Source organism: Bordetella sp. FB-8, assembly GCF_000382185.1.
Lineage (GTDB): Bacteria > Pseudomonadota > Gammaproteobacteria > Burkholderiales > Burkholderiaceae_B > Bordetella.
In genome coordinates this window covers 1,509,304-1,622,194 of sequence record NZ_KB907784.1, presented here as the reverse complement: position 1 = coordinate 1,622,194, position 112,891 = coordinate 1,509,304, and the positions used below count along the sequence as shown (strand labels likewise).

Genomic DNA, 112,891 nt, shown 5'->3' with positions numbered 1-112,891 from the left:
GATGCGGTCGGCCGCCTGCTGCGCACGCACGTTCAGCGGATGCGACATCGGCAGGTTGTTGGCGTACTTGTAGACAAACTCGGGCGCGGCGCGGGCGAACCGCGGCACGCCCAGGTACAAGGCAGGCGACGCGGCGAGCGTCTTCAGAAATGTGCGACGTTTGGCGAACACGGGTGTCTCCTTGAAAACGGGCGATGTGCCGCCTACCGGCCGTCGCCTCTTCAGTTCGCACAATTTACCGTCAGGACTAAAATTGGAAAAACAGAAAATTCAAATCGATTAAGCGATGAAAGAGATAAATCTGTCTAGCCGCGATCTACGCGCCTTCCTTGCGCTGGCCGACCAGCACAGTTTCACGCGCGCCGCGCAAGTCTGTCATTTGTCGCAATCGGCGTTCAGTTCGCTGATCCGCGCCATCGAAGACACGCTGGGTGCGCGGCTGTTCGACCGCGACACCCGCAACGTCGAGTTGACCCCGCAAGGGCGCATGCTGGAGGAATCGGCACGCCGCATGGTGGGGCAGTTCGACGCGATGATCGACGAATTCCGCGGCTATGCCACCTTGCGCAAGGGCCGCGTCTCGATCGCCGCTCTGCCTTCGATCGCCGCCGGCTGGCTGCCTGGAGTATTTGCCGAATTTCGCCAGCGCCATCCCGGCATCGACCTGGGACTGGCGGATACACTCTCTGCGCCCAGCCTGGAGCTGGTGCGCACCAACAGCGTGGACTTCGCCCTGGCCTCGTCGGACACGCCAGCTCAGGACTTGGAATCCAAACTGCTGTGCAACGACCATTTCCACCTCGTATGCCGGCAGGATCATCCGCTGGCAAGCCGGCCCCGCATCAGCGCGCGCGACCTCGCCGCCGCCCCCTTCATTCATCTGGCCCGTTCGCACAGCGTGCGAATGCAGCTCGAGCGCGCCTTCCATCCCATGCCTATGAATATCGTTCTGGAAGTCGAACAGTTGGCCACGCTGACCGGCATGATTGCCGCGGGGCTGGGCATAACTGTCGTACCCGCCCTGACCTTGTACGAACTGGACCGCCCGGGATTGGTGAGCCGGCCGCTCAGCATGCCGGGGCTGGTACGCAAGATCTGTCTGATCCGGCGCCGCGGGGCCAGCCTCTCGCCAGCCGCGCAACAGCTGTACGACCTGATGCTGCAGATGCGGCCGACGACCGGCCCTGCCATGCGCGTGGCGCGCCGGGCGTGATCGGCTGGCGCGTCAGTCCACCGTGCGCGGCGCGCGGCTGCTACGCGGCCGCCCTACGCAGCTTCAGACAGCATCATTTTGCGCGCGCCGGCTTGGCCCAACGATACAGCGTGCTGCGATGCACGCCCAGGCGCCGCGCCGCGCCGCTCATGCTGCCGCCGCACGCAGCCAGCGCTTCCCGCACCGCGGCATCGGTCAGAACCTTGAGATCGGCGGGCGCGCGCGCCTGCGCCGCCATGTCCGCTGGCAGCATGTCCAGCCGCGTCTGGCCTTCGGTTTCGGCCAGGACCCGCAAGGTGCGCAGCGTGGCGACCAACTGCCGGAAGTTGCCCGGCCAATCGTAGGCAGTCAGTGCCTGCAGGACTTCCTGCGGCAGGTCCGGCCCGTCGTGCGCCGGCAAGGCGCCCGACGACCACAAGGCCTGCACAATGCGGGCACGGTCGGCGCGATCGCGCAAGGCGGGCAGACACATCGTGTACTCGGCGATGCGAAAGTACAGATCGGCGCGCAAGACATTCTGCTCGGCCGGCCCCAGGGGTCGGTGCGTGGCGCAGATCAGCAGGAAATCCACCGGCACGCAACGCGCGCCGCCCAGCGGCGTCACTTCCCGGTTCTGCAACACGCGCAGCAAGCGGGCCTGCGCAGGCAGGGGCATGTCGCCGATCTCGTCCAGGAAAAGCACGCCGCCTTGCGCCTGGCGCAGCAATCCTTTGCTGCCCTGTCTGCGCGCACCGGTGAAGGCGCCCTCCTCGTAGCCGAACAACTCGGATTCGATCAGGCTCTCGGGCAGCGCGGCGCAATTGATGGCCACGAAGGGACCATCGGCGCGCGCGCTGCGGGCATGCATCTGCCGCGCAAAGACTTCCTTGCCCGTTCCGGTCTCGCCCTGCAGCAGTATTGCAACGCCCGCATCGAGCAGGCGAACGGCGCGGGCCAGGTCGGCCAGCGCCCCCGCATCGAACCAGGGTGCGGGTTCACCGGGCCGGGACAGGCGCGCCGACGTGGATGGTCTTGCCTCCCGACGCGGAACAGGCAGCGACTCGCGCGCAAGATCGAGGACCGCGGCCCGCTCGGCTTCGCCCGGAACGGACACAGGGCTTGGCGCGGCGGCGGACGCGGACTGCACCAGGCGGACATGCAATAGCGCACCGTGCAGCCGGCGTAAAGTTCCGCGCGCGGCCGCCTGGGCCGGAGCCTGGACGAACAGATCTTCATAGCACAACACGCCCAGCGCGCTCGCGTCCAAGGCCAGCAGGCGCAGAGCATGCCGGTTGGCCGCGACCAGCCTGCCGCCGTCGAAGGCCAACAAGCCCTCGTGCGCGCTGCCGAGCAGGCCCGGCTCATCGTGCACGGCCAACCGCAGGCAATGCGCATAGTCCTGGTCGAACAGGCGCCGCTCGATCTGGTCCACCGCCCAGGTCACCAGGGCAAGCGCATGGCCGCTGCCTTGCGCGGCCGGGCCGGACAAGTCCAGCAATCCCAGCGTGCGGCCGCGAGGGTCGGAAATCGGCACCGCGGCACAAGTCAGGATGCGGTTGGATTCGAAATAGTGTTCATGCCCGCGCACTTCGATGGGCCGATGTTCGACCAGCGCCGTTCCGATGGCGTTGGTGCCGGCGGCCGACTCGCTCCAAAGCGCGCCGGGCATGAGCGATACCTTGGCGGCACAATCGGCGAACGCGTCGTTGCCGGCGGCATCCAGCACGCTGCCGGCGGCATCGGTAAGCAGGACCAGTCCACTGGACTGGCGCACCTCTTGCGCCAGCAGCGCCATGATGGGCCGGCCGAACCTGCGCAGGTCTTCGTTGCGCTGGCGCAGTTCACGCAACTCGCCCTGGGTGGGCAGCTGCATGCGGCTGGAGCCAGACATGTCGTGTCCGATGTCGGCGCAACGGCGCCAGGATCGAAGAATCGGTTCGGCGAGAACGCTGGCGGGCACAACGCCCTGTTCGAGAAACTGGCGGCGCGCGCTTTCCAGCCGCGGGATTCGGGGGTTAGCCATGACTGTCTCCGATCGGTGTGCTGCGACACCTGTTTCGGCCCGTTGTCGCATTTTGCGACGCTGTCTGGCGCATCCGCCGTTCAGGCGGACCGCTCTTGGAGCCGAGGTCTTTACTTTCGCATGGCGGCATATGGGCTGTCCATCACTGCCGCGACGCGGCACAAGCTCTGGCACGCTTATTGCATGGAATGAAGCGGGGCTTTCATTCCCTACATTCAAACAAACAGGAGACACGCATGGATACCGCAACCCGCATCGCTCCGGGCGTCTATGGCTCGCCCATCGACATCAAGAAACAGTACGAGAACTTCATCGGCGGCCGCTGGCGCGCGCCGGCCGACGGCCAGTACTTCGACAATGTCACGCCGGTGACCGGCAAAGTCCTATCGCGCCACGCGCGCTCCTGCGCGGCCGACATCGACGCGGCGCTGGACGCGGCGCACAAGGCCGCCCCGGCCTGGGGTTCGAGCTCCGTGACGGAACGCTCGCGCCTGCTCAACCGCATCGCCGACGTCATCGAAACCAATCTCGAACTGCTGGCAACCTCCGAGACCTGGGACAACGGCAAGCCCATCCGCGAATCGCGCGCCGCCGACCTGCCCCTGGCGGCGGATCACTTTCGCTACTTCGCCTCGGTGATCCGCTCGCAGGAAGGCGGGCTGTCGGAGATCGACAACGACACCGTGGCTTATCACTTCAAGGAGCCGCTGGGCGTGGTCGGCCAGATCATTCCGTGGAATTTCCCCCTGCTCATGGCCGCCTGGAAGCTGGCGCCCGCGCTGGCAGCCGGCAACTGCGTGGTGATCAAGCCGGCCGAGCAGACGCCGCTCACGCTCATGATCTTCGCCGAGCTGATCGCCGACGTGCTGCCCCCGGGCGTGCTGAACATCGTCACCGGTTTCGGCCTGGAAGCGGGCAAGCCCCTGGCATCGAGTTCGCGCATCGCCAAGATCGCCTTTACCGGCGAAACCACCACCGGCCGTCTCATCATGCAGTACGCGTCGCAGAACCTGATACCGGTCACGCTGGAGCTGGGGGGCAAGTCGCCCAACATTTTCTTTGCCGACGTGGCGGCGCAAGACGACGATTTCCTGGACAAGGCCATCGAAGGCTTCGTGATGTTCGCGCTCAACCAAGGCGAGGTCTGCACCTGCCCCAGCCGTGCCTTGATCCAGGCCTCGATCTACGATCGCTTCATGGAACGCGCCGTGGCGCGCGTCAAAGCCATCAAGCAGGGCAACCCGCTCGATGCCGACACCATGATCGGCGCCCAGGCCTCCAGCGAGCAATTGGAGAAAATCCTCTCCTATCTCGATATCGGCAAGCAGGAAGGCGCCAAGGTGCTGACGGGCGGTGCGCGCGCCGATCTGGACGGCGACCTCAAGGGCGGCTATTACGTCCAGCCCACGGTGTTCCAGGGAACGAACAAGATGCGCATCTTCCAGGAGGAGATCTTCGGCCCCGTGGTGTCGGTCACGACCTTCAAAGACACTGAAGAAGCGCTGTCCATCGCCAACGACACGCTGTACGGTCTGGGCGCCGGGGTCTGGTCGCGCGACGCGAACACCTGCTATCGCATGGGCCGCGCCATCAAGGCCGGACGTGTCTGGACCAATTGCTATCACGCCTATCCCGCGCATGCGGCCTTCGGCGGCTACAAGCAATCGGGCATCGGCCGCGAAAACCATCAGATGATGCTCAATCACTACCAGCAGACCAAGAATCTGCTGGTGAGCTATAGCCCGAAGAAACTCGGATTCTTCTGATGAGCACCGTCGCCGCGACACCGGCCGCGCTCGCGCTGATCGCGGAACTGACGGCGCAGTACGGCCCGATCATGTTCCATCAATCGGGCGGCTGCTGCGACGGCAGCTCCCCCATGTGCTATGCGCAAGGGGATCTGCTGGTGGGCGACGGCGACGTGCTGCTGGGCGAGATCGGCGGGGCGCCGTTCTACATTGGCGCCGCGCAGCACGCCGCATGGCGCCACACGGATCTGATCATCGACGTGGTGCCGGGCCGCGGCGGCATGTTCTCCCTGGACAACGGCCGGGAGGTGCGCTTTCTGACCCGCTCGACGGTCTGCATGCCACCCTCGCCGGCCGCCGCGCCGTAGCGGCCGGCATGCCGACGGCCCGGCGTGTCGGGCTGCGCTTCAGCGCCCGCCCGACACGTCGATGAATGTGCCGGTGGTATATGAGGCCTCGTCCGAGCACAACCACAGCACGGCGGCGGCCACTTCATCAGGTGTGCCGCCGCGCTTGAGCGGAACGGCGTCCTTGAGGCGGTCGATGCGGCCGGGTTCGCCGCCGCTGGCGTGTATTTCCGTGTGGATGAGCCCGGGCCGCACCGCGTTCACGCGTATGCCGTCGCCGGCGACCTCCTTGGCCAGGCCCAGGGTCAGCGTATCCACCGCTCCCTTGCTGGCGGCATAGTCCACGTATTCGTTGGGCGCACCCAGGCGGGCCGCCATGGACGAGATATTGACGATGACACCGCCCAGGCCGCCGTTGCGCGGCGCCATGCGCCGCACGGCTTCGCGGCAGCACAGAAAGGTGCCCAGCACATTGGTGTCCAGGATGCGGCGTATGCGCGCCGCGCTCATCTGTTCGACCGTAGCCTGTCTGTCGAGCACGCCGGCGTTGTTGACCAGCGCGTCGAGCCGGCCGTAGGCCTGCTGCACGCGCTCGAACAGGGTCATGATCTGGTCCTCCTGCGCCATGTCGGCCTGCACTGCGATGGCCTGGCCGCCTTGCGCGCGTATGGCCTGGACCACGGCGTCGGCGGCATCGCCGCGCTGGTGGTAGTTGACGCAGACCGCGTAGCCGCGACTGCCCGCCAGCAGCGCCGTTGCGGCGCCTATGCCCCGGCTGGCGCCGGTGACGAGCATGACTTTGGATTGCGTTGTCATATGCAGTGCCTATTTCCTAGGAGTGTGGCCGACCGCCTGGAAGCATCACTCGACATGCACGCCGGGCTCGCCCTCGCGCATCTCCCCGATAACGGCGGCATGGCCGAAGCCCTGGCTGCGGAAGATGTCGAGTACGCGCTCGGTTTCTTGCGCGGCGCAGGCCACCAGCAGCCCGCCGGAGGTCTGCGGATCGGTGAGCAGCGCGCGGGCCGTGTCGTCCACGCCGGCGCCCAGGCGTATGGACTCGCCGTACGACGCCCAATTGCGTCCCGAGGCGCCGGTGATCACGCCCTGCGCCGCATAGGCCTGCGCCTGGTCCAACCACGGCAGGTCGGCCAGGCGCACATGCGCGGCCAGACCCGCGCCGCGCGCCATCTCCAGCGCGTGGCCCAGCAGGCCGAAGCCGGTGACATCGGTGATGGCATGCACGCCGGGCAACTCGGACAGGGTCGCACCGGGCCGGTTAAGCTGTGTGGTGGCTTCGATCATGACGCGATAGCCGGCCGCATCGAGCAGATTCTTCTTGAGCGCGGCGGACAAAATGCCCACGCCCAGCGGCTTGCCCAGGATCAGCACGTCGCCCGCGCGCGCATCGGCATTGCGCTTGACGCGCTTGGGATGCACCAGGCCCATGGCGGCCAGTCCGTAGATGGGTTCGACCGAATCGATCGAATGGCCGCCCGCCACCGGGATGCCCGCCTCGGCGCACACCGACTCGCCGCCGCGCAGCACGTCGGCGATGACTTCGTGCGGCAACACATTGATGGGCATGCCCACGATGGCCAGCGCCAGAATGGGCGTGCCGCCCATGGCGTAGACGTCCGACAGCGCATTGGTCGCGGCGATGCGGCCGAAGTCGTAGGGATCGTCGACGATGGGCATGAAGAAATCGGTGGTGGCGATCAGCGCCTGCTCATCGTTCAGGCGATAGACGGCTGCATCGTCGGCGGTTTCGTTGCCCACCAGCAGATCCGCGCTGGGCTTGAACAGGGGCGCATGGCGGGCCAGCAAGGCCGACAGCACGCCGGGCGCGATCTTGCAGCCGCAGCCGCCGCCGTGCGAAAGCGAAGTCAGGCGCGGTGCGGTGATGGAAGAAGTTTGCGGCATGAAAATACCCCCCGATTGACGTCGATTAGAATAGTACTTCCGCGCGCCAAGCCTTGTCGCGCGCAGTTCGGCCCGATTCCGAGACTCGGCGCCGAGATGGCCCAATCCCCTTCATCGTGCATCGGAAACGCTCCATGGATCGTCGCGATTTTCTTCGTCTTACCTCCGTAGCAGGGGCGCTGTCGGCCAGCGGCCTGGGCTTCGAACAGGCCGCGCGCGCCGCCGCGCTGGATTCGGGCTGGCGCACCTTCGAACTGGTCACCGAAATCCACGTGCTCGATCCGGGCAAGCAGGCCCGCGTTTGGGTGCCCGTGCCTTTTGCGCAAAACACCGACTATCAGCGCAATGCGCAGACCACCTGGCAGGTCCAGGGCGAAGGCACCGGGGTGCTGGTCCAGGTGCCCGGCTACGACGTGCAGACGGTCGTTGCGCAGTGGCCCGACAACACACCCCACGCGCAGCGCAGCCTGACCGTCACCAGCCGCTTCCAGACCCGCGACCGGCGCGTTGATCTGAGCCTGCCGCCCAACCGGCACGCGCCGCGCGAAAACCGTGAGACGCTGCGCCGCTATCTGCAGCCCACCGCGTTGCTGCCTACCGACGGCATCGTCAAGACAACCTCCGATCAAATCACGCGCGGCCTGCGCGGCAACATCGCCAAAGCGCGCGCCATCTATGAATGGGTAATCGACAACACCCAGCGCGTCGCGGCCACGCGGGGCTGCGGCGTGGGCGATGTGCGCTACATGCTCACCACCCACAACATGGGCGGCAAGTGCGCCGACATCAGCGCGATCTTCGTTGCGCTGTCGCGCGCAGCCGGCGTGCCGGCCCGCGACGCCTACGGCATCCGCGTGGCCGACTCCCAGCTGGGCTACAAAAGCCTGGGAAAATCGGGCGACGTCACCCACGCGCAGCACTGCCGCGCCGAGTTCTACGCCGAAGGCTATGGCTGGATACCGGTGGATCCGGCCGACGTGCGCAAGGTCATGCTCGAAGAGCCTCCGGGCCATCTGCCGATGGACAACCCCCAGGTGCAGGCCGCGCGCGTGATGCTGTTCGGCTCCTGGGAAATGAACTGGGTGGCCTACAACCACGGCCACGACGTTTCGCTGCCCGGGTCCCTGCTGCCGGCCATTCCTTTCCTCATGTACCCCAACGGCGAAACCAGTGCGGGGCGCATCGACAGCCTGGACCCTGACAACTTCCGCTATCGTATCTCTGCGCGTCCGATCTCTGCGTAGGCGTCCCATGAACACGCTCAGACGCCGCCTGCTGCGAGCGGGCCTCGCAGGCGTTGCGGCGCCTGCCATATGCAAGGCCGCAGCCGCGCCAGCGCCACGCGGCGTAGCCGCCGAGGAAGCCGCGCTCAAGGCCGCCACGGGTCCGGACTGGGCCGCCTGGCAAGGCGGCCCGACGCCCGCGCTCAATCTGCCCGACCTGCATGGCCGCACGAGAAGCCTGAACGAGTTTCTGGACCACGTGGTCCTTGTGACCTTCTGGGCCACATGGTGCAGTTCCTGTCAGCAGGAAATTCCCGTCCTGTCGGCGCTGGCGGATCGCTACCACGACAAAGGCCTGCGGCTTGTCGCCGTCAATACCGCCGAAGCGCGCGCAAGAATCGACGCCTTCCTCGCGCGGCTGCCTGTTCACGGATTGGTGCTGGACGACCGCAACGGCATCGCCATGCACGACTGGCATGTAGTGGGCATGCCGGCCAATTTCGTCGTGGACCGCAGCGGAACGCTGCGCTTGTGGCACCTGGGCGAACTGGACTGGACGCGATCCGCAGTGCTCGACCCGATCGCTGCGCTGCTATAGGGCGCTGCACGCACCATGCCAAAGAAAAGACGTGCCATCTTGGTGCAAGCGTCTTGATTTTCTAAATATCGCGTAGCCTATCGTCGTTAGAAAAAAGTCGGATCCCCACTCTGATTTCTACGATGAAACACAATCCGTTATTCCGCCTGCTCGGGCGATTGCGTGTCGGCCGCAAGCTGCTGCTGATTTATCTGCTCGATCTGAGCGCCGTGTTCTATATCAGCGGCATCCTGATTCACGAAAAATACATCTCGATCGACTTCTCACGAAAAGAAATCGTCGGGAACGACTATCTCGCCACGGTGCGCGAGGCGCTGATCGACGTGGCCAAGGCTGGCGCCTCGGGCCGCGTCGATGCGCGACAGATCCACCGCACGATATCCGCTCTTTCGACTGCCCAGGAACGATACGGCGCCCACCTGCAAAGCGGCGAGCTGAATTCGACCCTTCGCCGCACGCTGACAGATATGGTCGCTTCGACGCGCGAGCCACATCAGCCTTCGTCGCAAGGCGTGCGCACCGCTCTTGATGCGAGCCGCGCACTCATCACACGCGTAGGCAATCAATCGAACCTGATTCTTGACCCTGACCTAGACAGTTATTACTCGATGTCGCTGTCGATCCTGCGCTATCCGGCGTTGCTCGACATCGCGAACGGTATTGGTCAGATTTTGCAAGAAGGCACCCCAGGCGCTCAGGACACGCAGGCCCCTCGCGAACTCAGTACACGCTATCTCGTTCTCGAAGGTCAACTCGATGCCGTATCACAGAATCTGCGCTCCGATTTTGTCGAGGCGAGCACCGCCAACCAGGATGTGAAACTTGCTTTAGCCGTGCCCATCGAGAATTTGCTCGACGCAATCGAGGCGTATCGCGCAGCCGCGCGATCAGTTGTTGTGCAACCCGGCGGCGACGCCACGAACTATGCGGCCGCGCAAGCCGCACAAGAAGCGCTGGTGGCACGCGTGGACCAGGCCTGGCGTGCCACCGGCACCAAACTCGGAGCGCTGTTGCATGCGCGCGTGCACGGTCTGTTCTCGCTCATGTGGCTCCATCTGGGCACCGCGCTTTTTTTATTGTGCGGCATTCTTTCCATGGTCTACCTCGTCGCGCAGCAGATATCCCGGCCACTGCGTGAGCTCGCGCGGGTGATGGACACCATACGGCGTACCGGCGATCACAGCGTACGCTCTTCTTGGCATAGCCAGGACGAAATCGGCCAACTGGTCACCGGCTTTAACGACATGCTCGCGCAACTGGATCATGAACGCGACGTAAGGCAAGAACTCGCGGCCACCGCGCGCGCATCGCAGGCGCAGCACGCTTTGGTCGAGGCAACACCCGTGCCGATGGTGGTCACCGCCGTACCGGGACACGAAGTCCTGCACGCGAACCGTCCCGCTCTTTACTGGCTCAACGGCCGCACATCGGATCCGTGGGCTTTCGGCCTGGATTCCGCTGTACGCGCGCGCTTTTTCCAGCAGCTTTCCGACCACGACGAAGTCGACGAATTCGAGGTGCGCTGGATGGCGAGCGAGGAGCCCACGTGGGCCATGCTGTCGGCGCGCCGTCTTACGTTCCAGGGCCACGACGCCGTGCTGACCGCGTTCACCCCGATCAATCAGATAAAGCTCATGGAACAGAGGCTGGAATTATGGGCCAAGGTATTCGAAGCGTCATCGGAGTCCATTCTGATCCTCGACGCAAATCGACGCCTGCTTACCGCAAACGCCTCTTTCTATCGGACAACGGGCTATCGCGCCGAAATCGTGTGCGGCACGGTGCCCGATTTCATCGTTTCGCCAACAAACGGCGAGCCGCTGATGGACAGTTTGGTCGTACTCGTCGATATATCGAGCGTCTGGAACGGCGAAGCCATCGTGCATCGTCGCGAAGGGGGAGATTATCCGGCATGGATCATGATCAGCGCCGTGCGCGATAAGCATTCGAGCGTATCGCACTATATCTGTACGCTCATCGACATTACGGATCGCAAGAAAAGCGAGGCGCGCATTCAGTTCCTGGCCGAGCATGACGTGCTCACGGAACTGCCGAACCGCGCGCTTTTCGCAAAACGCGTCGGGGCAGCCATCGAGCACGCGCAACACGCACGCGGCCGCATGGCCGTGCTATTTATCGATCTCGACCGTTTCAAGGACATCAATGACACACTCGGCCATCACGCGGGCGACGGATTGCTGCGCTCCGTTTCGCGGCGCCTGCTGCAATCGGTGCGCACCGGCGACACCGTTAGCCGGCTCGGCGGCGACGAATTCACGGTGCTGCTCTCGGTCGTAAGCAGCGCCGCCGACGTGGCCCGCCTGATCGAAGATAGACTGCTGCCGCTGATCCGCGAACCGCACTCGCTCGAAGGCAGGACATTGCAGGTCGAGTGCAGCATTGGCATCGCCATGTATCCCGATGACGGCGAAACGATCGAAGTCCTGATGCAGAACGCCGATGCCGCCATGTATCACGCAAAATCGAGCGGGCGCAATCTCGTGAAATTCTTCGCGGCGGACATGGCCGAACGCGCACGACACAGACTCGAACTCGAAACGCATATGCGCGCGGCGGTCGAACGCGGCGAGCTGTGGCTGGCATATCAGCCTTGCGTGGACGCGTCGACGGGGGAATTGATGAGCGTCGAGGCTTTGCTGCGCTGGCAGCATCCCCATCTCGGGCTGGTGCGGCCGTCGGAATTCATTCCCGTCGCCGAAGAAACGCGCTTGATTTTGCCAATCGGCGCCTGGGTGATCGAGCAAGCGTGCCACCAGATCGCAAGCTGGCGCAAAGCAGGCATTCCCGACATACGCGTATCGATCAATCTTTCGGCCATACAGATGCGCGATGATGAAAAGCTCGTCGACCGCCTGCGCAACAGTCTGGCCAGGCACGACGTGCCCGCGGACTGTCTGGAACTGGAAATCACGGAAACGGTGTTGATGGAAAGCGTCGGCCATTATCTCGACACCATCAAGAAGATCCGTGCTTTGGGCGTCAGGCTGTCTCTTGACGATTTCGGTACGGGATATTCGAGCCTCAGTTATCTGCACCGCTACCCGATAGACCGGATAAAAATCGACCGAGCGTTCGTGCATGGACGCCTCAACGACACCGCCGACCTGGCCGTGATCCGCGCGATCGTCGAACTCGGCCACGACCTCGGGCTGCGCGTGGTGGCCGAGGGCGTTGAACACCCGCATGAAGCCGATGCGCTACGCCGCATCGGCTGCGACGAATTCCAAGGCTTTCTCTATGCGCAGCCCTTGTCCAACGACGCCCTCATGCAATGGCTGCGCACGCGCGAAACGATATTGGCGTAGGCAATGCATGGCGCGCGAACACTTAACCTGGCGGAAGGCAGCCGGAGTCGAACCGACCTGGAAGCGTCTGACGCCCCCAACCGGGTTTGAAGCCCGGCCGTGCCGCCGGGCACGGATGCCTTCCGCAGCAAACCCATGATAGCCGTTCAAGCGCAGCGCGCCGACAGGCCGCCGTCCACCACCAGGGTCGACCCGTTCACATAGCGCGCCTCGTCGCTCGCGAGAAATAAGGCCGCGTAGGCCGTGTCCCAGGCGTCGCCCATGGCGCCCGTCGGCGATATTCTGTCGCGCTGAGAAATCATGGAATCCGCATCCCCGCCGTACGCCTCCTTGAGCGGCTCGCGGATCAGGGGCGTGTTCAGCATGCCGGGCACCACGCAATTGGCGCGTATGCCGTCGCCCGCATATTGCAAGGCGATATTGGACGTCATGGAAATCAGAGCCGCCTTGGTCGCGCTGTACGCCAGATACGGAAACCCCACCCAACGCATGCCGGCCACCGACCCGATGTTGACGATGGCGCCCTTCTTGCGCTCGAGCATATAGGGAATGACGTGCTTGCAGGTCAGGAAGACGCTGGTCTGGTTCACGGCGATCACGCGGTTCCAGCTTTCTTCCGAGGTCTCGACCGGGCCGCCCGTCTCGACGATACCGACGTTGTTGTGCAGCACGTCGATGCCGCCGTAATGTTCGGCGCAGGCCTGGGCCATGCGTTGGACATCGTCGGACTTGGATACGTCAGCCTGAAACGCGACGCACTGTCCGCCCTCGGACTCGATGATGCCTTGCGTCTCCCGCGCCGCATCGAGCCGATAGTCGACCGCGAACAGCCGCGCGCCTTCGCGCGCATACAGCACCGCGGCGGCCTTGCCGTTGCCCCATCCCGGACCGGACGATCCAGCGCCGGTCACAAGCACGATCTTGCCTTGCATGCGTAAGGTCATGTCTCGTTCTTTCCATTGTTATTGTGCAATACCCGTCCCGGGCGCCTGGAATCAGGTGCCGCGAAATACCGTACCGTCCTCGCGCAGCACATGGGCATCGCGCAGCCTGCGCGTGTAGCCGACGCGGTCGAAGAATTCCAGGATCTGGATGGCGCGCTTGCGGCCCAGGCCGGCCGCATCGCGAAATTCGGCTGCCTGCGCGCTGCCCTTCTGCGCGCAAAGGCCGGCCACCAGCGCGGCCAGGGTCTCGACGTGCTGACGATGATAGTAGAGGTCCTTGACGATCTGCACCACTTCGCCACGTTGCAGCAGCTTGCGCATGAGGTCGCGCACGCGCTCCTCGGGTTCGCCCAAGTCGCGGGCGATGCGGCGCACCCAGGGCGGATCGTAGGCGCCCGCCTGGAACAGGGGCAGGATTTTCGCCGCCAGCTCGGCCTGCGGCCCATCCAGCACGGCCGCATGCCAGGGGCGATGCAGCCAGGACCCGTTGCGCAGGGCAGTGCCTTCGCGCACCAGGCGTTCGATCACGGCGCGCCAAAGGGAACCGGGCGTTGCCGGCGCGGTGATCCGGCGCAAGCGCGCTGCGTCAAGGCCGGGCTCGTCGGGCGACTGCCGATGAAAATCTTCCAGCGCGTCCACCGCGCGCGCGCACAAGGCATCCCAATGGTTGTCCAGAATCAGGATGCGCGGCCCGCGCGCCGATACCCAGCGCGCACCGACCGGCATCGCGACCGCTTCGACGTGTTGGCCGCAAAACCGCTGCAAGGCCGCCTCGTCCAGGCCGAACTGCGCATGCCGCAGAACGGCGTCCAGCCCCTGTCCGGCCAGGCAGTCGGATACCGCGTCCAGCCAGGCCAGGCGCTGCGGCGTGCGACGCTTGCGGTCCGGCGCATTGGGATCGAGCACCACCCCGCCTCCCACCGTACACGAGGCCTGCGCATCGCGCACGATGTAGCGGTCGCCCGGCACGGCACAGACCGGTGCGTCGAATACCAGCTGCACCCTGCCGCCTTGCCCCGGCGCCAGCGTGTCAGGCATGAGCGGCACGGCATGCGCCATGTAATGCGCCGCGCCGATGTGCACATGCACCGGCGCCCAGACCCGCAGCGGCCCCTCAGCCGAGGCCAGCCATTGCATTTGCACATCGACATGGCGCGAAGGCAGAAAACTGCGCGCATCGGCAATCCAGTCGCCGCGCGCGATGGCGTCCTTGTCGATGCCGGGCAGGTTCAAGGCGCAGCGCTGTCCCGCCATGCCGACCAGAGCGACCCGATCCTGCGCGTGGATGCTTCGCACCCGTACCCGCGTACCCGCAGGCATCAGACACAGATCCGCCTCGAATTCCTCATCGATCCTCACCTGGCCCGCATGCACGGTACCGGTCACCACCGTGCCGTGGCCGGCCAGGGTGAAGACGCGATCGACGGCCAGGCGAAACAGGCCCGTGGCGCTGCGCGCAGGCCTGGCCCGGGCCTGGGCGTCGAGGTAGGCCATGAGCCGGGCCACGCCTGCGTCGCCCCGCTCATGGGCCCAGGTCGCGAAAACCGGTGCGTCCTGCAGGAAGGTGCCAGCCACCAATTGCGCAACGGTGCTTTCGGCGTGCCGCCGATCTGGTTCGTCGCAGCGATCGGTCTTGGTCAGGACGATGGCACCCTGATCCACGCCAAGCATTTCGAGAATGGCCAGGTGTTCGCGCGTCTGCGGCATGACGCCGTCGTCGGCCGCCACCACCAACAGGCCGAAATCGATGCCGCTGGCGCCAGCGGCCATGGTGTGCACCAGCTTTTCGTGGCCGGGCATGTCGATGAAGCCGAGCACATCGCCGTTGGACAGCGGCGCATAGGCATAGCCCAATTCGATGGATATGCCGCGCGCCTTCTCCTGCTTCAGTCGGTCAGTATCCACGCCGGTCAGCGCGCGAACCAGCGTGGTCTTGCCATGATCGATATGGCCCGCGGTGCCGATGATCATAGAGAATGGGCCAACTGCGCCGAGAACTCGGCTTCGTCGCGCTCTTCCAGACAACGCAGGTCCAGCCACAGGGCGTCATCGTCCAGACGGCCGATGACCGGGCGCGGCAAACCGCGCAGCCCGGCCTCCAGGCGAACCAGATGGCGGCCCGGTCGCCCTGGACCGAGATGGCGTATGCACAGGCCGCAGCTGGGCAACTGGTCCACCGGCAAGGCGCCGCTGCCGATCTGGCTGAACATGGCCGCGGCTTGGACCCGGTAGGCCGGGCCTGCCGCGTGCTGCACGATGTCGCGCAGACGCTCGGCAGCGGCCTGCATCAGGCGCTGCGGCCGCGTGAGCAGGCGCAGCGTGGTCAGGCGCTCGGCCAGGAACTCGGGCGAACGGTACAGGGCCAGCACCGGCTCCAACGCGGCCAGGGTGAGCTTGCCTACACGCAGTGCGCGCTTGAGCGGATTCTTCTTGATTTTGCGTATCAGGTCAGCGCGTCCCACCAGCAGACCGGCCTGCGGCCCACCCAGCAGCTTGTCGCCGCTGAAGGTGACCAGGTCGGCGCCGGCCAACACCGTGTCGCGTACCGTGTCCTCGCGCGGCAGACCCCATTGCACAAGATCGATCAAGGTGCCGCTGCCCAGGTCCACGGTCGCGGGCAGGCCACGACCGTGCGCGATCCGCGCCGTTTCGGCCACGGACACGCTCTTGGTGAAGCCGGTAACGGCGTAGTTACTGCAATGGACTTTCATCAACATGGCCGTGCGCGGGCCGATGGCCTGCTCGTAGTCGGCCTCATGGGTGCGATTGGTGGTGCCCACCTCGACCAGCCTGGCGCCGGCCCGCTTCATGATATCCGGGATGCGAAAAGCGCCGCCGATCTCGACCAGTTCGCCGCGCGAGACGACGACCTCGCGCTTGTCGGCCAGGGCATTGAGCATGAGCAGCACGGCTGCCGCGTTGTTGTTGACGACGGTGGCAGCCTCGGCGCCCGTGAGTTCGCGCAGCAGCCCTTCAACCACATCGTCGCGGTCGCCGCGGCCGCCGTCCTGCAGGTCGAACTCCAGATTGACCGGCGCGGTCAGCGCGCGCGCCACTGCCTGAACGGCTTCGTCGGGCAGCAGGGCGCGCCCCAGATTGGTGTGCAGCACGGTACCCGTAAGATTGAAGACCGGCCGCAGGCGAGGCTGCGAATCGCGCTTTAAGGCCTCTCCCGCTTCCCGCAAGATCGCTTCGGGCTGGGCGCTTGCGGCCGGCATGCGGCCGGCCAGCGCATCGGCGCGCAAGGCGGCCATGCGATCCCGCAGTGCCGCCACGACCCGCGCGCGTCCGAAAGCATCGAGCAGGGCCTGCGCCGACGCGGCGGCCAGCACCCGATCGAGCGCCGGGAGATCGGCGGGCGCCGCCGGCGCGCTATCGCCTCCGGGAAAAAACGGCGCCGTCATAACATGCCGGCCTGCTCGCCGCCTTCGCCATCCTCGTCCTGCCATAGCAGGGGATTGCCGCTGGCGCGCATGTAGCCGGCTTCGCCCATCAGCACGTCGAGCATCAGGCTGGCCAGATCGTCGGCCACCGGCTCGACGTCGAAGTCCTGCTCCTGGTAGAAAATTTTGCGATAGGTATGGCACTTGTCGCAGGATTCGGCGCGGATGGCCTGCGCGCCGCCCTCAATGGCGTGATAGGCCACCGTCTCGGTATCCTCGCAGTGCGAGCACGTGACCCGAACCAGATGCCATTCGCTGGCGCACAGCGCGCAGCACAGATAGCGGTAGCCGTCGAATTGCCCGCCCACGCGCACCACGCTGGCCACGGGCAGGCTGCCGCACACGGCGCAAACCCCGAAGGGGCTGGCCACCGGCAATTGCCTGGCATCGAAGCGACCGGCCAGGTCCGTCCAATAGACCTGCAACGCCGCCGCAATGAAAGGCGCGGCGGCGCTGTCGACTTCGCCGTCGCGCTCTGCCAGAACCGCGTCGGCCATCGCCTCGATGGCGTCAGGCTGCTCCTGCAGGGCGCGCCGCAAGTCGCGACAGACCTCGATCGCCTCGGCAGGCACGCCGGCGGTCATCTCCAGCCGCATCAATATCTGGCGCAAAAGGCCTGTCCAGAGCGGATCACGCCTGTAGCCCACGGCTTGCAGCGGCGGCATGCCGTGCGCCTGCGCCCGTTCGATCTGCTGAGTCCAGGCCCCCGGCGCCTGGCATCCGGCCAGCACCGCCTGCTGGGCATCGGCCACGTGCGCCATCAGGTGCAGATAATCGGCCACCGGGCTGTCCTGGGCCAGCTTGCGCAGCCGGGCCGCGCGCGTGGCGAACACCGAATCGCGCGTGGGCAATCTCACGCGGGCGATGGAATTGTGATCGAGGTCTTCGATTTCGCCGCGGGAAAGAATGCGCTGCAAGGCAATCTCCGGAAATGAATACGGCCGTCAGTCATGACGGCCGTAAAAGTATAGGCGGGATTCGGTCGGGCGCCTTGGGCGTTTTTCACCCGCTTCGCGATTGTCTCGATGGTTGCCACGACCGGTCCGACTCCATTGGGCCTGAGAACATTCGAGTCGGCGTCGGCAGGCATACTGCATCTGCCGAGCGCACCGATAGCGACGGCCCTTGTCGTCACGCCACTCGCGCGCGCCAAGCATGCCATTCTGGCTGCCGATCCTGCCGGGCATCTGCCTTGCCCGCGGTGAAATGACCCAGACGCCCGCGCCGCACTAAGGGACCGAGCAGATCGGAAGAAATCTCAAGGGCAAGGACTCTGCTCGGTGTATTGAATCCCTGCGCCCCGGATGTGCAGGGAAATTCGACGCAAGACACTCCTGCCATACCTTTCATTTATGCCGGGAATCGAGTCCCAGACATCATTGCTCAAGCTCCTTGCGTATTTCCTGCAATTCTCGCCGCCGCCTCGCGGTGGATTTCGGATAGGCCATCTTCAACGATTCGAGCGCATCCAATACGATGCGAGAGATGATCAGGCGCGCATTCTTCTTGTCATCGGCCGGCACGACGAACCAGGGCGCGTCGTGGGTGCTGGTCGCGCCAAGGCATTGTTCGTAAGCCTTCATATACTGCTTCCAGAATTTGCGCTCCGTCACGTCTGCCGCGCTGAATTTCCAGTTCTTGTCCGAATCGTCGATGCGCGCGAGAAAGCGCCTGCGCTGTTCCGCCTTCGAGAGATGCAGGAAAAACTTGATAATGCGCGTTCCGTTGCGCGCAAGGTGGCGCTCCAGATCGACAATCGACCGATACCGATCTTGCCAGACCGATCCGTCGCCGAGCGAAACATCCGACAAGCCCTCGCCAAGCAGAATCTCCGGGTGGACGCGCACGATCAGCACCTCCTCGTAGTAGGAACGATTGAATATGCCGATCTGCCCGCGCGCCGGCAAATCGCGGGTGGTGCGCCAGAGAAAGTCATGCTCCAACTCGACCGGCGTGGGGTGCTTGAAGCTAAAGACCTGGCAGCCCTGTGGGTTCACGCCCGACATCACATGCTTGATCGCGCCGTCCTTTCCGGCCGCGTCCATGGCCTGGAAGATCAGCAAAAGCGCATGGCGATTCGATGCGTAGAACAGCTGCTGCAGCGAACTCAATTGCGCCACATGCGCGGCCAGCATTTTCTGATAGTCCTCTTTCGAACTGTACAGGGGGTCGACCATGGTGGGCCATTTTTCGAGGCTGACGTCATCGCCCTCTTGCACACGGAAATCTTCCGATCCTGTTTTCATCTCAATACCATCCCTAGTCAAGTCGGCTGCCGCCCTTCTATCGCATGCCCCGTCTAAGACGGGAAGGTCATCGCGTTCTACACAATTTTCAGGCGGGAAAAAATTGGAATCTTCAACGCGTCCAGAACAAGCGAATAAATCACGGCCGCGATGAACACCCCTGCCACCAGCATGGCGGACAGCGGCGTCATCGCGAACCCGCCCACGGCAAGGACCACGGCGGTCACGACGTCGATGACCGACGAGGCGATCAGCCAGAGGCTGGGCCGGGCACCCCACATGCGGCGGCGTTGGCGAATGGCGTATAAGGTCGCCTGGCCGCTAAATACCAGGACCACGAAAGTCAAGGTCTGAAGCGCGCCCGCATCAAGAGCCATCTCGAACTTGCCCATTGCCAGTACGGCAATACAAAACGCCAGCAGTGCGATGCCGACGGCCGTACCCGCGAGCGTCAGATTGCCGATGCGCCATGTATTCGGTGCCGTCGAAGGATTGACGTTATCCGTCGTCAGCGACATGGCGAGAAAATCGCCGGTAATCATCAGGATCACCATCAATAGCGGCGTCAGGACCGCGTGCCCAGTCATGACCAGTCCGAACACCAGAAGAAGAACGGTCGTGATCTTCTTGATGATCGAGTTCAGCGTATAAGTCTGAATGCGCTGAAATGTGACGCGACCCTCCTTGACCGCCGCCACGATGCCGGCGAGCCCCGGCTCGATCAGCACCATCCCGGCGGCGGATTTGGCCACATCGGTCGCCGTCGACACCGCGATGCCCATTTGCGCCTGACGCAGCGCGGGCGCATCGTTGGCGCCGTCGCCACACATGCCAACGACGTGCCCGCCCTGTTGGAAAGCCTTGACGAGTTTGTATTTATCCTCCGGCAGCACGCCGGCGAAGACCGCGAATGATTCCGGCCTGACACCCTCTGGAATCGGCCCCGGTGGACTGACCGCGCCATCCAGGCCGACCGCGCGGGCAACGATGGCCGCGGTGGCTGGCGCGTCTCCAGTCACCATTACAGCGCGCACTCCAAGGCGATGAAGTTCGGTAACGAGCGCGGCCGAATCTTCGCGCGGCGGGTCGCTCAACGCGATCAGGCCGACCAGTTTCAAGGCCGCAGGCGCGCCTGCGGCCACGGCAAGCACCCGAAAACCTTGAGCCTCAAGTTCATTGACCGGCGTTGCCGCGGTCGGGGATGGCTCAGCAAGCCCTGCCACGACCGCGAAAGCACCCTTCACAATCCGCTGAACATTGCCGGCTGAATCGGTCGCGCTTGCCTCGGACGTTTTTTTGTCCGGATCGAAAGCGGTAAATCGGGTCAGTTTCGGCACATCGGGGGTACCTTGGCCCGCGGCGGCTGCGCGAATCGCCATATCGACCGGGTCGCCTGTGCCTTCTGCGCTCGCCAGCGCCGCGAGCGTCAAGACGTGCTGGTTGTCGAAGCCGGGCATCGGCCGCACGGTCGTGACCGTCAGCGCGTTGCGCGTCAAGGTGCCCGTCTTGTCGGCGCACAGCACATCCATGGTGCCTGCTTCGTCTACGGCGGCCAGGCGCGTGGACAATACGCCACGTCCCGCCAAGGCGCGCGCGCCGAGCGCAGCCGACAGCGTGAAGGTGGCCGGCAAGGCCACGGGAATCGACGCAAGCACGGCTGTCAGCACGAGCGGCACGATATCCACTGTCGGCATGTGAAGGTACAAAGCCCAAGCAAACAGCATCGCAATGACTACGCCGCTGAAGATCGCCAGATTGCGCACGACCAGCAACACCGCCTTCTGCTGCGAGCTTGACGCATGCGCGGTGCGGACCAACTCCGCCGTGCGGCCAAAGCGGGTATGAACCCCGGTCGCGGTCACCACCGCCACCGCTTCGCCGCGGCGCACCAGCGCGCCGGCATAGGTTTGCACGCCGGCTGAGGCTTCGATCGGCACCGATTCGCCGGTGAGCATCGAGTGGTCAAGCAGCGCATTGCCCGAAGTGAGCTTCGCGTCGGCAGCCACCACCGCGCCCAGCGATAACTTGATCACGTCCCCCGGGACCAGATCCGCGGCCGGCACGCTCGACCATACTCCGTCGCGCTGCACCGAAGCGTTGAGCGCAAGCCGCGATTTCAACGCCTTGAGCGTCGCCTGCGCCCGGCTTTCCTGAAAGAGCCCGAGCGCGGCGTTGAACACGAGCAGTCCCGCAATGACCGCCGCCTCGACGAATTTCCCGAGGGCGCACTCGAGCACGATGGCGGCCTCGAGCATCCACGGAACCGGTGCCCAGAATTTCACGAGCGCCCTGCGCAATGGATGGATCGAGGCATCCGGCGTCGCGTTCGGACCGGACTGGGCCAATCTGCGGCGCGCCTCGGCACTGCTCAGGCCGCCCGCGGGCGGCGTTTCCGGCGGACTCGCCGAAACAGACGCAGAAGCAGTCTTTATTGTCGGCACTGACATGATGTAGGCGTTCTCTTTGTGGGTTGATTCTCACTTGGACAATAAGCCGGTGCACAAAGACAAACCGTACGAAAGCGTACGAACGGGGATTGGGCTGCCTTGGTCCGATATGGGACAGATGGACGGAGCAGAAGTCGTCATTGTTCATGCAAAGCGCTGCAATCACGCCGCGCTCAGTGCCCCATGGAGGGCAGTATGAACAAGCCAGCAACGCATCAAGCAAGTCACCTTTCGGCAAAACCCGACGCCGCGGCGCATGACGAGCCGGTCAAGCGCGAAATACTGAGGGCGCACAAATCCGGCGAAATGCCGAAAAAGGATCCGCCACCGAAGCGGCCTGTCATGCATGAATATTCCGACGCCGGACAATCGGAAAAAACACGCACGCCAGAGGGGTCCGATGTCGAACCCGAGTTCGACGAAATCTGGGAGAGCGATGGGGGAGAAGTGCGCCGGTCCGCCACCCTTGGTCGAAAAAACCGGCGCGGCTAAAAACAACGGCGCGCCCACGCTGCGTGGGCGCGGCAAAGCACGCGCCGCGCGATTATTTGCGCATTGCGCGGAACCACAGGCGATGGTGCTTCCACGCCCATCCCGGCGTGACCGTTCCACGCACCATCGCCTGCACCGACCCTTTCACCCAGATCGCGGCATAGATATGCACGATGATCGAGCAGATTATGACAAAGGCACAGATCGCATGCAGCACGGCCGCCGCACGGATCACGCCGATGGGAAAATACAGCGAAAAATACGCACGCCAGATGACCAGGCCCGAAAGCAGCAGCCCGATCATGCACAGGATCAGCACATAGAACAGCACCTTCTGGCCGGCGTTGTACTTGCCCACCTCGGGCAGTTTCTCATCGCGGTTGGCCAGCACATCCTTGATCTGTCCGAGCCACTGCCGGTCGGCGGCCGTGATGCGGTTGTGCTTGAACACGCGAACGGCAAAAATGGAGAACGAGACAAACATCGCCACGCCCACGAAAGGATGAAGAATGCGGGTCCAGGGCCCGCCGCCGAACAGGTTGGTGAGCCAGAAGAACGCCGGATGAAACAGCGCCAGACCGGACAGCGCCAGCAGCACGAAACAGATGGCGGTAAACCAATGGTTGCTGCGCTCGTCGGCGCTGTAGCGCTGTATGAGTTTGCGGTCGCCACTCATGATTTGGTCTCCTCTTGGGCCTTGCGCTCATCCTCTTCGGACGTTTCGTTGGGGCCGGTGCGAACATAGTGGAAGAACCCCGCCAACGCCGAGAAGGCCATGACGGCCACGCCCAGCGGCTTGGCGATGCCCTTCCAGAACGACACCATGGGGCTGATCCGCGGGTCTTTCGGCAGGCCGTGGTAGAGCTGCGGCTTGTCGGCATGATGCAGCACGTACATCACGTGCGTGCCCCCCACGCCCTGCGGATCGTACAGGCCGGCATGCTCGAAGCCGCGCGATTTGAGGTCCTCGATGCGCTCGGCCGCGTGCGCGTGCATGTCATCCTTGGTGCCGAAGGTGATGGCGCCGGTGGGGCAGCTCTTGACGCAGGCCGGTTCCTGGCCGACCGCGACGCGGTCAGAGCAGAGCGTGCACTTGTAGGCCTTGCTGTCCTTCTTGGAGATGCGCGGCACGTTGAACGGGCAGCCGGTCACGCAGTAGCCGCAGCCTATGCAGTTTTCCTCGTGGAAATCCACGATGCCGTTGGTGTACTGCACGATGGCGCCCGGCGAAGGGCAGGCCTTCAGGCAGCCCGGGTCCTCGCAATGCATGCAGCCGTCCTTGCGGATCAGCCACTCCAGGTTGCCCTGCTCGTCCTCGTATTCGGCAAAACGCATCACCGTCCAGGAGTGCTCGGTCAGGTCGGCCGGATTGTCGTAGACGCCCACGTTGGTGCCGATCTCGTCGCGCAGGTCGTTCCACTCCATGCACGCGGCCTGGCAGGCCTTGCAGCCAATGCACTGGGACACATCGATCAGCTTGGCCAAGGCGCCGGTGGCAGGCTCGCGCACCTGGGGCGGCGGCGTGGTGGTGGCCGAAAGCCGCTTGATGTCTAGGGATTGCAGGGACATGGCTTGCGCTCCTATGCCTTCTCGACCTTCACGAGGAAGGACTTGAATTCCGGCGTCTGGCTATTGGCATCGCCCACGAACGGGGTCAGCGTGTTTGCAAGAAAGCCAGGCTTGGCGATGCCCACGAAGCCCCAATGTATGGGTATGCCCACGTGATGCACGGTCCTGCCTTCGACCTTGAGCGGCTTGATGCGTTTGGTGACCAGCGCCTTGGCCTTGATGTAGCCGCGGTTGGAGGAAACCTTGACCATGGATCCGTTGGGAATGCCCAACTCCTGCGCCAGCGCCTCGCCGATTTCGACGAATTGCTCGGGCTGCAGGATCGCGTTGATCTGGACGTTCTTGGTCCAGTAGTGGAAGTGTTCCGTCAACCGGTAGGTGGTGGCCACGTAGGGGAATCGGTCTACCGTACCCAAGGCCTGCTGGTCGTCCTTGAACAGGCGCGCCGCCGGATTGCTGGTTACCGCCTTGTTCTTGGGATAGACCGGGTTGTAGCCCAGTGGATTCTCGAACGGTTCGTAATGCGTCGGGAAAGGACCTTCGGCCATACCCGCGCGGGCAAAAAAGCGCGCGACGCCCTCAGGGTTCATGATGAAGGGGCCCATGCCGTCGGCGGGCTTGGACGTGACGACGAAGTCAGGCACGTCGGCGCCGCTCCAGCTCGCGCCGTTCCAGGAAATCAGCGCGCGTTGGGGGTTGAAGGGCTTGCCCGTCAGGTCGCAGGAAGCGCGGTTGTAGAGCACCCGGCGGTTGGCCGGCCAGGCCCAGGCCCAGTTCAGCGTCTGTCCGATGCCGGTCGGGTCGCTATTGTCGCGGCGGGCCATCAGGTTGCCGTCCTGCGTCCATGCGCCGGCAAAGATCCAGCAGCCCGACAGCGTGGTGCCGTCGTCACGCAATTCGGCAAAACCCGCCAACTGCTCGCCCGCCTTGCGCGTGACCGTACCGGCCGCATCCTTCAGGTCGGCCAGCGCGCGGCCGGAGTATTCCTTGGCCAGTTCGGCGGGCGTGGGCGAGGCCGGATCGGCGTAAGGCCAGGACAGGTTGACGATGGGGTCGGGGAACTTGCCGCCCTCCTTGCGGTACATGTCGCGCAGGCGCACGAACAGACCCGACATGATGTCGATGTCGCTCCTGGCTTGCCCCGGAGGCTGGGCGCCCTTCCAGTGCCACTGCAACCAGCGGCCCGAATTGACCAGCGCGCCGTCCTCCTCGGCAAAGCAGGTGGTCGGCAGACGAAAGACCTCGGTCTGGATCTGGCGGGAGTCGACGTCGTTGTGCTCGCCGTAGTTCTTCCAGAATTCGGAGGTTTCCGTGCGCAGCGGATCCATGATGACCAGGAACTTCAGCTTGGAGAAGGCCGACAGCATCTTGGCCTTGTCCGGTGCGGCCGCCAGGGGGTTGAAGCCCTGACAGATGTAGCCGTTGACCTTGCCCTGATTCATCAGCTCGTACGTCTGCAGCATGTCGTACATCTTGTCGAGCTTGGGCAAGTAGTCGTAGGCCCAGTTGTTGTCGGCGGTCGCCGCAGCGCCCCACCAAGCCTTCATGAAGCTCACATGGAACTTCTTGTAGTTCTGCCAATAGCTCAGCTGGCCCGGGCGCAGCGGTTTCAGGGCCCGGGCCGCGATATAGCCGTTGAAGTCCTGCTCGGGCTCGTTGGGCAGCGTCATGTAGCCGGGCAGCAGATTGGACATCAGGCCCAGGTCAGTCAGGCCCTGGATGTTCGAATGCCCGCGCAAAGCGTTCATGCCGCCTCCCGCCACGCCGATATTGCCCAGGAGCAGCTGCAACATGGCGCCGGTGCGGATCATCTGCGAGCCGACGGAGTGCTGCGTCCAGCCCAGCGCATACATGATGGTGGCCGCGCGGCCCGGCACGGCCGTGGAAGCCAGCATGTCGCACACTTTCAGGAATTTTTCCCTGGGCGTGCCGCAGACGCTCTCGACCATCTCAGGCGTATAGCGCTCGTAGTGCTGCTTTAGCAACTGGTAGACCGTGCGCGGATGCTGCAAGGTCGGATCCGTCTTCACATAGCCGTCGTCTGCGCGCTCGTAGTCCCACGAGTCCCTGTTGTACATATGCTTCTGGGCCTCGTAGCCGGAGAACACGCCTTCGTCGAAGGCGAAATCCTCGCGCACGATGAACGAGAAATCGGTGTAGTTCTTGACGTACTCGTGCTGGATCTGGTCCTTCTCGAGCAGGTAGCGTATGGCCCCGCCCAGAAACACGATGTCCGTGCCGGTACGTATGGGCGCATAGAAATCCGCCACGGAAGCCGAGCGCGTGAAGCGCGGATCCACGACGATGAGCTTGGCCTTGTTGTGGGCCTTGGCTTCGGTTACCCATTTGAAGCCGCAGGGGTGAGCCTCGGCGGCATTGCCGCCCATGATCAACACCACGTCCGCGTTCTTGATGTCGACCCAATGGTTCGTCATCGCTCCACGGCCAAACGTCGGGGCAAGACCTGCCACCGTCGGGCCGTGTCAGACACGGGCTTGGTTGTCGAACGCCAGAACGCCCAGACTGCGGACGACTTTATGAGTGAGGTAGCCGACTTCGTTGCTACCCGCCGAGGCAGCCAGCATGCCCGTGGTCAACCAGCGGTTGACTGTCTTGCCATCGCCCGTCTTTTCGACGAAGTTGGCGTCGCGATCCTGCTTGAGCAGCTTGGCGATGCGATCGAGCGCCTCGTCCCAGGACACGCGCGTCCATTTGTCCGAGCCCGCGGCGCGGTACTCGGGATACATGAGCCGGCTGGGACTGTGGATAAAGTCGATCAGCCCAGCGCCCTTGGGGCAGAGCGTGCCGCGATTGACGGGATGATCCGGGTCGCCTTCGATGTGCACAATGTTCGCCGCGACGTTCTTGGCGCGGTCGCCCAGACCGTACATCAGAATGCCGCATGCCACGGAACAATAGGGACAGGTATTGCGCGTTTCGGTCATGCGCGTCAGTTTGTACTGACGCACCTCGGCCAGCGCGTTGCTGGGGGCAGCCCCCAGCAGGGCCAGACTCGAACCCGCCAACGTCGCCCCTGTCATCTTGAAGAACTGGCGGCGATTCATGTTGACCATGAAGCACTCCCTTCTCGGTGAATGATGGGTTGTCCGCGCGGGCGTTGCGCGATGCTCGACCACGCGGTACGGCTTTTGCTTACACAAAACACCGGGCCAGTATAGGGCGCCCCTATCAACGGCAGGGTGAATTTTCCAATCGCGCGCCGTCTTTTTCATGTTGCGCCGCAACACTCGACGCCTCGCCGGCCGCCCTATACAGTAACGGCTTTCCACTCTGCGGGCCGACCCAATGGACACTCCCAGCCATCAATTGTCGATGACCATCCTCATGACGCCCGACACGGCCAATTTCGCCGGCAACGTGCATGGCGGCACCATCCTCAAGCTGCTCGACCAGGTGGCCTATGCCTGCGCCAGCCGCTATGCCGGCTCCTATGTGGTCACGCTCTCGGTAGACCAGGTCATGTTCCGCCAGCCTATACATGTGGGCGAGTTGGTGACCTTCCTGGCCGCGGTCAATTACACCGGCCGCTCGTCGATGGAGATCGGGATCAAAGTGGTCGCCGAGGACATTCGCAAGAAATGCGTGCGTCACGCCAACAGCTGCTACTTCACCATGGTGGCGGTCGACGACACGGGCAAAACCACGGCGGTGCCTGCGCTCAAGCCCACCGACCCGGAGGAAGTGCAGCGCTTTGAGAGCGCCAAGCAGCGCCGCGCCCTGCGCGAGGAAATGGAAAAGCGCCACCAGGCCATCGTGCAGAGATTTCCCGACGGCGTCGATTGAGCCGTCCGGAGCAGGAGCGTAAGCGGCAAGAACCGCATGCTCGTAGCGGACATATTGGTTGTAAACGCAACCAATTGAATTTATAGTCTCCTCCAGAGAACAACGTTTCCCCGGTCGCGCCACGACGACCGCCGAGACATTCTGGAGACATGGGACCATGGAAGTTTTCGCCCCCCTGCCCGACCGGGTACCCGTGCTCATCGCTGGCGGCGGCCCCGTCGGCCTGACCCTGGCGGCCCTTTTGGCCGAGCAGGGCATCGCCAGCCTGACCGTCGAGGCCGACGAGGGCTACTGCACCGGCAGCCGCGCCATTTGCATGTCGCGCCGCTCGCAGGAGATCCTGAGCTGGGTGGGCGCCGACAAGCCCCTGTCCGAGAAGGGCCTGGCCTGGACCGGCGGGCGCAGCTACTTTCGCCACAGGCAAGTGCTGCACTTCGAGATGCCCAGCGACCCGCTGCAGCGTTATGCGCCCATGGTCAACGTCCAGCAGTTCTATGTCGAGGAATACGCGCACCGCGCCATGCAGCGTCACGGCGATCTGGCCGGCATCGCCTGGTCCAGCCGCGTGAGCGGCGTCAAGGACCTGGGCGACGGCATCGAAGTCGCCATCGAAACCGCGGGCGGGCGGCGCACCGTGCGCGCTGGCTGGGTCGTGGCCTGCGACGGAGGCCGCAGCACCGTGCGCGAATTGCTCGGACTGCATTTGCACGGCATGCAGTACGAGGGCCGCTACGTGATCGTCGACATCGAGCAAGAGACCAAGCGCCCCGTCGAGCGCCTGGCCTGGTTCGATCCGCCGTCCAATCCCGGCTCGACCATCCTCATGCACCGCCAGCCCGACAAGGTCTGGCGCATCGACTACCAGATCAGCGATGACGAGGACGCCGTCCAGGCCGTCAAACCCGAGAACGTGCTGCCGCGCGTACAGAGCCACCTGGACATGATAGGCGAGACCGCGCCCTGGAAGCCGCTGTGGATCTCGATCTACAACGCCAAGTGCCTGACGCTGGACAGCTACCGCCAAGGCCGCGTGCTGTTCGCCGGCGACGCGGGCCACCTGGTGCCCATCTTTGGCGTGCGCGGCTTGAATTCGGGCCTGGACGATGCCGGCAACCTGGCCTGGAAGCTGGCCTGGGTGCTGCGCGGCGCGGCGCCCGAAAGCCTGCTCGATACCTACAGCCAGGAGCGCGTCCACGCCACGCGCCAGAACATCGAATACGGCGCCAAGAGCACCGAGTTCATGGCGCCGCCGGACTACGGCTTTCGCCTGCTGCGCGATGCCGCGCTGCGCCTGGCGCTGGTCGATGCCAGCGTGAGCGAACTGATCAATCCGCGCCAGTCTTGCCCCATCGCCTATGCGGACTCGCAGCTGAACCAGCCTGACGCAGCGCCATCGGCCGGCAGCGCCGCCGCGCCTGGCCAGCCCGCGCCCGAGGCGCTGCTCGAATTGGACGGCGAGCCTGTCCATCTGACCCGCCTATTCGGTCGCGGTTTCGTCGCGCTGGCCGGCTGCGAGGCACCTGGCCTGGATCAGCTCAAGGCGCTGCAAGACAAGACGCGCGGCACGGCTTCGCCCTTTCAGGTCGTGGCCATCGGGGAAGGCGGCTACGCCGACCCGCATGGACAGATGCGCAAGCACTACGGCGCGCAGCCCGGCCTCGTGTACCTGATACGCCCCGACGGCTACGTCATGGGCCGCTGGACCCATGCCGCCGCGGCGGCCAGCGCGCTGGCCGCCGTCGCTCCCTTCTACGCCTGACCGAGCAAGGATCGCCCGCCATGACCAGCGCCGAACTGGACACCGCTTATACCGCCCTGGCCCACGCCCTGACCCGCGTGGGCCAGGAAAAATCGCCCCTGTTCCTTTCCATGCTGTGCCTGTCGCTGATGCGCCGCAACCCGGATCTGGGCCAGGTGCTGGCGCTGATTGAACAGGCCGAAGCGCAGCATTCGGCTTAACCCTCGGGCAGCGCCGAAAAGCGAATGCTCGCTGCGCAAGCCGGCTATGCTTGCGCACACAAGCAATATCCGCATCACACGATAACGACAGACCTTCGGAGACAAACGACTATGCGTACCCTCATCCGCGCGGCCGCCGCGCTTCTATTGGCCGCCAGCCTCGCGCCGGCGCATGCCGCCAGCGACTTTCCCAAGGAACACCCCATCGACTGGATCGTGCCCTACCCGGCCGGCGGCGGCACCGACATCGTGGCGCGCACCCTGCAGGCAGGCATGTCCAAGATCCTGGATCAGAATATCGTCGTCGAGAACAAGCCGGGCGCGGCCACGGCCATCGGCGCCGAATTCGTCGCCCACGCCAATCCCGACGGCTACAGCATCCTGTCGGGCGACACCGCCACGCTGTCGGCCAATCCGCCGCTCTATCCGCACCTGGGCTATGACCCGCAGCGCGATTTCACGCCCATCGGCATGATGGCGCGCTTTAATCTGATCCTGGTGGTGAACCCTGCGCTCCCGATTCACAACATGAAGGAGTTCATGACCTGGGCCAAGGCGCAGAAAAACGGCGTGCATTACGCCACACCGGGAACGGGCACCCCGCACCATCTGGCCACCGCGCTGTTCGCGCTGCGCACGGGCCTGAACCTGATCAACGTGCCCTACCGCGGCGCAGCGCCGGCCATCCAGGACGTGATGAGCGGCCAGGTTCCGATGATGTTCGTGGACTCTGCCAGTGGCCAGCAGTACATCGCCAGCGGCAAGCTGCGCGCCCTGGCCGTAGCCAGCAAGACCCGCCTGCCCGTCCTGCCCAACGTGCCCACGCTGATCGAATCGGGCCTGCCCGGTTTCGAGGCTTATGCCTGGCAGGGCCTGGTCGCACCCAAGGGCACGCCCGAAGAAATCGTCAACACGCTCAATGCGGCGCTGAACGAAACGCTGAAGTCGCCCGAGGTCATCGCCAAGTTCAAGGCCCTGAGCCTGGAAATCACGCCCAGCACGCCGCGCCAGCTGGACGACTACGCCCGCGCCGAACGCGCCAAGTGGACCAGGGTGATCCAGAACGCCCACATCACTATCGAGTAAGGAACGAGCCGCCATGCCTTCCCCGCGCGCATCCGCACGCACACCTCGCAAGGGGCGGCTGCCCGATCTGGAACGGTTCCTCACCTACCGGCTGCATGTGGTCAACAAGCTGTCCGACCGCGACACCCACCGGGCTTATCTGGAGCAGCTCGAACTGCCGCTGGGCGAGGCGCGCTGCCTGGCGGCCATCGGCCGCTTCGAACCCCTGTCGGTCAAGGACTTGGCGCGCGCCGCCAACCTGGACAAGGGCCAGGCCAGCCGTTCGGCGCAGTGCCTGGTCGAGCGCGGCCTGGTCGACAAGACCACCAGCCACACGGATGCGCGCGGCGTATGGCTCACCCTCACGCCGCCGGGTTCCGCCATGTACGAACGCGTCATCCGCCTGATCCAGGCGCGCAATCGGGAGATCTTCGGCTGCCTGAGCGCCGCCGAGCAGGATCAGCTGGGCAGCCTGCTGGACCGCGTCGGCCGCCATATGCTTGAGAACGCGGCCCAGGAAGATTGAAACGCAAGAAACGGAGTGTCCGGTCCGGTCTTGATGTCTAAAGTAGCGCCATGGACACTTTAGCCGCAGCCATCATGCCGAACGCCACCCCACATGCCGCCCTGATCGCCGCAGCCTGCCGCCGCATCGAAGCGGCGCAGACACCGCCCCGTCTCAGCGAGCTGGCGGCCGACGCGGGCTTGAGTCCGCACCATTTTCACCGCCTGTTCAAGGCCGAGACCGGCCTTACGCCCAAAGCCTATGCCGCGGCGGACCAGGCGCGCCGCATGCGGGCCATGTTGGCCGGCGAGGGCACGATCACCGAGGCCATTTTCGAGGCCGGCTACAACGCCAACAGCCGCTTCTACGAAAAAGCCGGGCAACGGCTGGGCATGCGGCCCAGCGACTACCGCGCCGGCGGCGCCAATACGGATATCCGCTTCGCCGTGGGCCAGTGCAGCCTGGGCGCGATCCTGGTAGCCGGCAGCCCGCGCGGCATCTGCGCCATCTCCCTGGGCGACAACCCGGATGCCCTGGTGCGGGGCTTGCAGGACCAGTTCCCCCGGGCGCGCCTGATCGGTGCCGACGCCGAATTCGAGCAATGGGTCGCCCAAGTGGTAGGCATGGTGGAGACGCCGCGCCTGGGCCTGGCCCTGCCGCTGGACGTGCGCGGCACTGCCTTCCAGGAACGCGTCTGGCGCGCGCTGCTCGACATTGCGCCCGGAACGACCACCACCTATTCCGAAATCGCGCAGCGCATCGGCATGCCCAGATCGGTGCGCGCCGTGGCGGGCGCCTGCGCCGCCAACAAGCTGGCGGTGGCCATTCCCTGCCATCGCGTGGTGCGCAGCGACGGCAATCTGTCGGGCTACCGCTGGGGCGTGGCGCGCAAGCAGGTGTTGATCGACAGAGAGGCTATGCAGACCGCCGCCTGACGCGCGCGGCGCGGCCGCCCGAACTGGAGACGGTATCGCGCGACTCGGCAATGATTTGTCCGCAGTGGTCCCTGAGCGCGTCGTACAGCTGCCGCACCGCCGGCGAAAACTGCTTGCGGTGCGGGCAAACGAAGTAGAGCGGCGTCGGGTCGCACGGGATTTTCGGCAACAAGGCTTGCAGGCGCCCGGCCCGCAGGTCGTCGCGCACATCCAGCCACGATTTATAGGCAATCCCTTCTCCCGCCAGCGCCCAGCGGCGCACCGTGTCCCCGTCGTCGGAATGGAGCTTGCCTTGGACCGCCACCACACGCCGGCCGCCTTCCAGCGGGAACCGCCATTTGTCGTAGATGCGGCCGCCCAGCTGATACAGCAGGCAAGAATGCGAAGCCAGATCTTCCAGGGTCTTGGGCCTGCCATGGCGAGCCAGATAATCCGGCGAGGCCACCAGCACGCGGCGCAGGTCCGGCAGCAGCGGCAGCGCGATATAGCTGGCATCGTCCAGGCCGCCATAGCGTATGGCTACATCCACCGGGTCGCGAAAGACATCGGCGACATGATCCGAAAATTGCAGCCGCAGCACCAGCGCGGGGTGCTTGCGGCGAAATTGCGTCAGCCAGGGAAGCAGCACATTGCGGCCCAAGTCCGAAGGCGCGGACACTTGCAGCAGGCCGCTGGGCTCGCCGCCGTTCCCATGCAGTCGATCCTGACCGGCCTGCAGGGTGGACAACACTTCTTCGGCATAAGGCAAATAGCGCTCGCCCTCGCCGGTCAGCCGCAGGCTGCGCGTGGAACGGGCAAACAAGCGCACATTCAGTTCGCGCTCGAGCCGCAGGACTGCGGCGCTGACCTGCCCGGGAAGCAGATCGGCCTCGCGCGCGGCGTTGGAAAAACTGCCCAAGGCCGCCGAGCGAATGAAAAGGGAAAGGTCGTCTATGCGGATCATTTTCACTATTTTAGTGAAAGTTCTAACTAATATTGCCTCTTTATGGATAGATCGAGGGCGCGCAAAGTGACCCCCACTGCACGCACACTGAACGTGCGACTCCCCTCAAAACCGGAACCCGCCATGAAAGCCATCGCCTATATCCGCAACGACCTGCCTGCCGACGATCCCCAGTCCTTGATCGATGTGGAGCTACCTGTGCCCGAGCCCGGACCGCGGGACTTGCTGGTGTCCGTTCGCGCTGTTTCAGTCAATCCGGTCGACACCAAAGTGCGCAGGGGCGCGGCCACCACGACGCCGCGCGTTCTGGGCTGGGATGCCGTGGGCACGGTTGCCGCGATTGGCAGCGCAGTCACTCTGTTCAAGCCGGGAGACGAGGTCTATTACGCCGGCGCGCTGACGCGTCCGGGCACCAATGCCGAATTCCATCTGGTCGATGAACGCATCGTGGGCACCAAGCCCGCAACCCTCTCAGACGCCCAGGCCGCCGCCCTGCCGCTGACCACGATCACCGCCTGGGAACTGCTGTTCGACCGCCTGGGCGTACCCGAGGACGGGGGCACGGGCCAGCGCCTGCTCATCGTCGGCGCCGGCGGCGGCGTGGGTTCCATGCTTGTGCAATTGGCGCGCAATCTCACCGGGTTGACGGTCATCGGCACCGCTTCGCGCGCCGAGACCGTCCAGTGGATTCAGGATCTGGGCGCCCACCACGTCATCGACCACGGCAAACCGCTGACCGAGGAACTAGCCCGCATCGGCCTGCCGCAGGTGGACATGGTCGCAAGCCTGACCCATACCGGCGAGCACTACGCCCAGATCGTCCAGGCCCTGGCGCCGCAAGGCAAGCTGGCCCTGATCGACGACCCGGCCACGCTGGACGCCGTGCCGCTCAAGAGCAAGTCCATTTCCTTGCACTGGGAACTGATGTTCACGCGCTCGCTCTTCGAGACCGCCGACATGGCGCGCCAGCACGAACTGCTGAACCGCGTCTCCCGCCTGGTCGAGGACGGCGTGCTCAAGACGACCCTGGCCGATCACTACGGTAAGATCAACGCGGCAAACCTGCGCCGCGCGCATGCCATGCTCGAAAGCCACAAGACGCGCGGCAAAATCGTTCTCGAAGGATTCTGAACATGCCTTACATCCGCGTCGAAATGCTCGAAGGCCGCAGCGACGAGCAAAAAGCCAAGCTCGCCCAGGCCATCACCAATGCCATGGTGGAACACGCCGGCGCCAAGCCCGACAGCATCTTCGTGGTCATCGAAGACGTGAAAAAGAGCAACTGGGCGACCGGCGGGACCCTGATGTCGCAACGAAAATAGCTATTCGCCGTTCCATCCCTCGATGATCGTCGCCGGCACGCCTTGCGCATAGGCCTTGTAGCCTTGCTCATCGTGTATGTCGATCAGTGCGAGTACATACGCTCTCATAACGGCTCCCCAAGTGAGTATCGCTGCCCGGCGGCGCTAAGCGCTCTTCGCGTAAGCCGCCAATCCTGCCGCAAGCGCGGCAAAGGTCGCCGCGCAACGCGGGCTTGCCCGCAAATCTTCATGCATGGCGATCCAGGCGTCCATCGACAGCGAGAACTGGCTGCGCAGGACTCGAACCAACCGCTTGTCCCGTGCGGCCAGCGCCGATTGGCAGGCGCCGATGCCCAGGCCCGCCCGGATCGCTCCTAACTGGGCCAAACCGCTGTCGGCACGGAACGCGAACCGATCCCGCGAAAAAGCGGGAACCTGCTCTTGAAACCGCCGAATAAAGGCACTCTCGTGGTCAAAGCCGATGACCGCGTGGCCGGACAAGGCATCCATTGATCGGGGTACACCTCGATCTGCCAGGTAGCGCTCGTGGGCGTACAAGCCGAGCCCGATGCCTGCGACGCGCTTGGCCACCAGCGCATCCTGCACCGGCTGGAACATGCGCACCGCGATGTCCGCCTCGCGATGCAGCAGGTCGTCGGTCCGGTCGGACACCACCAGCTCGATGACCAACTCGGGGTGCTTGCGATGCAAGGCCGCGAGAATCGGCGGCAGGACTTCGACACCGATGACTTCGCTAGCCGTCAGCCGTACCGTGCCGCGAACGCCCGATCCGTGACTGCTGGCCGCCCGCCGCAAGGCGGCCGCCGTGGCGGCGATGCCCGCGGCATAGGGGCTGAGTTCCTGCGCGGCATCCGTAGGGGAAAAGCCGTCGAAAGAGCGGATAAAGAGCTTGAGGCCCAGTGCGGCTTCCAAGCCGTCGATGTGCCGGCCAACGGTCGGTTGCGTCAGGCCCAGTGCCCGGCCCGCCGCAGATAGCGAACCCGTTTCCAGAACCTGGAGAAAGCTTCGATACCACTCCCAATTCGGTTCGCTGTCGGCCACGGTATGCCAATTTTTATAGCAACTAGGCAATTCTAGGCAATTTTCTTTTTAGCTGTCCATCCGCAAACTGCAGTCGTTCGCACCTCGTCTCTCCAGCTCCCAAACCGAAGGAAAACCAATATGTCCAAAATCGCATTATTCGGCGCCGCCGGCGCCATCGGCCAAAGCATCGCCGCCGTGCTCGGCGGCCAGGGCCGTCCCTACCGTGTTGTGGGCCGCGACGCGGCTGGCCTGCGCAAGGCCTTTGGCACCGATCCGCTGGCCGAGATCGTCACCTGGAACCCGGACTCGCCGGCTTCGGTGCGCGCCGCGGCCGAAGCCGTGGACACGCTGGTCTATTTGGTGGGCGTGAACTATTGGCAATTCGAACTGCACCCGCAGCTGATGCGCAAGACGCTGGATGGCGCGGCGGCCGCCGGCGTGCGGAACCTGATCCTGATCGGCACCGTATATCCCTATGGCCGGGCGCAATTCAACCCGGTGCGCGAAGACCATCCGCGCGAACCGCATACTTTCAAAGGCCGCATGCGCAAGGCCCAGGAGGACCTGCTGATGCAGGCCCACGCCGACGGCCGCATCCGCGCCGCCGTGCTGCGCCTGCCGGACTTCTACGGCCCCGGCGTGCAGGCCAGCCTGCTGCACCGCGCCGCGCAGGCAGCGGTGAACGGTGGCACCGCCGATATGATCGGCCCGCTCGACCGCCCGCACGAGTTCATCTTCGTGCCGGACGTGGGGCCGGTGGTCGCGCGGCTGGCCGATACCCCCGCCGCTTTCGGGAAGATCTGGCATCTCGCCGGGGCCGGCGCCACGACCCAACGCGAGCTGGTCGCGCACATGGAACGCCAGACCGGCACGACGCTCAAACTGCGCGTGGCCGGCAAGACAATGCTGCGCCTCGCCGGTCTGTTCAGTCCCCTCATGCGCGAGCTGGTGGAAATGAACTACCTGATGACCGAGCCGCTGATCCTGGATGACTCGGCGCTGCAGCGGCTAATCGGGCCGATCCACAAGACGCCGTATGCGCTGGGCATACGCCAGACGCTGGCAGCCGTTGCGAACGGCTCGCGCCTGCTGCGCCGCAACGATTTGAAGAGGAACGGCGCAGTCGCGACGAAATGAAAAAACCGGCACGCGGCCGGCTTTTCCTTGGGTAATGCGAAGGCACCGACGGTCAGAGCGCGGCCAGGGCGGCGTTGAGCGTCGCGCTGGGACGCATGGCCTTGCCGGCCAGCGCCGTATCCGGGCGATAGTAGCCGCCGATGTCGACCGGCTTGCCCTGAACCACGCCTAGTTCGGCGACGATCTTGGCCTCGTTTTCGGCCAAGGTCTTGGCCAGGGGCGCAAACTTGGCCTGCAACGCCTTGTCCTCGGTCTGAGCGGCCAGGGCCTGAGCCCAGTACATACCCAGATAGAAATGGCTGCCGCGGTTGTCGATGCCGCCGACCTTGCGGGCGGGCGATTTGTCGGTGTCCAGGAACTTGCCGGTGGCTTCGTCCAGCGTCCTGGCCAGGACCTTGGCGCCGGCGTTGCCGGTGTTCTGGCCCAGGAACTCCAGCGAAGCGGCCAGGGCCATGAATTCGCCAAGCGAATCCCAGCGCAGGAAGTTCTCCTCGTTGAACTGCTGCACATGCTTGGGCGCCGAGCCGCCAGCGCCGGTTTCGAACAGGCCGCCGCCGGCCATCAGCGGCACGATGGACAGCATCTTGGCGCTGGTGCCCAGCTCCATGATGGGGAACAGGTCCGTCAGATAGTCGCGCAGCACGTTGCCGGTGACCGAGATGGTGTCCTGGCCCTTGCGGATGCGCTCGAGCGAGAACTGGGTGGCCTCGACAGGCGACATGATGCGGATGTCCAGGCCGCTGGTGTCGTGGTCCTTCAGGTAGCGCTGCACCTTGGCGATGACGTTGGCATCATGGGCGCGGGCCGGGTCGAGCCAGAACACGGCGGGCGTGTCCGACAGGCGCGAACGGGTGACGGCCAGCTTGACCCAATCCTGGATGGGCGCGTCCTTGGTCTGGCACATGCGCCAGATGTCGCCGCTTTCCACGGCATGCTCGAGCAGCACGGCACCCGAGGCGTCGGTCACCTTGACGGTGCCATCGGCGGGAATGACGAAGGTCTTGTCGTGCGAACCGTATTCTTCAGCAGCCTGGGCCATCAGGCCCACGTTGGGCACCGTGCCCAGGGTAACCGGGTCGAAGGCGCCGTTCTTCTTGCAATCGTCGATGACGGCCTGGTAGATACCGGCGTAGCTGCGGTCGGGAATGCAGGCCTTGGCATCCTGCGCTTCGCCCTGGGCGTTCCACATCCTGCCGCCTTCGCGGATCATGGCGGGCATGGAAGCGTCGACGATGACATCGCTGGGCACGTGCAGATTGGTGATGCCCTTGTCGGAGTTCACCATGGCCAGCGCGGGCTGCTTCTTGTACAGCGCCTCGATGTCGGCCTTGATATCGACCTGCATGGCCGCGGGCAGCGTGTACAGACGGTTGTACAGGTCGCCGATGCCGTTGTTGGGATCGAAGCCGGCTTCAGCCAGGGCGGCGGCGTGCTTGGCCAGCACTTCTTCGTAGAACACCGAGACAAAGTGGCCGAAGATCACCGGATCGGAGACCTTCATCATGGTGGCCTTCAGGTGCACCGAGAACAGCACGCCCTGGGCGCGGGCGTCGGCGACCTGTTCGGCGGCGAAGGCGCGCAGGGCCTTCCTGCTCATCACCGAAGCGTCGATCAGTTCGCCGGCCTTGACCTGGGTGGTTTCCTTCAGGACCGCGGCCGAGCCGTCCTTGCCGTGCAGGGTGATCTTGACCGCGCCCTCGGCGGCGATCAGGGCCGATTTCTCGCTGCCGTAGAAGTCGCCGTCCATCATGTGGGCCACATGGGCCTTGGAGTCGGCCTTCCAGGCGCCCATCTTGTGGGGATGCTTGCGGGCATAGTTCTTGACCGACAGGGGAGCGCGGCGGTCGGAGTTGCCTTCGCGCAGCACCGGGTTCACCGCGCTGCCCTTGATCTTGTCGTAGCGGACCTTGACGTCTTTCTCGGCGTCGTTCCTGGGCTCGTCCGGGTAGTCGGGCAGCGCGTAGCCCTTGCCCTGCAGTTCCTTGATCGCGGCCTTGAGCTGCGGGATCGAGGCGCTGATGTTGGGCAGCTTGATGATGTTGGCTTCGGGCTTGGTGGCGAGTTGGCCCAGGTAGGTCAGGTCGTCGGAAATACGCTGCGCTTCGGTCAGCGACTCGGGGAACGTAGCGATGATGCGGCCGGACAGGGAGATGTCGCGGGTCTCGACGGCGATTCCGGCGGGACCGGCAAATGCCTGCACGATGGGAAGCAGCGAGTACGTCGCGAGGGCGGGCGCTTCGTCGGTAAGGGTGTAGATGATCTTCGACGTGGTAGACATTCGGTCAGCCTTGGTTCGGGTCTTTATGGGTAGAAAGACAGAGCAGTCCAGCCGCCCGCGGACACATAAGCCCAAGGCGGCCCGGCCCATTGCTCGCGCAGGGGCCTGCGGGCCTCAGAGTCTAGCACCGTCTCAGTTGCCCGGGGGCGGCTCGGCGACGCACAGACGCTGGTAGCACTGGTAGTAGCAGGCGGCGGCGGTGCGGCAGTGCGCGGTCATGCGTTCGCGCACCAGATCGGCGTTGCCCGAGAGGTAGGCTTCGTACAGGCCGCGCATGCCGTCCAGGATGATGCCGCGCACGGTCGGGTCCTGCATGGTCATCAAACGCACCGTCTGCACGTGGTCGATAAAGCGCGAGATCATGTCGGCCATGGCCCGGTTGGGCACGCTGTCGATCCACGCGGCCCGGTAATCGGCGTTCAGACGCATGAAGGTTTCCCAGTCGCCGCGCACCGAGGCCTGCTCGGCCGCGTCCAGCGCGCTCTTCATCCGCGCCAGGAAGGCCGGGCCGGCATTGGCCGTGGCCAGGGCCGCGGCATGCGGCTCGAGCAGGATGCGTATCTCGAAGATGTCGTTGATCTGCTGCAGCGAATGGCGCCGCAGGACGAAGCCGCGCGCCGTGCCTTCCAGCACACCCTCGTTCTTGAGTTGCATCAGCGCCTCGCGCACCGGCATGCGCGAGACGTGCAGCTCGTGCGCGATGTCATGGTCGACCAGACGGTCATCCGCGCCGACCAGCCCCATCTGGATGCGCTCGCGCAACATCAGGTAGACGCGTTCGCGCAAATTGGGTTTTTTGCCGGGATTGGCGGGGGACTGCATGACGCTCCTCTTGTGCGGTTCGGCGGCTTGGCGCGCGGCCGGCCCCCAGACTAACGACCTCGAAAGAAGCAGTTAATCAGGGTTTTCACTTAAACAATATATTCTTCTTGATAAAAATAAGCAGTTGTTTTTAAATAAATTAAATCACTTTAAACCTAAACTAATCAGTAAATTTACATCAGCAGTATATGGTTTAAAGCGCCACTGATATCCGTTCCGATCCCGTGTTTGGAGGTGTACATGAGTACCCGTTCTCTGTCCGCGCTTGCCCGCCGAGCGCTCGCTTGCTGCCTGGTGGCCCTGGGTTGTGCGGCAGTCGCGCCGATCGCCAGCGCCGCCAATGGCGAGCTCACCATCGCCTACCCGGTCGACCCGCCCAGCTGGGATCCCACCGCAGGCACCTGGCCCGCCGTCCAGTCGATCTACAAGGCTGTCTTCGATTCGCCGCTGATGATCAACGACAAGCTCGAGGTCACCCCGCGCCTGATCCAGTCCTGGAAGTGGCTGGATGACAAGAACACCCGCCTGGACATCGTGCTGCGCAGCGGCGTTACCTTCCAGGACGGCAGCAAGCTCACCACCGAGGACTTCAAGTACACCTTCTTCGACCGGCCCAAGACCGACAAGAAGCTGGTGATCAATAGCACCTTCACCAACAAGCTGTCCGGCATCGAGATCAAGTCGCCCACCGAGGCGGTAATGGACTTCAAGAACCCCACGCCCACGGCGCCGGACTGGTTGGCCTTCATGACGGCCTATATCCTGCCCAAGGCCTATATCGAGAAGGTTGGCACGGACGGATTCCTGGCGCACCCGATCGGCGCCGGTCCCTACAAGCTGGTGAGCTACGAGCGCGGCTCGCGCGCGGTGCTCCAGGCCTATGACGGCTACTGGGGTCCCAAGCCCGCCATCAAGCGCGTGGTCTTCAATTTCGTGCCCGACACCTCGGCGCGCGTGGCCATGCTCGAATCGGGCCGCGCCGACGTGGCGGTGCAGATCCCGGTGCGCGACGCCGAGCGCCTCAAGCACGACAGCAAGCTCGTATCCAAGGTCTATCCGTACACCCAGATCTTCATCGTGCAGATGCCCAGCTACGTGACCGCGCTGCAGAACGTGCACGTGCGCCGCGCCATGCAGATGGCCATCAACAAGCAAGCCCTGTCGCGCGCCTTTTTCGCCAACACGGCCAAGCCGATCTCGGTGCTGGCCCTGCCCGGCACGCCGGCCTACGTCAGCGACGCCGATGTGAAGTTTGACCCGAAGGCCGCCATGGCCGAACTGGCCAAGGCGGGCTACAGCCCCAGCAAGCCGCTGGAGATCCCCTTCATGTCGGCCAACGGGTCGACGCCGGGCGACTACGACATGGCGCGCGCCATCGTGCAAATGTGGGCACAGATCGGCATCAAGGCCGACCTGCAGGAAGTGACCCTGGCCAAGTACATGGAACTGAGCCATTCGGCCAAGCTGCCCGGCCCCATGCTTTATAGCTGGGACAACGCCACGGCCGATCCGGAGATCTTCGCCGGCTACATCCTGAACCCCGACCTGCCGTTCTCGGCCTGGAAGCAGCCCGAGCTGGCCGACACGTTCAAGCAGCTCTCGTCCCTGCCCCAGGCCCAGCGCATCGCCGGCTATCAGGCGATCGAGAAGAAGGCCACCGACGACGCCTGGTGCATACCGCTGATCCAGAGCGTGACCACCATCGCCTACAAGAAGACGCTGAACGTGGACACCTACCAGACCGGCTACATCATGCCGCAAGAGTACAGCTGGAAAAAGTAAGCCATGCTTGCAGTCCTAGCCCGCCAGGTGTTCGCGCGCGTGCTCATCGCGATACCGATGATCTTCGCGCTGTCGATCGTGGTCTTCGTGGTGCTGCGCATGCTGCCGGCCGACCCGTTGGCCATGATGCTGCCGCCCACGGCCACGCCGGCCGAAGTCGACGCGCTGCGCGCGGCCCTGGGGCTGGACCGGTCCTTGCCGGTGCAGTACGGCATCTGGCTGGCCCACGCCCTGCATGGCGACCTGGGACGCTCCATCACCTCGGGCGAGACGGTGACCCACCTGATCGCCACCAACCTGCCGGCCACGATCGAGCTGTCGGTCGTAGCGCTGGTGTTCTCGCTCATCATCAGCATCCCCGGCGGCCTGCTGCTCTACGCGCTGCACAAGCGGCGCGGCGAGCTGCTGGCCGACGGCTTCGTGGTGCTGCTCATCTCGGTGCCGTCCTTCCTGTGGGGCATCTTCCTGATGCTGCTGCTGGGCGTGATGTGGCCTGTCCTGCCCTTCTCGGACCGCTTCGGCGCCGACATCGCCCCGCCCAAGGTCACGGGCTTTGCCTTGATCGACTTCCTGCTGCGGGGCGATTTGCATGCCTGGGGCAACGCCTTCTCGCACCTGGTGCTGCCGGCGCTGGCGCTGGCGCTGGGCTTTGCCCCGCTCATCATCCGCGTGCTGCGCGCCAGCCTGCTCGAGGCGGCCGGCGAGCAGTACGCAATGGTGGCGCGCCTGCGCGGGCAGTCCGATACGCGCATCGTGCTGCGGCACATGCTCAAGAACGCGGCGCTGCCTACGCTCACGCTCATCGGCGTGCAGTTCGGCTTTCTGTTCGGCGGCACGCTGCTCATTGAAATGATCTTTTCCTTTCCCGGCCTGGGCAACCTGATGGTGCAAGCCGTGCGCAACCACGACCTGCCGCTGATCCAGGGCATCGCCCTGGTGTTCTGCGTCATCATCCTGGTCATCAATACCTGTGTCGACTGCCTGTATACGGTGGTCAACCCGCGCCTGAGGGACGCCTGATGTCTACCCTGGCAATGCAAGCATCCGGCCGTTGGCGCCGGACCCTGCGCGCGATGCGGCACTCGCCCAAGACCCTGGTCGGGGGCGCCATCGTGCTGGCGCTGGTGCTGGTGGCGATCTTCGCGCCCTGGATCGCGCCGAACGACCCGCTGTCGCAGGACCTGCTCTCGCCCCTGCTGCCGCCGGCCTGGATGGCCGATGGCATGGCGCGGTATCCGCTGGGCACCGACAGCCTGGGCCGCTGCGTTCTTTCGCGCCTGATCTTCGGCTCGCGCGTGGCGCTCTGGGTGGGCCTTTGTTCGGCCATCGGCACCATGCTGCTGGGCTGTGCGCTGGCCTTGCTGGCCTCGTATTTCGGCGGCAAGGTCGACCGGGCCATCGGCTACCTGGTCGACCTGTGGATGTCGTTCCCGCCGGTGGTGCTGTCGCTGATCCTGATGGTGGGCCTGGGACCCGGCGTGGGCAATGTGATCCTGTCCGTGATCGTGGTCGACTGGACGCGGTTCTGCCGCGTGGTGCGCGCCGAGGCGCTGGTGATCCGACGCCGCGACTACGTGATCGCGGCCCGGCTGATGGGCTTCTCGCACCTGCGCATCATGCTGCGCGAGATGCTGCCCGGTCTGGTGCCGCTCATCATCACGCTCTTTAGCCTGGAGATGGGCGTGGCCATCGTGGTCGAGGCCATCCTGAGTTTCGTCGGCCTGTCGGTGCCGGCCAACACCGTGGCATGGGGCGTGATGATCGCCGACGCGCGCGGGGTCATGCAGGAAGACATCTGGAACCTGATACCGCCGGTCCTGGGCATCGTGGTCACGGTGCTCGGCTTCAACCTGCTGTCCGACGGCCTGCGCCAGGCGCTGGACCCGCGGGCCAACAGCTCCCGGATATAAAAAATGGCTGTCGTCGAATTCCATGACCTGACCCTGTCGCTGAACGTCGCGGGCAAGCGCGCCGACGTGCTGCGCGGCATCGCCCTGAACGTCGAGCCCGGCAGCATGCTGGGCTTGGTGGGCGAATCGGGCGCGGGCAAGAGCATGATAGGACGCGTGATCGCTGGCGAGATCCCGCCCGGTTTCGCGGTGACCCAGGGCGCCGTGCGCTTCGAGGGCCGCGACCTGCTGGCGCTGCCGCGCAGGCAGCATCGCGCCCTGCTGGGCCGCCGCATCGCCTTCGTTCCACAAGAGCCCCTGTCGGGCCTGAACCCCGTTCTCACCGTACGCCAGCAGTTGTTCGAGCACCTGGCGCACGTGGGCGCGCCCAAGGCGCAATGGCGGCAGATGGCGCTGGACCGCCTGGCCGAAGTGGGCCTGCCCAACGGCCAGGCCATCCTGCGGCGCTACCCGCACCAGTTGTCGGGCGGACAGTGCCAGCGCATCCTCATCGCCATGGCCTTCTGCGGCGAGCCCGCGCTGATCGTGGCCGACGAACCCACCACCGCGCTGGACGTCATGACGCAGGCGCAGATCATGCGCGTGCTGCGCGCGCAGCAGCGGCGCCACGGCACGGCTGTCGTGCTGATCACGCACGACCTGCGCATGGCCGCTCACGTGTGCGATCGCGTGGCGGTGCTATATGCCGGCGAGGTGGTCGAGTACGGCTCGGCCGCGCAGGTGCTGGACAAGCCCATTCATCCCTATACGCTCAGTCTCAAGATCGCCGCGCCGGCCCTGCAAGGCGAACGCGTGGCCCTGCCCTCGCTGCCGGACTTCATGCCCGCCGTCAGCGATTTCCCCGACATCCAGGGCTGCCGCTATTACTCGCGTTGCGCAGTGCGCAAGCCCGAATGCGAAACCCAGCCGCCGTTCCTGCTGGCGCGTGACGAAGGCCGACTGGCCCGCTGTCTGGCCGTCATTCCCGCAGCCGATCGCGGCGCGGCCCAAGCCGCTCCCGTCCTGCCGGCCGGAGATCGCCAGGCCAAGCCGCTGGTCGAATTGCGCAACGTGTCGCTCAGCTATCCCGGCCGCTCCGGTCTTTGGAAAAAAGCCGATCCAATACAAGTCGTGCAGCCGGTGTCCTTCAGCGTGGCGCCGGGCGAGTTCCTGGGCATCGTGGGCGAAAGCGGCAGCGGCAAGACGTCCATGGCGCGCTTGCTGATGGGCCTGGTGCCGCCCACCGGCGGCAGCATCCTGATCGATGGCCAGGACCGCCACACCGCGGATGCCGGGCAGGCGCGCGCCCTGCGCAAATGCGTGCAGATGGTGTTCCAGAATCCCGACTCGGCGCTCAATCCGCGCCGCAGGGTGGCCGATCTGGTCACACAGATACTCGAGGCCGACGGCGCCGGGTCCGAACAGGCCGCCGACCGCATGGCCGCCGCGCAGCGCCTGATGCAGGCCGTGGGCCTGTCGCCCAGCACGCTCGGGCGCCTGCCTTCGCAGCTATCGGGCGGGCAGAAGCAGCGCGTGAACATCGCCCGCGCCCTGTGCCTGACACCGCGCATGCTGGTGGCCGACGAAATCGTATCGGGCCTGGACGTCTCGGTACAGGCGCTTATCCTGAACCTGCTGCTGCGCCTGAACCGCGAATTGGGCATCGGCCTGGTCTTCATTTCGCACGATCTGGCCGTGGTGCGCTACCTGTGCAACCGCGTCATGGTCATGTACCGCGGCGTGGTCGTCGAGGCCGGCGAGACCGAGCAGGTCTTCAAGGCGCCGCGCCACGAATACACCCGCGCCCTGATCGCGGCGGTGCCGCCCGAAGCGGGCAATGCCCTCTGGCCCCCCGTTCTGCCGGCCACCGCGGCCTGATCCGCACCACAAGGTCCATCATGTCTCAGCCCATGCCCATGCAACCGCCCGATGCCGGCGGCGAATCGATGGCCGGCCTGGTCCAGGCCGACCGCGTCCATCGCGACCTCTACCTCAGCGCGCGGGTCTACGAGCTCGAACGCGAAAGGCTGTGGAAGCGCGCCTGGGTCTTTCTGGGCCACGACAGCCTGGTGCCCAAGACGGGCGACTACTACACCGCCCAGATCGCCGGCCAGTCGCTGGCCATGCTGCGCCAGGCGGACGGCACGTTGGCCGTGATGTTCAACCGCTGCGCCCACAAGGGCAGCCGGCTGCTGCACGAACGCCAAGGCAATACCGGTAAATTCCTGCGCTGTCCCTATCACGCCTGGACCTACAAGCTCGACGGCAAGCTGATGTCGGTGCCGCTCAAGAACGACTACGAGGGCACCGGCATGTCGGCCAGCCCGTCGGGCCAGGGCCTGGCCGCGCCGGGCGGCGTGCGCAACTACAAGGGTTTCGTGTTCGTGCGCATCAGCGGGGCGGGCCTGGATTTCGACCGCTATTTCGGTTCCACAGCGCTGGCCACGCTCGACAATATGGTGGCGCGCTCGCCGCTGGGGGAACTGGAGGTGGTGGGCGCGCCGCTGCGCAACGTGATCCGCTGCAACTGGAAGATGTACCTGGAGAACATCAACGACACGGTGCACCCGATTTCCACGCACGAGTCGGCGGCCACCGCGGCTGCGGGCATCGGCAAGTCGCTGCCCGAAGGCGATGCCGGGACCTCGCTGGCCATGGAGCAACTGCTGCCCTTCGGCGCGGGCTACAGTTTTTATTCCGACATGGGCGCCAAGGTGCTGCCCAACGGCCATAGCGTGCTGGGCACCAAGGCCAGCATCCACTCCGGCTACGCGCCCCTGCCCGAATACGAGGCCGAATTGGCCGCACGATACGGCGCGGACCAGGCCCGCGCCTTGCTGTCTTTCTCACCGCAAAATACGGTGTTCTATCCCAGCGCGGCGTTCAAGACCTCGCCTTCGCTGGTACGGGTACTGCGCCCGCTCGGCCCGGACCGCACCCTGGTCGAAGCCTGGGCCCTGGCGCCCAAGGGCGCCCCGCAGCGCCTGCGCCAGCGGGTGGCGTCCTATGCGCGCCTGGTGTTCTCGCCCATGTCGGTAGTGGCGCACGACGATGTGCATCTATTCGAAAGCCAGCAGATAGGCCTGGGCAGCGACGGCAACGAATGGGTGAGCCTGCATCGCGGCCACCAGGCCGGCGAAGCGCAGAGTCCCGAGCTCGCGCTGGAAAACGGCAACAACGAAATCATGATGCGCAACCAGTATCGCGGCTGGCTGCGCCTGATGGATCCGGCCTGACGGATCGAGACTGAAGGACACGCCATGATGCAAGCCCCCGCGGACGCGGACTTGACCCGCCTCATCTACCAGGAAGCCCGGCTCATCGACCAGGGCCGTTTCGACGAATGGTACGCGCTTTATGCCGAGGACGGCCTGTACTGGATGCCGCTCGCGCCCGGCCAGCACAGCGGCCTGGACGAGCCCGCGCTGATGTACGAAGACAAGATGCTGCTGCGACTGCGGCTAGATCGCATGAAGGACCCCAGGGCGCATTCGCTGCACCCGGCGGTGCGCTGCCTGCATGTATTGCAGGCTCCCGAAGTGACCGGCCGCGATGCGGCGGCCGCTCACTACACGCTCAGTACGCCCTTCATCTACGTCGAAACGCAGGGCGACACGCAACACATTCTGGCCGCCACGGCCGAGCATGAACTGATCGGCACGCCGCAGGGCCTGCGCATCAAGACCAAGAAAGTCCTGCTGCTCAATTGCGACGCGGCGCTACCCGCCATACAGTTGTTGCCCTGAGGCCGCCGGGCCTGTTTACAACGCCGTGCTCATGGCTGCAGGGTGGGTCCTGGGCAAGGCGAGGAGTCGTTTCGATGGATCTGGATCTGGCAACACTGGCGGCGCGGCTGGAGCATCTGCTCAGGCTGCGCAGCATCCCGTTCGGGATGAAACTGTACGAACGGCGCGAGGACATGCAGGCCATCCCTCGCATACGCCGCCCCAAGGCAATACACACGATGGACCAGATCGTCGGGCAGACCGCGCGGCTGGGTTTCACTCTCGGCGTCACCGCCGACGACCTGGTCGGGTCGCAATGCCGGTCGGTCGTTGGCCTGGGCAACGCCAAAGACGCCGAATGGGCCTCGGGCCGGCACATGGCGGGGGTCTGGTACGCCACAGTCGAGGACTCGCGCGCCCACCAGTCCGCCATGCAGTGCGTCGCGGACGGCGAGTACGAGGCCCTGGTGGTGTCCCCGCTTGCCGCCGGTCGCATCGACCCGCAGATCGCCCTGTTCTACGCCACGCCCGGCGCCATGATGTATTTCATCAACGGGCTGCAATGGTCGGGGTACAAGCGCTTTGACTGGAGCGTGGTCGGCGAGTCCTCCTGCGCCGATTCCTGGGGCCGGGCACTCAAGACCGGGGCGCCTAGCCTGTCGATTCCCTGCTTCGCCGAGCGCAGGTACGGCGGCGTGCTGGACGACGAGATGCTCATGGCGCTACCGCCGGCAATGCTGGCCAAGGCCATCGCGGGCATGCAGGCCCTGGCCGGCAACGGCCTGCGCTATCCCTTCGCGCAGTACGGCATCCAGCAGGACGTCCGGTCGGGAATGGCGGTCAGCTACCCGGGCAAACAGCCTACTCCAGGATAGAGACAGGCGGACCATAAAATGGCTATCCTTGCATATTTTAACCAAATTTGCCTGGAGCCATGCCTCTGCCTGCATACGCTGGCGATACACCCGCCCATCCCTACGCCTCGCGCGATACCGCGCTCGAGTTAGGCTTTCAGCAGTGCATCGAGCAATTTCGCACGGCCTTGCTGACTGCGCCGCTGGGCTGGCTGTTCGTCGCATGGTTGGCCTGGGGCAGAATTTCCCAGCCCCTGCTGCTGAACTGGCTCATCCCATTTGTGCTGGCCTGGACGGTGAGCCTGATCATACTGGCCCGCCTGACGCACAGGCACATCACCGTGGCCCGCGACGCCCGGCTGCTGTACCTGGCCGCTGTGCTCGACGGCCTGGCCTGGGGTTCGAGCCTGCTGCTGCTGTCCATGGACGAGCACCTCTATCTCGAACTGATCGTGGTGCTGTGCGCCATCACCGCGTTGATGGGACCCACCTTTATCAGCCACATCCGGGCCTACCGCTTCCACAGCGTGGCGATCTACGCCATGGTATGCATCAGCTGCGCCTATCACCGCGACTATGCTTACGTCGAAGCGCTCCCGCTGCTGACCGGCATGGCGCTTTTCATGCTGCTCATCCATGCACACACCCAGCGGGCATCGGCCCGCGTGCTGTATGGCTTGCAGCTGCAGATCGAGAATGCACAGCTTACCGATCAGCTGCGCGAGAGGCTGCGCGCGGCCAGGCACGACGCCACCACCGACCCGCTGACCGGCCTGGCCAACCGCCGCGTGCTCGACAGCGCTCTGGCCACCTGGCAAAACCGCGTCGTACACAGCGCGCGCCAGCTGTCGGTGCTGATGGTCGATATCGATCACTTCAAGCAGGTCAACGACACCTACGGCCACGAGGTCGGCGACCGCGTGCTGCGGGCCTTCGCCGAGCACGTGCGCAGTCTGCTGCGCTCGCAGGACCTGTTCGCACGGCACGGCGGCGAAGAGTTCGTCATCCTGCTGCCGGACACCCCGGTCGAGGCCGCGACCAATGCCGGCGACCGCATCCGCGCCAGCCTCGAAAACATGCCGCTCATCAACAACCCGCCCGTGCGCATCACCGTATCCATCGGCGTGGCCCAGCACCGCGACAGCGAATCCATCGACACCACCATGGCCCGGGCCGACGCGGCCGCCTACTCCGCCAAGCACCTGGGCCGCAATAAGGTACACCTGGCTCCCTGACGGGGTATTTGTGCGGCGCCCGCGGAACTCGGGAACCAGGACCTACATGTCCACGGTGTAAAAACATACCGCGTTGCGGCCTTGAGACTTGGCCTGGTACATGGCCAGATCGGCCCGGCGCATCAGCTCCGCCATGTCATGACCTCGCCCTTGGAACAGCGCGACACCGATGCTGGGCGTACTGCGCACTTGCTGCCCATCCAGATCGTAGGACAGGTTCAATGCCGAAAGAACCTTATGTGCGACGATCCCCGCCTTCATGCAAGCCTGCTCCAGCCCGCCGGCCAGCCCGTCGAGCACCACGACGAACTCGTCGCCGCCCAGGCGCGCGGCATCGTCATTGCCCAGGCGCGATAGCGTGTCGCGGGTCCTCAGACTGTCGCGCAGGCGCGCGGCCACCTGGACCAGCAATTGATCACCGCACTTGTGCCCCAGCGTGTCGTTGATTTTCTTGAAATTGTCCAGATCGATGAACATCAGCGCGCCGTGCGTGCCGTCGCGCGCGCTGGCCGCCTGCGCGCGTTCCAGACGGTCGTACATCAGGCGCCGGTTGGGCAGACCCGTAAGCTCATCGTAGAACGCGAGCTGTCGGATTTCATCCTGCGCGCGTTTTTTCTCCGTAATGTCGCGCATCACACCGCGATAGCCCGCAAACCTGCCATCCGCGTCGCATTTCGGCTCTCCGCTGACCGACACCCAGACCCGCTCGCCATTGCCGTCGGGCAATGCAAGCTCCAACTCATGAAAAGACCGATGCGCATCCATCAACGTGCGCTGCCTCTCCAGATCGGCCGACTTATCGCGTATGCCGGGCAGCATGCACACCTTTCTCCCAAGGAAACTCGACATGTATTGCATGTTCGAGGTGCCCTGGCCTTCGAGTTTGGTAATCCGCAGATCGGAATCCATCTCCCAGTACAAATCGGCCGATAGATGCGTGAGGCTGCGCCAACGGGCCTCGCTTTCACGCAAGGACTCCTGGGTATAAATGTGATGCGTCACATCGGTGAACACCCAGACATGACCTCCCCTGGCAAGCGGATGGCGGCGTATTTCCACCACGTAGCCCGACATCATGTCCAGGATGTAGTTCTTCGAGTTGTCCCATTCGTATCCGTTCAGGTCGCCGTCCAACCGTTCCCAGCCGGTATCGTCCGACGACTTGCCATTCAGGACGAACAGCGCTTTGCGTTTCGCCGGATCAAGAAAGGCGCGCGTCACATCCGGCATCGCCGGCAGACTTGCCGCGTAATTTTTGGATATATCGAGAAGTTCCAGAAATTGCCGGTTGTAGGAATGCAGATAACCCTGTGCGTCTTCGTAGGCGACCCCCTGCGCAATGGACGCAAGAATATCGTCCATCAGATGCACCTGCTCACGCAGCCTGGCATTGCGTTGCGCCGTTTTCTCCTGCGCGCCCAGGCGTGCAGCGGCACCGATGCCTCGCGGCCCGATCATCCGCCCCAGCTGCACACCGATCTGCGACATATTGCACAGCAGCGATGCGGTCGGCTCGTCGTCGCGCTCCGAAAAAAATTCGAGCACGGCGACGACCTCGCGCCCCGCAAGGACCGGAAACCCGTATGCCGCGCGCAAGCCGGCCTGCCTGGCCAAGGCCGCACGCGAGAAATCTATGTCTTGTGTGATATCGGCAAGCCATGCGGGTCGACCCGTTCCGAGCACCTGCCCCGGCAGTCCGTCGTAGATGGCATCCTCGTCTTCCACGCTGGCTGCGCGCAAAAGCGCAAAGCGGTGCGCGTCCAGGCAAAACCAGATGCCCGAGGAACTCAGCTGCGGTTCGGCCTGCAGCTGCCCGTCATCGACGAAGAAAATATGGCCGACCGGCCACACGACATGACGGCAAATGCGCTCCAGGGCCGATGCCAGCACGATATCGGTGTCCACGGCCTGGTCGACATCGGCCGTGATCGCCTCAAGCAGACTGTTCTCCTGCCGCCGCAGGTAAAGCTCGCGCAGGCCGTCTTCAAGGTAAATTTCCGCGTCCAGGCGGGCTTGACGTTCGCGCTCGAGCTGCAGGCGCAACATGGCAAGCTCGTCATATCCTGTGGGTCCGACCGACATGGGGGTCTCGGTTTTGCCTTATGGGCGTTGTCGGCCCCCATTTTTTCAGACATGCGCGTTGCCATCAATGGCCGCAATTGAAAAATCAACTTCAACCAAGGAAACCGCTACTGCTTGGCCGCCTCATTGACGAACATGTCCGTGTATGTTTTCTTCAGATCGATATTGGCTTTTTTAACCTGCGGACGAATCGTCGACATTACGCGAAGCACGGTTTTCGGACCATCGGCCGGCATTGTCCCGTCGGCTGAAAACCATGGCAGGTATGCCTTGAGCGCCTTTACATAGAGTGCCTTGTCGATGCCTGCGTAATAGCTGCGCGGCAACATCGCGACAATTTGCTCGGCGCTGTGCGTGTGCAGATACCGCAATGCCATGACAAATCCGCGAACGAGCAGCGCCGCTTCGCGGCGATGCGCATTGACCCAACTGCTCGGCATATATAGACAGCTGGTTGGATAGAGCGCACCGAGCGCGCTGCGTGTTCCGTCCGCGGTCCGCATGTCGATGAGCACTCGCGCTTCGGCGCTCGATATCAGCCGAGACGCAGTCGGCTCGGTCGTCATGCCCGCGGCAATGCGGTTTTCGCGCATCGCGTTGATGAACGTTGTTCCGGCGTCGACGGCCTTGAGCCTATAGTCGTCGTGATCCAGCCCCGCCTGGCTCGCAAGATACTCGGTCAGGAAATCAGTCGACGATCCTAGGGATGTCACGCCAAGCGCCTGGCCTTTGAAGTCCGCCGGCGAGGTGATTGTCGCGGCGGCGTTCTTGGACACGAGCATCACTTCGCCCGGCACGTCCGAAAACTGAACAAGCGACTCGACCTCGATGCCTTTTGCCTGCAAGTCAATCGTATGATCGTAGAAGCCTACGACGCCTTGCACGCCTCCGGCGATCATTTCGTCCTCGGCGTTGACTCCCGCGGATTCCGTCACGACATCAACGTCGAGTCCCTGCTTTTCGAAATAACGTTTTGCCAGAACTGCCGGCAGATAGATGATCTTATCGATGCCACCGACCATGATCGTGACCCTTTCCGATGCATCGACTCGGCTCGCGAATAGGCACATGCCCAGTGAAATACCCACCGCGGCAGTTGCCAGTCTCCTCATGTCCATTGAACTTTCTCCTCCTTGTCCCTGCAGCGCAAGTACGATCCGATGCAGGTGCCGCGCCTCGTTTACGAGGTCTCTGGCGATCCGTCCGTTGCGAGCGGCAATCGGACAATAACGCATAGCCCTTTGCCTTGCAGTCCATCCGCAAGTTCGACATCGGCCCTGCAGACCTTGGCCGCCTCGCTGACAATGGCAAGGCCCAGTCCGAATCCGCCGCTGTCCGACAGATTGCCTCGGCTAAAGCGCTCAAAGACGCGCGACCGAAGCGCGACGGGTATGCCGGGTCCCGTGTCGTCCACGCGCAGTATTGCCAATGCGTCGGCGCGTCCCGCGTATACCGTGACATGGCCGCCGCGCGGCGTATAGCGCACGGCATTGTCAACGAGATTGAACAACAACTCATGCAACAACGCCGAACACGTCATCACGGTCGTATCGACGCTGGCGGCATCAAGTCCAAGATCTACGCCCTTGTCGTCCGCCAGCACGGACAGTCCAACGAGCACTCGGTGCGCGAGATCGAGCAGGCTGACCGGTTCGCGCGGCAGTTTCGCCTCGCGGCTCGCCTCGGCCTGGGACAAGCTCAGCAACTGATTGACGAGGTCTTTCAATCGCCGTGCATTCGCGCGCACCGCGACCAGCATTTCACGCAGTTCGTCAGCGGATTGAAGATGGCCCGCATAGTCCAGCTGCGTGCTCATCAAAGCGATCGGCGTGCGTAGTTGATGTGCGGCATCGGCAATAAAGCGCTTCTGAATATCGTGCTGACGCGTGAGGCGCGCGACATATTGATTGATCGTATCCACCATGGGCCAAAGCTCCTGGTGAAGTTGCGTCGTATCGAGCGCGGTGAGATCGTCGGCTTCGCGCGTCTCCAGGTCCTTGCGCAATTTCAGAAGCGGCTTGAGCTCGAACGTAAGTCCGACCAGCATCAGCACCAGCGTAAGCGTGAGCAGCGCGGATTCCTGAAAGAGCACCGGTTGCCAGAGATTGGCGACAAAGCGCGAGAATGACTTGAGCCCTTGAGCCACCGAGACGAGAACGATCGTCGTCTGACCGTTTCGATAGAGCCGGCGCGAGATCGTCACCATTCTCAGCATTTCGCCGCGATAGGCGACATTGCCGTAATTGGGCTTGCCGTCGGCCGATACCGGCATGCTGCTCAGATCGGGCCATCCCGCGAGCAGATCGTCGGGAAGCGCGCGAACCTGAAAATAGACAAGGTCGTGCTGACTGGAGGCAAGCATGCGCAATGCCGCGGGCGGCGTATCGGCGATGAGCGCCTGATCAATCCAACGTACCTGCTCGGCCATCATTTCGGCCGATGCGAGCAACCGCCGATCCTGCAAAAGCAGCGCATTTTCGCGCGCGTCACGCCAGGACAGCGCCGTCGTCAACCCAAGCGCGACAGCCATCGGTATCAACACCCAGAGAACCAGGCGAAGGCGCAGCCGCTTCATGTCGAATTGGCCGCGTCGCGCAGCACATAGCCGATTCCGCGCAACGTAAGAATCCGCGCCTGCGCCCCGGCAAGCTTGCGGCGCAGCCGATAGATATAGGTTTCGATCGCGTTCTCGCCCGCCTCGCTGCCCAACTCAAATACCTGCGCGATCAACTGCGCCTTGGTGATCGTCTTGCCCTGGCGCAAAATAAGGGATTCCAGCACACGATGCTCGCGCTGCGTGAGTTCGAGCAAGCGGCCATCCAGGCGGAATTGCTGTATGTCCAGATCGAACTGCAGGTCAGCGCACTGGACGACGGACTGGCTGCTGCGTCCGTGCCGGCGAATCAACACTTTGATTCTTGCCACGAGTTCTCGCATCTCGAACGGCTTGCCCACGTAATCGTCCGCTCCGATATCGAGGCAATCGACCTTTACATCGATCGAGGCATTAGCCGTCACGACCAGAACCGGCATGTCGTTGCGCCGCCGACGAATGCTGCGCAACACATTGCGGCCATCCATGCCGGGCAATCGCAGATCAAGCAGGAGCAGATCGTATTGCGACTGCTCCAGGCGTGAGATGGCCGTCGAGCCATCGTATACGCACTCGACCTCGAACCGCTCTGTCCGAAGCGCCTTGCTGAGCCAATGGGCGAACTCTTCGTTGTCTTCTACGAGCAGCAGTTTCATTGCTCTGTTCACATTTCAAGCGAACGACCGGCACGGCTTGCATCGCCGGGCCGGTCGCTTGGATGGATTTTGGTGATCTTAGAACGAAATTGATCGGAACTTACGACCAAAAGGAGAGAAAAAATTAGTTCCCCGAGGCCGCCTCTTTCGCAAGCAATGCGTTCGCCTTGATGGCGTATTCGTTCGTGTACGTCACATCCAGGTCGACCGGCTTGGAAATCTTGCCGGCGAACTTCTCGACCGCCAGCACCGTCTGTGGGCCGCCTTGAGGCATCAGGCCGTCAGGCAGGAACTGGCCCTTGTCCATCGCGAGGGCCTTCACATACTCGCTTTTGGTCGACAGTTGATTGCTGACGAAATCAGAGGGCAAATGATCGGCGATTTCTGCCGCGCTGTGCGTATTGATCCAGTGCATTGTCGCGACCATCGCATTGACCACCGCTTGCGTCTGGACCGGATGCGCCTTGACCCAGTCGGCCCGAGCGAGCACCGCCGCCGTGGGCCAGTAGCCTCCCAGCCACTTTTTGACGCCGTCGGCCGTCGCCAGATCCATCGCCGAATAGCCGACCTTCATTTTCTCGATCGCGTTGACGGTCGGCTGCGTCGTCATGCCGCAGACGATACGGTCATGCTCGAGCGCGCCGATCAGCGTCGGACCGGCACCGACGCCCACGCGCGAGAAGTCGTGCAGTCCGAGATGGTAGCGGGCGGCAAGGTACAGCGTCAGATCGTCGGTGCCCGAGCCCAGATCGGTCACGCCGACCACCTTACCCTTCCAGTCGGCAGGTGTCTTGACGCCCGATTTCGTGGCGCACATTTCGCGTTCGCCCGGCGCGCCACTTAACTGGACGATGTCAAGAACAGCCTTGCCGTGCTGTTGGAAGTCGATCGTATGGACATACCACGCACCGGCCATATCGACCTGGCCGGAGACCATCGCGTCTTCCGCGCCAACCCCGCCCGATTGCTCGGTCGACAGTTCCATGTCAACGCCGTATTTCTTGAAAAAGCCCAGATTCTGCGCAAGCGAGTACGGCAGGTAGATCTGCTTGTCCATACCGCCGACCATCATGGTGACCTTCGGCAGCGGGGCCGCTGCCACGGCATGACCGTAAATCAGCCCCGCCGCGCACACCAGGCCCGCCAGCGTCTTCGAAAACAGGAATTTTTCCTTCATGACTCCATCTCCTTGGTTATGCGAGACCGGCACGCCGGTCTCTAATGAATCGAATGCAAATTCACACTGCAAGCCGGCCATTCAAATGCCTCGCACGTCGCTGTCGTGCGAGGCCGGCGGCTGCCATGACAACAATGATTTTTCGAGAACCGCCATTAACGCCTCGGCCGATAGCGCAACAATGCCGATGATCAGCATCGCGCCGAATACGCCATTTGCATCGAACGTGTTCTGCGCTGTCGCAATCACCAGACCCAGGCCACGCTGCGCGCCCAGGAACTCGCCGACAATCGCGCCGATGATCGAGAATCCGAGCGCGACGTGCAGGCTCGCGATGATCCAAGTCATGGCGGACGGAAAGATCACATGCCAGACAATCTGCAGCCGCGACGCACCCAGAATTCGGGAATTCGCGACCAGATTCCGGTCGACGCTTCGCACACCCTGGAACGCGTTGAAGAACACGACGAAAAACACCAGAATCGCGGCCAGCACGACCTTGGACGGCATGCCAAGCCCGAGCCACATCACCAGCACCGAACCCAGAACGATGCGCGGCAGTGCGTTCACGATTTTGATGTACGGGCCGATGACTTCGGCCAGGTAAGGACTCTCGCCCAGGAGCACGCCGAACACCACGCCGCTGGACACGCCCGCCGCGAAGCCGAGCAGCGACTCCTCGAGCGTGACCCAGATCTGCTCCCAAAGCGACCCATATGCGGTGCCGTGCTGTATCCAATCCCACAATCGCATGACAATTCCGCTGGGCGATCCGAAGAAGAACGGATCAAGAATGCCCAGCGCTGTTGTCAGCTGCCAGCCGCCGACGACCAGCACGAAAAGCGCCGCGCGCCCCAGGAAAACCGACCTCTTGCGCCGTTGCGCGCTGCGGCGGGCCGCCGCAGCGCTGGCCATCGTCCCGCCGCTTTGTTTGCTTATGCTCACCGCATTCATGCCGTCGCTCCTTGCTGTTTCGATACGGCGGACGCCCGCGAGTATGTCTGTTCCACTTCTTCGCGCAGCGATTCCCAGATCTGCTGATAGAGATCCAGAAAGCGGGGCTGGAAGCGAATTTCCTGCACCTGACCGCGCGGACGCGGCAGATCGATATCGAACACCGCCTTGACCGTCGCGGGCCCGGCCGTCATCACCACGACACGGTCGGCCAGCGCAATCGCTTCCTCCAGATCGTGTGTCACGAAAAGCACCGAGGGGCGCGTCTTTTCCCACAGCGCTAATAGCTCGTTGGACATGATGGCCCGCGTCTGCACATCGAGCGCCGAAAACGGCTCGTCCATGAGCAGCATGGACGGCTTGTTGATGAGCGCGGCCGCCATGCTCACGCGCTTGCGCATGCCGCCTGACAGCTGATACGGGTAATAATTCTCGAAGCCTGCGAGACCGACGGTGCGCAGCCAATCGCGCGCCTGCTCCAGAGCCTGTTGCTTGGGAACCCCACGGAATGTCGGACCCAGCGCGACATTTTTGAGAATCGATTTCCATGGCATCAGGGCGTCGGTCTGGAACACGAAGCTGGTGCCTTGCGTGATGCCGTCCACCTCGCGTCCCGACACCCGCACCATGCCCTCGCTCGGCCGATAGAGTCCGGCCGCCAACGTAAGAGTGGTCGATTTTCCGCAGCCGGTAGGGCCGACCACGGCGCAGAACATGCCCGGTTCGATCACCAGATTCACATCGCGCAGAACGGTCTTCTCGACGCCATCCCGCGTGGGAAAGCGCTTGGTCACGTGCGCGAATTGCACGCTTCCTTGCCCAGCCAAAATCTCAGACATATATAGCTAACCTTTCACATGCAGATAAACCCGCCGGCGGCAGATGCCGGCGGAAGTTTGCGACAACACGCCTGTCGCGCCGAGGCATCAGAAATGCCAGATCCCGCCAACCTCGATACGCCGAGCCGATTGCTTGCCGTAACCTGTCGATGCCTGGAACGTCTTCTGCCCCCATGCCACTTCGACGCCAAGGTCGACTGTCTTGACCGGCCGGTAGATCAAATTCAGATGCACGGTCTTGATCGTCACAGCGTTGTTTGTATCGGCAGGCAGGAACGAGGCAAGTCGTTGATGGTTGTATCCAAACGCGAGCGTCGATCGCAGCCTGGACGTCCACCAGTGCTGGTAGAAGAGCGTTCCGCCCATGAGGGGCTGCAGCACGACTTGCGTTGCACCCGTCGGACTGGCGGAGGTGCCGTTGTCGACCGCAAGGGCGGAAGGCACGTTCGCGCCAAAGTCGTCGGGCATGTAGTGCCCCAGCGCGCCGTACCAGGCCTGGCCGCCGAAATTGTCGTCGCCGTAGCCGCCGCCGGATTTGGGCACGTTGAACGTCGCGCCGATCAGGGCGCCCGGAGCAAACACCCTCGTGCGCATGCCGTTCTTGTCGGTATAGCCAAGGTCCTGGGCCTCACCTGAGAGCTGGAAATGCCCCCATGCGCCCTCGCGTTCATACTTTGCGGTGATGTCTGGCATGGTGTTGGCTTTGGTCCATGCCTCAATGTTGCCCTGTGTGTCCTGGTAGCCGGTCTGGGGATTTTCGAGTGAGAACGACACGTTTGCGCCGTTGCCCATCGGCTGCGTCCAACGCAACTGCGGCACGCGTTCGGCGGGAAGGCCTGCCGGCCCCGCGTTATCGAACGTTTCCGGCGAATCCGGATCGTCGATGAAGTTCGAGTTCGCCATACCGACGAGGAAATGACCGATCGTGCCGTACGCGGTGACGATGCGCGCGCCCCAGCTATTGTTCTGCAGCGCCTGATTGTTGTCGCCGCCAGGAACATAACCGTAGAAATCAAGCCCGAAGTTCGTCGTGATCGGACCATACGGGCTCGGCGTGTTCGTACCAACGACCAATCGCGAAACCTTATCCTGGAAGTGGAAGGAGTTTTGCGACTGCTTGCGCGCGGCGCTGCCTGCCGGGTCGAGGTTGCCGATCGAAAACTTCGGCCCGAGGTTTTCCGTCGGGTCGTAAATGCCCTGAAAATTGATGAAGCCGCCTATGCTGAGCGACGTATTGGTGCCCGGTACGATGAATGAGCCGGGGATTGTTCCGCGGCGCACGTATTCCGCGTCCAGGCTCGCCTGCTCGGCGCGGGTTGGCGTCAGGTCCGGCGCGGGCTTGCCGGGCGCAGCAACCAGAGGCGGATAGGACGTCGATACGGCTTTGACTGCCTCATTCGTTTTTTTCTGCGTTATTTCGAGCTGATTCAATTTGCTCGAAAGTGCCTGGATCTGCGCCTTGAGATCGCTCAACTCGTCGGCATGAGCGGGCGCCGACGCAGCCGCGAGACCCGCGATTGCACAGCACAGCATGCTTAGCCGAAACGGCGTTCTGTTCTTCGCGTCGCGATGCGCGCGGCCTGTCAATGTCCTGCGTATTTTCATACGCTGCCTCCTGATTTGATTGTTATCTTTCATGCCATCCGGATCGTTGTCCGGATGAGATGTGAATGCTAAGGAGGGCAAGCTCTCGCTTAGCTGGCAGGCATAGCGGCGATTTATCAGTAGTTACCCGATGCGGATTGCCAGGACCGAGGCGGCGCGGCCTCTTCGGGTAGTCGTGCGAAAACGGATATTGCAGTGCAATATCCCGTCGGTGGACATAGCGCTTGGCTAGGGATATTAAGTTGTATTGCTAACTATTTTTTGTTATCTTTGACTCATGTTTGAACACTGCATCTACTTCAACGCCACGTCCCTGGCTCGCCAACTGGAACGGGAATGGGCGCGCGCCTTCAAGCCGTTCGGGCTGACGCCTCCGCAAGCTTTCATGCTGCGGGCGATACTCGACAAGGGCTCCATTACCAGCACGGATTTGGCGGCCGAGCTAAATATCACCAAGGCTACCTGCTCGCGCACCCTGGACGGCCTTATCGAACTCGGTTGCGCCACGCGAGTCCAGGCCGGTGCGGACGGGCGCAGCCACGCGCTTCATCCCACCGCCAAATCCAGGGGCATGCAGGGCGATCTCAATCAGGCCAGTGCTGAGACAACCCGAAAGATCAAACGCATTATCGGTAGCGACACATTCGAGGCTACCGTCAAGAGCCTGAGGCGCATCCGTTCTTCAATCAGATAGTTTTTTGTCCATTTAGTTGTATTGCTAACCAAATAGAGGTGTGACATGCCGATTCTGACCGTGAAAGTGAGTGGCCGGAAATCCCAAGACCTGACGAACCGGATCGCAAGCCTGCTGATGGATCTGACCAGCAAAATACTCAAGAAAAAGCGCGAGGTGACCGCCATCGCCATCGAGTATGTAGATCACGATTGCTGGTTTGTCGGCGGCAAGCTGTTGAGCGAACTGGGCAAGAACAGCTTTTACTTCGACATCAAGATCACCGACGAAACCAACACCAAAGACCAGAAGGCCCAGTACATCGAGGAAGCGTTCGCGGGGTTCGAGCGCATCCTGGGCAATCTTCACGAGGAAAGCTATATCTACGTCCAGGATGTGCGCGCCGCTTCATACGGATATGGCGGCAAGACACAGGAGTACCGGCACCACCACTGACGTCAATATGGCGCGTAGACGATGCGAGGGCGCACAACCGGCGCAGCGTAGTAATAGCCGGGTGGCGCGTACACGGGCTGGGCGTAGTAGACGGGGGGAGGTGGCGGCGGCGCGTAGTAGACAGGCGCCGGGGCGGCATACATCGGCGTGGCGGCAGCACCGACCGCCAGGCCGACCAAGGCGCCCACGGCGGCGCCTACAGCCCAAGGCCCGGGACCGTCGTGGTCGCGTCCCCAGGCATTGGCGCTCATGCTGGCCGTGGCCAGGCCCACAGCGACCGTAGCGACGGCGGCGGCTTTCAGGATCGGTTTCATTGTGATCTCCAGTGCCGAGGGTAGTCAGCGTGACTCGGCGGCACACCCGGCGGGGGCCGGTTTGTGTGAGGTTTGGACAGCTAGTGTAGGACGGAGTTCCGGGGTGCGCGGCGGGTGCCGGGCGCAGGGAATTTCAATGCATGTCAGCACGCCGGCTCTTGTGAGGGCAGCCCGCCGCTACAATCGACCGCCTACCGGCCGGCATCCTTTACCGGCCCCCACCCCTTCGAAAACAGAGCAAACCGCCCACTCCAGTTCACAGCATTAATCTGGTCCACACCATGTCGCTGCGGTAAATAGTTTTTAATTTCCAACAGGAAATAAAGTTGGTCACAATGCCGGTTTCATTACCAACTTTATTCCAGCGTTACCAACTTTATTCCCTGTCATCACAAGGTGTCACGGCCACCTCACTCCACCGTCACGCTTTTGGCCAGATTCCGCGGCTTGTCCACGTCCGTGCCGCGCGCCACCGCCGTGTGATATGCCAGCAACTGCAACGCCACCGTATGCAAGATAGGCGACAGCATGCCGTAGTGCTCCGGCATGCGGATCACGTGCATGTCTTCTTCGTTGTGAATACTGCAGTCGTCATCGGCGAACACGTACATCTCACCGCCGCGCGCGCGCACCTCCTGCATGTTCGACTTGAGCTTTTCCAGCAGCGCGTCATTGGGCGCGATGGTGACCACGGGCATCTCATCGGTGACCAGGGCCAAGGGGCCGTGCTTGAGTTCGCCCGCCGGGTAGGCCTCGGCGTGGATGTAGCTGATTTCCTTGAGCTTGAGCGCGCCTTCCAGGGCGATGGGGTAATGCATGCCGCGGCCCAGAAAGAGCGCGTTTTCCTTGTTGGCGAAGCGGTCGGCCCAGCCCATGATCTGCGGCTCCAGCGCCAGCACCGCGCTGATGGCCACGGGCAGGTGGCGCAGGTTCTTCAGGTGCTGGGCTTCGTCCTGCGGGCTCAGGCGACCGCGCAGCTTGGCCAGCGTCAGGGCCAGCAGGAACAGCGCGGTAAGCTGGGTGGTAAAGGCCTTGGTCGAGGCCACGCCGATTTCGACGCCCGCGAGCGTGATGTAGCTCAGTTCGCACTCGCGCACCATCGCACTGGTGGCCACGTTGCAGATGGTGAGCGTGTGCGTCATGCCCAGCGACTGCGCGTGCTGGAGCGCGGACAGCGTGTCGGCGGTCTCGCCCGACTGCGAGATGGTCACCACCAGCGTCTTGGGGTCGGGCACGCTGTCGCGGTAGCGGTATTCGCTGGCGATCTCGACGTTGACGGGAATCTTGGCCAGCGATTCGATCCAGTACTTGGCAGTCAGGCCCGCGTAGTAGCTGGTGCCGCAGGCCAGGATGAGCAGGGAATGCACCTTGGGCAGCACCTCTTGCGCCTTGGCGCCGAACAGCGTGGTCGCGATCGATTCGACCGCCTGCAGCGTGTCGCCCACGGCGCGCGGCTGCTCGAAGATTTCCTTCTGCATGTAGTGGCGATAAGGGCCGAGCTCGGCCTGGCCGGCGTGGATATGCACGGTGTGCACCTTGCGCTCGATCTGCTTGCCGGCGGCGTCGACGATCCACACCTTGGCCAGCTGCAAGTCGACCACATCGCCATCTTCCAGGTAGATGATTTGGTCGGTGGTGCCGGCCAGCGCCAGCGCATCCGAGGCCAGGAAGTTCTCGTTCTTGCCCAGGCCCACGACCAGCGGCGAGCCGTGACGCGCGCCCACCACGCGGTGCGGCTCGTCGCGGCAGAACACGGCCAGCGCATAGGCGCCCTTCAGGCGGCGCGCGGCCTGCTGCACGGCTTCGAAGAGGTCGCCCTGGTAGAGGTGGTTGATAAGGTGCGCGACCACCTCGGTGTCGGTCTGGCTCTCGAAGACGAAGCCGGCGGCAAGCAGCTCGGCGCGCAGCTCTTCGTAGTTCTCGATGATGCCGTTATGCACCAGGCCGATGCGCGGTTCGTCATTGCCCTGGGCTGAGAAATGCGGGTGGGCGTTGTAGAGTGAGGGATTGCCGTGCGTGGCCCAGCGCGTGTGCGCGATGCCGGTGTAGCCGGCCAGCTTTTCCTTGACGATTTCGTCGGCCAATTCGGCCACGCGCTGCGTGGTGCGCGCACGGCGCAGGCGGCCGTCGACGTACAGGGCCACACCGCAGGAATCGTAGCCGCGGTATTCCAGGCGACGCAGGCCTTCGACGAGAATGGGGGTGATGTCGCGCTGGGCGACGGCGCCGACGATGCCGCACATGGCAAAACTCCAAGATAAGTAAGGAATGTCCGCATTGTGCGCGTGAGGCCATGAAATTTGGATTCTATCTAAGCCATTTTATGTAATAAAATTTCTTATATATTTATTAATGAAATTTAATTTCAAATTAACATACGGATTGGAATGAAAGAAAAAAACGGGACAGGAGCCACCGCATTGGATGACGTGGACCGCCGTATCCTGGACCAGCTACAGCGCGACAGTTCGCTGACCAACCAGGAACTGGCCGTGCGCGTGCACGTCTCGCCGCCGACCTGCCTGCGCCGCGTGCGCCGCCTGGTCCAGACCGGCGTCATCGTGCGCCAGGTCGCCCTGGTCGACCCGGCCCGGTTGGGCGCAAGCCTGACGGCCATCGTCGAGGTCACTCTGGACGTGCAGACGGCCGAGCAGATGAGCGCGTTCGAAGACGCCATGCGCCACGAAGCGGCCGCACTGCAGTGCTACCGCGTCTCGACCGGACCGGATTTCGTGGTGATCGCGCAGGTGCGGGACATGCCCGCTTATCACGCGATGGTGCACCGCGCCTTCACCGCGCAGGCCAATGTGCGCAACGTGCGCACGTTCTTCTCGGTACACCGCAGCAAGTTCGAGACGCGCGTCGCGGTATAGCGATCGCGGTTATCGGTCTTGCCGCTTGTCTTGCCCGGCGTATTGGGCAAGCTTCAGGAACCGGTAATAGACGGTTTCGGCATTGAACACGGCGATCATGAAGCCCGCGCGGCCGTCGAGAAAGCCTGCGCGCAGCACCCACGTGCGCACGAAGGCCCACGCACCGCGGGCAAGGGCCGTGCCCAAGCCGGCGCGCTTGCCGGCCGCCGCGCGCTGCCTGGCGCCTGCGCTCGAATACGCGTCGAGCTTGCGCAGCACGGCGTCCAGGTCCTCGTACGAGTAGTGCAGCAGCTTGCCGGAAAGCCGCCGGGCCGGCGCCTCGAACACCAGACGCTCATGCACCAGGTCGTCGGAAAACCGCGCCGCGCCGCGCTTGAAAAGACGCGGAATCCAGTCGGGATACCAGCCGCCGTGGCGGATCCAGGCGCCGCAAAAACTCGACAGGCGGTCGATGGCATAGACGTCGGCCAGGGGTGCGGCGATGGTCGCCCGGATGGAGGCGGCCAGTTCCGGCGACACCACCTCGTCGGCATCGATCGACAAAATCCAGTCGGTCGCAAGCGCCTCCAGCGCCCGGTTCTTCTGCGGGCCGAAGCCGGGCCAGTCGGGACGCTCGATCACGCGCGCGCCGTGTGCGCGGGCGATCGCCCGCGTGGCATCGGTGCTGCCGCTGTCGACGACGACGATCTCATCGGCAAAGTCCAGCGCGTCCAGGCACTGCGCCAGCCGCACAGCGGCATTCTTGGTAATGAGGGCGACGCCGAGCGTGGGGGAATTCATGGCGCGATGATGGGAGGACGGGACCGGCCCGCGATGTCGCACAAGTGTACACAGCGCCGGACGGTAAAATCCCCGGCTCAGGCTTGCAGCTATGCAGGCAGCCCATCCGACGAGCCCATCTCGATGTTCTCCATCATCATTCCGACCTGGAACAACCTGCCCTACCTGCGGCTTGTCATCGAAAGCCTGAAGCGTCATTCGGCCTACGCGCACCAGATCATCGTCCATGTCAACGACGGCTCGGACGGAACGCTGGCCTGGGTGCGCGAACAGGGCATCGAACATACCGCGTCGCCGGCCAATATCGGCATCTGCCACGCCGTGAACTGGGCCGCGGCGCGCTCCACGCGCGAGTACGTCGTCTACATGAACGACGACATGGTCTGCTGCCCGGGCTGGGATGCCGCGCTGGCGCGCCGCATCGGGCAAATGCCCTCGGATCTTTTCATGCTGTCCGGCACCATGATCGAGCCGGTCGACACAGGCAACCCCTGCGTGGTGGTGCGGGACTTCGGCCGCGATGCACAGGCGCTGCGCGCGCAGGCGCTGATCGATGCCGCCCCGACGTTGGCGCGCGCCGACTGGCTCGGCGCCACTTGGCCGCCAACGCTGGTGCACCGCGACTGGTGGAACAAGCTCGGAGGCTACAGCAGCGAGCTCAGCCCGGGCATGAGCAGCGACAACGACTTCTCGATGAAACTGTGGCATGCGGGATGCCGCGTGTTCCTGGGCGTCGGCGACAGCCTCATCTACCATTTTCAGCAAAAGAGCACGGGCAAGATCGTCAAGAACGACGGACGGCGCCAGTTCCTGAACAAATGGGGCATGACGCAGGCAACCTTCGACCGCTATTATCTGCGGCGCGGCCGGGCTATCGGCGCAGAACTTACCCTGCCCGAACCCGAGCGCAGCGGCCCGCTCAAGCGCGCGCTCCTGAAGTCCCGCATCAAACGGGCGTTCGGCTAGAAGCCGGCCAACCCTAGGCCAACTGGCGCAGCACCGCGTCCAGGATCTGCCCGGGCGCAATGGTGTCGACATCGCCGCTGCCCTGCAGGCCGATGGCGTGGCAGGCATCCGTCAGGCGCAGATAAGGCGGCTCGCGGTCCGAGAACAGCGAGACGCTGGGCGTGGCCGTGCTGTGCGCGACATGCATCAAGCCGCCGTCGGCGCCAACGAACAGCGCCGCGCGCGCCACGACTTCACGCGATTGCAGAAAGGCCAGCTCGCCGACCAGCGAGCGCACACGCACGTTGCGAGGCACGCTGGCGCATAGCTCGCGCGCGCTCTGCACGCCGTTGTCCGAACCGAGCAGGACAATGTCCTTGGGCACCCGGGCGTCTTCGCATCGGCTGAGCAATTGAACGAATTGCGGCCAGCGATGGTAGGTGCGGTTCAAGTCCACGCCCCCCGCTGCCAGCACGATGAAAGGTTGCGCGGGCAACAGGTCCCGGACCGACTCGCGCGTTGCCGCATTGGATGCCAGGTAGGGTTTGCTGATCGCGGCCAGCTCGGATTCGCCCAGACCCAGCGAAAACACGTTGTTCACGCCCGCATAGCTAAAGCGGATCTGGTTGCGGTCGGGGCCGTTGAAATAGCGGTAGAGGCAGGCATGGGGCAGCGTGCCGAACCAGCGCGCCTTCAGCCGTATCGAGGGCAGGTTGTATTCGGACAGCACGACGGCGTCGTAGCGGCGGGCATCGACCTGCGCCGGGTCGCCGTAGACATGGCCGAAAATGTCGTCCTGTTCGAAGAGCGGCACCAGCGAAGGCAAGGCCAGCAGGTCCACGCGCACACCGCGGCCCTTGAGTAGCGCCCGGCCGGCCAGGTCCATGGTCGCATCGCCGAAGTTGCGCTTGGCATAGATCCACAATAGACGCTGCGTGCCGTCCAGCTGCGCCCGTTCGAGCCGCAGCTGGCGGCGCGCCAGCAGCAGCCATCGCTTGTGCAGGTACTTCTTGGCGATCTTGAGCCGGCCGTGGCGGGCGAGGAATGCATCCGGCTCATGCGGCACGCCCGCATAGGGGATGGCGGTGGAGCGGACCACGGCGTCATCGAGCCAGCGCACTGGCGGAAACCATGAAAATCTGCGGGTGCCGTGTGGATACAATGACGAGTCCTCATCGTGGCCGCCCGCGCATGGAATCCAGGAAACCGCGACGCGAAGCACCACCATTACCGACATTACAGTGCGCAATGCCTACCTCTATTACAGCAAATAATACGCAACGCATGACGGCCGGCGACAGCGCGTCCGCGTTTTTGCTGCTGACCTACCCGGCCCTGGCCATGCTGTTCGACGGCGCGGCGAGCGCACTGATGATAGCCGCCGTGCTGCTTGGCCTTGCCGCGCTGCCGACCGGGCGCGCGGGCCACCCTGTGCGCCTGGACGGCCTGGGGCGGGCCTTCTGCATCGCGCTCGCCGCGCCGCTGGCCGCCGTCGCGCTCAGCACGCTGGCGCACGGGCACCCTGTGTTCCCGGTCTGGGATTCGCCGTCGCGGTTCCTGCTCGTGATTCCGGTTTTCCTGGCGCTGCGGCGCCGCCCCGAGCGAAACCTTGCATGGGCCGACCTGGCCTTCCCGGCCGGCGCCTTGGCGACCCTGTTCATCGCGATTTTTCTGTCGCACGACTGGAGCGCCGGCGACCACCGCCTAGGCAGCAAATTCCTCAACCCCATCCATTTCGGTGATCTCGCGCTCGCCTTCGGCGTGCTGTCGGCGGCGGCGCTCAATTGGTGGCGCAAGGACAAACCCTGGGTGGTCGCGCTCAAGATCGCGGGCCTGTTCGCGGGCCTGGCGACCTCGCTGCTCTCAGGCTCGCGCGGGGGCTGGCTCGCGCTGCCTTGTGTGCTCGCGGTGATCCTGTGGGAGCGCGGGCGCGGCAAGTCCCTGCGCTGGAAAGTCCTGATGCCGCTTGCCATCGTGGCGCTGTTCGGCATTGTCTACGGCGCCTCGAGCACAGTGCGCGAGCGCATCGACGTGGTGGCGTCCAACCTGACGCAGTACGAGCACGGTCACGAAGATACATCGGTCGGCGTGCGGCTGCAGCTCTACAAGGTGGCGGTGGAACTGATCGCCCAGCACCCGGTGCTGGGCCTGGGCGGCCATGGTTTTCGGGACGCCATGAATTCGATGGCCCAGCAAGGCAGGCTCACGCCCGCCGCCGCGCAGCTGGGCAAGGGCGAAGTGCACAACCAACTGCTGGCCTATGCGGCCGATTACGGCATTGTGGGCGGCTTGGCGCTGCTCGCCATCTATGCCGTGCCCGCCCTCTTTTTCGCGCGCCGGCTCAGGTCTGCGTCGGCGGTGGCGCACAACACGGCAATGCTGGGGCTTTTGTTCATCGTCATGTTTTTCGTTTTCGGCCTGACGGTTGAAACCTTCGATCTGAAGGGCACGGTGTCCATCTACGTGCTCATTGTGGCCGCGCTGGCGGCGATCGCGGACCGCACCGATAATGGCGCCTCGAACGCCTCACCTGTCTGACCGCCATGTTCAGCATTCTGATTCCGACCTGGAACAACCTGCCGTATCTGAAGCTGTGCATCGACAGCATCCGGCGCCATTGCGCTTTCGAGCACGAGATCCTGGTGCACGTCAACGACGGCAGCGACGGGACGCTCCAATGGGTGCGCGAACAGGCAATACGCCATACGTGGAGCCGCGGCAACGTGGGCGTATGCCTGGCCCTGAACGAGGTCGCGCGGCTGGCCACGCGCGATTGGATCCTGTTCATGAACGACGACATGTTCTGCACGCCGGGATGGGACACGGCGTTTGTCGAGGCATTGCGCGGGCTGGGCGGCAAGCCGGCCTATCTGGCTTCGGTGCTCATCGAGCCCACCGATACCGGCAACGCCACCATCACGGTGGCCGACTTCGGCGCCGGCCCGGACAATTTCGACGAAGCGGGCATGCTGGCCTTCGCGGCGCGGATGACCATCGCCGACCGCGACGGCATTGCGCAGCAGCCGACGCTGGTCAGCCGCGAACTCTGGCTGCGGGTCGGGGGCTACAGCATCGAGTTCGGCCCCGGCATGAGCAGCGACGACGACTTCCTGATGAAGCTGTGGCTGGTCGGCTGCCGGGTGTTCCGTTCGGTCGGAGCCAGCCGCATCTACCACTTCGGCACCCGCACCACGGGCCGCATCCGCCGCAACCGGGGCGGGCGCGAGTTCCTGCTCAAGTGGGGCATCTCGCAGAGCGACTTCAAGAACAACTATGTGGCCCGCACGGCGACGGACGCCGCGCATGGGCTGCCAAACGTGCCGCGCCCCGGCCTCAAGAGCCGGCTCAAGCGTGTGATCTACGCTTTCGGCCTGTACCCGACAGAAGACCTTCAGGCCTGGGAACCGGACCTGCCGTCGCAGCTGGTGCATACCGCGTCGCTGAAGGACGGCGACGCGCCGGACCGGTAGGCCCGGCGATCCATCACACCCGGCCGATACCCTGGTATTGGAAGCCCTGTTCTTTCATCTCGGCCGGCTCGTACAGGTTGCGGCCGTCGAAGATGACCGGCGACTTGAGCAGGGATTTGACGCGCGCCAGGTCGGGGGCGCGGAACACTTTCCATTCGGTGACGATGAGCAGGGCATCGGCGCCGTCGAGCGCGGCATACATGTCCTGTGCCAGGGATGCGCACGGATAGGCCCGCAGCGGATCGGCCGCGGCCTTCATGGCCACGGGATCGTAGGCGCTGACCTGCGCGCCGCGCGCGGTCAGGTCGGCGATCACATCCAGGCTGGGCGCGGCGCGCATATCGTCGGTATTGGGCTTGAAAGCCAGGCCCCACAAGGCGAAACGGCGCCCTGACAGGTCCGCGCCGAAGCGCTGCGTCACCTTCTCGGACAGGCGGTGCTTCTGTCCCTGGTTGGCTTCTTCAACCGCCTGGATGACGCGCATGGGCACCCGATGCTGCGCTCCCATGTGAACCAGTGCCTGCACGTCCTTGGGAAAGCACGAGCCGCCATAGCCCGCGCCGGGATACAGGAAATGATGGCCAATACGCGGATCGGCGCCGATGCCGCGGCGCACCTGCTCGATGTCGGCGCCCAGCGCCTCGGCCAGGTTGGCCATTTCATTCATGAAAGAGATGCGCGTGGCCAGCATGGCGTTGGCTGCATACTTGGCCAGCTCGGCCGAGCGCACGTCCATCACCATCAAGCGTTCGTGGGTACGCTGAAACGGCGCGTACAGCCTGCGCATGACGCCGATGGTGTGCTCTTCGTCGGCGCCCACGATGATGCGGTCGGGACTCATGAAGTCGGCGATCGCCGCGCCTTCCTTGAGGAATTCCGGATTGGAGGCCACGCTGAAGGCAATGTTCACGCCGCGCTCGGCCAGCACCTGCTGCATGGCCTGGCGCACGCGGTCGGCAGTACCCACAGGCACGGTGGACTTGTCGATGACGATCTTGGACTCGTTCATGTAGCGCGCGATATTGCGCGCGGCAACCAGCACGTATTGCAGATCGGCCGAGCCCTCCTCACCGGGCGGCGTGCCCACGGCGATGAATTGCAGGTCGCCGAAGGCCACGCTGGCGGCCACGTCATCGGTGAAGAACAGGCGGCCGTCCCCGGCATTGCGCGCCACCATTTCCTGCAGGCCCGGCTCGTAGATGGGAATGCCGCCCTGGCGCAACAGGGCCACCTTGGCGGCGTCGGTATCCAGGCACATGACCTGGTTGCCCATTTCGGCCAGGCACACGCCAGTTACCAGTCCGACATACCCCGTTCCCACCACGGTGATTTTCATGCAAGCGCCTCGATACGATCGCGGCGGATCCATCGCCGCCAGTATGGGCCGATTATAGGTTCCCTATCTACACGATCATGACAGCCGCGGCCTGTGCGGGGATGGCCGGGCCGGGGGCTACAGGATCGACAGCCTGGCCGAACGCACGGTGTTCACACCCACCGCCAGCACGGCGCAGGCCGCGGCCAGGATCAGCGCCATGGTCGAGCCGTGTGCCAGATTCAGGCCATAGGCCACCGCCACCAGCGCCGTGCCCAGGCTCTGCCCGAATACCCGGGTGGCGGACTGCACGCCGCCGGCCGCGCCGCTGCGCTCGATCGGCGCCGCCCCCAGCATGGCGCGGTTGTTGGGCGTCTGGAAGAAGCCGAAACCCAAGCCGGCCAAAAACATGACGCCCATGACCGTCTTGTTGGATGCGCCGTGCGGCAGCAGGGCAACCCCGACCAGCGCGATCGCCATGGCCCCCGCGCCCAGGCCGCTGAGCAGGGCCGCCGAATAACGGTCGGCCAGGCGACCGGCCAGCACCGCGATCGCCGCGGTACCGATGGGCCAGGCGGCCATCAGCATGCCCAGTTGCCATTGCGCGCGGCCCAGTTCGTGCAGGAAGTAAAACGGCAGCGACACATAGGCCGCGGTCTGCGCCGCGAAGGTGCAGACCGACGCCGCCACGGCATAGCCCAGCGGCCTGATGCGCAGCAGGTCAATGGGCACCAGCGGCGCCTGCTGCCCGTTCGCGCGGCGCACCAGGACCATGGTCAGTGCCACGGCGGCGGCGATCAGCAACAGAGCCTTGGGAAAATTCGCGGTCAGATCGTCGACCCCGATGATGAAAGCCGCCATGGCCGCCATGGACAACAAGGCGCTGGGCACATCGATCGGCCCCTTGATGCGCGGCACATCGGGCAGCGTGCGGATGCCCATCAGGAGCACCAGGCTCACCGGCACGTTCACCGCGAAAATCCAGCGCCAGGAGGCCACGGAGACGATCAGCGAACCGATGGACGGCCCCAGCACCGACATCAGCGCGACCACCGTGGCGTTCAGACTGACCCCGCGCCCGAGATGACGGCTGGGATAGATGTTGCGCACCATGCCGCCGAACATGCACATCAACGTGGCGGCCCCGACACCCTGGCAGACGCGCGCCAGGTTCAGCTGCCACAGCGTCGTGGACAGGGCGCAGCCCAGCGAAGACAGCATGAAGGCCACCACGCCGAAGGTGAACAGGCGCTTGAAACCCAGCCGCTCGGCCAGAGCGGCCATGAGCAGCAGGAACATCACGATGGTCAGGCTGTAGGAATTGACCACCCAAACCATGCTCGATGCCGGCTCGCCCAGATTTGCGGCGATGGTGGGCAGCGCGACGTTGACGATGGTGGTGTCCAGCACAGTGAGGCTGATGCCGCACAGCAGGGTCGCTGCCGCCCAGTAGCGGCGCGGCGCGGGCAACCCGTCCTGCGACGGCGCGCGCGCGGTATGGACTGCTTCGGTCATTTCTTCTTGGTGGGACGCTTCCAGCCTTCGACGCTGCGCTGCTTGGAACCGGAAAGCGTGAGCTGGTCGGGCGGCGCGTCGCGCCTGAGCGTCGTGCCGGCCGCCAGCGTGGCGCCGCGGCCCACGCGTATGGGCGCGATCAACTGGGAATCGGAGCCGATGTGGACGTCGTCTTCGATGACGGTGCGCCATTTGTTGGCGCCGTCATAGTTGCAGGTGATGGTGCCGGCGCCGATGTTGACGCGCTCGCCCACGTCGGCATCGCCCACGTAGCTCAGGTGGTTGGCCTTGCTGTCCTTGCCCACCGCGCTGTTCTTGACCTCGACGAAATTGCCGATGTGCACGCCGTCGGCAAGCGTGGTGCCCGGGCGCAGACGCGCATACGGGCCGATGCGGGCATCGCGGCCGACGCGCGCATCGTCCAGGTGGCTGTAGGCTTCGATGCGGGCGCCGGCCGCGACGGTCATGTTGCGCAGCACGCTGTAGGGCCCGACCTGCACCCCGTCGCCCAATTCGACCAGGCCCTCGAACACACAACCCACGTCAATGAAGACGTCGCGTCCGCAGATCAGACTGCCGCGCACGTCAAAGCGCTCGGAGTCCGCCAGCGTGACGCCCGCTTCAAGCTGGCGCCGCGCCTGTTCGCGCTGCCAGGCGCGTTCGAGTTGGACCTGCTGCGCGCGGCTGTTCACGCCCAGGGTCTCCCAGGCGGCGGCCGGGTGCGCGGCCTGCACGGGTACGCCGTCGGCCACAGCCAGGCCGACGATGTCGGTAAGGTAGTACTCGCCCTGGGCGTTGCGGTTGCCGATGCGGCCCAGCCAGTCTTTCAATCGGGCCGTGGGCGCGGCCAGCATGCCGGTGTTGACCTCGTGGACAGCCAGTTCGGCCTCGCTCGCGTCCTTGTGCTCGACGATGCGCAGCACCTTGCCGTCGGCGCCGCGCATGATGCGGCCATAGCCGGTGGCATCGGCCAGGATCTCGGTAAGCACGGCCACGCCCTGACCGCGCGCGGTCAGCAGGCGCCTGAGCGTCTCGGGCTGCACCAGCGGCACGTCGCCGTAGAGCACCAGCGTGACGTCGTTCGTATCGCCTTCGAGCAGCTGCGGCACCGCCTGCTGCACAGCGTGGCCGGTGCCCTGCTGCGGCTGCTGCAAGGCAAAGCACAGATCGGGTTCGCCTTCATATTGCGCGCGCACGCGTTCGGCGCCGTGGCCCACGACCACCGTGATGCGCGCCGGATCGAGCTGGCGCGCACTATCGAGCACGTGACCCAACATAGGGCGGCCCGCCAAGGTGTGCAGCACTTTGGGCAGGTCGGATTTCATACGCTTGCCCAGACCGGCAGCAAGGATTACGACATTGAGCATGGAAGACTTGGTGAGAAACGCTGAAATCAGGATTGATTGGATGAGGAGGCGGCTGTCTTGCGCGGCGCAGACTTACGCGGGGCAGACTTACGCGGAGCGGCCTTGCGCGGCTCGGCCTGACGCGGCTCGGCCTGACGCGGCCCGGCCTTCTTGGGTGGCGGCTCGGTCGCGGCCGCGGCAGCCTGCTCGGTGCCGGGTATGCCTGCGGCCGTGGCTGCGGCGATATTGCTGAACTGCTGCTGCAGCAGGTTCCACCAGGCCGAGGCCGACTGCGCGGCATCGTCCAGCGGCGTGCTCGCTTCCTGCGGCTTGGCGGCCAGGGGATCCATGCCGGACATCTTGCCGACGAAGGACTTCAGGGTCGTGATGGTGGCGCGCTGCACCTCCATACCCTGGATGGCGCTGTCGAGCATGGACAGATTCATGCGCAGCCAGCTTTCGACCGAACGCAACTCGGCGATGCGGCGATCCAGTTCCTCGACGTCCATGGTCGGCCCCATGGGCAGCACTTGCGAAAAACCGCCCTGGCCTGCCAGGCCGGCCCAGGCCTGGCGCATCATATCCATGCTGGCCAGGAAGGGATTGCCGGACGCATCGGATGGCTGCCCCAGGCCAGGCAGCACGAAAGGATTGGTATGGCTGGAATCGGACATGTTGTCTCCTTGTCTCTTGTTGAGCTGCCGAACGATATTACGCCCGTTTCTGGGACAATGGCGGGATGGAACGCATCACCTTGCCCCAGATCGAAGAGGCCATCAATTACTGGCGCAAGCGCGTACCCTCGCAAGGCGAGGAGTCGCGCCTGTGCCCGCAGGCGGCCGCGCTGGCCGCGCCCTATGCACTGATGATCATCGGCCATCGGCCCGATATCGGCGCCGAGGAACTGCCGCTTGCCGCGCTGGCCGCCTACCAATCCTGGCGCGACGCCACGGACTGATCTCAACTCTTGAGCAGGATCTTGATGTCATGCACCAGATCGTCGGCGCTGGCATCGTGGTTGGCGAGCACGCGCGCCTGGCCCTTGGTGTCGAACAAGTAGAACGCCGCCGTGTGATCCATGGTGTAGTCATCGGCCGCGCCGCTCTTGCCCGGCACCTTGGCGTAGTAGGCCTTGAAGGCCGCCGCGGCCTTGCGGGTTTCCTCGGCCGTGCCGCGCAGGGCCAGAAAACGCGGATCGAACGCGGTCGCGTACTGCTTGAGCACCTCGGCCGTGTCGCGGCCGGGATCGACCGTGATGAAAAGCACCTGCACTTTGTCGGCATCGGGGCCGAGCTTGTGCATCACGTCGGCCAACTCGGCCAGCGAAGTCGGGCAGACGTCGGGACACTGGGTATAACCGAAGAACACGACGACCACCTTGCCGGCAAAACTAGCCAGCGTGCGCGGCTGGCCGTTGAAATCGGTGAGGGTCCAGTCCTTGCCCAGGTGCGTGCCCGTGATGTCGCTGCCCTTGAAAGCCGGGCCTTTATCGCCGCAGGCGGCCAACGCCCAAGGCATGGACAGCACCAGGGCGCCCGATGCCGCGATGCGCAGCGCGCGGCGGCGACCGGAGACGGTCGGTTCTTTCGTCGGCATCATCATGCAAGCAGCAGTCCGATCCAGTGGTCCACGAGCAAGGCAGCGAACAACAGCGACAAATACACGATGGAATAACGGAACAGGCGACGCGCCTGCGCGTCGCTGTAGTGCCGGAACAGGCGCCAGGCATGCCGCAGGAACAGGCCGCTGAGCACCACCGCGCACAGTAGATAGGGCAAGCCGTTCATGTGGACGGCGTAGGGTAGCAGCGACACGATGAACAGGCCCACGCTGTAGAGCAGGATCTGCAGCTGGGTATGGCGCCGGCCGTGCGTGACCGGCAGCATAGGCAGGCCGGACTTGATGTAGTCCTGCTCGCGGTACAGGGCCAGGGCCCAGAAATGCGGCGGCGTCCAGACGAAGATGATGAGCACCAGCAGCCAGGCCTGGACCGGCACGGCATGGGCCACGGCCGCCCAGCCCAGCGCTGGCGGCATGGCGCCGGCCAGGCCGCCGATGACGATGTTCTGCGAGGTGTGCGGCTTGAGAATGACCGTGTAGATGATGGCATAGCCCACGAAAGTGGCGAAGGTCAGCCACATGGTGAGCGGGTTGACCAGCAGGTAGAGCACCAGCATGCCCACGCCGCCCAGCAGGCCCGAGAGTCCGAGGACCTGGTAGGCGGCGATGGTCCCCTGAGCCGTGGCGCGCCGCGCCGTGCGCGTCATGCGGGCGTCGACTTCCTGTTCGATGAGGCAGTTGATGGCGAAGGCCGCGGCGGCCAGCAGCCAAATGCCCAACACGCCGTAGACCACGCTTTCCCAGCGCGGCAGGCCAGGCACTGCCAGGAACATGCCGATGACCGCACAGAAGACGGCCAGCTGCGTGACCCTGGGCTTGGTCAGCACCAAGTACTGACGCAGCAGGCCTTGAGAAGATTGAGTGGCGGCGGCGGTCATGATGCCGTTATTTTATCTCGCAGATGTAACAGGCGGCCCACCGGCCGTGCCCAGGCGGACCAGAATCAGAACCATGACCAGCGTGATGGCCGCCGCCCCGCCTGTGTGCAGCACCGCCACAGCCAAGGGCCACTGAAAGAAGATGGTGGTGAGCCCGGTGAGCAGCTGCGCCAGCAGCAGGCACAGCAGCAACGTGGCCGGTCCGCGCACCCCCGCCTCGGCGCGCAGCCGCCAGGCCAGGGGAACCAGATAGAGAAAGACCACGAAGGCGAAATTGCGGTGGGTCCAGTGGATGGCCGTCAGCGCCGCCTGGGAGATCGCCTGGCCCGAGGGCAATTCGCCCAGAGCGCGGATCAGCGAGAAGCCATCGCGGAAATCCATCGGGGGCACCCAGGCGCCCTGACACATGGGAAAGTCCATGCAGGCCAGCGCGGCATAGTTGGTGCTGACCCAGCCGCCCAGCAGGATCTGCAGCGACAGCAGCAACAGGCCGACCCCCACCCAGGGCCTGAATCGCCTGGCCGCGGCCGCCAGCGCCCGATGCGGCTTTTCGCGCGCGGCCAGCGCGGTCAGAAGCCCCAGCAAGATCAGGCCTATGGCCAGGTGCGCCGTCACCACCGCGGGCATGAGCCGGTGCGTGACCGTCCAGGCGCCGAAGGCGCCCTGCAGGCATACGGCGGCCAGGGTCGCCGTGGCCAGGGCCGGCGAGCGGCCAAGGTGGCGGCGATAGCGCCAGGCCATGTAGAGAATGGCGATGATGAGACAGCCGAGCGTGGCGCCGACGTAACGGTGCACCATCTCGATCCAGGCCTTGGAAAGGGAGACCGGCCCGTAGGGCATGGTGCGCACGGCCTGGTCGATCTCGGGCAGCGAGCCCAGGGGCGAGGTGCTGCCGTAGCAGCCCGGCCAATCGGGACAGCCCAGCCCGGAATCGGTCAGGCGCACGAAGGCGCCGAACATGATCAGGTCCAGCGTCAGAAACCAGGTCAGAAAAACCAGCTTGCGGTAAATGCGGGTGATGCGATCCATGTCCGCATTTTTGCATAGGCAGCTGACGCAATGCGGAATAATGCGTGCGCAGCGGCGTGCGCCGCTGCGCACGCATTAAAATCCGCGCCATCATGCATCTCATCCCGCCTGCCCGCCTCATCTCCCTGTACGACACCCTGCGCGCCCAAGCCAGCGAACCGCCTCCTGAGGGGTCCCTGCCGCTGGATCTGGCCGGCCACCGCTGCGGCTGGATCACCCCGGCCGCCCAGGCGGCCTTACGCCAGGCCGGACTGGCCGCCCTCGAGGACGGCATCGTGCTGCTGCTGCCGGGCAGGCAACCCGGGCCGGCGCTCGACGCAGCGCTGGCGCAGGCCGCGCAGGCACTGCGCCAAGCCCGCTGCTTGCGCGGTTGGCGCGACGAATTGCTGGACATACATTCCAACGGCGAACTGCTGGGCGCGATCGAACGCGCCGCCATGCGTCCCTTGGGTCTGCTTACCCGCGCGGTGCATCTGAACGCATGGACTGCCGACGGCCGTCTGTGGGTTGCCCGCCGGGCACTGGACAAAGCCACCGACCCGGGCATGTGGGACACGCTGGTCGGAGGCCTGGTCGGCAGCGGCGAAAGCCTGGACCTGGCCCTGGTGCGCGAATGCGGCGAAGAGGCTGGCCTGGATGCCCCGCAACTGCAAGGCCGGGGCCCGCTGCATACCATCCTGCGCCTGCAGCGCCGCCTGCCCGAAGGTTATCAAGTGGAAGACTTGCTGGCCAGCCGCTGCGTATTAGCCCCCGATGCGCGGCCGACCAACCGCGACGGCGAGGTCATTCAGATCGCCGCCATGCCGGTGGACGAGGTCCTCGGCTTGGTCGAGGCGGGCAAGTTCACGCTGGAGGCCGCCCTGGTCATCGTCGAGGAATTGCTGCGCACGGACTGAGCGCAGTGCGCGCAAAGCCGCGCGGCCCTATGTCGCCGCCCCGTCCGGCGAAGGCTGCTGCGAGAACTGCTTCCACACTTCGATGGCGCGCATGCGCTGCTTGGCCACCACCTCGATGCGCCCGCGCAGATCCACATCCTGGCGCAGCAGCGCGTCGAAGTCCCGGGCCGAGAGCATTAGCAGCTTGCTGTAGCCCAGCGAGGTCACCCTGGGCGTGACCTGCCGCTCGCCCAGCAAGGCCAGCTCGCCGAAGAACTCTCCGCTGCCCAGCTCCACCGCCGTGCCGTCCGGCAGATGCACGGCCACGGCGCCCGAAGCCACGAAGCACATGGCGGCGCCGTAACTGCCGCGTCCCAAGATGGGCTGGTCCGGCAAGGCCAGGCGCGGCCGCAGCAGGCGGCCGATGGCGCGCAGCGATTCGGCGCTCAGGCCTTCGAACAGCGGCACCCGCTTGATCAGGTCGGCCGCGCCCATTTCCATGTCCAGCGGCGGATGGCGGTCGATATGCCGCCAGCGGCTGTTCAATTGGCTCATCAGATCGGCATACACCTCGCCGCCGATCAGGAACTGATCCAGCATGGTGCGGTAGCGCCGACGCTCGAGTTCGCGGGCCACCCGGCCCAGATAGCTTTCCTGCAGCCACTGCGCGTAGGACGGGTATTGCAAATTAAGCGCCTGCATGGCGTTCTCGACCAGGCTCAGGCGGCGCTGGTGGATGTCGACGATGCGCTGGGCCACCTCCTGGCCCAGAAGCGGCCCGAGTTCGTCGTGCGCGAATTTAAGGAGTTGCTGCACCACCGAGCGTTTGGTCATCAGCGCGGAGAAGCGTTGCGCCAGCTCGCGCGCCAGCCAGCCCTGCCAGCCGAACAGGTCGTACATGCGCAAGGCGATGCGGAAACCGCGGCCGTATCGCACGTCGGCCTCGATGGCCGCCTGCAAGCCTGGCAACCCATGCGAACGGATCGAATCCTCCAGCCGCTCGGCGCGCGCCAGCAGGTTCTCGGCCATGCGCCAGTCGACGATCTGCGCCTTGAGAATGTCGAAGAACATTTCCTGTTCGCGCTGCGCCACAGCGGCCAGGCCCACCCGCACGCGCTGCTCGACGGTCAGCTGGGCCGCCTGCGCGTCCTGAACGCTGGCCAGGCTGGCATCGAACACGGCGTGGATGCGTGCGCTGGCTTCGCTGCCGATGTGATCGGTGCGCGCGATCTCGTCGGTGCGCTCCTGCAGGTCTTCCAGGGCGATGATGAGCGCCTGGTTGCGCAGGCTGTGCTCCATGGGCGAGAGCTGGTTCAGGCCCAGCATGCCGATCAGCCAGCGCAGCGTCGTGCCGTTGATCAAGAGCGTCATCAGCACGAAACCCGTGGTGGCCACGCCCACGAACTGTCGCACGGATTCGGGAATGGCGTCCTTCTCGATTACCGCCAGCGCCAGCGCCAGCGATACGGCCCCGCGCAGGCCGCCCCACAGCATCACAGCCTTGTAGGACTTGCTGACCCGGGAGCTCATGCGCATCACGCGCAGCAGCGGCAGCAGGCCGAACACCACGACGGCGCGCGCCGCCAGCGTGGCGGCGAACACCACCAGCACCATGCTCAACTCCAGCCAGCCGGCATGGGCCATCATGCGCGGAATCAGCATCGAGGCAAACAGGAAGATCAGCGAATTGGCCCAGAAGCCGAACTGTTCCCAGGCCAGAGCCAGGTGTTCGAAGGTGCCTGGAGACATGCGCGTGCGGCCCGTCGAACCCACCACCAGCCCGGAGATGACCGTGGCCACCACGCCCGATACACCCAGGTAGTGTTCGGGGATGTAGAAGGAAAGATAGGCCAGGCTGAGCGTGAGCGTGATCTCGGCCGTGGGAAAGCCGCGCAGCAACGCGAACAGCCAGCAAGCCGCGCGCCCCATGATGTAACCAGCCAGCCCGCCGCCCAGGAAGGTGAACAGGAAGGCGCCCAGCACGCCGCCCACCGACAGCCGGCCATGTTCCATCGCGCCGCCGGCCAGCGTCGCCACCAACACCGAGTACAGGGCGATGGATGCCGCGTCGTTGAGCAGGCTCTCGCCTTCAATCAGCGTAGTCAGCCGCTTGGGCGCCCCCACTTCGCGAAAGATGCTCACCACGGCCACCGGATCGGTCGTGGCCACGATAGCCCCCAGCAGCAGGCAGGCGATGATCCCGTAGTTCGAAGCCGCGTTCAGGGCCAGGCCTACCACGATGGTGCAGACCACCACCGCCACGATGGCCATCAGCAGAATGGGACCCAGGTCGTCCATCAGGCGACGCACGTTCATCGACAGCGACGTTTCGAACAGCAGCACCGGCAGGAACACCATGAGGAAGGTGTCCGACGAAATCTCGAAGTGATCGATGGTGGCGAGCAGATCGCCCAGCACTGGAGGCACCCACCCGTGCCAGTGCATGAGAATGCCGAGTAGGCAGCCGACGATCGCCAGCAGCACCGAATACGGCAGCTTGAGGCGGGCCGCCAGAGGCGGCATGAAGCAGACCAGCGTGAGCAGGCCGGCAATGCCGAAAACGATCAGGCCGACGTCCATGCGCCTCGAGGCTCCTTGTCTATGCGAACCTCAAGGATAGCGGATAGTGGGTTTGCGAAACGCCCAAGGCGCCGACCCGCGGCGCCTTGGGCGTTTACAGCGGCTTGAAGATCAGGCCGGCGCGAGGGCGCCGCGCATCTTCTTGAGCGCGGCCGCCTCGATCTGGCGGATGCGCTCGGCCGACACGCCGAACTCGGCGGCCAGATCGTGCAGCGTCAGGCCGCCGTCGTCCTGCAGCCAGCGCGCCTCGATGATGCGGCGCGAGCGCGCATCCAAGCCCTCGAGCGCCTGGGTCAGCCCCTCGCCCTCCAGGGCGGTGTGCGCTTTGCGGGCCAGCACGCGCGTAGGTTCCTCGCGGCCTTCGTCGGACAGATAGGCGATGGGCGCAAAGCTGTCCTCGTCGTCGTCCTGGCCTTCCAGCGAAAGGTCGCGGCCGGACAGGCGCACTTCCATTTCGCGCACGTCTTCGCGGCGCACATTCAGCTCTTCGGCGATATGGTCGACCTGCTCGCTGGCCAGCGTCTGGCCATCGGGCCGCATGCTGCGCAGATTGAAGAAAAGCTTGCGCTGTGCCTTGGTGGTGGCCACCTTGACCATGCGCCAGTTGCGCACGATGTATTCATGGATCTCGGCCTTGATCCAGTGCACGGCGAAAGACACCAGGCGCACACCGCGTTCGGGGTCGAAGCGTTTGACGGCCTTCATCAGGCCAACGTTGCCTTCCTGGATGAGATCGGCGTGCGGCAGGCCGTAGCCCAGATATTGACGTGCCACCGACACCACCAGGCGCAGGTGCGACAGGATGAGCTCGCGCGCGGCCTCGAGATCTTCATGATCGCGCAGGCGGCGAGCAAGATCGGTTTCGCGTTCGGCGCTGAGCACCGGCAGGCGGTTGACCGTCGAGATATAGGCGTCAATGGTGCCGAGCGCGCCCGGGTTGGCCACTGCCAACGCCAGCGCGTTGGACCTGTCCGTCGCGATACTGGCTGCTTTCATGGCGTGGCCTCCTGAAGGTAGGAAATAAGCATTTGAATGATGTTAGCACTCTACTTTGTCGAGTGCTAATTTGACCTTTCCAGCATGTAGGAGTTCCCTGCGGGAGCGGTTATTCCCGCTAGGCGCGCGGCCGCTTATGCAGCGCGCTGTTACGCCTGCGCACGATTTGCCCCCGGATGACCATCGACGACAGCGGCACTATTTAATATAGTGACCCCAACCCTCTTGCGTCCCCTTGCAAGGTTAAATCTCATGGCTCGTCTGCCCCGACTGTATGCTCCCGGGCTGCCCCAATTGGTGCAGGCCAGTTTCGTCCAGCCATTGGCGGCGCCGGGCCAGCCCGCGCCGCAGGACATTCTCAACCAGCTCGTCGGCTGGCTGGGCGACTCGGCCCAGCGCCACAAAGTGGCCGTGCATGGCTGGGTCCTTGCCACCGACCGCATCCTGCTCCTGGCCACTCCGGCCGACGAATCCGGCCTGCCTCGTCTGATGCAGACCCTGGGGCGCAACCTGGCGGCCCGCCTGCGCGGGGGCAGGGTCTTCGCCGGGCGCTACCGGTCGGCCCTGCTCGAACCCCACCCCTGGGTACTGCGCGCCCAGATCTGGCTTGAAACCTACCCCGTGCGCAGCGGCGGCGCGTCCGACCCGGATTCCTGGCCCTGGTCCTCGGCCGGCAGCCACACCGGCGCCAGCCACCAGACGCCCGCCCCGTCGTGGCAGACGGACCACGCCGACTACTGGGCCTGCGGCAACACGCCCTTCGACCGCCAGGCCAATTACCGCAAGCTGCTGCAAGACGGCCTTTCGCGCGACGAGTCCCAGCGCATTGAACAAGCTGTCTCGGGCCAATGGGCGCTGGGCGGACCGGCCTTTATCGCCAGCCTGTCCCACACCGCCAGCCGCCGCGTCTCGCCCGGCCATCGCGGCCGCCCCCGCAAGAAGCCGCTGCCCGGCACGGCCGCATCTTAGGGTCTTTTGACATGAGTTTTTGCCGTTAAATGCGTCGCCCGAAACACCTTGTCGCCGCCTGCGCCGCCGTCATTTCCCTCACCCTGCTAGGTGGCACCGCCCGCGCCCAGGACGCACTGGCGCGCGCCCAGGCCGCAGGCGTGCTGCACATTGCCACGGAAGAGCAATTCCCTCCCTACGATTTCATCCAGGACGGCAAGCACGCCGGCTTCAACGTCGACCTGTTCGCGCAGATCGGCCATAAGCTGGGCTTGAAGATCGATTGGATCGACCGGCCCTGGCCCAGGATCATGCTCGGTCTGCAATCGAGGAAATTCGACCTTGCCGGGGGTCCGGCTCCGATCACGGCCGACCTGGCCAAAACCTTCCGCTTCCTGCCGCCCGTCTCCAGCGCCCAGACCATGATCGAAATCCGCAAGGGCGAAACCGGCCTGGTCAAACCCGCGGACATCGCAGGCAAGAAAATCGGTGCGCAGCGCGGCTCTTTCGCCCTGGCCGAGCTCAGAAGGTTCAACACAACCCTGCCCAGGCCTGTCGCTATCGTCGAGTATGCCGACAATCGCCTGGCCAATGCCGATCTGAAGGCCGGCCGCCTGGACGGCGTGGCCATTGCCGCCAACGACGTCATGGAAGTCCTGCGTCACAGCCCCGGCGTCTTCGGCGTGGTCCAGCCTGGCTTCGGTACTCGGGTCTATTACGGCTACATGATGCGCGATGACGGCGATTCCAGGTCGCTCTTCGAGGCAATCTCGAACGCCATGCGAGAACTCACCCAACAGGGCAAGCTTGCGGAACTGCAGACCAAGTGGTTCGGCCAGGCCATTACCGTGCCCGCCAAGGCACCCAAGCCTGAGCAGTAAGCGCCTTATCGCCCTGAAGATTCCCAAAATAAAATGGGGTCTTATCAATGTATAAAATCGCTTTTTCTCACCCGCCCATAAAAGGTGAGTTGATTACTATATTGTTTTTAAAAAGAAAAATAAATGTCCCCATTTTTAAAAGTATCTTGCCATTGGAATAAAATTTAGGGACATACCCTTTTTATTGCACTTGCACATCGAATCCCGGCGCGCTATCTTCGCCCTACTGTTTCTGACAACAATTCCCGCAGTCCCCACGCGGAGCGCGCCATGCCCCCTATTTCGTCCTCCCTCTCCCGCCATGCCGACGTGCCGGCCGCGCCTGTGCCGGCCGCGCCTAAGCCGGCCGCGCCCATCGATGCCAGCCGCATCGGAATGCCGCCGGCCCAAGGGCTGTACCACCCCAGCAACGAGCATGACGCCTGCGGCGTGGGCTTCGTCGCTCATATCAAGGGACACAAGAGCCACACCATCATCCAGCAGGGCCTGAAGATCCTCGAAAACCTGGACCATCGCGGCGCGGTCGGCGCCGACAAGCTCATGGGCGATGGCGCGGGCATCCTGATCCAGATTCCCGACCAGCTCTACCGCGATGACATGGCGCAGCGCGGCATCGTGCTGCCCCAACAGGGCGAATACGGCGTGGCCATGGTCTTCCTGCCCAAGGAAACCGCCTCGCGCCTGGCCTGCGAACAGGAGCTCGAGCGCTCGGTGCGCGCCGAGGGCCAGATCGTGCTGGGCTGGCGCGACGTACCGGTGGACACCGACATGCCCATGTCGCCCGCCGTGCGCTCGGTCGAACCGGTCATCCGCCAGCTCTTCATCGGCCGCGGCCCCGACGTCATGGTGCCCGACGCGCTGGAACGCAAGCTCTACGTCATCCGCAAAACCGCCAGCCACGCCATCCAGGCCATGCAACTGGCCCACGGCAAGGAATACTTCGTGCCCTCGGCCTCGGTGCGCACCGTGGTCTACAAGGGCCTGCTGCTGGCCGACCAGGTTGGGCGCTACTACCGCGACCTGGCCGACCCGCGCACCGTTTCGGCCCTGGCGCTGGTGCACCAGCGCTTCTCGACCAACACCTTCCCCGCCTGGCCGCTGGCCCACCCCTACCGCATGATTGCCCACAACGGCGAGATCAACACGGTCAAGGGCAACTTCAACTGGCTGCGCGCGCGCGAAGGCATGATGCAGTCGGCCGTACTCGGCGACGACCTCAAAAAACTCTACCCCATCGTCTACGAGGGCCAGTCCGATACGGCAACTTTCGACAACTGCCTGGAACTGCTGGTCAACTCCGGCTATGCGCTCTCGCATGCCATGATGATGATGATCCCCGAGGCCTGGGAGCAGCACACCCAGATGGACGCCAGCCGCCGCGCCTTCTACGAATACCACGCGGCCATGATGGAGCCCTGGGACGGCCCCGCCGCCATCGCCTTTACCGACGGCCGCCAGATCGGCGCCACGCTGGACCGCAACGGTCTGCGCCCGGCCCGCTACCTGGTCACCGACGACGACATGGTCATCCTGGCCTCCGAGGCCGGCACCCTGCCCATCCCCGAGCACCGCATCACCAAGAAATGGCGCCTGCAGCCGGGCAAGATGTTCCTCATCGACCTGGAGCAAGGCCGCATCATCGACGACGCCGAGGTCAAGGCGCAACTGGCCAACAGCCGCCCGTATCGCCAGTGGATCGACCGCCTGCAGGTCAAACTCGATTCGCTTCCGGCGCAGCAAAACGTCGTCTCGCCCGCCACGCAGACCAGCGTATCGCTGCTCGATCGTCAGCAGGCCTTTGGCTGGACGCAGGAGGACTACAAGTTCATCCTCGAACCCATGGCGGCCACGGGCGAGGAAATCATCGGATCTATGGGCAACGACGCGCCGCTGGCGGTATTGTCGAACCGTCCCAAGCCCTTCTACAACTACTTCCGCCAGCTGTTCGCGCAGGTCACCAACCCCCCTATCGACCCGATCCGCGAACAAATGGTGATGTCGCTGGTGTCTTTCATCGGACCCAAGCCCAATCTGCTGGACATCAACAACGTCAACCCGCCGCTGCGCCTGGAAATCGCACAGCCCGTGCTGGATTTCGCCGACATGGCACAGATCCGCGGCATCGAGCAGGTCACCGGCCAGAAATTCCGCAGCTTCGAGCTGGACATCACCTACCCGGCCGCCTGGGGTTCCGAAGGCATCGAGGCCCGCGTGGCCGCGCTGTGCGCGCGCGCCGTCGATGCGGTCAAGAGCGGCTACAACATCCTGGTCGTGTCCGATCGCCTGGTCGACGGCGAGCGCGTGGCGATCCCGGCGCTGCTGGCCGTGTCGGCCGTGCACCAGCACCTGATCCGCGCGGGCCTGCGCACCGCCACCGGCCTGGTGGTGGAGACCGGCTCGGCGCGCGAAGTGCACCACTTCGCGCTGCTGGGGGGCTACGGCGCCGAGGCCATCCACCCCTACCTGGCGCTGGAATCGCTGGGCAAAATGCCCGAACCCGCCAAGGCCGTAAAGAACTACATCAAGGCCGTCGGCAAGGGCCTGAACAAGGTCATGTCCAAGATGGGCATCTCGACCTACATGTCGTATTGCGGCGCGCAGATCTTCGAAGCCGTGGGCCTGCAGCGCAGCCTGATCGACAAGTACTTCACCGGCACAGCCTCCAACATCGAAGGCATCGGCATCTTCGAGGTGGCCGAGGAAGCCCTGCGCCTGCACCGCGCCGCCTTCGGCAACGACCCCGTACTGGCGCAGGACCTGGACGCGGGCGGCGAATACGCCTTCCGCATCCGCGGCGAAGAGCACATGTGGACGCCGGACTCCATCGCCAAGCTGCAGCATTCGGCGCGCGCGAACAACTACCGCACCTACAAGGAATACGCGCAGATCATCAACAACCAGTCCAAGCGTCACATGACGCTGCGCGGACTGTTCGAGTTCAAGGTCGATCCGAGCCGGGCCATTTCCCTGGACGAGGTCGAACCCGCCAAGGAAATCGTCAAGCGCTTCGCCACCGGCGCCATGTCACTGGGTTCGATTTCCACAGAGGCCCACTCGACGCTGGCCGTAGCCATGAACCGCATCGGCGGCAAGTCCAACACCGGCGAAGGCGGCGAGGACGAACTGCGCTACCGCAACGAACTGCGCACGGGCAAGTCGAGCATCAAGGATGGCGACACGCTGGCCTCGGTGCTGGGTTCGGACCGCATCGCCGCCGATGTGGCGCTGCAGAAAGGCGACTCGCTGCGCTCGCGCATCAAGCAGGTGGCCTCGGGCCGCTTCGGCGTCAGCGCCGAATACTTGAGTTCGGCCGACCAGATCCAGATCAAGATGGCGCAGGGTGCCAAGCCCGGCGAGGGCGGTCAGCTACCTGGCCACAAGGTCACCGAATACATCGGCAAGCTGCGTTGCTCAGTGCCGGGCGTGGGCTTGATCTCGCCCCCGCCGCACCACGACATCTATTCCATCGAAGACCTGGCCCAGCTTATCCACGACCTGAAGAACGTCAACAGCCGCGCCTCGATCTCGGTCAAACTGGTGTCGGAAGTGGGCGTAGGGACCGTGGCGGCCGGCGTGGCCAAGGCCAAGGCCGATCATGTGGTCATCGCCGGCCACGACGGCGGCACCGGCGCCTCGCCCGTGTCCTCGATCAAGCACGCCGGCACGCCCTGGGAATTGGGCCTGGCCGAGACTCAGCAGACGCTGGTGCTCAACCGCCTGCGCAGCCGCATCCGCGTGCAGGCCGACGGCCAGATGAAGACCGGCCGCGACGTCGCTATCGGCGCGTTGCTGGGCGCGGAAGAATTCGGCTTTGCCACCGCGCCGCTGGTGGTCGAGGGCTGCATCATGATGCGCAAGTGCCACCTGAACACCTGCCCGGTGGGCGTGGCCACGCAAGACCCGCAGCTGCGCAAGAAATTCTCGGGCAAGCCTGAGCACGTGGTGAATTTCTTCTTCTTCGTCGCCGAGGAAGTGCGCGAGATCATGGCCCAGCTGGGCATCCGCAGGTTCGAGGACATGATCGGACGCACGGACCTGCTGGACGTGCGCGCCGGCATCGAGCACTGGAAGGCCCGCGGCCTGGATTTCTCGCGCGTGTTCCATCGGCCCGTGCCCATCGCCGGCGATGCCATCTTCCAGGTCGAGCAACAGGACCATGGCCTGGCCGGCGCGCTGGATCACCAACTCATTGAACGCTGCAAGCCCGCGCTTGAGCGCGGCGAGAAGGTCTCCTTCATCACCCCCGTGCGCAACCGCAACCGCACCATCGGTGCCATGCTGTCGGGCGCGGTGGCCACGCGCCACGGCCATGAAGGCCTGCCGGACGACACCATCCACATTCAGTGCAACGGCACGGCCGGCCAGAGTTTCGGCGCCTTCCTGGCCCATGGCATCACCTTCGACCTGGTGGGCGAAGCCAACGACTACGTCGGCAAGGGCCTGTCGGGCGGCCGCATCATCGCGCGCTCGCCCAACGACTTCCGCGGCTTCGGCCCCGAGCACATCATCGCCGGCAACACGGCGCTGTACGGCGCATTGTCCGGTGAGGCCTATCTGAACGGCGTGGCGGGCGAGCGCTTCGCGGTGCGCAACTCGGGCGCGGCCGCGGTGGTGGAAGGCACGGGCGACCACGGCTGCGAATACATGACGGGCGGCACCGTCGTCGTTCTGGGCAACACCGGCCGCAACTTCGCCGCCGGCATGTCGGGCGGCGTGGCCTATGTGTGGGACCCGGACCGCAGTTTCCGCCAGCGCTGCAACCTGGCTATGGTCGAACTCGAACCCGTGCTGGCGCACGCCGAGCAATCGGGCGAGAGCGCCCAGGCCACCTGGCACAGCGCCCAGCGCGGCGGCGAACCGCAGGCCGACGAAACCCTGCTGCGCCGTCTGGTGGAAGACCACTTCCGCTATACCGGCAGCTTCCGTGCCCGCGAAATTCTGGGCGACTGGGAGACCGCGCGCGGCAAGTTCGTCAAGGTCATGCCGATCGAATACAAGCGCGCGCTGGCCGAGCTGTGGCAGGCAGCCAACCCCGAACAGATGGTCGCCTGACTTTCGCCCGCGCCAACAAGCCTGAACAAGACACTCGCAAAAGCAACCGCGACCCGACAAGGACTCGAACATGGGTAAGATCACCGGCTTCATGGAATTCGAACGCCTGCAAGAAGCGTACGAAGCCCCGCAAAAGCGTCTGAAGCACTGGAGCGAATTCGTCCTGCACCTGGACGACGGCCAGGCCAAGCAGCAGGCCGCCCGCTGCATGGATTGCGGCATTCCGTTCTGCACCAACGGCTGCCCGGTCAACAACATCATCCCCGACTGGAACGACCTGGTGTACCGCCAGCAATGGCAGCAGGCGCTGCATGTGCTGCATTCCACCAACAACTTCCCGGAATTCACCGGCCGCATCTGTCCGGCTCCGTGCGAAGCCGCGTGCACACTCAACATCAACGACGATGCCGTGGGCATCAAGTCGATCGAGCACGCCATCATCGACAAGGGCTGGACCGAAGGCTGGATCAAGCCGCAGCCGCCCGTGCGCAAGACCGGCAAGAAGGTCGCCGTGGTCGGCTCGGGTCCGGCGGGACTGGCCTGCGCCCAGCAACTGGCGCGCGCCGGCCACGCCGTGACGCTGTTCGAAAAGAGCGACCGCATCGGCGGGCTGCTGCGCTACGGCATTCCCGACTTCAAGCTGGAAAAGCCGCTCATCGACCGGCGCATCGCCCAGATGGAAGCCGAAGGGGTGGAGTTCGCCCCCGCGACTTACGTCGGCAAGCCCACGGACAAGGCCGCTGACGGCCTGACGGTGCGCACACCCGAGTCGATGCTGATCGATTTCGACGCCGTGGTCATGTCCGGCGGGGCGGAGACCCCGCGCGACCTGCCCATCCCGGGACGCGAACTGTCCGGCGTCTACTACGCCATGGACTTTCTGCGCCCGCAGAACAAGGCCGTGGCGGGCGACCGCGTGAGCGGCCAGCCCAAGGCCACCGGCAAGCACGTGGTGGTGATCGGCGGCGGCGACACTGGCTCGGACTGTGTGGGCACCAGCAACCGCCACGGCGCCGCCTCGGTCATGCAATTCGAGATCACCGACCAGCCGCCCCAGGCCGAGAACAAGCCGCTGGTCTGGCCCTACTGGCCGCTCAAGCTGCGCACCTCGTCCTCACACGACGAAGGCTGCCAGCGCGACTGGAGCGTGGTCACCAAGCGGCTCGAAGGCAGCAACGGCAAGGTCGAGAAGCTCATTGCCGCGCGCGTCGAATGGACTCGCGACGAAGCCACCGGCCAGATGAAAATGGCCGAAGTCCCCGGTTCGGAATTCGAAATGAAAGCCGACCTGGTGCTTCTGGCCATGGGCTTTGTCTCGCCGGTGCAGACCGTGCTCGATGCCTTCGGCCTGGATCGCGACGCGCGCGGCAATGCACGCGCCAACACCGACGACTACCGCACCAGCGTCGACAAGGTCTTCGCCGCCGGCGACATGCGCCGCGGCCAGTCGCTGGTGGTCTGGGCCATCCGCGAAGGCCGTCAGTGCGCGCGCGCCGTGGACGAGTTCCTGATGGGCGCCAGCGACCTGCCGCGCTGATCGCCGGCACGCGCGGTTTTTCTAGTCAAGATCCTGCACGAAACCGGCACCGGACTCTCCGGTCGAGACGAGATATCGCGCCATCGCGCCGACAATTTTTCGCACGGCTTGACGCGCGCTCATTTGCCCGCGCCAAGTCAGCAGGCTTGGCGTTTCGTCCGCCATCGGCGCGCCTTTGCGCGTGCAGGAAAGCCGTTATTTCTGCGCGAAGCGGCCAATACGGTGTGCCAAGCGCATGGCATCGACGGCAAGTACAGGCGCTGGCGCGGCGAGGGCTGGCTGGCCAAGGCACACGCAAACTGCTGGGATACGCCAGCCCGACCTTGCCGGCGATGGTGGATTTCCATGCAAGAGGCAAGGTTTTGGCGAGAGACCTGAAACCGGTCGAAGTCATGTGATGAAGCGCCCGCCCCCACCGCCCTGATGAGGCGCAAGACGTGACTACATTACAATCAACGCCGTGCCAACAGTCCCTCTGCTGCTCATGCCTGAAAGTCCCCCCCCCCCTCGGGATCCCGCTCTGTCTCTGGACAGCGTGACCCTGGGCTATGGGGACTTCACCGTGCTCGGCAATATCTCGATGCAGGCCCGGGCCGGGCAGGTCGTGGCCGTCATGGGCGGTTCGGGGTCGGGCAAGACTACGCTGCTGCGCGCGGCCACCGGCCAGATCCCCGCCCAAGGCGGCACGGTCAGGGTCTTCGGCCAGGATATCGGCGCGCAGTCGTCCACGGGGCTGCGGGCCCTGCGCCAGCGCATGGGCGTGCTGTTCCAGCAAGGTGCGCTCTTTACCGACCTGAACGTCTTCGAGAACGTCGCCTTTCCTTTGCGCGAACACACCCGGCACGACGAAGCCGCTATCCTTGAGCGCGTGCTGGCCAAGCTCGACGCGGTCGGCCTGCGCGCAGCGGCCCACTTGAAAGTCGCGGAGATCTCCGGCGGCATGGCGCGCCGCGTCGCGCTGGCGCGCGCCGTGGTGCTGGAACCGGAGCTCATCCTGTACGACGAACCCTTCGCCGGACTCGATCCGATTTCCCTGGGCATCACTGCCCGGCTCATCCGCCATCTGTCCGACCAACTGGGCTGCGCTTCAGTGCTGATCACGCACGATGTGGCCGAATCCTTCGCCATCGCCGACCGGGTGTACCTGGTAGGCCAGGGCAAGCTGGCCGCGGCCGGCACGCCGCAGGAACTCAAAGTTTCGCAAGACCCCTATGTTCGCCAGTTCCTGGACGGCGCACCCGACGGCCCCGTGGCTTTCAACTACCCCGACACGCCGGCTTTCGAAGCCTGGCTTGCACAACAACCGGGCGGCCGCACAGCGCGCGATAAGGAAAGCCGGACATGAACCCGGTCAGCGCATTGGGCGCCTGGGCGCTGGGCCTGGTCAGCGGGGTCGGCTACTTCGCCCGCTTTCTGGGCGCCCTGCTGGCAAGAAGCGGCATCGCCTTGCGCCGGCCGCGACTGGTCTCGCAGCAGATCCACTTCATCGGCAATTACTCGCTGCTGATCGTGGCCGTCTCGGGCATGTTCGTGGGCTTCGTGCTGGGCCTGCAAGGCTATTACACGCTCAACCGCTACGGTTCCGAGGAAGCCCTGGGCCTGCTGGTGGCCCTGTCGCTGGTGCGCGAGCTGGGACCGGTGGTCACGGCGCTGCTCTTTGCCGGTCGCGCCGGTACCTCGCTCACCGCCGAGATCGGCCTGATGAAGGCCGGCGAACAGCTGGCCGCCATGGAAGTCATGGCCGTCGACCCGCTACGCCGCGTACTGGTGCCGCGCTTCTGGGGCGGGGTGATCGCCATGCCCATTCTGGCCGCTGTGTTTTCCATGGTAGGCATCCTAGGGGGCTGGGCGGTGGGCGTGCTGCTCATCGGCGTGGACTCCGGCGCCTTCTGGTCGCAGATGCAAAGCGGCGTGGATGTATGGAAGGACGTGGCCAACGGCGTCCTCAAAAGCCTGGTGTTCGGCGTTGCCGTGACACTGGTGGCCTTGTACGAAGGCTGGCACGCACAGCCCACGCCAGAAGGCGTGGCGCGCGCCACCACCCGCACCGTCGTGGTGGGTTCGCTGGTCGTGCTGGGTTTGGATTTCCTGCTGACGGCCCTCATGTTCGGAGGCTAGAGAACAATCATGTCCAAGACGAAAACCGATTTCTGGGTAGGCCTGTTCGTGCTGCTGGGCGCCGCCGCGCTGGTGTTTCTGGCGCTGAAAGCCGGCAATATGAGCAGCTTCTCGTTCGCACCCACCTACCCCTTGACCGCTTCCTTCGACAACGTGGGCAGCCTGAAGGTGCGCGCGCCGGTCAAGAGCGCCGGCGTGGTGGTGGGCCGCGTGGCCGCCATCGGCTTTGACAACAAGAACTTCCAGGCCGATGTCACGCTCGACATCGATTCGGCCTACAAATTCCCCCGGGACAGTTCGGCCGCTATCCTCACCTCGGGCCTGTTGGGCGAGCAATACATCGGCTTGAGCGCCGGCGCCGACGATCAGAATTTTGCGGCGGGCGGCAAAATCCGCTATACACAAAGCGCGGTCGTGCTGGAAAACCTGATCAGCAAGTTCCTCTACAACACGGCCGACAAGCAAGGCACCGCCGGTGCCCCGGGCAATAATAGCCCTTCCCCCAGCGGCACGCACCCATAATCATCGCCATGAGCATGTCCCTTACCTCTCGCTTCGCCGCTGCAGGACTGGCCTGCGCGCTGATGGCCGGCTGCGCCGCGCCATCCCATCCCGATCCCCGCGACCCCTGGGAAGGATTCAACCGCGGCGTCTACAAATTCAACGACACGGTCGATCACCTGGTGATGCGGCCCGTGGCAACGGTCTACACCACGGTCCTGCCCAATCCGGTGCAATCGTGCGTGCACAACATCTTCAGCAACCTGGGCGATATCTGGGGCGGCATCAACCTCATGCTGCAAGAGCGCGGCCTGGATGCCATCAATATGTGGGGCCGCTTCATGCTGAACACCACGATGGGCTTGGGCGGCTGCCTGGACATCGCCTCGCGCACCGGCGACCCCAAGATCCCCAGCGACTTTGGCACCACGCTCGGCGTATGGGGCCTGAAGCCGGGGCCGTACCTGGTGCTGCCCCTGCTCGGACCGAGCACAGTGCGCGACGGCGTAGGCATGACCGCCGACTGGTTCGGCGACCCGCTGGAGCTGCGCGACATCCGCAACGTGGGCCTGCGCAATTCGCTCTACGGCCTGTATTTCGTCGACAGGCGAGCCAGCCTGCTCGATGTGACCAATACGATCGACCATACCGCGCTCGATCCCTACAGCTTCGTGCGCGATGCCTACCTGCAGCATCGCGCGGCCATGGTGCGCGGCAACAAGCCGAACCACGAGGCTCTGCCCAACTATAACGATGACGAGCAAGACAAGGCCGCGCCCATGGCACCGTCCCCGTCCGCCGCGCCGGCCGCGCCGGCCAAGTAAGGAGTTTTCATGTTGTCCTCTTTCCCCGCTATATTGCAGCGCCTGCTGTGCGCCACGCTCCTGGCCTGTGTGGCTGTCGCCGCCCAGGCCCAGACCGACAAGCCCGACCCCAACAGCTCGCCCGAGCAGCTCGTATTCAAGGTCGCCAACCAAGCCCTGGACGCGCTCAAGGCCGGCGGCTCCACCCAGGAAAGCGACATCGCGCGCATCAACAAGGTGGTGGACCAATACGTGCTGCCCCATGTCGATTTCGAGAAGACCACGCGCCTGGCCGCCGGCCGCTATTGGCGCCAGGCCACGCCGCAGCAACGCACCGATCTGGCCCAGGCTTTTCGCGGCACCCTGATCCGCACCTACAGCGGTGCGCTCACCCGCGTGGACCCAAGCACCACCATCAAGCTGCTGCCCAAGCGCTCCAACGACGTGCAGGGCGATGATGCCGTCGTGCGCACGACCATCACCGCCAACACCAACGCCCAGCCCGTCGAGGTCGACTACCGCCTGAGCAAAGGCCCACAAGGCTGGCAGATCTACGACCTGAACGTGGAAGCGGTCTGGCTGATCCAAAACTATCGCAACCAGTTCGCGCAGCAGATCGAGCAGAGCGGCATCGACGGACTGATCAAGGCGCTCAACCAGCGCAACAGCGGCAACTGATCGGAATTTCACCCTTATATAATGTGAAATTCGCTCTTTTCCAGCCCGATCCCAGTGATCGGGCTGATGTTTACCCATGTCCGCCGCCGTCCATCTCGAACACATCTCAAAAATCTACCCGCCGCGCCCGCGCGGCTGGCGCAAATGGCTGGGCCAACCGGCCACCCCGGGGTTCCAGGCCCTGGACGATGTCAGCCTGCGCATCGAGCCGGGCGAATTCTTCGGTCTGCTCGGTCCCAACGGGGCTGGCAAGACCACGCTGATCTCCATCCTGGCTGGCCTGGCCCGCGCCACCCAGGGCAAGGCCAGCGTATGCGGCTACGACGTCGTGTCCGACTACAAGGCAGCACGGCGCGCTCTGGGCGTTGTGCCGCAAGAGCTGGTCTACGATCCCTTTTTCACGGTACGCGAGACGCTGCGCAACCAATCCGGCTATTTCGGCCTGCGCCACAACGACGACTGGATCGACGAGATCCTGCACAACCTGGGGCTGTCCGATAAGGCCGACAGCAATATGCGCGCCCTGTCCGGCGGCATGAAGCGGCGCGTGCTGGTGGCGCAGGCCCTGGTGCACCGCCCGCCGGTCATCGTGCTGGACGAGCCCACCGCCGGCGTGGACGTCGATCTGCGCCACAGCCTGTGGCAGTTCATCTCGCGCTTGAACCGCGCGGGGCACACCATCATGCTGACCACCCATTATCTCGAAGAAGCCCAGGCGCTATGCGGCCGCATCGCCATGCTCAAGCGCGGCAGGCTGGTGGCGCTGGACACCACGGCCGCCTTGCTGGCGCGCGTGGGCGGCGCGGACCTGGAAGAGGCCTTCATGCGCATCATGCACGACGAAGCGCCCGATCCAGCGGCTCGGGAGATCGCGGCATGAATGCGCCCATCGCCCCCCTCGCGCCGCCCACGGCGCCGCTGCAGCCCCAGCTGCAGGCCGGACTGGGTTTTCCAACGCTGCTGCGCAAAGAGTTGCAGCGCTTCTGGAAGGTCGCCTTTCAGACTGTCGCCGCGCCCGTCATCACCGCCTTGCTCTACCTGGTAGTGTTCGCCCACGTGCTCGAAGGCCACACGCTGGTGTATGGGCGTGTGCCCTACACGGCCTTCCTCATCCCCGGGCTGATGATGATGAGCATGCTGCAGAACGCCTTCGCCAACCCGTCCTCGTCCATCATCCAGAGCCGCATGTCGGGCAACCTGGTGTTTATCCTGCTGCCGCCCATGTCGCATTACGAGATCTTCGGCGCCTACGTGTTGGCCGCCGTGGCGCGCGGGCTGGCGGTGGGCCTGTGCGTTTGGCTGGTGGCCCTGTACTTCGCGCCGCTCATGCCGGCGCAGCCTCTTTGGGTGCTGGCCTTCGGCCTGCTGTCCTGCGGCATCATGGGCACGCTGGGCCTGGTCGCCGGCCTCTGGTCGGAAAAATTCGACCAGCTCTCGGCCTTCCAGAACTTTCTCATCATGCCGGCCACCTTCCTGTCCGGCGTGTTCTACTCCATCCATACCCTGCCGCCCTTCTGGCTGGCCGTGTCGCACTGGAACCCGCTCTTCTACACCATCGACGGCTTTCGATACGGCTTCTTCGCCGTGTCCGATGTGTCGCCCTGGCATAGCCTGGCCGTCGTGGCCGGCGTCTTCGCAGCGCTCATGCTGATTGCGCTACGCCTTCTAGCCAGCGGCTACAAGCTCCGTCTCTGATACTTTCGCACAGGATCCGACCATGCTTCCCACCCCCGAACAGGTACGCGATTACATCGCCGCGGGCCTGCCCTGCGAACATGTCGATGTCACCGGCGACGGCTCGCATTTCGACGCCGTCATCGTCAGCAACGCCTTCGAAGGCAAGCGCCCCATCGCTCGCCACCAGCTCGTCTACGCTGCGCTGGGCGATCGCATGAAGGCCGAAATTCACGCGCTGTCGATGCGCACCCTCACTCCCGGCGAATACGCCAAGGCGGGTGATTGATGGACAAATTGCGCATCACCGGCGGCCGCCGGTTGCAGGGCGAAGTCGTCGTCTCCGGCGCCAAGAACGCCGCGCTCCCCATCCTCTGCGCCGGCCTGCTCACGGCCGACCCGGTGCACCTGGCCAATGTGCCGGCGCTGAACGACACCAACACCATGCTCAAGCTGCTGCGCCTGATGGGCGTGCGCGCCGAGCAGAATGGCGAGACCGTCGTCCTGCAAGCCGACAAAGTCGACAAACTCGAAGCCCCCTACGACCTGGTCAAGACCATGCGCGCTTCCGTGCTGGTGCTGGGGCCGCTGCTTGCGCGCTTTGGCCAAGTGCGCGTCTCGCTGCCCGGCGGCTGCGGCATCGGCCAACGTCCGGTGGACCAGCACATCAAGGGCATGGCCGCACTGGGCGCCGAAATCGAGATCGAGCACGGCTTCATCGTGGCGCGCGCCACGCGCCTGAAAGGCGCATCGATCCGCACCGACATGGTCACCGTCACCGGCACCGAGAACCTGCTCATGGCCGCCGTGCTGGCCGAAGGCCGCACCGTGCTGGAAAATGCCGCGCGCGAACCCGAAGTCGTGGATTTGGCCGAACTGCTCATCAAGATGGGCGCCGACATCCAGGGCCACGGCACCGATCGCATCGTCATCGAAGGCGTCCAGCGCCTGCATGGCGCGGAGCACCGCGTCATCCCCGATCGCATCGAAGCCGGCACCTTCCTGTGCGCCGTGGGCGCGGCCGGTGGCGACATCATGCTGCGCAACGTCGCGCCTGACCACATGGGCGCCACACTGGACAAGCTCATCGAAGCAGGCCTGACCATCGAGACCGGCCCCGACTGGATACGCGGGGCCATTTCAGGCCGTCCGCGCGCCGTGGGCGCCCGCACGCACGAATACCCCGGCTTTGCCACCGACATGCAGGCCCAGCTCATGGCCCTGGATGCCGTGGCCGACGGCACCGCGCTCATCGTCGAGACCATCTTCGAAAACCGCTACATGCACGTGCAGGAACTGCGCCGCATGGGCGCCGGCATCGACATCGACGGCCACACCGCCGTAGTGTGCGGCGTGCCCCGCCTGTCCGGCGCCACGGTCATGGCTACCGACCTGCGGGCCTCGGCAGGCCTGGTCATCGCCGGCCTGGTCGCCGAAGGCGAGACCGTGATCGACCGCGTCTACCACCTGGACCGTGGCTACGACCGCATGGAACGCAAACTGAGCGGCCTGGGCGCCCAGATCGAACGACTCACCGGAAAGCCCTGATGGAACCGATCACGCTTGCCCTCTCCAAGGGCCGCATCTTCGACGACACCTTGCCGCTCTTGTCCGAAGCCGGCATCTCCGTACCCGAAAGCCCGGAAGACTCGCGCAAGCTCATCCTGCCCACTAGCGACCCGGGCCTGCGCCTGATCATCGTGCGCGCCTCTGATGTCCCCACCTATGTGCAATACGGCGCGGCCGACCTGGGCATCGCCGGCAAGGACGTGCTGCACGAATACGCCGAGGACCAGCCCGGCCGGCTCTACCAGCCCATCGACCTGGACATCGCCCGCTGCCGCCTGTGCGTGGCCGTGCGCCGCGGCTTCGACTACGAAGCCGCCGTGCACCAGGGCGCGCGCCTGCGCGTGGCCACCAAATATCCGCGCGCCGCGCGCGAACACTTCGCCGACAAGGGCGTGTACGTCGACATCATCAAGCTCTACGGTTCGATGGAACTCGCGCCGCTGGTCGGCCTGGCCGACTGCATCGTCGATCTGGTCTCCACCGGCAACACCCTGCGCGCCAACGACCTGGTCGCCGTCGAGGACATCATGCCGATCTCCTCGCGCCTGATCGTCAACCAGGCCGCGCTCAAGACCCGCCGCGAGCGCCTGCAACCCATCATCGACGCGTTCGCGCGTGCTACGCTGGGTTGATCCAACAAAGCAATGCAATGAGCCGCGCCCTGACCCACTGAACCCAGCATGGACGCCGCGGGCGTAAAGCGCTCAGGCGCCTAAGCGACGGGGCAGTCAGGAAGGGACTTCGGCCGCCTAAGGCGGCGGCCGACCCCGCCGCTTAGGCGCCTGAGCGCTTTACGCCCGCGGCGCCCATGCGGCTCAAAAACTCAGACAAGACCAGATACCATGCCTGCCATCATCAACCGCCTGAACTCCAGCGATCCCGGCTTCAAAGCCGACCTCGCCAAGCTGCTCGCCTTCGAAGCCGGCGAAGACGAATCCATCGACCGCACCGCCGCCGAAATCCTGGCCGCCGTACGCACGCAGGGCGATGCCGCGCTACTGGACTACACGCGACGCTTCGACCGGGTGCAGGCCGATTCCGTCGCCGCGCTGGAGATCCCCAAGGCCGACTGGCATGCCGCGCTCGTCGCCCTGCCCACCGCGCAGCGCGAGGCCCTGCAGGCCGCCGCCGACCGCGTGCGCGCCTATCACGAGCGCCAGCGTGGCGAGACCTGGACGTATACCGAGGCCGACGGCACCACGCTGGGCCAGAAGATCACCCCGCTGGACCGCGTGGGCCTATACGTGCCCGGCGGCAAGGCCGCATACCCGTCTTCGGTGCTGATGAACGCCATCCCCGCCAAAGTGGCCGGCGTACCCGAAGTCATCATGGTCACGCCCACGCCCGACGGCGTACGCAACCCCATCGTGCTGGCCGCCGCCGCCATCGCCGGCGTAGACCGGGCCTTCGCCGTGGGCGGCGCGCAGGCCGTGGGCGCCCTGGCCTACGGCACGGCCACCGTTCCGGCCGTGGACAAGATCGTGGGCCCCGGCAATGCCTACGTGGCCGCCGCCAAGCGCCGCGTGTTCGGCGTGGTGGGCATCGACATGATCGCCGGCCCCAGCGAAATCCTGGTCATCTGCGACGGCAAGACGCCGGCCGACTGGATCGCCATGGACCTGTTCTCCCAGGCCGAGCACGACGAGCTGGCCCAGGCCATCCTGCTGTGCCCGGACGCCGGCTACCTGCAGCAGGTCGAAGCGGCCATCGCAAAGTTGCTGCCGGACATGCCCCGCGTGGACATTCTGCGCACCAGCCTGGCCAACCGCGGCGCGCTGATCCAGGTACGCGACCTGGACGAGGCCTGTTCCATCGCCAACGACATCGCCCCCGAGCACCTGGAAATCTCCACCGAGCAGCCCGAAGTCTGGGCCGCCAAGATCCGCCATGCCGGCGCCATTTTCATGGGCCGCTACGCCTCGGAGGCGCTGGGCGACTATTGCGCCGGCCCCAACCACGTGTTGCCCACCTCGCGCACCGCGCGCTTCTCCTCGCCCCTGGGCGTGTACGATTTCCAGAAGCGCTCCAGCCTGATCCAGGTATCGCGGCAGGGCGCGCAGACGCTGGGCCGCATCGCTGTGGAGCTGGCCATGGGCGAAGGCCTGCAGGCCCACGCCGCCAGCGCCCGCTACCGTCTGGACTAGAATAGGCTTGCAAGACGCGCGGGCGCCCATACGCCCGCGCGTTCCGAACACACCGAGCATTTCGACATGCGCACCGCCGAAATCACCCGTAATACCAACGAGACGCGCATCCGCGTCGCGATCAACCTGGACGGCACCGGCAAGCAGAGCATCGCCACCGGCGTGCCGTTTCTCGACCACATGCTCGATCAGATCGCCCGCCACGGGTTGATCGATCTGGACATCCAGGCCGAGGGCGATCTGCACATCGACGACCACCACACTGTCGAGGACGTCGGCATCACGCTGGGCATGGCGGTGGCCAAAGCCGTCGGCAACAAGGCCGGCCTGCGCCGCTACGGCCACGCCTACGTGCCGCTGGACGAAGCCCTGTCGCGCGTGGTGGTCGATTTCTCCGGCCGTCCCGGCCTGGTGTTCAACATCGACTTCACGCGCGCGCGCATCGGCAGCTTCGACGTCGACCTCACGCGCGAATTCTTCCAGGGCTTCGTCAACCACGCCCTGGTCACACTGCACATCGACAATCTGCGCGGCGTCAATGCGCACCATCAGTGCGAAACCGTCTTCAAGGCCTTCGGCCGCGCGCTGCGTATGGCCGCCGAGGTCGACACGCGCCAGAACGGCGCCATGCCTTCGACCAAGGGCGTACTGTAATAAACCCCGCGGCGCTGCACCCGGCAGTTCCCGCCGCGTCGCCTACCGCTGCGATCACCCATCCACGAGACCCGTGAGCACCATCGCCATCGTCGATTACGGAATGGGCAATTTTCATTCCGTCGCGCGCGCCCTTGCGCACGCCGCCCCGGATGCGGACATCCGCATCTGCAACCAGCCCGGCCAGATCGCCGCGGCCGACCGCGTCGTCTTTCCCGGCCAGGGCGCCATGGCCGACTGCATGCGCACGCTGCACGAGTCGGGCCTGCGCGAGTCGGTGCTGCGCGCCGCGCGCGAGAAGCCTCTGCTGGGCGTGTGCGTGGGCGAGCAGATGTTGTTCGAGCGCAGCGAAGAAGGTGACACGCCCGGCCTGAGCGTCTTCGCCGGCACGGTGCGCCGCTTCACCGGCCCGCAGTTCGCCGAACCGGCGGCCGGCGAACCGGCGGCCGACGACGGCCTGGAACGCCTGAAGGTGCCGCACATGGGCTGGAACCGCGTGCGCCAGACGCGCCCGCATGCCCTGTGGGAAGGCATTCCCGACGGCACGTACTTCTATTTCGTACACAGCTATTACGCCGCCCCCGCCGACCCCGGACTGACCGTGGGTATGAGCGACTACGGCCTTGCCTTTACCTGCGCCGTAGCCGCGGCTAACATTTTCGCGGTGCAGTTCCATCCGGAAAAGAGCGCCGCACACGGTTTGCGGCTCTACCGCAATTTTGTAGACTGGAACCCTTAACACCCCGCCTGCCGGGCTTGCCCGTCATGCATGGCAAGCCATTTTTCTTCACCTTCCACACTTCAAGACAAGCGCCATTGACCATGCTGCTGATCCCCGCCATCGACCTCAAAGATGGGCACTGCGTGCGCCTGCGCCAGGGCGACCTGGACGATGCCACGGTGTTCTCCGAAGAACCCGCCGCCATGGCCCGCCACTGGCTGGAACTGGGCGCGCGGCGCCTGCACCTGGTTGACCTGAACGGCGCCGTGGCCGGCAAGCCCGCCAACAGCGTCGCCATCAAGGCCATCCTGCAAGCCGTGGGCGACGAAATCCCGGTACAGATCGGCGGCGGCATCCGCGACCTCGACACCATCGAGCGCTATCTCGACGCCGGCATCTCCTACGTCATCATCGGCACCGCCGCGGTCAAGAACCCGGGCTTCCTGCACGATGCCTGCGGCGCTTTCCCCGGCAGCATCATCGTCGGCCTGGACGCGCGCGACGGCAAAGTGGCCACCGACGGCTGGAGCAAGCTCACCAAGCACGACGTGCTCGACCTGGGCAAGAAATTCGAAGACTACGGCTGCGAAGCCATCATCTACACCGACATCGGCCGCGACGGCATGCTTTCGGGCGTGAACATCGAGGCCACCGTGCGCCTGGCGCAGCACGTGCGCATCCCCGTGTTCGCCTCCGGCGGCATCGCCGGCATCGCCGACATCGACGCCCTTTGCGCCGTCGAAGACGAAGGCATCGAAGGCGCCATCCTGGGCCGCAGCATCTACGAAGGCACGCTCGACTTCGAGGCCGCACAGGCCCGCGCCGACGAACTCGCGCAATGAACAGCGACAACGCCCGCACGACGCATCTCCCCCCCCCCCCTCTCGGAGGGGGGGACCAAGGGGGGGGAGTCCACGGACGCCCCGCAAGGGATGATGCGCCGAGTCAAAGCGCGACAAGCGCTTTGACTCGGCGCATCATCCCTTGCCTGGACGTCACCGCCGGGCGCGTGGTCAAGGGCGTGAACTTCGTCAACCTTACCGACGCCGGCGACCCGGTCCAGATCGCGCGCCGCTACGACGAGCAGGGCGCCGACGAGCTCACCTTCCTGGACATCACCGCCACCAGCGACGGCCGCGACTTGATCCTGCCCATCATCGAGCAGGTGGCCTCGCAGGTCTTCATTCCGCTCACGGTGGGCGGCGGCGTGCGCCAGGTGTCCGACATCCAGCGCCTGCTCAACGCCGGCGCGGACAAGATCAGCATCAACAGTGCCGCCGTGGCCAATCCCGAACTGGTGCGTGCCGCCAGCGACTACCACGGCTCGCAATGCATCGTGGTGGCCATCGATGCGCGCAAGGCCTCATCCGAAGGCGCGCCCGACCGCTGGGAGGTCTACACCCACGGCGGCCGCAAGGCCACAGGCCTGGACGCCATCGCCTGGGCGCGCCGCATGGCCGCCTACGGCGCGGGCGAGATTTTGCTCACCAGCATGGACCGCGACGGCACCAAAGCCGGCTTCGACCTGGCGCTCACGCGCGCGGTGTCCGACGCCGTACCCGTGCCCGTGATCGCCTCCGGCGGCGTGGGCAATCTGCAGCACATGGCCGACGGCGTCACGCTGGGCCGCGCCAGCGCCGTGCTGGCGGCCAGCATCTTCCACTTCGGCCAGCATTCCGTGCGCGAGTGCAAAGCGTACATGGCCGAGCGCGGCATCCCCGTGCGGCTCTGAAAAACCGCCAGCGAGACTTTCATGTGCGACACCCACCGCAAGCCCCCCGTCGACACCGGTCAGCCCGACTGGCTGGCCGAGGTCGCCTTCGACGAACAAGGCTTGATCCCCGCCATCGCCCAGGACGCCAATACCGGCCAGGTGCTGATGGTGGCCTGGATGAACCGCCAGTCACTGTACGAGACCGCCGCCACCGGCCGCGCCGTGTACTGGTCGCGCTCGCGCAAGCGTCTGTGGCGCAAGGGAGAGGAATCCGGCCACGTGCAGCAGGTGCATGAGCTGCGACTGGACTGCGACGGCGATGTCATCCTGCTCAAAGTCGAGCAGATCGGCGGCATCGCCTGCCACACCGGCCGCGCCAGCTGCTTCTACCGCCGCCTGGACGGCACGGCCGAGCAGGCGGCCTGGATCACCGTCGACCCGGTGCTCAAAGACCCCGAACTGATCTACAAATGACCGATCCCGTATCCACCGGCGACCTGCTGGCCCGCCTGGCCGACACCCTGGCCATGCGTCGTCCCGACCGCGGCGGCGACCCGCAAACTTCCTATGTGGCCAAGCTCCTGTCCAAAGGACCCGACGCCTTTTTGAAGAAGATCGGCGAGGAAGCCACCGAACTCGTCATGGCCGCCAAGGACGGGCAGGCCGAGCGCATCGTTTCCGAAACCGCCGATCTGTGGTTCCATTGCTTGGTCGCGCTCACGCACTACAATCTGCGCCCCGAGGACGTGCTGGCCGAACTGGCCCGCCGCGAGGGTCTTTCCGGACTTGAAGAAAAAGCCCGTCGTCCTGCCTAATGAGGCATCCATGAGCGAAAACTGTATCTTCTGCAAGATCGTCAAAGGCGACATCTCGTCCACGAAAGTCCACGAGGACGAGGATTGCGTCGTCTTTCACGACATCAACCCTGCCGCGCCGGTGCATCTGTTGGTGGTTCCGCGCAAACACTTTGTTTCACTGGAAGACGTTAGCGCCGCCGACGCCGGTTGGTTGGGTAGAATGATGGTCTTGATCCCACGGTTGGCTGCCGAGAACGGTTGCCGCCCCGGGCCCGAAGGCGGGTTCCGCCTGGTTGCCAACGCCGGCAAGGACGGTGGCCAGGAAGTCCCCCATCTGCATTTCCACATACTCGGCGGCCCGCGCCCATGGCAGGCACGCATGGCCACGCCGGCCGCTTAAAGGAGTCTCTCAAATGGGCAGCTTCAGCATTTGGCATTGGATGATCGTTCTGGTGATCGTGGCTTTGATCTTCGGCACCAAGAAACTGCGCAACGTCGGCTCCGATCTCGGCGTAGCCGTCAAGGGCTTCAAGGAAGGCATGAAGGACGGCGCCGCTGACCCGGCCCCGCAGCAAGTCGCGCAAAAGATCGTCACGGGCGAGACCATCGACGTCGAGGCCAAAGAGAAAACCCAGCCCTGATGTTCGACTTCAGTTTTGCCGAACTGGCGACCATCGGCGTAGTCGCGCTGGTGGTCATCGGTCCCGAGCGCCTACCCAAGGTGGCCCGCACCGTCGGCCATCTGATGGGCCGTGCGCAGCGTTATGTCAACGACGTCAAGGCCGACATCCAGCGCGAGATCGAGCTCGACGAGTTCCGCAAGCTCAAGCAGGGCATGGATGAAGCCGCGGGCGAACTGCGCAACTCGCTGCAGGAAACCCAGAACACCATCCACAGCGCCGGGCAAACCTTGCAGGCCCAGCTCGACGACGCCATGGCCGAGACCAAAAAGCGCATCGTCGATCCCAACGCCGCGTTGGCCGAGCAGCCTGTTGCAGAAGCTGCGGCGCCTGCCCTGGCCGCGCCCGAGGCCGGCGCACAGGAAACGGCATCCGCCGAGCCTGCCCCGGTCCCGACACAGGTCCATTCGGCTCAGGCCGAACTGCCTCTGGCCCAAACCATGCCCGCGGTTGCCGCGCCGCCCGAGCCGCCGGCCAAACCACCCGTCAACCCCACCACGGGTACGCCCACGTGAGTTCTACCGCCAGCCCCGAAGAAGAAACGCAGAAAGAAGAAAGCTTCATCTCCCACCTGATCGAGTTGCGCTCGCGCCTTATCAAGGCCGGCGCGGCGGTAGCGGTGGTATTCATTGCGCTCTTTCTCTACCCCGGTGCCTCGTTCATCTACGATCTGCTGGCCAAACCCATGCTCAATGCGTTGCCGCAGGGCACGCACATGATCGCCACCGGCGTCATCACGCCCTTCATGGTGCCGGTCAAGGTCACCATGATGGCCGCCTTGGTGATCGCCCTGCCCATCGTGCTCTACCAGGCCTGGGCCTTTGTCGCCCCCGGCTTGTACCGCCACGAAAAGCGCCTGGCACTGCCGCTCATCGTCTCCACTACGCTGCTCTTCATCCTGGGCATGGCGTTCTGCTATTTCTTCGTCTTTCGCACGGTCTTCCATTTCATTGCCAACTTCGCCCCGCACTCGATCACGCCAGCGCCGGACATCGAGGCCTACCTCAGCTTCGTCATGACCATGTTTCTGGCCTTCGGCGTCACCTTCGAGGTACCGGTGATCGTGGTGCTGCTGGTCAAGACGGGCATCGTGCAGTTGGACAAGCTGCGCAGCATGCGCGGCTACATGATCGTGGCCGCCTTCGTCATCGCCGCCGTGGTCACGCCGCCCGACATGCTCAGCATGTGCCTGCTGGCCGTACCCCTGTGCCTGCTCTTCGAGCTGGGGTTGCTGGCCGCCCGCTTCGTACAGCCCAGAAAGAGCAAGGAAGAATCCGCCTCCACCGACCTGACCGAGCGCGACTGAACGGGCGGCCTGCATAGGTGCGGCCTGCATAGGTGCGGCCTGCAATAGGTGCGGCCTGCCTAGGCACCGCACACACCTGCGTCCGCATGCGCCGGCACGGCCGACCCGACGCAGCCTGCGCCTTGTGGCTACTTTACCCGGGCAGCGTGGATGATCTTGCCCATGACCTGCCGCGCCGCCGCAACGGGAATGGCAAAACCGATGCCCATTGAACCGCCTGTGTCCGAATAAATGGCGGTGTTGATACCCACCAATTGGCCGCGGGTATCGATCAAGGCGCCGCCCGAATTGCCCGGATTGATGGCCGCGTCGGTCTGAATGAAATTCTCGAACGTGTTGATACCCAGCCCATTGCGGCCCAGGGCCGAGACGATGCCTTGCGTCGTGGTCAGCCCCACGCCGAACGGGTCGCCGATGGCCAGCACCACGTCGCCCACCCGCAGGGAGTTGTCGGGCGCCAGCGCCGCTACCGGCAAACGGCTCAACTTGCCCTCCAGCTTGAGCACGGCCAAGTCGGTATCCGGATCCGAACCCACCAACTTCGCTGCCGTCTTGCGACCATCACTCAAGACAACCTCGATGGCATCAGCCGCCTCGACCACATGGTAGTTGGTCAGCACGTAGCCGTCCTTGCGCATGATCACGCCCGAACCCAGGCTGGAGGCGGACCGGCGCCGGCTCATGCCCGGCACCTGCTCGAGCAGGTGCTGCAGCGTGGGATCGTCGGGCAACGGCACCAGGGGTACATCCACGTGTTTGGTGGTGTACACGTTGAGCACCCACGGCATCGCGCGCGCCGCGGCGTCGGCATACGACACCAGGCCGCCGCGCCGCACTGCCGCCGGCCCACGGCCCAGCACCGGGCTGCCCGGATTGGGCAAGCGCGACGGCGGCTCCAGATCGGCCTGCCGCGGCGCGGGCTGATACGGCCCGGCCAGTCGCAGCCAGTCCGGCCGCAGCGTGGTGATGACGAATAAAATGGCCAGACAAATCGTGACGGCCTGTGCAAATATCAGCCAAAGGCGACGCATGATCCCTTGGAACACCTCAACGATGAAAACGATCGCCACCCGCGAACTGGCCGCTTGGCTGGACGACACCCTGCAAGCCGCGCGTTTCAAGGACTACTGCCCCAATGGCCTTCAGGTCGAAGGGCGCGAGCGCATAGGTTCCATTATCGCCGGGGTCACGGCCAGCGAGGCGTTGCTGCGCGCCGCCGTCGAACGCAAGGCCGACGCTGTGCTGGTACACCACGGCTGGTTCTGGAAAAACGAAGACCCGCGCGTACGCGGTCCCCGCCGCACGCGGCTGGCGCTGGCGCTGGCCCACGAGATCAACCTCTTCGCCTACCACCTGCCGCTCGATGCCCACCCCAGGCTGGGCAACAACGCTCAGCTTGCCGGTATCCTGGGCCTGACGCCGCAAACCGGCGCGAACGGCCTGCCCGACACCTGCGGGCCCGACAATCTCATCTGGCTGGGCACCGCCCCCGGGCTGTCCACGCTGGGCGAACTCGCCGAACGCGTCGCCCAGCGCCTGAACCGCGCGCCCCTGACCGTGGGCGATCTCGCGCAACCCATCGGCCGCATCGCCTGGTGTACCGGTGCCGCACAAGGCTGGCTGGACGCCGCCATCGAAGCCGGCGCCAACGCCTACATCACGGGTGAAGCCTCGGAGCCGACCGTGCATCTGGCACGCGAAACCGGCACCGGATTCATTTGCGCCGGCCACCACGCCACCGAGCGCTACGGCGTGCAGGCCTTGGGCGCGGCTGTGGCCGAGCATTTCGGGATCAAGGTCGAATTCATCGATATCGACAACCCGGTGTGACCTGCGGCTTCAGGCCACCCCGGCCGCATGCGCCTGCTGGTCCGCATGGTATGAAGAGCGCACCATCGCCCCCACCGCGGCGTGCGTGAAGCCCATCGCATACGCCTCGCGCTCGAACATCGCGAACGTATCGGGGTGCACATACCGCTGCACCGGAAGGTGATACTCGGAAGGCTGCAGATACTGCCCGATAGTGATCATGTCCACATTGTGCGCACGCATGTCGCGCATCACCTGCAGGATTTCATCATCGGTTTCGCCCAGACCCAGCATCAGGCCGGACTTGGTGGGCACGTCCGGATGCAGCGCCTTGAATTCGGCCAACAGCTTGAGCGAATGCGCGTAATCGGCACCGGGCCGGGCCTTCTTGTACAGACGCGGCACCGTTTCCAGGTTGTGATTCATCACATCCGGCGGACCGGCGTTCAGAATGGCCAGCGCGCGATCCAGGCGACCGCGGAAATCCGGCACCAGGATCTCGATACGCGTATTGGGCGACAGCTCGCGCGTACGGGCGATGCAATCGACGAAGTGCGCTGCGCCGCCGTCTTTCTGGTCGTCGCGATCCACCGAGGTGATCACCACGTAATTGAGCTTGAGCGCGGCAATAGTGCGCGCCAGGTTGATCGGCTCGTCCTTGTCCAGCGGGTCGGGATAACCGTGGCCCACATCGCAGAACGGGCAGCGCCGCGTGCACTTATCGCCCATGATCATGAAGGTGGCCGTGCCCTTGCCGAAGCATTCGCCGATGTTCGGGCAGGAGGCTTCTTCGCACACCGTATGCAGATTGTGCTCGCGCAGAATGCGTTTGATCTCGAAAAAGCGCGAGCCGGTCGTGGCCGCCTTCACGCGGATCCATTCGGGCTTCTTCAACCGGTCGGCCGGCTTTTCGACCTCGATGGGAATGGTCTTGACCTTGAACTTGTTCTTTTGCTTCTGATGCGGGTCAGAAGCCTGGGGCGCGGCGAGAGATTCAGGTACAGAAGTCATTGCAGGGGTTCCGTTCGTCCGAACCCCATTCTACTGCTACCCCGGCTGCGGGCCGGCTGGCGTGCGCGGGGCGGACAGGGCACGCTCCAGGGTCAGGGCCAGCCGCTCGCCCGCTTCCCGCAGGCCGATGCGGCACCCGCACGCGGCCAGGTCGACGGTGCGCAAACCCTCATAGCCGCAGGGGTTTATCCAGGTGAAGGGGGCCAGGTCCATATCCACGTTGAGCGCCACGCCGTGGTACGTGCGGCCGTTGCGCACCTTGATGCCTAGTGCGGAGATCTTGGCCAGTTCCGTCGGCTGCGTTGCCGCGACAGATCCGCCTCTGCCACGCGGCCAGGACACATAGACGCCTGGCGCGCCGGGTTTCAGGCATGCATCGGCAATACCCAGCTCGCGCAGCAGATCGATCACGGCCTGCTCCACGCGGCGCACATATTCCTTGACGAAGTAACCGGCTCGCTGCAGATCCAGCAGCACGTAGGCCACGACCTGCCCGGGGCCGTGATAAGTGACCTGGCCGCCGCGGTCGGTCCGGACTACCTCGATGCCATGCGCGTCCAGGATGTGCTCGGGCTTGCCCGCCAGGCCCAGGGTGAAGACGGGCGGGTGCTCGACCAGCCAGATCTGGTCGGGCGTATCGACCGAGCGCGCCTCGGTGAAGGCCCGCATGGCCTCCCAGGTTTCCCGATACGGCGCCGGGGAGGGCAGAACGCGAACCTGCATCACACTGCTTTCATATCAAAGACGGCCGGCCCTCTTGGACTCACTTTTTGAGCAAGTCGCGGATCTCGCGCAGCAGCGCCACGTCCTCGGGCGTGACGGGAGCAGGCGTGGGCGCCTCGTCCTTCTTGCGGGCTATGTTGATGCCCTTGACCATCCAGAAGATCACCAGGGCCAGCAGGACGAAGTTGATGATGATGGTGGCGAAGTTGCCCCAGGCCAGCACGTTGGCGCCGGCCTTGGTCAGGTCGGCATAGGTCATCGGGCCGGTGTATCCCTTGGGCATGGCGAGCACGATGAACTTGTTGGTGAAGTCCACCGATCCCCCCAGCACGAAGTTGATGATGGGCATGACGATGTCCTTGACCAGCGAATCGACGATCTTGCCGAAGGCCGCTCCGATGATCACGCCCACGGCCAGGTCGATGACACTGCCTTTGACGGCAAAAGCGCGAAATTCTTTGACAAAGCTCATTTTTATCCCCTTATGACGCAAGCCCATATTCGGTTTGAACAAACGGTTCCGGCCAGGCCGGTGGCTATGATACGCAGCCGCAATGGCGCCATTGTTACAAATCGCCACAACGCCTTGCCCGGACCACGCCTTGTGGCTTTCCGGAAACGCGCCTGCAGAAAAAAAGCTACACTAACTCCATAATCGGCTACGCGCCAGTGTCCCCATTTTTAGCGCGGATTCTGGGCTTTGCTCTTAAATACAAGGACTTACCCGCCATGATGGTGCTCTACTCCGGCACGACCTGCCCTTTTTCGCAACGCTGCCGCTTTGTGCTTTTCGAGAAAGGCATGGACTTCGAAATCCGGGATATCGACCTGTATAACAAGCCCGAAGACATTTCAGTCATGAACCCCTACGGTCAGGTGCCCATCCTGGTCGAGCGCGACCTGGTGCTGTACGAGTCCAACATCATCAACGAGTACATCGACGAGCGCTTTCCCCATCCGCAGCTGATGCCGGCCGACCCGGTCATGCGCGCGCGCACCCGCCTCTTCCTCTACAACTTCGAGAAAGAGCTGTTCGTGCATGTGTCCACCCTGGAAGACCGCAGCGCCAAGCCCGACGACAAGAAAATAGCGTTGGCGCGCCAGAACATCCGCGACCGCCTGGCCCAGCTCGCCCCCATCCTCATCAAGAACAAGTACATGCTGGGCGAGGAGTTCTCCATGCTCGATGTGGCCGTGGCCCCGCTGCTGTGGCGCCTGGACCACTACGGCATCGAACTGCCCAAGAACGCCGCCCCGATCCAGAAGTACGCCGAACGCATCTTCTCGCGGCCGGCCTACATCGAGGCGCTCACGCCGTCCGAAAAGGTCATGCGCCGCTAAACGGCATGCAAAACGTACACGCCATGGGCGAGACCTCGACCAAACCCTACATGATCCGTGCGCTGCACGAATGGTGTACCGACAACGGCTATACGCCCTACGTCACCGTGCATGTCGACGCGCACACCCTGGTGCCGCCGGCGCACGTGCGCGACGGGCAGATCACCCTGAACGTCGGCACACTGGCCACGCACAGCCTGGTGCTGGGCAACGAATTCATTGAATTCCAGGCCAGGTTCGGCGGAATCACCGAGAACGTCTCGGTGCCGATCGGGGCCGTCAGCGCCATCTACGCGCGTGAAACCGGCACCGGCATGGGTTTCGAGGTGCAGCCCTACGAGCCGGGCGAACGCCCGGCGTCCGTGCCGGTGGCGGAACCCGTGGCCTCTGCCCCCGGCGCCGCATCGCCGACCGATGGCGACGACACACCCAAGCGGCCGCGCTTGACCATCGTCAAATGAGACCGTTGCCGCGACGGCCTACCAACGCGCAGCACAATTCGCGCGTCTAATACAATCCCCGCCTCGCGCCATTCACGACGCGAGTCCATGCCGGTGTAGCTCAGTCGGTAGAGCAGCTCACTTGTAATGAGAAGGTCGAGGGTTCGATTCCTTTCACCGGCACCATTAAAATCAAGCACTTAGGCCAATTCTCCAGGTTGGCCTTTTGTTTTTCTGCGGTCATGTACCCCCTGTGTACCCCACAGCGGCAAATTTACCGGCAAGGTCGGTAGTTCGTGAATCGCCTCCGTTCGCCTGGATGGCTTTGCATGGGGTTGATTTCGTCGCTTGCCTCGCGCGCGCACACATACTGGTCTCACATCCACAAACGACGGGCACTCCACCCTTTTCCCGCGCGCGCGATGCTTGCGGAAAATTCACCCCTACAGCTTCGCCAGCAGCTCGCGGCCATACCGGATGAAGGCCCGAGCATCGCGCAGCGCCTCGCGCACTTCGCGCCCACGCATCCCATGCTTATACGCGCTTTGCCGGTTTTGCCTTGGTAACTCGCTTGGTGCTTACCACCCGCACGCGCTCAGCAGCTTCCAGGCGCACCACAGCGCGGCTGCCCGTGGCCTCGGCATAGCGGGCCAGTGTGCGCAGGGATGGCAGGCTGCGACCGCTCTCCATGCGCGCAATAGTCGATTGCGTGGTCTGCATCTTGTCGGCCAATTGTTCTTGCGTCAGGCCGGCGCGGGCACGGGCTGCGATAAGCTCGCGCGCAAGTTCAAATTCCGGCGCCTGCGCTTCGTACTCGGCTTTCACATCTGGATTAGCCAGCATGCGCTTTTTCAAAGTTGCAAGGCTGCTCATCGTTATTTCTCCTTCATGCGCGCATAGGCCGTCTCGATGGCTTGGTGAGGCGTTTTTTCTGTTTTCTTCACAAAGACATGCAGTACATGCAATTGCTGTCCGGTCATAGCAACGTAAATCGCGCGGGCAATGCCATCACGGCCCTTCATGCGTATTTCCCACAGCTTTCCCTCCAAGGGGCGAACATGGGGCATGCCGACGCGCTGCGGGCCAAACTCTTGCAGCATTTCTGCGATGTGCAGAAACCTGGCTTGCATGTCGCCTGGCAGTGCCAGCAGTTCCGCCTCTGCCTGAGGTAGGAGGGTGACTGTCTATGCCATTATTTTATCTCTTTTTTGCTATATCTGGTTATTGGCTTACTACCCGCAATCCAGGCTCGGCCTGTTCTGCGGGTTGCTCGATGCCAGCCTGTTCCAAAATCCAGGCTTCAATCTTGCCGTGCCACATGCGCAGCAGGTCCAGGGGGCGGCGCCGGTAGTGCTTCTCGGCTATGGCGCTGGGCTTATGGCCCATGATTTGGGCGCTGATGCCGGCCGGGCACTCTACCCATTCGGCCAGGGTGCCGAAGGAGCGGCGCAGGCCATGTATGGATAGGGCGGGCAGGCCGGCAGCAGTCAGCGCCTTGTTGTGGGCGATACGCGGTTCTTTCATCTGACCGTCCTTGGCCGTCTTGCTGGCGAATACCCAAGGCGACGGTTCCCATTACCACCCCGTCAGGCGTCGGTAATGCTCGGCTCAAAACGCCAGCGGTTTTATCTTCATGCGCTTCGCATTACGCGCCAGTACGTCATCGAGCGTTGCCATGCTCTTGGCCTTGGCGTCGAGTGCTGCCGCCAGGTGTAGCGCATCCCCCGCTCGCAGACTGCTGGCTACATCCAATGTCAGCACCGCAGCACGATGGAACGTGGGCGGCTCGACTGGCCGCAGTTGTAGGTCACTGGCGCAAAGTCGCTCGAACGCCTGCCATGCTGTCGCGCCCTGCTCGTCGGTAATCTGCCTCGTCCTCAGCTTGATACCCAAGGCGCTGGCAAATTCGGTCACACACCACGCAGCGGAAATAAGCTCGTCATCACAAGCGGCATACCACTTTGCCACGGCGGCGCTCTTCGGTTCGTTCACACACAGCGCGACCAGCACGCTGGTATCCACATACACCATCAGTAGCGCGCCCCATGTCGCAATTCTTCTATTACAGACTCGCCCATCGGCATGGCCGCTCGCATCCCTTCGAGGTCGCGGGCAAAAGCCTGGCGATTCCACTTGGCAGCTCGAATGCAAATGCCGCCGTCGATGGTCAGGCTGGCCTGCACCTGGTCTCCCTCCTTGATGCCCGCTTGGCGCACATAGTCGGCGGGAATGCGTAGGGCAAGGCTGTTGCCCCATTTAGCTATTTGCAGGTTCATATCCGCTCTCGAATTGATATACATTGATGTATATACATTAAAGCGCCTTATTTGACGGCTCGCAACCCCGATTCGGCCTGCTCCGCCTGAAACTCGATACCGGCCTGTCCAGTATCCAGCCCTCAATCTTGCCGTGCCACATGCGTAGCAGGTCCAGGGGGCGGCGCCGATAGTGCTTTTCAGCAATGGCGCTGGGCTTGTGGCCCATGATTTGGGCGCTGATGCCTGCCGGGCACTCCACCCATTCGGCCAGGGTGCCAAAGGAGCGGCGCAGGCCATGTATGGATAGGGCGGGCAGGCCAGCAGCGGCAAGCGCCTTGTTGTGGGCGATGCGCGGCTCTTTCATGCGGCCGTCTGCGGCGGTCTTGCTGGCGAATACCCAGGGCGACGGCCTCCATTCCTGCCCCTCGGGCTGGCCACGCAGGGCGCGCACGTTCGGGGGCATCTCGTTGATGCGCTGGAGGCCGCGCAGCAGGCTGGCGACATAAGGCGTCATGCCGATAGTGCGCTCGCCCTCTACCTTGTCCCGGATGGTCAGGCTCTGCCACTGGAAATCCACATCCTCCCAGCGCAGGCCTGCCAGCTCGTTGCGGCGCGCGCCCGTCAGCAGCAAGATTTGCAAGTAGGCCGACACGATACGGTTCAGCAGGGCGCGGACGGCAAAGGTCGGACGGGCATGGCCGTTCTTCTCCAACCATGCCGCCACAGCATCGCGAGTAATGCCCCGCAGGGGCAGCGCCAGCAGGGGGCGCAGAATGCCGGGGGGCTTGGTCGCGGCCATGCCGGCACGCCGCCCCCGTGTAATCGGGTCGCCCCCTTCGCGGGCCATTTCCTTGAGGTCGGCCGCGTACCTGTCGCTCCATCTGGGGGCGCGAGCTTGAATATAGGCATCCCAGGCATCTAAGGCAGGGGTCTTGCTGACGCGGGCCTTCCGGCGCTTTTCCTGGTCGGTGGCGGTCTGCTCGGCATCGCGCAGGATTGTCTGGTCTTTGTCCAGCGGGCAGGTGAATGCGGCCATATCGGATAAAGGCCCGTGCATCGCGCAATGCCTCGCGCACGTCGCACCCACGCATTCCATACTTATAGGCGTTGCCGCTCGATGCCGCCTTGCCTGCCTCAGTCTTGGGTCCGGTTGATTGCTCCC

The 112,891-nt window shown here is 64.6% G+C and carries 108 protein-coding genes, 2 tRNA genes and 3 pseudogenes (2 of these 113 running past the window's edge); 62 read left to right on the top strand and 51 right to left on the bottom strand.

From position 1 onward, the window contains the following. Positions 1 to 171, bottom strand: the start of a protein-coding gene (locus H143_RS0107755) for a TRAP transporter substrate-binding protein (RefSeq protein ID WP_019937665.1). Its footprint begins 843 nt before the window's first position; 171 of the gene's 1,014 nt are visible here — the first part of the coding sequence; its start codon is at positions 169 to 171; the stop codon falls past the left edge of the window. Positions 172 to 286: 115 nt separating this feature from the next. Here H143_RS0107755 and H143_RS0107750 point away from each other — a divergent pair, with 115 nt between their 5' ends. Next, entirely contained in the window at positions 287 to 1,213 is a 927-nt protein-coding gene (locus H143_RS0107750; protein WP_019937664.1) for a LysR family transcriptional regulator, read from the top strand. A gap of 73 nt (positions 1,214 to 1,286) precedes the next feature. Here the strand turns inward: H143_RS0107750 and H143_RS0107745 are convergent, their stop codons facing one another. Continuing rightward, positions 1,287 to 3,215: a sigma-54-dependent Fis family transcriptional regulator gene (locus H143_RS0107745; protein ID WP_019937663.1), complete on the bottom strand. Its 1,929-nt coding sequence runs from the start codon at positions 3,213 to 3,215 to the stop codon at positions 1,287 to 1,289. Between the two features lie 236 nt (positions 3,216 to 3,451). Here H143_RS0107745 and adh point away from each other — a divergent pair, with 236 nt between their 5' ends. Next, complete coding sequence (gene adh / locus H143_RS0107740) at positions 3,452 to 4,981, top strand: aldehyde dehydrogenase (RefSeq protein ID WP_019937662.1); 1,530 nt, start codon at positions 3,452 to 3,454, stop codon at positions 4,979 to 4,981. Continuing rightward, on the top strand, positions 4,981 to 5,331 hold the full coding sequence (locus H143_RS0107735) for a DUF779 domain-containing protein (RefSeq protein ID WP_019937661.1): 351 nt from the start codon (positions 4,981 to 4,983) through the stop codon (positions 5,329 to 5,331). Before adh ends, H143_RS0107735 begins: the two co-directional genes overlap by 1 nt. A 39-nt stretch (positions 5,332 to 5,370) precedes the next feature. Here the strand turns inward: H143_RS0107735 and H143_RS0107730 are convergent, their stop codons facing one another. After that, positions 5,371 to 6,126: an SDR family oxidoreductase gene (locus tag H143_RS0107730; RefSeq protein WP_019937660.1), complete on the bottom strand. Its 756-nt coding sequence runs from the start codon at positions 6,124 to 6,126 to the stop codon at positions 5,371 to 5,373. A 45-nt stretch (positions 6,127 to 6,171) separates the two neighbouring features. After that, positions 6,172 to 7,233, bottom strand: a complete 1,062-nt coding sequence (gene selD, locus H143_RS0107725; RefSeq protein ID WP_019937659.1) for a selenide, water dikinase SelD — start codon at positions 7,231 to 7,233, stop codon at positions 6,172 to 6,174. A 134-nt stretch (positions 7,234 to 7,367) separates the two neighbouring features. On the opposite strand from selD, the gene H143_RS0107720 reads away from it, so the two are divergent. The 3 genes from H143_RS0107720 (at position 7,368) to H143_RS0107710 (ending at position 12,380) form a co-directional block, all read left to right on the top strand. Next, positions 7,368 to 8,477 carry a transglutaminase-like domain-containing protein gene (locus H143_RS0107720; protein ID WP_019937658.1) on the top strand — a complete coding sequence of 370 codons (1,110 nt, stop codon included), beginning with the start codon at positions 7,368 to 7,370 and terminating at the stop codon, positions 8,475 to 8,477. A gap of 7 nt (positions 8,478 to 8,484) precedes the next feature. Further along, positions 8,485 to 9,054, top strand: coding sequence for a TlpA disulfide reductase family protein (locus H143_RS0107715; protein WP_019937657.1), 570 nt, complete (start codon positions 8,485 to 8,487; stop codon positions 9,052 to 9,054). Positions 9,055 to 9,176: 122 nt separating this feature from the next. Next, positions 9,177 to 12,380, top strand: a complete 3,204-nt coding sequence (locus H143_RS0107710; RefSeq protein ID WP_019937656.1) for an EAL domain-containing protein — start codon at positions 9,177 to 9,179, stop codon at positions 12,378 to 12,380. Between the two features lie 28 nt (positions 12,381 to 12,408). Here H143_RS0107710 and H143_RS0107705 read toward each other — a convergent pair. The 7 genes from H143_RS0107705 to H143_RS0107675 form a co-directional block, all read right to left on the bottom strand. Continuing rightward, positions 12,409 to 12,504: transfer RNA gene (locus tag H143_RS0107705), tRNA-Sec, on the bottom strand. 22 nt (positions 12,505 to 12,526) lie between these two features. Beyond that, positions 12,527 to 13,324 (bottom strand): SDR family NAD(P)-dependent oxidoreductase, encoded by a 798-nt coding sequence (locus H143_RS0107700; RefSeq protein ID WP_019937655.1) that lies wholly within the window; start codon positions 13,322 to 13,324, stop codon positions 12,527 to 12,529. A gap of 51 nt (positions 13,325 to 13,375) precedes the next feature. After that, a complete protein-coding gene (gene selB / locus H143_RS0107695; RefSeq protein WP_019937654.1) occupies positions 13,376 to 15,295 on the bottom strand; it encodes a selenocysteine-specific translation elongation factor in 1,920 nt (639 codons plus the stop codon). Then, on the bottom strand, positions 15,292 to 16,728 hold the full coding sequence (selA, locus tag H143_RS0107690; RefSeq protein WP_019937653.1) for an L-seryl-tRNA(Sec) selenium transferase: 1,437 nt from the start codon (positions 16,726 to 16,728) through the stop codon (positions 15,292 to 15,294). Before selA ends, selB begins: the two co-directional genes overlap by 4 nt. Next, on the bottom strand, positions 16,725 to 17,684 hold the full coding sequence (gene fdhE / locus H143_RS20225; protein WP_019937652.1) for a formate dehydrogenase accessory protein FdhE: 960 nt from the start codon (positions 17,682 to 17,684) through the stop codon (positions 16,725 to 16,727). The genes selA and fdhE overlap by 4 nt, the downstream gene beginning before the upstream one ends. A 459-nt stretch (positions 17,685 to 18,143) precedes the next feature. Beyond that, positions 18,144 to 19,013 carry an ADP-polyphosphate phosphotransferase gene (locus tag H143_RS0107680; protein WP_019937651.1) on the bottom strand — a complete coding sequence of 290 codons (870 nt, stop codon included), beginning with the start codon at positions 19,011 to 19,013 and terminating at the stop codon, positions 18,144 to 18,146. A gap of 77 nt (positions 19,014 to 19,090) precedes the next feature. Next, the gene (locus tag H143_RS0107675; protein WP_051094381.1) at positions 19,091 to 21,460 is read right to left on the bottom strand and encodes an HAD-IC family P-type ATPase; all 2,370 of its coding nucleotides are present in this window, start codon (positions 21,458 to 21,460) and stop codon (positions 19,091 to 19,093) included. A 195-nt stretch (positions 21,461 to 21,655) separates the two neighbouring features. On the opposite strand from H143_RS0107675, the gene H143_RS0107670 reads away from it, so the two are divergent. Beyond that, positions 21,656 to 21,952 (top strand): hypothetical protein, encoded by a 297-nt coding sequence (locus tag H143_RS0107670; RefSeq protein ID WP_155803349.1) that lies wholly within the window; start codon positions 21,656 to 21,658, stop codon positions 21,950 to 21,952. A 52-nt stretch (positions 21,953 to 22,004) separates the two neighbouring features. On the opposite strand, the gene H143_RS0107665 is transcribed toward H143_RS0107670, so the two are convergent. The 3 genes from H143_RS0107665 to fdnG are packed head-to-tail and all read right to left on the bottom strand — an operon-like array spanning position 22,005 to position 26,595. Then, positions 22,005 to 22,628, bottom strand: a complete 624-nt coding sequence (locus H143_RS0107665) for a formate dehydrogenase subunit gamma (RefSeq protein ID WP_019937647.1) — start codon at positions 22,626 to 22,628, stop codon at positions 22,005 to 22,007. Beyond that, positions 22,625 to 23,521, bottom strand: a complete 897-nt coding sequence (gene fdxH, locus H143_RS0107660) for a formate dehydrogenase subunit beta (RefSeq protein ID WP_019937646.1) — start codon at positions 23,519 to 23,521, stop codon at positions 22,625 to 22,627. The genes H143_RS0107665 and fdxH overlap by 4 nt, the downstream gene beginning before the upstream one ends. Before the next feature lie 11 nt (positions 23,522 to 23,532). Beyond that, positions 23,533 to 26,595, bottom strand: coding sequence for a formate dehydrogenase-N subunit alpha (gene fdnG, locus H143_RS0107655; protein WP_155803348.1), 3,063 nt, complete (start codon positions 26,593 to 26,595; stop codon positions 23,533 to 23,535). A 232-nt stretch (positions 26,596 to 26,827) separates the two neighbouring features. Here fdnG and H143_RS0107645 point away from each other — a divergent pair, with 232 nt between their 5' ends. The 6 genes from H143_RS0107645 (at position 26,828) to H143_RS20215 (ending at position 31,789) form a co-directional block, all read left to right on the top strand. Further along, positions 26,828 to 27,325, top strand: coding sequence for an acyl-CoA thioesterase (locus H143_RS0107645; RefSeq protein WP_026349828.1), 498 nt, complete (start codon positions 26,828 to 26,830; stop codon positions 27,323 to 27,325). A gap of 157 nt (positions 27,326 to 27,482) precedes the next feature. Further along, entirely contained in the window at positions 27,483 to 29,084 is a 1,602-nt protein-coding gene (locus H143_RS0107640) for an FAD-dependent monooxygenase (RefSeq protein ID WP_019937642.1), read from the top strand. A 20-nt stretch (positions 29,085 to 29,104) separates the two neighbouring features. Continuing rightward, positions 29,105 to 29,284, top strand: a complete 180-nt coding sequence (locus H143_RS0107635) for a hypothetical protein (RefSeq protein WP_019937641.1) — start codon at positions 29,105 to 29,107, stop codon at positions 29,282 to 29,284. Between the two features lie 111 nt (positions 29,285 to 29,395). Then, positions 29,396 to 30,370, top strand: coding sequence for a tripartite tricarboxylate transporter substrate binding protein (locus H143_RS0107630; protein WP_019937640.1), 975 nt, complete (start codon positions 29,396 to 29,398; stop codon positions 30,368 to 30,370). 13 nt (positions 30,371 to 30,383) lie between these two features. Next, entirely contained in the window at positions 30,384 to 30,875 is a 492-nt protein-coding gene (locus tag H143_RS0107625) for a MarR family winged helix-turn-helix transcriptional regulator (protein ID WP_019937639.1), read from the top strand. A gap of 50 nt (positions 30,876 to 30,925) precedes the next feature. Then, positions 30,926 to 31,789: a methylated-DNA--[protein]-cysteine S-methyltransferase gene (locus H143_RS20215; RefSeq protein WP_019937638.1), complete on the top strand. Its 864-nt coding sequence runs from the start codon at positions 30,926 to 30,928 to the stop codon at positions 31,787 to 31,789. On the opposite strand, the gene H143_RS20210 is transcribed toward H143_RS20215, so the two are convergent. Beyond that, positions 31,770 to 32,732, bottom strand: a complete 963-nt coding sequence (locus tag H143_RS20210; protein WP_019937637.1) for a LysR family transcriptional regulator — start codon at positions 32,730 to 32,732, stop codon at positions 31,770 to 31,772. The genes H143_RS20215 and H143_RS20210 overlap by 20 nt on opposite strands. A gap of 123 nt (positions 32,733 to 32,855) precedes the next feature. On the opposite strand from H143_RS20210, the gene H143_RS0107610 reads away from it, so the two are divergent. Next, complete coding sequence (locus tag H143_RS0107610; protein WP_019937636.1) at positions 32,856 to 33,863, top strand: zinc-binding alcohol dehydrogenase family protein; 1,008 nt, start codon at positions 32,856 to 32,858, stop codon at positions 33,861 to 33,863. Between the two features lie 2 nt (positions 33,864 to 33,865). Beyond that, a complete protein-coding gene (locus tag H143_RS0107605) occupies positions 33,866 to 34,054 on the top strand; it encodes a 4-oxalocrotonate tautomerase (protein ID WP_019937635.1) in 189 nt (62 codons plus the stop codon). A gap of 144 nt (positions 34,055 to 34,198) precedes the next feature. Here H143_RS0107605 and H143_RS0107595 read toward each other — a convergent pair whose 3' ends face one another. After that, the gene (locus H143_RS0107595) at positions 34,199 to 35,095 is read right to left on the bottom strand and encodes a LysR family transcriptional regulator (protein ID WP_019937633.1); all 897 of its coding nucleotides are present in this window, start codon (positions 35,093 to 35,095) and stop codon (positions 34,199 to 34,201) included. A 120-nt stretch (positions 35,096 to 35,215) separates the two neighbouring features. Here H143_RS0107595 and H143_RS0107590 point away from each other — a divergent pair, with 120 nt between their 5' ends. After that, the gene (locus tag H143_RS0107590; protein WP_019937632.1) at positions 35,216 to 36,214 is read left to right on the top strand and encodes an NAD-dependent epimerase/dehydratase family protein; all 999 of its coding nucleotides are present in this window, start codon (positions 35,216 to 35,218) and stop codon (positions 36,212 to 36,214) included. A 52-nt stretch (positions 36,215 to 36,266) separates the two neighbouring features. Here H143_RS0107590 and H143_RS0107585 read toward each other — a convergent pair whose 3' ends face one another. Both H143_RS0107585 and H143_RS0107580 read right to left on the bottom strand, forming a co-directional pair. Then, positions 36,267 to 38,492, bottom strand: coding sequence for an NADP-dependent isocitrate dehydrogenase (locus H143_RS0107585; protein WP_019937631.1), 2,226 nt, complete (start codon positions 38,490 to 38,492; stop codon positions 36,267 to 36,269). A gap of 132 nt (positions 38,493 to 38,624) precedes the next feature. Beyond that, complete coding sequence (locus H143_RS0107580) at positions 38,625 to 39,314, bottom strand: GntR family transcriptional regulator (RefSeq protein WP_019937630.1); 690 nt, start codon at positions 39,312 to 39,314, stop codon at positions 38,625 to 38,627. A gap of 240 nt (positions 39,315 to 39,554) precedes the next feature. Here H143_RS0107580 and H143_RS0107575 point away from each other — a divergent pair, with 240 nt between their 5' ends. The 8 genes from H143_RS0107575 (at position 39,555) to H143_RS0107540 (ending at position 48,799) form a co-directional block, all read left to right on the top strand. Next, entirely contained in the window at positions 39,555 to 41,096 is a 1,542-nt protein-coding gene (locus H143_RS0107575) for an ABC transporter substrate-binding protein (RefSeq protein ID WP_019937629.1), read from the top strand. Positions 41,097 to 41,099: 3 nt separating this feature from the next. After that, positions 41,100 to 42,116: an ABC transporter permease gene (locus H143_RS0107570; RefSeq protein WP_019937628.1), complete on the top strand. Its 1,017-nt coding sequence runs from the start codon at positions 41,100 to 41,102 to the stop codon at positions 42,114 to 42,116. Beyond that, positions 42,116 to 43,006, top strand: coding sequence for an ABC transporter permease (locus H143_RS0107565; protein WP_026349826.1), 891 nt, complete (start codon positions 42,116 to 42,118; stop codon positions 43,004 to 43,006). The genes H143_RS0107570 and H143_RS0107565 overlap by 1 nt, the downstream gene beginning before the upstream one ends. A 3-nt stretch (positions 43,007 to 43,009) precedes the next feature. Then, positions 43,010 to 44,863, top strand: coding sequence for an ABC transporter ATP-binding protein (locus H143_RS0107560; RefSeq protein ID WP_019937626.1), 1,854 nt, complete (start codon positions 43,010 to 43,012; stop codon positions 44,861 to 44,863). A 20-nt stretch (positions 44,864 to 44,883) separates the two neighbouring features. Continuing rightward, the gene (locus tag H143_RS0107555; protein WP_231378474.1) at positions 44,884 to 46,221 is read left to right on the top strand and encodes an aromatic ring-hydroxylating dioxygenase subunit alpha; all 1,338 of its coding nucleotides are present in this window, start codon (positions 44,884 to 44,886) and stop codon (positions 46,219 to 46,221) included. A gap of 24 nt (positions 46,222 to 46,245) precedes the next feature. Continuing rightward, the gene (locus tag H143_RS0107550; RefSeq protein WP_019937624.1) at positions 46,246 to 46,731 is read left to right on the top strand and encodes an aromatic-ring-hydroxylating dioxygenase subunit beta; all 486 of its coding nucleotides are present in this window, start codon (positions 46,246 to 46,248) and stop codon (positions 46,729 to 46,731) included. 74 nt (positions 46,732 to 46,805) lie between these two features. Then, on the top strand, positions 46,806 to 47,585 hold the full coding sequence (locus H143_RS0107545) for a DUF169 domain-containing protein (protein WP_019937623.1): 780 nt from the start codon (positions 46,806 to 46,808) through the stop codon (positions 47,583 to 47,585). A gap of 59 nt (positions 47,586 to 47,644) precedes the next feature. Next, positions 47,645 to 48,799, top strand: coding sequence for a diguanylate cyclase (locus H143_RS0107540; RefSeq protein ID WP_019937622.1), 1,155 nt, complete (start codon positions 47,645 to 47,647; stop codon positions 48,797 to 48,799). A 42-nt stretch (positions 48,800 to 48,841) separates the two neighbouring features. Here the strand turns inward: H143_RS0107540 and H143_RS20205 are convergent, their stop codons facing one another. The 8 genes from H143_RS20205 to H143_RS0107500 all read right to left on the bottom strand — a co-directional run bounded on the left by H143_RS20205 (position 48,842) and on the right by H143_RS0107500 (position 58,705). Then, positions 48,842 to 50,881: a diguanylate cyclase domain-containing protein gene (locus H143_RS20205; protein WP_019937621.1), complete on the bottom strand. Its 2,040-nt coding sequence runs from the start codon at positions 50,879 to 50,881 to the stop codon at positions 48,842 to 48,844. Between the two features lie 107 nt (positions 50,882 to 50,988). Beyond that, positions 50,989 to 51,993 carry an ABC transporter substrate-binding protein gene (locus H143_RS0107530; protein WP_026349824.1) on the bottom strand — a complete coding sequence of 335 codons (1,005 nt, stop codon included), beginning with the start codon at positions 51,991 to 51,993 and terminating at the stop codon, positions 50,989 to 50,991. A 68-nt stretch (positions 51,994 to 52,061) separates the two neighbouring features. Next, positions 52,062 to 53,456 (bottom strand): sensor histidine kinase, encoded by a 1,395-nt coding sequence (locus tag H143_RS0107525; protein WP_019937619.1) that lies wholly within the window; start codon positions 53,454 to 53,456, stop codon positions 52,062 to 52,064. Then, the gene (locus H143_RS0107520; RefSeq protein ID WP_019937618.1) at positions 53,453 to 54,130 is read right to left on the bottom strand and encodes a response regulator; all 678 of its coding nucleotides are present in this window, start codon (positions 54,128 to 54,130) and stop codon (positions 53,453 to 53,455) included. Before H143_RS0107520 ends, H143_RS0107525 begins: the two co-directional genes overlap by 4 nt. Positions 54,131 to 54,254: 124 nt before the next feature. After that, a complete protein-coding gene (locus H143_RS0107515) occupies positions 54,255 to 55,388 on the bottom strand; it encodes an ABC transporter substrate-binding protein (RefSeq protein ID WP_231378472.1) in 1,134 nt (377 codons plus the stop codon). Next, positions 55,389 to 56,261 carry an ABC transporter permease subunit gene (locus H143_RS0107510; protein WP_019937616.1) on the bottom strand — a complete coding sequence of 291 codons (873 nt, stop codon included), beginning with the start codon at positions 56,259 to 56,261 and terminating at the stop codon, positions 55,389 to 55,391. It lies immediately after the preceding gene. Continuing rightward, entirely contained in the window at positions 56,258 to 57,100 is an 843-nt protein-coding gene (locus H143_RS0107505) for an ABC transporter ATP-binding protein (protein WP_026349823.1), read from the bottom strand. Before H143_RS0107505 ends, H143_RS0107510 begins: the two co-directional genes overlap by 4 nt. An 87-nt stretch (positions 57,101 to 57,187) precedes the next feature. After that, positions 57,188 to 58,705: a porin gene (locus tag H143_RS0107500; protein WP_155803347.1), complete on the bottom strand. Its 1,518-nt coding sequence runs from the start codon at positions 58,703 to 58,705 to the stop codon at positions 57,188 to 57,190. 277 nt (positions 58,706 to 58,982) lie between these two features. Here H143_RS0107500 and H143_RS0107495 point away from each other — a divergent pair, with 277 nt between their 5' ends. After that, complete coding sequence (locus tag H143_RS0107495; protein ID WP_019937613.1) at positions 58,983 to 59,399, top strand: MarR family winged helix-turn-helix transcriptional regulator; 417 nt, start codon at positions 58,983 to 58,985, stop codon at positions 59,397 to 59,399. A gap of 45 nt (positions 59,400 to 59,444) precedes the next feature. Continuing rightward, positions 59,445 to 59,834, top strand: coding sequence for a 4-oxalocrotonate tautomerase family protein (locus tag H143_RS0107490; RefSeq protein ID WP_019937612.1), 390 nt, complete (start codon positions 59,445 to 59,447; stop codon positions 59,832 to 59,834). A 2-nt stretch (positions 59,835 to 59,836) separates the two neighbouring features. Here H143_RS0107490 and H143_RS20200 read toward each other — a convergent pair whose 3' ends face one another. Then, the gene (locus H143_RS20200) at positions 59,837 to 60,148 is read right to left on the bottom strand and encodes a hypothetical protein (protein ID WP_019937611.1); all 312 of its coding nucleotides are present in this window, start codon (positions 60,146 to 60,148) and stop codon (positions 59,837 to 59,839) included. 410 nt (positions 60,149 to 60,558) lie between these two features. Next, positions 60,559 to 62,391: a glutamine--fructose-6-phosphate transaminase (isomerizing) gene (gene glmS, locus H143_RS0107480; RefSeq protein ID WP_019937610.1), complete on the bottom strand. Its 1,833-nt coding sequence runs from the start codon at positions 62,389 to 62,391 to the stop codon at positions 60,559 to 60,561. A 144-nt stretch (positions 62,392 to 62,535) separates the two neighbouring features. On the opposite strand from glmS, the gene H143_RS0107475 reads away from it, so the two are divergent. Further along, positions 62,536 to 63,021, top strand: coding sequence for an Lrp/AsnC family transcriptional regulator (locus H143_RS0107475; RefSeq protein WP_019937609.1), 486 nt, complete (start codon positions 62,536 to 62,538; stop codon positions 63,019 to 63,021). A gap of 9 nt (positions 63,022 to 63,030) precedes the next feature. Here H143_RS0107475 and H143_RS0107470 read toward each other — a convergent pair whose 3' ends face one another. After that, entirely contained in the window at positions 63,031 to 63,801 is a 771-nt protein-coding gene (locus tag H143_RS0107470; protein WP_019937608.1) for a glycosyltransferase family 2 protein, read from the bottom strand. A 123-nt stretch (positions 63,802 to 63,924) separates the two neighbouring features. On the opposite strand from H143_RS0107470, the gene H143_RS0107465 reads away from it, so the two are divergent. After that, positions 63,925 to 64,767, top strand: a complete 843-nt coding sequence (locus H143_RS0107465) for a glycosyltransferase family 2 protein (RefSeq protein ID WP_019937607.1) — start codon at positions 63,925 to 63,927, stop codon at positions 64,765 to 64,767. Between the two features lie 13 nt (positions 64,768 to 64,780). Here H143_RS0107465 and H143_RS20195 read toward each other — a convergent pair whose 3' ends face one another. Further along, positions 64,781 to 65,866: a glycosyltransferase family 9 protein gene (locus H143_RS20195; RefSeq protein WP_019937606.1), complete on the bottom strand. Its 1,086-nt coding sequence runs from the start codon at positions 65,864 to 65,866 to the stop codon at positions 64,781 to 64,783. Between the two features lie 164 nt (positions 65,867 to 66,030). Between H143_RS20195 and H143_RS0107455 the strand changes: the two genes are divergently transcribed. Together H143_RS0107455 and H143_RS0107450 are read left to right on the top strand one after the other, a co-directional pair. Next, positions 66,031 to 67,284, top strand: a complete 1,254-nt coding sequence (locus H143_RS0107455) for an O-antigen ligase (RefSeq protein ID WP_019937605.1) — start codon at positions 66,031 to 66,033, stop codon at positions 67,282 to 67,284. A gap of 5 nt (positions 67,285 to 67,289) precedes the next feature. Further along, entirely contained in the window at positions 67,290 to 68,216 is a 927-nt protein-coding gene (locus tag H143_RS0107450; protein ID WP_019937604.1) for a glycosyltransferase family 2 protein, read from the top strand. A 13-nt stretch (positions 68,217 to 68,229) separates the two neighbouring features. Here H143_RS0107450 and H143_RS0107445 read toward each other — a convergent pair whose 3' ends face one another. The 3 genes from H143_RS0107445 to glmU form a co-directional block, all read right to left on the bottom strand. Next, positions 68,230 to 69,552 (bottom strand): UDP-glucose/GDP-mannose dehydrogenase family protein, encoded by a 1,323-nt coding sequence (locus tag H143_RS0107445; protein ID WP_019937603.1) that lies wholly within the window; start codon positions 69,550 to 69,552, stop codon positions 68,230 to 68,232. Between the two features lie 117 nt (positions 69,553 to 69,669). Next, complete coding sequence (locus tag H143_RS0107440) at positions 69,670 to 71,046, bottom strand: MFS transporter (protein ID WP_019937602.1); 1,377 nt, start codon at positions 71,044 to 71,046, stop codon at positions 69,670 to 69,672. Beyond that, the gene (gene glmU, locus H143_RS0107435; RefSeq protein WP_019937601.1) at positions 71,043 to 72,413 is read right to left on the bottom strand and encodes a bifunctional UDP-N-acetylglucosamine diphosphorylase/glucosamine-1-phosphate N-acetyltransferase GlmU; all 1,371 of its coding nucleotides are present in this window, start codon (positions 72,411 to 72,413) and stop codon (positions 71,043 to 71,045) included. The genes H143_RS0107440 and glmU overlap by 4 nt, the downstream gene beginning before the upstream one ends. Positions 72,414 to 72,449: 36 nt before the next feature. Here glmU and H143_RS23255 point away from each other — a divergent pair, with 36 nt between their 5' ends. Next, positions 72,450 to 72,533: a pentapeptide repeat-containing protein gene (locus H143_RS23255; RefSeq protein ID WP_081627016.1), complete on the top strand. Its 84-nt coding sequence runs from the start codon at positions 72,450 to 72,452 to the stop codon at positions 72,531 to 72,533. 242 nt (positions 72,534 to 72,775) lie between these two features. On the opposite strand, the pseudogene H143_RS23250 reads toward H143_RS23255, so the two are convergent. Continuing rightward, a pseudogene (locus H143_RS23250) lies at positions 72,776 to 72,913 on the bottom strand (PhaM family polyhydroxyalkanoate granule multifunctional regulatory protein); the annotation flags it as partial. 218 nt (positions 72,914 to 73,131) lie between these two features. Here H143_RS23250 and H143_RS0107425 point away from each other — a divergent pair. After that, a complete protein-coding gene (locus H143_RS0107425; protein WP_019937599.1) occupies positions 73,132 to 73,350 on the top strand; it encodes a DUF3717 domain-containing protein in 219 nt (72 codons plus the stop codon). A 2-nt stretch (positions 73,351 to 73,352) separates the two neighbouring features. Here the strand turns inward: H143_RS0107425 and H143_RS0107420 are convergent, their stop codons facing one another. The 3 genes from H143_RS0107420 to H143_RS0107410 are packed head-to-tail and all read right to left on the bottom strand — an operon-like array spanning position 73,353 to position 75,919. After that, positions 73,353 to 73,991: an SCO family protein gene (locus H143_RS0107420; RefSeq protein WP_019937598.1), complete on the bottom strand. Its 639-nt coding sequence runs from the start codon at positions 73,989 to 73,991 to the stop codon at positions 73,353 to 73,355. Continuing rightward, positions 73,991 to 74,890 carry a heme o synthase gene (gene cyoE, locus H143_RS0107415; RefSeq protein WP_019937597.1) on the bottom strand — a complete coding sequence of 300 codons (900 nt, stop codon included), beginning with the start codon at positions 74,888 to 74,890 and terminating at the stop codon, positions 73,991 to 73,993. Before cyoE ends, H143_RS0107420 begins: the two co-directional genes overlap by 1 nt. Before the next feature lie 12 nt (positions 74,891 to 74,902). Then, on the bottom strand, positions 74,903 to 75,919 hold the full coding sequence (locus H143_RS0107410) for a heme A synthase (RefSeq protein ID WP_019937596.1): 1,017 nt from the start codon (positions 75,917 to 75,919) through the stop codon (positions 74,903 to 74,905). Between the two features lie 92 nt (positions 75,920 to 76,011). Here H143_RS0107410 and H143_RS0107405 point away from each other — a divergent pair, with 92 nt between their 5' ends. Then, entirely contained in the window at positions 76,012 to 76,815 is an 804-nt protein-coding gene (locus H143_RS0107405) for an NUDIX domain-containing protein (RefSeq protein WP_051094470.1), read from the top strand. Positions 76,816 to 76,842: 27 nt separating this feature from the next. Here H143_RS0107405 and H143_RS0107400 read toward each other — a convergent pair whose 3' ends face one another. Next, complete coding sequence (locus tag H143_RS0107400; protein WP_019937594.1) at positions 76,843 to 79,374, bottom strand: cation:proton antiporter; 2,532 nt, start codon at positions 79,372 to 79,374, stop codon at positions 76,843 to 76,845. 111 nt (positions 79,375 to 79,485) lie between these two features. Further along, on the bottom strand, positions 79,486 to 80,370 hold the full coding sequence (rpoH, locus tag H143_RS0107395; RefSeq protein ID WP_019937593.1) for an RNA polymerase sigma factor RpoH: 885 nt from the start codon (positions 80,368 to 80,370) through the stop codon (positions 79,486 to 79,488). A gap of 252 nt (positions 80,371 to 80,622) precedes the next feature. Here rpoH and H143_RS20190 point away from each other — a divergent pair, with 252 nt between their 5' ends. From H143_RS20190 to H143_RS0107375, 4 genes are all read left to right on the top strand, one after another. Next, entirely contained in the window at positions 80,623 to 81,339 is a 717-nt protein-coding gene (locus tag H143_RS20190; protein WP_019937592.1) for a hypothetical protein, read from the top strand. Between the two features lie 29 nt (positions 81,340 to 81,368). After that, positions 81,369 to 82,199: a transporter substrate-binding domain-containing protein gene (locus H143_RS0107385; RefSeq protein WP_019937591.1), complete on the top strand. Its 831-nt coding sequence runs from the start codon at positions 81,369 to 81,371 to the stop codon at positions 82,197 to 82,199. 375 nt (positions 82,200 to 82,574) lie between these two features. Then, positions 82,575 to 87,251 carry a glutamate synthase-related protein gene (locus H143_RS0107380; protein ID WP_231378554.1) on the top strand — a complete coding sequence of 1,559 codons (4,677 nt, stop codon included), beginning with the start codon at positions 82,575 to 82,577 and terminating at the stop codon, positions 87,249 to 87,251. Between the two features lie 70 nt (positions 87,252 to 87,321). Further along, the gene (locus H143_RS0107375) at positions 87,322 to 88,788 is read left to right on the top strand and encodes a glutamate synthase subunit beta (RefSeq protein WP_019937589.1); all 1,467 of its coding nucleotides are present in this window, start codon (positions 87,322 to 87,324) and stop codon (positions 88,786 to 88,788) included. A 21-nt stretch (positions 88,789 to 88,809) separates the two neighbouring features. Here H143_RS0107375 and H143_RS22400 read toward each other — a convergent pair whose 3' ends face one another. Beyond that, positions 88,810 to 88,953, bottom strand: a complete 144-nt coding sequence (locus tag H143_RS22400; protein WP_019937588.1) for a hypothetical protein — start codon at positions 88,951 to 88,953, stop codon at positions 88,810 to 88,812. Positions 88,954 to 89,272: 319 nt separating this feature from the next. Between H143_RS22400 and H143_RS0107365 the strand changes: the two genes are divergently transcribed. The 21 genes from H143_RS0107365 to tatC all read left to right on the top strand — a co-directional run bounded on the left by H143_RS0107365 (position 89,273) and on the right by tatC (position 104,147). Beyond that, positions 89,273 to 90,133 carry an ABC transporter ATP-binding protein gene (locus tag H143_RS0107365; protein WP_026349819.1) on the top strand — a complete coding sequence of 287 codons (861 nt, stop codon included), beginning with the start codon at positions 89,273 to 89,275 and terminating at the stop codon, positions 90,131 to 90,133. Further along, entirely contained in the window at positions 90,130 to 90,906 is a 777-nt protein-coding gene (mlaE, locus tag H143_RS0107360; protein WP_019937586.1) for a lipid asymmetry maintenance ABC transporter permease subunit MlaE, read from the top strand. Before H143_RS0107365 ends, mlaE begins: the two co-directional genes overlap by 4 nt. A gap of 9 nt (positions 90,907 to 90,915) precedes the next feature. Next, positions 90,916 to 91,428, top strand: a complete 513-nt coding sequence (gene mlaD / locus H143_RS0107355; RefSeq protein WP_019937585.1) for an outer membrane lipid asymmetry maintenance protein MlaD — start codon at positions 90,916 to 90,918, stop codon at positions 91,426 to 91,428. A gap of 8 nt (positions 91,429 to 91,436) precedes the next feature. Then, positions 91,437 to 92,231, top strand: coding sequence for a VacJ family lipoprotein (locus H143_RS0107350; RefSeq protein WP_019937584.1), 795 nt, complete (start codon positions 91,437 to 91,439; stop codon positions 92,229 to 92,231). A gap of 9 nt (positions 92,232 to 92,240) precedes the next feature. Then, the gene (locus H143_RS0107345; protein ID WP_019937583.1) at positions 92,241 to 92,888 is read left to right on the top strand and encodes a phospholipid-binding protein MlaC; all 648 of its coding nucleotides are present in this window, start codon (positions 92,241 to 92,243) and stop codon (positions 92,886 to 92,888) included. A gap of 76 nt (positions 92,889 to 92,964) precedes the next feature. Then, positions 92,965 to 93,768, top strand: coding sequence for an ABC transporter ATP-binding protein (locus H143_RS0107340; RefSeq protein WP_019937582.1), 804 nt, complete (start codon positions 92,965 to 92,967; stop codon positions 93,766 to 93,768). Continuing rightward, on the top strand, positions 93,765 to 94,583 hold the full coding sequence (locus H143_RS0107335) for an ABC transporter permease (RefSeq protein ID WP_019937581.1): 819 nt from the start codon (positions 93,765 to 93,767) through the stop codon (positions 94,581 to 94,583). The genes H143_RS0107340 and H143_RS0107335 overlap by 4 nt, the downstream gene beginning before the upstream one ends. 22 nt (positions 94,584 to 94,605) lie before the next feature. Then, entirely contained in the window at positions 94,606 to 94,851 is a 246-nt protein-coding gene (locus H143_RS0107330; protein WP_019937580.1) for a BolA family protein, read from the top strand. Beyond that, complete coding sequence (gene murA / locus H143_RS0107325) at positions 94,851 to 96,110, top strand: UDP-N-acetylglucosamine 1-carboxyvinyltransferase (RefSeq protein ID WP_019937579.1); 1,260 nt, start codon at positions 94,851 to 94,853, stop codon at positions 96,108 to 96,110. The genes H143_RS0107330 and murA overlap by 1 nt, the downstream gene beginning before the upstream one ends. Continuing rightward, a complete protein-coding gene (gene hisG, locus H143_RS0107320) occupies positions 96,110 to 96,763 on the top strand; it encodes an ATP phosphoribosyltransferase (RefSeq protein ID WP_019937578.1) in 654 nt (217 codons plus the stop codon). Before murA ends, hisG begins: the two co-directional genes overlap by 1 nt. A 210-nt stretch (positions 96,764 to 96,973) precedes the next feature. After that, complete coding sequence (hisD, locus tag H143_RS0107315; RefSeq protein ID WP_019937577.1) at positions 96,974 to 98,275, top strand: histidinol dehydrogenase; 1,302 nt, start codon at positions 96,974 to 96,976, stop codon at positions 98,273 to 98,275. Positions 98,276 to 98,341: 66 nt separating this feature from the next. Next, positions 98,342 to 98,929, top strand: a complete 588-nt coding sequence (gene hisB / locus H143_RS0107310; protein ID WP_019937576.1) for an imidazoleglycerol-phosphate dehydratase HisB — start codon at positions 98,342 to 98,344, stop codon at positions 98,927 to 98,929. A gap of 73 nt (positions 98,930 to 99,002) precedes the next feature. Continuing rightward, entirely contained in the window at positions 99,003 to 99,668 is a 666-nt protein-coding gene (gene hisH, locus H143_RS0107305) for an imidazole glycerol phosphate synthase subunit HisH (protein ID WP_019937575.1), read from the top strand. A gap of 83 nt (positions 99,669 to 99,751) precedes the next feature. Further along, entirely contained in the window at positions 99,752 to 100,492 is a 741-nt protein-coding gene (gene hisA / locus H143_RS0107300; protein WP_019937574.1) for a 1-(5-phosphoribosyl)-5-[(5-phosphoribosylamino)methylideneamino]imidazole-4-carboxamide isomerase, read from the top strand. A gap of 122 nt (positions 100,493 to 100,614) precedes the next feature. After that, a complete protein-coding gene (hisF, locus tag H143_RS0107295) occupies positions 100,615 to 101,382 on the top strand; it encodes an imidazole glycerol phosphate synthase subunit HisF (RefSeq protein ID WP_019937573.1) in 768 nt (255 codons plus the stop codon). Positions 101,383 to 101,403: 21 nt separating this feature from the next. Beyond that, positions 101,404 to 101,838 carry a phosphoribosyl-AMP cyclohydrolase gene (hisI, locus tag H143_RS0107290; protein WP_019937572.1) on the top strand — a complete coding sequence of 145 codons (435 nt, stop codon included), beginning with the start codon at positions 101,404 to 101,406 and terminating at the stop codon, positions 101,836 to 101,838. Then, positions 101,835 to 102,179, top strand: coding sequence for a phosphoribosyl-ATP diphosphatase (locus H143_RS0107285; protein ID WP_019937571.1), 345 nt, complete (start codon positions 101,835 to 101,837; stop codon positions 102,177 to 102,179). Before hisI ends, H143_RS0107285 begins: the two co-directional genes overlap by 4 nt. A 10-nt stretch (positions 102,180 to 102,189) precedes the next feature. After that, positions 102,190 to 102,561, top strand: a complete 372-nt coding sequence (locus H143_RS0107280) for a histidine triad nucleotide-binding protein (RefSeq protein WP_019937570.1) — start codon at positions 102,190 to 102,192, stop codon at positions 102,559 to 102,561. A 13-nt stretch (positions 102,562 to 102,574) separates the two neighbouring features. After that, a complete protein-coding gene (gene tatA / locus H143_RS0107275; protein WP_019937569.1) occupies positions 102,575 to 102,802 on the top strand; it encodes a Sec-independent protein translocase subunit TatA in 228 nt (75 codons plus the stop codon). Continuing rightward, positions 102,802 to 103,356, top strand: coding sequence for a Sec-independent protein translocase protein TatB (tatB, locus tag H143_RS0107270; protein ID WP_019937568.1), 555 nt, complete (start codon positions 102,802 to 102,804; stop codon positions 103,354 to 103,356). The genes tatA and tatB overlap by 1 nt, the downstream gene beginning before the upstream one ends. After that, positions 103,353 to 104,147 (top strand): twin-arginine translocase subunit TatC, encoded by a 795-nt coding sequence (gene tatC / locus H143_RS0107265; protein WP_019937567.1) that lies wholly within the window; start codon positions 103,353 to 103,355, stop codon positions 104,145 to 104,147. Before tatB ends, tatC begins: the two co-directional genes overlap by 4 nt. 131 nt (positions 104,148 to 104,278) lie before the next feature. Here tatC and H143_RS20185 read toward each other — a convergent pair. Beyond that, positions 104,279 to 105,178, bottom strand: a pseudogene (locus H143_RS20185) (trypsin-like peptidase domain-containing protein); the annotation flags it as partial. Between the two features lie 22 nt (positions 105,179 to 105,200). On the opposite strand from H143_RS20185, the gene H143_RS0107255 reads away from it, so the two are divergent. Then, positions 105,201 to 105,977 carry a Nif3-like dinuclear metal center hexameric protein gene (locus tag H143_RS0107255; protein WP_019937565.1) on the top strand — a complete coding sequence of 259 codons (777 nt, stop codon included), beginning with the start codon at positions 105,201 to 105,203 and terminating at the stop codon, positions 105,975 to 105,977. A gap of 9 nt (positions 105,978 to 105,986) precedes the next feature. Here the strand turns inward: H143_RS0107255 and lipA are convergent, their stop codons facing one another. The 3 genes from lipA to mscL are packed head-to-tail and all read right to left on the bottom strand — an operon-like array spanning position 105,987 to position 108,162. Next, positions 105,987 to 106,967, bottom strand: a complete 981-nt coding sequence (gene lipA / locus H143_RS0107250; RefSeq protein WP_019937564.1) for a lipoyl synthase — start codon at positions 106,965 to 106,967, stop codon at positions 105,987 to 105,989. Positions 106,968 to 107,003: 36 nt separating this feature from the next. Then, complete coding sequence (lipB, locus tag H143_RS0107245; protein WP_019937563.1) at positions 107,004 to 107,690, bottom strand: lipoyl(octanoyl) transferase LipB; 687 nt, start codon at positions 107,688 to 107,690, stop codon at positions 107,004 to 107,006. 40 nt (positions 107,691 to 107,730) lie between these two features. Further along, entirely contained in the window at positions 107,731 to 108,162 is a 432-nt protein-coding gene (mscL, locus tag H143_RS0107240; RefSeq protein WP_019937562.1) for a large conductance mechanosensitive channel protein MscL, read from the bottom strand. Positions 108,163 to 108,419: 257 nt separating this feature from the next. On the opposite strand from mscL, the gene H143_RS0107235 reads away from it, so the two are divergent. The 3 genes from H143_RS0107235 (at position 108,420) to H143_RS0107225 (ending at position 109,657) form a co-directional block, all read left to right on the top strand. Continuing rightward, positions 108,420 to 109,031 carry a glutathione S-transferase N-terminal domain-containing protein gene (locus H143_RS0107235; RefSeq protein WP_019937561.1) on the top strand — a complete coding sequence of 204 codons (612 nt, stop codon included), beginning with the start codon at positions 108,420 to 108,422 and terminating at the stop codon, positions 109,029 to 109,031. Between the two features lie 23 nt (positions 109,032 to 109,054). Next, the gene (locus tag H143_RS0107230; protein WP_019937560.1) at positions 109,055 to 109,492 is read left to right on the top strand and encodes a ClpXP protease specificity-enhancing factor; all 438 of its coding nucleotides are present in this window, start codon (positions 109,055 to 109,057) and stop codon (positions 109,490 to 109,492) included. Between the two features lie 89 nt (positions 109,493 to 109,581). After that, positions 109,582 to 109,657 (top strand) — tRNA-Thr (locus tag H143_RS0107225). A 348-nt stretch (positions 109,658 to 110,005) separates the two neighbouring features. Here H143_RS0107225 and H143_RS20180 read toward each other — a convergent pair. The 7 genes and pseudogenes from H143_RS20180 to H143_RS22655 all read right to left on the bottom strand — a co-directional run. Next, on the bottom strand, positions 110,006 to 110,344 hold the full coding sequence (locus H143_RS20180) for a helix-turn-helix transcriptional regulator (protein ID WP_019937559.1): 339 nt from the start codon (positions 110,342 to 110,344) through the stop codon (positions 110,006 to 110,008). Between the two features lie 2 nt (positions 110,345 to 110,346). Next, positions 110,347 to 110,613: a type II toxin-antitoxin system RelE/ParE family toxin gene (locus tag H143_RS0107210; RefSeq protein ID WP_255345345.1), complete on the bottom strand. Its 267-nt coding sequence runs from the start codon at positions 110,611 to 110,613 to the stop codon at positions 110,347 to 110,349. A gap of 79 nt (positions 110,614 to 110,692) precedes the next feature. After that, a pseudogene (locus H143_RS20175) lies at positions 110,693 to 111,046 on the bottom strand (preprotein translocase); the annotation flags it as partial. Positions 111,047 to 111,079: 33 nt separating this feature from the next. Next, entirely contained in the window at positions 111,080 to 111,502 is a 423-nt protein-coding gene (locus H143_RS0107200; RefSeq protein ID WP_019937557.1) for a type II toxin-antitoxin system VapC family toxin, read from the bottom strand. Beyond that, positions 111,502 to 111,747 carry an AbrB/MazE/SpoVT family DNA-binding domain-containing protein gene (locus tag H143_RS20170; protein ID WP_019937556.1) on the bottom strand — a complete coding sequence of 82 codons (246 nt, stop codon included), beginning with the start codon at positions 111,745 to 111,747 and terminating at the stop codon, positions 111,502 to 111,504. The genes H143_RS0107200 and H143_RS20170 overlap by 1 nt, the downstream gene beginning before the upstream one ends. 37 nt (positions 111,748 to 111,784) lie before the next feature. Beyond that, positions 111,785 to 112,765, bottom strand: a complete 981-nt coding sequence (locus H143_RS21365; protein ID WP_051094378.1) for a tyrosine-type recombinase/integrase — start codon at positions 112,763 to 112,765, stop codon at positions 111,785 to 111,787. A 98-nt stretch (positions 112,766 to 112,863) separates the two neighbouring features. Beyond that, positions 112,864 to 112,891 carry the 3' portion of a hypothetical protein gene (locus H143_RS22655; RefSeq protein WP_019937555.1) on the bottom strand. The gene runs 149 nt beyond the window's last position, so the window shows 28 of its 177 coding nt (coding positions 150-177); the start codon falls outside the window, past its right edge; it ends in the stop codon at positions 112,864 to 112,866.

Bases quoted from the DNA above. Each gene is read 5' to 3' on its own strand.
- H143_RS0107610 (WP_019937636.1), top strand. From the start codon at position 32,856: ATGAAAGCCATCGCCTATATCCGCAACGACCTGCCTGCCGACGATCCC.
- hisD (WP_019937577.1), top strand. From the start codon at position 96,974: ATGCCTGCCATCATCAACCGCCTGAACTCCAGCGATCCCGGCTTCAAA.
- H143_RS0107675 (WP_051094381.1), bottom strand. From the start codon at position 21,460: ATGTCAGTGCCGACAATAAAGACTGCTTCTGCGTCTGTTTCGGCGAGT.
- H143_RS0107560 (WP_019937626.1), top strand. From the start codon at position 43,010: ATGGCTGTCGTCGAATTCCATGACCTGACCCTGTCGCTGAACGTCGCG.
- H143_RS0107735 (WP_019937661.1), top strand. From the start codon at position 4,981: ATGAGCACCGTCGCCGCGACACCGGCCGCGCTCGCGCTGATCGCGGAA.
- H143_RS0107665 (WP_019937647.1), bottom strand. From the start codon at position 22,628: ATGAGTGGCGACCGCAAACTCATACAGCGCTACAGCGCCGACGAGCGC.
- H143_RS20205 (WP_019937621.1), bottom strand. From the start codon at position 50,881: ATGTCGGTCGGACCCACAGGATATGACGAGCTTGCCATGTTGCGCCTG.
- H143_RS0107680 (WP_019937651.1), bottom strand. From the start codon at position 19,013: ATGAAAACAGGATCGGAAGATTTCCGTGTGCAAGAGGGCGATGACGTC.
- H143_RS20190 (WP_019937592.1), top strand. From the start codon at position 80,623: ATGGCTCGTCTGCCCCGACTGTATGCTCCCGGGCTGCCCCAATTGGTG.
- H143_RS0107640 (WP_019937642.1), top strand. From the start codon at position 27,483: ATGGAAGTTTTCGCCCCCCTGCCCGACCGGGTACCCGTGCTCATCGCT.
- H143_RS0107510 (WP_019937616.1), bottom strand. From the start codon at position 56,261: ATGAATGCGGTGAGCATAAGCAAACAAAGCGGCGGGACGATGGCCAGC.
- hisA (WP_019937574.1), top strand. From the start codon at position 99,752: ATGCTGCTGATCCCCGCCATCGACCTCAAAGATGGGCACTGCGTGCGC.
- H143_RS0107235 (WP_019937561.1), top strand. From the start codon at position 108,420: ATGATGGTGCTCTACTCCGGCACGACCTGCCCTTTTTCGCAACGCTGC.
- selB (WP_019937654.1), bottom strand. From the start codon at position 15,295: ATGATCATCGGCACCGCGGGCCATATCGATCATGGCAAGACCACGCTG.
- selA (WP_019937653.1), bottom strand. From the start codon at position 16,728: ATGACGGCGCCGTTTTTTCCCGGAGGCGATAGCGCGCCGGCGGCGCCC.
- H143_RS0107530 (WP_026349824.1), bottom strand. From the start codon at position 51,993: ATGAGGAGACTGGCAACTGCCGCGGTGGGTATTTCACTGGGCATGTGC.
- H143_RS0107490 (WP_019937612.1), top strand. From the start codon at position 59,445: ATGCCGATTCTGACCGTGAAAGTGAGTGGCCGGAAATCCCAAGACCTG.
- H143_RS0107500 (WP_155803347.1), bottom strand. From the start codon at position 58,705: ATGAAAATACGCAGGACATTGACAGGCCGCGCGCATCGCGACGCGAAG.
- H143_RS0107335 (WP_019937581.1), top strand. From the start codon at position 93,765: ATGAATGCGCCCATCGCCCCCCTCGCGCCGCCCACGGCGCCGCTGCAG.
- glmU (WP_019937601.1), bottom strand. From the start codon at position 72,413: ATGCTCAATGTCGTAATCCTTGCTGCCGGTCTGGGCAAGCGTATGAAA.
- hisG (WP_019937578.1), top strand. From the start codon at position 96,110: ATGGAACCGATCACGCTTGCCCTCTCCAAGGGCCGCATCTTCGACGAC.
- H143_RS0107555 (WP_231378474.1), top strand. From the start codon at position 44,884: ATGTCTCAGCCCATGCCCATGCAACCGCCCGATGCCGGCGGCGAATCG.
- H143_RS0107455 (WP_019937605.1), top strand. From the start codon at position 66,031: ATGACGGCCGGCGACAGCGCGTCCGCGTTTTTGCTGCTGACCTACCCG.
- H143_RS0107375 (WP_019937589.1), top strand. From the start codon at position 87,322: ATGGGTAAGATCACCGGCTTCATGGAATTCGAACGCCTGCAAGAAGCG.
- H143_RS0107515 (WP_231378472.1), bottom strand. From the start codon at position 55,388: ATGGCCGGCTTGCAGTGTGAATTTGCATTCGATTCATTAGAGACCGGC.
- H143_RS0107345 (WP_019937583.1), top strand. From the start codon at position 92,241: ATGTTGTCCTCTTTCCCCGCTATATTGCAGCGCCTGCTGTGCGCCACG.
- H143_RS0107590 (WP_019937632.1), top strand. From the start codon at position 35,216: ATGTCCAAAATCGCATTATTCGGCGCCGCCGGCGCCATCGGCCAAAGC.
- H143_RS0107570 (WP_019937628.1), top strand. From the start codon at position 41,100: ATGCTTGCAGTCCTAGCCCGCCAGGTGTTCGCGCGCGTGCTCATCGCG.
- H143_RS0107365 (WP_026349819.1), top strand. From the start codon at position 89,273: ATGCCTGAAAGTCCCCCCCCCCCTCGGGATCCCGCTCTGTCTCTGGAC.
- H143_RS0107495 (WP_019937613.1), top strand. From the start codon at position 58,983: ATGTTTGAACACTGCATCTACTTCAACGCCACGTCCCTGGCTCGCCAA.
- H143_RS0107410 (WP_019937596.1), bottom strand. From the start codon at position 75,919: ATGGATCGCATCACCCGCATTTACCGCAAGCTGGTTTTTCTGACCTGG.
- lipB (WP_019937563.1), bottom strand. From the start codon at position 107,690: ATGCAGGTTCGCGTTCTGCCCTCCCCGGCGCCGTATCGGGAAACCTGG.
- hisI (WP_019937572.1), top strand. From the start codon at position 101,404: ATGTGCGACACCCACCGCAAGCCCCCCGTCGACACCGGTCAGCCCGAC.
- H143_RS0107585 (WP_019937631.1), bottom strand. From the start codon at position 38,492: ATGTCTACCACGTCGAAGATCATCTACACCCTTACCGACGAAGCGCCC.
- mlaD (WP_019937585.1), top strand. From the start codon at position 90,916: ATGTCCAAGACGAAAACCGATTTCTGGGTAGGCCTGTTCGTGCTGCTG.
- mscL (WP_019937562.1), bottom strand. From the start codon at position 108,162: ATGAGCTTTGTCAAAGAATTTCGCGCTTTTGCCGTCAAAGGCAGTGTC.
- H143_RS0107520 (WP_019937618.1), bottom strand. From the start codon at position 54,130: ATGAAACTGCTGCTCGTAGAAGACAACGAAGAGTTCGCCCATTGGCTC.
- H143_RS0107255 (WP_019937565.1), top strand. From the start codon at position 105,201: ATGAAAACGATCGCCACCCGCGAACTGGCCGCTTGGCTGGACGACACC.
- H143_RS0107645 (WP_026349828.1), top strand. From the start codon at position 26,828: ATGGACACTCCCAGCCATCAATTGTCGATGACCATCCTCATGACGCCC.
- H143_RS0107565 (WP_026349826.1), top strand. From the start codon at position 42,116: ATGTCTACCCTGGCAATGCAAGCATCCGGCCGTTGGCGCCGGACCCTG.
- H143_RS0107445 (WP_019937603.1), bottom strand. From the start codon at position 69,552: ATGAAAATCACCGTGGTGGGAACGGGGTATGTCGGACTGGTAACTGGC.
- H143_RS0107425 (WP_019937599.1), top strand. From the start codon at position 73,132: ATGGAACGCATCACCTTGCCCCAGATCGAAGAGGCCATCAATTACTGG.
- H143_RS0107710 (WP_019937656.1), top strand. From the start codon at position 9,177: ATGAAACACAATCCGTTATTCCGCCTGCTCGGGCGATTGCGTGTCGGC.
- H143_RS0107230 (WP_019937560.1), top strand. From the start codon at position 109,055: ATGGGCGAGACCTCGACCAAACCCTACATGATCCGTGCGCTGCACGAA.
- H143_RS20180 (WP_019937559.1), bottom strand. From the start codon at position 110,344: ATGAGCAGCCTTGCAACTTTGAAAAAGCGCATGCTGGCTAATCCAGAT.
- H143_RS0107350 (WP_019937584.1), top strand. From the start codon at position 91,437: ATGAGCATGTCCCTTACCTCTCGCTTCGCCGCTGCAGGACTGGCCTGC.
- H143_RS0107330 (WP_019937580.1), top strand. From the start codon at position 94,606: ATGCTTCCCACCCCCGAACAGGTACGCGATTACATCGCCGCGGGCCTG.
- H143_RS0107385 (WP_019937591.1), top strand. From the start codon at position 81,369: ATGCGTCGCCCGAAACACCTTGTCGCCGCCTGCGCCGCCGTCATTTCC.
- H143_RS0107720 (WP_019937658.1), top strand. From the start codon at position 7,368: ATGGATCGTCGCGATTTTCTTCGTCTTACCTCCGTAGCAGGGGCGCTG.
- H143_RS0107465 (WP_019937607.1), top strand. From the start codon at position 63,925: ATGTTCTCCATCATCATTCCGACCTGGAACAACCTGCCCTACCTGCGG.
- H143_RS0107635 (WP_019937641.1), top strand. From the start codon at position 29,105: ATGACCAGCGCCGAACTGGACACCGCTTATACCGCCCTGGCCCACGCC.
- H143_RS20170 (WP_019937556.1), bottom strand. From the start codon at position 111,747: ATGAACCTGCAAATAGCTAAATGGGGCAACAGCCTTGCCCTACGCATT.
- H143_RS0107505 (WP_026349823.1), bottom strand. From the start codon at position 57,100: ATGTCTGAGATTTTGGCTGGGCAAGGAAGCGTGCAATTCGCGCACGTG.
- H143_RS0107405 (WP_051094470.1), top strand. From the start codon at position 76,012: ATGCATCTCATCCCGCCTGCCCGCCTCATCTCCCTGTACGACACCCTG.
- H143_RS0107420 (WP_019937598.1), bottom strand. From the start codon at position 73,991: ATGATGCCGACGAAAGAACCGACCGTCTCCGGTCGCCGCCGCGCGCTG.
- H143_RS0107700 (WP_019937655.1), bottom strand. From the start codon at position 13,324: ATGACCTTACGCATGCAAGGCAAGATCGTGCTTGTGACCGGCGCTGGA.
- murA (WP_019937579.1), top strand. From the start codon at position 94,851: ATGGACAAATTGCGCATCACCGGCGGCCGCCGGTTGCAGGGCGAAGTC.
- glmS (WP_019937610.1), bottom strand. From the start codon at position 62,391: ATGTGCGGCATCGTCGGCGCCGTCGCCCAGCGCGACATCACCCCCATT.
- adh (WP_019937662.1), top strand. From the start codon at position 3,452: ATGGATACCGCAACCCGCATCGCTCCGGGCGTCTATGGCTCGCCCATC.
- H143_RS0107750 (WP_019937664.1), top strand. From the start codon at position 287: ATGAAAGAGATAAATCTGTCTAGCCGCGATCTACGCGCCTTCCTTGCG.
- H143_RS0107440 (WP_019937602.1), bottom strand. From the start codon at position 71,046: ATGACCGAAGCAGTCCATACCGCGCGCGCGCCGTCGCAGGACGGGTTG.
- H143_RS0107285 (WP_019937571.1), top strand. From the start codon at position 101,835: ATGACCGATCCCGTATCCACCGGCGACCTGCTGGCCCGCCTGGCCGAC.
- H143_RS0107380 (WP_231378554.1), top strand. From the start codon at position 82,575: ATGCCGCCGGCCCAAGGGCTGTACCACCCCAGCAACGAGCATGACGCC.
- H143_RS0107540 (WP_019937622.1), top strand. From the start codon at position 47,645: ATGCCTCTGCCTGCATACGCTGGCGATACACCCGCCCATCCCTACGCC.
- rpoH (WP_019937593.1), bottom strand. From the start codon at position 80,370: ATGAAAGCAGCCAGTATCGCGACGGACAGGTCCAACGCGCTGGCGTTG.
- H143_RS0107550 (WP_019937624.1), top strand. From the start codon at position 46,246: ATGATGCAAGCCCCCGCGGACGCGGACTTGACCCGCCTCATCTACCAG.
- H143_RS20200 (WP_019937611.1), bottom strand. From the start codon at position 60,148: ATGAAACCGATCCTGAAAGCCGCCGCCGTCGCTACGGTCGCTGTGGGC.
- H143_RS0107605 (WP_019937635.1), top strand. From the start codon at position 33,866: ATGCCTTACATCCGCGTCGAAATGCTCGAAGGCCGCAGCGACGAGCAA.
- mlaE (WP_019937586.1), top strand. From the start codon at position 90,130: ATGAACCCGGTCAGCGCATTGGGCGCCTGGGCGCTGGGCCTGGTCAGC.
- H143_RS0107580 (WP_019937630.1), bottom strand. From the start codon at position 39,314: ATGCAGTCCCCCGCCAATCCCGGCAAAAAACCCAATTTGCGCGAACGC.
- H143_RS0107340 (WP_019937582.1), top strand. From the start codon at position 92,965: ATGTCCGCCGCCGTCCATCTCGAACACATCTCAAAAATCTACCCGCCG.
- H143_RS0107475 (WP_019937609.1), top strand. From the start codon at position 62,536: ATGAAAGAAAAAAACGGGACAGGAGCCACCGCATTGGATGACGTGGAC.
- H143_RS0107715 (WP_019937657.1), top strand. From the start codon at position 8,485: ATGAACACGCTCAGACGCCGCCTGCTGCGAGCGGGCCTCGCAGGCGTT.
- H143_RS20210 (WP_019937637.1), bottom strand. From the start codon at position 32,732: ATGATCCGCATAGACGACCTTTCCCTTTTCATTCGCTCGGCGGCCTTG.
- H143_RS0107545 (WP_019937623.1), top strand. From the start codon at position 46,806: ATGGATCTGGATCTGGCAACACTGGCGGCGCGGCTGGAGCATCTGCTC.
- H143_RS0107575 (WP_019937629.1), top strand. From the start codon at position 39,555: ATGAGTACCCGTTCTCTGTCCGCGCTTGCCCGCCGAGCGCTCGCTTGC.
- H143_RS0107525 (WP_019937619.1), bottom strand. From the start codon at position 53,456: ATGAAGCGGCTGCGCCTTCGCCTGGTTCTCTGGGTGTTGATACCGATG.
- H143_RS0107625 (WP_019937639.1), top strand. From the start codon at position 30,384: ATGCCTTCCCCGCGCGCATCCGCACGCACACCTCGCAAGGGGCGGCTG.
- H143_RS0107470 (WP_019937608.1), bottom strand. From the start codon at position 63,801: ATGAATTCCCCCACGCTCGGCGTCGCCCTCATTACCAAGAATGCCGCT.
- H143_RS0107670 (WP_155803349.1), top strand. From the start codon at position 21,656: ATGAACAAGCCAGCAACGCATCAAGCAAGTCACCTTTCGGCAAAACCC.
- H143_RS0107280 (WP_019937570.1), top strand. From the start codon at position 102,190: ATGAGCGAAAACTGTATCTTCTGCAAGATCGTCAAAGGCGACATCTCG.
- tatB (WP_019937568.1), top strand. From the start codon at position 102,802: ATGTTCGACTTCAGTTTTGCCGAACTGGCGACCATCGGCGTAGTCGCG.
- H143_RS0107400 (WP_019937594.1), bottom strand. From the start codon at position 79,374: ATGGACGTCGGCCTGATCGTTTTCGGCATTGCCGGCCTGCTCACGCTG.
- H143_RS0107630 (WP_019937640.1), top strand. From the start codon at position 29,396: ATGCGTACCCTCATCCGCGCGGCCGCCGCGCTTCTATTGGCCGCCAGC.
- H143_RS0107730 (WP_019937660.1), bottom strand. From the start codon at position 6,126: ATGACAACGCAATCCAAAGTCATGCTCGTCACCGGCGCCAGCCGGGGC.
- H143_RS0107200 (WP_019937557.1), bottom strand. From the start codon at position 111,502: ATGGTGTATGTGGATACCAGCGTGCTGGTCGCGCTGTGTGTGAACGAA.
- lipA (WP_019937564.1), bottom strand. From the start codon at position 106,967: ATGACTTCTGTACCTGAATCTCTCGCCGCGCCCCAGGCTTCTGACCCG.
- H143_RS21365 (WP_051094378.1), bottom strand. From the start codon at position 112,765: ATGGCCGCATTCACCTGCCCGCTGGACAAAGACCAGACAATCCTGCGC.
- selD (WP_019937659.1), bottom strand. From the start codon at position 7,233: ATGCCGCAAACTTCTTCCATCACCGCACCGCGCCTGACTTCGCTTTCG.
- H143_RS20215 (WP_019937638.1), top strand. From the start codon at position 30,926: ATGGACACTTTAGCCGCAGCCATCATGCCGAACGCCACCCCACATGCC.
- H143_RS0107450 (WP_019937604.1), top strand. From the start codon at position 67,290: ATGTTCAGCATTCTGATTCCGACCTGGAACAACCTGCCGTATCTGAAG.
- hisB (WP_019937576.1), top strand. From the start codon at position 98,342: ATGCGCACCGCCGAAATCACCCGTAATACCAACGAGACGCGCATCCGC.
- tatA (WP_019937569.1), top strand. From the start codon at position 102,575: ATGGGCAGCTTCAGCATTTGGCATTGGATGATCGTTCTGGTGATCGTG.
- H143_RS22400 (WP_019937588.1), bottom strand. From the start codon at position 88,953: ATGGCGGACGAAACGCCAAGCCTGCTGACTTGGCGCGGGCAAATGAGC.
- cyoE (WP_019937597.1), bottom strand. From the start codon at position 74,890: ATGACCGCCGCCGCCACTCAATCTTCTCAAGGCCTGCTGCGTCAGTAC.
- H143_RS0107745 (WP_019937663.1), bottom strand. From the start codon at position 3,215: ATGGCTAACCCCCGAATCCCGCGGCTGGAAAGCGCGCGCCGCCAGTTT.
- fdxH (WP_019937646.1), bottom strand. From the start codon at position 23,521: ATGTCCCTGCAATCCCTAGACATCAAGCGGCTTTCGGCCACCACCACG.